The 115,343-nt window shown below is 39.2% G+C and carries 97 protein-coding genes (2 of these 97 running past the window's edge); 37 read left to right on the top strand and 60 right to left on the bottom strand.

Going from position 1 to position 115,343, the window contains the following annotated elements; all coding sequences use genetic code 11:
* The 3 genes in view from AC59IL_RS06105 to AC59IL_RS06095 are tightly spaced (at most 41 nt apart) and all read left to right on the top strand, a layout consistent with a single transcriptional unit that may run on beyond the window.
* Positions 1-921, top strand: the final stretch of a protein-coding gene (locus tag AC59IL_RS06105) for a RagB/SusD family nutrient uptake outer membrane protein (protein WP_496551211.1). The gene continues 1,038 nt to the left of window position 1, outside the view; the window shows 921 of its 1,959 coding nt (coding positions 1,039-1,959); its start codon lies off the left edge, out of view; its stop codon occupies positions 919-921.
* Positions 922-962: 41 nt separating this feature from the next.
* On the top strand, positions 963-2,189 hold the full coding sequence (locus AC59IL_RS06100) for a DUF5000 domain-containing lipoprotein (protein WP_496551210.1): 1,227 nt from the start codon (positions 963-965) through the stop codon (positions 2,187-2,189).
* 20 nt (positions 2,190-2,209) lie between these two features.
* The gene (locus AC59IL_RS06095; RefSeq protein ID WP_496551209.1) at positions 2,210-3,457 is read left to right on the top strand and encodes a DUF4998 domain-containing protein; all 1,248 of its coding nucleotides are present in this window, start codon (positions 2,210-2,212) and stop codon (positions 3,455-3,457) included.
* Positions 3,458-3,576: 119 nt separating this feature from the next.
* On the opposite strand, the gene AC59IL_RS06090 is transcribed toward AC59IL_RS06095, so the two are convergent.
* From AC59IL_RS06090 to AC59IL_RS06080, 3 genes are all read right to left on the bottom strand, one after another.
* On the bottom strand, positions 3,577-6,171 hold the full coding sequence (locus AC59IL_RS06090; RefSeq protein WP_496551208.1) for an FG-GAP-like repeat-containing protein: 2,595 nt from the start codon (positions 6,169-6,171) through the stop codon (positions 3,577-3,579).
* Positions 6,172-6,258: 87 nt separating this feature from the next.
* The gene (locus AC59IL_RS06085; protein ID WP_496551207.1) at positions 6,259-7,752 is read right to left on the bottom strand and encodes a hypothetical protein; all 1,494 of its coding nucleotides are present in this window, start codon (positions 7,750-7,752) and stop codon (positions 6,259-6,261) included.
* Between the two features lie 12 nt (positions 7,753-7,764).
* Positions 7,765-8,895 carry an ABC transporter ATP-binding protein gene (locus AC59IL_RS06080; RefSeq protein ID WP_496551206.1) on the bottom strand — a complete coding sequence of 377 codons (1,131 nt, stop codon included), beginning with the start codon at positions 8,893-8,895 and terminating at the stop codon, positions 7,765-7,767.
* 212 nt (positions 8,896-9,107) lie between these two features.
* On the opposite strand from AC59IL_RS06080, the gene AC59IL_RS06075 reads away from it, so the two are divergent.
* Together AC59IL_RS06075 and AC59IL_RS06070 are read left to right on the top strand one after the other, a co-directional pair.
* The gene (locus AC59IL_RS06075) at positions 9,108-10,106 is read left to right on the top strand and encodes an SPFH domain-containing protein (RefSeq protein WP_496551205.1); all 999 of its coding nucleotides are present in this window, start codon (positions 9,108-9,110) and stop codon (positions 10,104-10,106) included.
* A 20-nt stretch (positions 10,107-10,126) separates the two neighbouring features.
* Positions 10,127-11,221: a TFIIB-type zinc ribbon-containing protein gene (locus AC59IL_RS06070; RefSeq protein ID WP_496551204.1), complete on the top strand. Its 1,095-nt coding sequence runs from the start codon at positions 10,127-10,129 to the stop codon at positions 11,219-11,221.
* 27 nt (positions 11,222-11,248) lie between these two features.
* Here AC59IL_RS06070 and AC59IL_RS06065 read toward each other — a convergent pair whose 3' ends face one another.
* From AC59IL_RS06065 to AC59IL_RS06040, 6 genes are all read right to left on the bottom strand, one after another.
* Positions 11,249-11,776, bottom strand: a complete 528-nt coding sequence (locus tag AC59IL_RS06065; protein ID WP_496551203.1) for a hypothetical protein — start codon at positions 11,774-11,776, stop codon at positions 11,249-11,251.
* Between the two features lie 165 nt (positions 11,777-11,941).
* Positions 11,942-12,340: a DUF4242 domain-containing protein gene (locus AC59IL_RS06060; RefSeq protein WP_496551202.1), complete on the bottom strand. Its 399-nt coding sequence runs from the start codon at positions 12,338-12,340 to the stop codon at positions 11,942-11,944.
* A 171-nt stretch (positions 12,341-12,511) separates the two neighbouring features.
* Positions 12,512-13,606, bottom strand: coding sequence for a nickel-binding protein (locus AC59IL_RS06055; RefSeq protein ID WP_496551201.1), 1,095 nt, complete (start codon positions 13,604-13,606; stop codon positions 12,512-12,514).
* 143 nt (positions 13,607-13,749) lie between these two features.
* Positions 13,750-14,130 (bottom strand): RidA family protein, encoded by a 381-nt coding sequence (locus AC59IL_RS06050; RefSeq protein ID WP_496551200.1) that lies wholly within the window; start codon positions 14,128-14,130, stop codon positions 13,750-13,752.
* Between the two features lie 32 nt (positions 14,131-14,162).
* Positions 14,163-14,675, bottom strand: coding sequence for a hypothetical protein (locus AC59IL_RS06045; RefSeq protein WP_496551199.1), 513 nt, complete (start codon positions 14,673-14,675; stop codon positions 14,163-14,165).
* Positions 14,676-14,711: 36 nt separating this feature from the next.
* The gene (locus tag AC59IL_RS06040) at positions 14,712-15,563 is read right to left on the bottom strand and encodes a CPBP family intramembrane glutamic endopeptidase (protein WP_496551198.1); all 852 of its coding nucleotides are present in this window, start codon (positions 15,561-15,563) and stop codon (positions 14,712-14,714) included.
* Positions 15,564-16,083: 520 nt separating this feature from the next.
* On the opposite strand from AC59IL_RS06040, the gene AC59IL_RS06035 reads away from it, so the two are divergent.
* Both AC59IL_RS06035 and AC59IL_RS06030 read left to right on the top strand, forming a co-directional pair.
* Complete coding sequence (locus AC59IL_RS06035) at positions 16,084-16,764, top strand: hypothetical protein (protein ID WP_496551197.1); 681 nt, start codon at positions 16,084-16,086, stop codon at positions 16,762-16,764.
* Between the two features lie 302 nt (positions 16,765-17,066).
* Positions 17,067-20,414, top strand: coding sequence for a M12 family metallo-peptidase (locus AC59IL_RS06030; RefSeq protein ID WP_496551196.1), 3,348 nt, complete (start codon positions 17,067-17,069; stop codon positions 20,412-20,414).
* An 82-nt stretch (positions 20,415-20,496) separates the two neighbouring features.
* Here the strand turns inward: AC59IL_RS06030 and AC59IL_RS06025 are convergent, their stop codons facing one another.
* The 10 genes from AC59IL_RS06025 to AC59IL_RS05980 all read right to left on the bottom strand — a co-directional run bounded on the left by AC59IL_RS06025 (position 20,497) and on the right by AC59IL_RS05980 (position 38,750).
* On the bottom strand, positions 20,497-24,027 hold the full coding sequence (locus tag AC59IL_RS06025; protein ID WP_496551195.1) for an alpha-L-rhamnosidase-related protein: 3,531 nt from the start codon (positions 24,025-24,027) through the stop codon (positions 20,497-20,499).
* Positions 24,024-26,507 carry a discoidin domain-containing protein gene (locus AC59IL_RS06020; protein WP_496551194.1) on the bottom strand — a complete coding sequence of 828 codons (2,484 nt, stop codon included), beginning with the start codon at positions 26,505-26,507 and terminating at the stop codon, positions 24,024-24,026. Before AC59IL_RS06020 ends, AC59IL_RS06025 begins: the two co-directional genes overlap by 4 nt.
* 214 nt (positions 26,508-26,721) lie before the next feature.
* Positions 26,722-27,714, bottom strand: coding sequence for a discoidin domain-containing protein (locus tag AC59IL_RS06015; protein WP_496551193.1), 993 nt, complete (start codon positions 27,712-27,714; stop codon positions 26,722-26,724).
* Positions 27,715-27,762: 48 nt separating this feature from the next.
* Complete coding sequence (locus AC59IL_RS06010; RefSeq protein WP_496551192.1) at positions 27,763-29,454, bottom strand: RagB/SusD family nutrient uptake outer membrane protein; 1,692 nt, start codon at positions 29,452-29,454, stop codon at positions 27,763-27,765.
* A gap of 27 nt (positions 29,455-29,481) precedes the next feature.
* The gene (locus tag AC59IL_RS06005) at positions 29,482-32,862 is read right to left on the bottom strand and encodes a TonB-dependent receptor (RefSeq protein WP_496551191.1); all 3,381 of its coding nucleotides are present in this window, start codon (positions 32,860-32,862) and stop codon (positions 29,482-29,484) included.
* Positions 32,863-33,112: 250 nt separating this feature from the next.
* Positions 33,113-34,363, bottom strand: coding sequence for a FecR family protein (locus AC59IL_RS06000; RefSeq protein WP_496551190.1), 1,251 nt, complete (start codon positions 34,361-34,363; stop codon positions 33,113-33,115).
* Between the two features lie 107 nt (positions 34,364-34,470).
* Positions 34,471-35,070 carry an RNA polymerase sigma factor gene (locus AC59IL_RS05995; RefSeq protein WP_496551189.1) on the bottom strand — a complete coding sequence of 200 codons (600 nt, stop codon included), beginning with the start codon at positions 35,068-35,070 and terminating at the stop codon, positions 34,471-34,473.
* A gap of 185 nt (positions 35,071-35,255) precedes the next feature.
* The gene (locus tag AC59IL_RS05990) at positions 35,256-36,455 is read right to left on the bottom strand and encodes an NAD(P)/FAD-dependent oxidoreductase (RefSeq protein WP_496551188.1); all 1,200 of its coding nucleotides are present in this window, start codon (positions 36,453-36,455) and stop codon (positions 35,256-35,258) included.
* Between the two features lie 333 nt (positions 36,456-36,788).
* Positions 36,789-37,541, bottom strand: coding sequence for a hypothetical protein (locus tag AC59IL_RS05985; protein ID WP_496551187.1), 753 nt, complete (start codon positions 37,539-37,541; stop codon positions 36,789-36,791).
* Positions 37,542-37,664: 123 nt separating this feature from the next.
* Entirely contained in the window at positions 37,665-38,750 is a 1,086-nt protein-coding gene (locus tag AC59IL_RS05980) for a cobalamin-independent methionine synthase II family protein (protein ID WP_496551186.1), read from the bottom strand.
* Between the two features lie 361 nt (positions 38,751-39,111).
* Between AC59IL_RS05980 and AC59IL_RS05975 the strand changes: the two genes are divergently transcribed.
* Complete coding sequence (locus tag AC59IL_RS05975) at positions 39,112-40,221, top strand: nickel-binding protein (protein WP_496551185.1); 1,110 nt, start codon at positions 39,112-39,114, stop codon at positions 40,219-40,221.
* A 229-nt stretch (positions 40,222-40,450) separates the two neighbouring features.
* A complete protein-coding gene (locus AC59IL_RS05970) occupies positions 40,451-41,857 on the top strand; it encodes an FAD-binding oxidoreductase (protein ID WP_496551184.1) in 1,407 nt (468 codons plus the stop codon).
* 168 nt (positions 41,858-42,025) lie between these two features.
* Here AC59IL_RS05970 and AC59IL_RS05965 read toward each other — a convergent pair whose 3' ends face one another.
* The 4 genes from AC59IL_RS05965 to AC59IL_RS05950 all read right to left on the bottom strand — a co-directional run bounded on the left by AC59IL_RS05965 (position 42,026) and on the right by AC59IL_RS05950 (position 44,936).
* Positions 42,026-42,241 (bottom strand): hypothetical protein, encoded by a 216-nt coding sequence (locus tag AC59IL_RS05965; protein ID WP_496551183.1) that lies wholly within the window; start codon positions 42,239-42,241, stop codon positions 42,026-42,028.
* A gap of 220 nt (positions 42,242-42,461) precedes the next feature.
* A complete protein-coding gene (locus tag AC59IL_RS05960; protein WP_496551182.1) occupies positions 42,462-43,007 on the bottom strand; it encodes an RNA polymerase sigma factor in 546 nt (181 codons plus the stop codon).
* A 199-nt stretch (positions 43,008-43,206) separates the two neighbouring features.
* Positions 43,207-43,926: a LytR/AlgR family response regulator transcription factor gene (locus AC59IL_RS05955; RefSeq protein WP_496551181.1), complete on the bottom strand. Its 720-nt coding sequence runs from the start codon at positions 43,924-43,926 to the stop codon at positions 43,207-43,209.
* The gene (locus AC59IL_RS05950; RefSeq protein WP_496551180.1) at positions 43,923-44,936 is read right to left on the bottom strand and encodes a sensor histidine kinase; all 1,014 of its coding nucleotides are present in this window, start codon (positions 44,934-44,936) and stop codon (positions 43,923-43,925) included. The genes AC59IL_RS05955 and AC59IL_RS05950 overlap by 4 nt, the downstream gene beginning before the upstream one ends.
* Positions 44,937-45,117: 181 nt before the next feature.
* On the opposite strand from AC59IL_RS05950, the gene AC59IL_RS05945 reads away from it, so the two are divergent.
* Positions 45,118-45,636, top strand: a complete 519-nt coding sequence (locus AC59IL_RS05945) for a DoxX family protein (RefSeq protein WP_496551179.1) — start codon at positions 45,118-45,120, stop codon at positions 45,634-45,636.
* Between the two features lie 87 nt (positions 45,637-45,723).
* On the opposite strand, the gene AC59IL_RS05940 is transcribed toward AC59IL_RS05945, so the two are convergent.
* Positions 45,724-46,905 carry an SDR family oxidoreductase gene (locus AC59IL_RS05940; RefSeq protein ID WP_496551178.1) on the bottom strand — a complete coding sequence of 394 codons (1,182 nt, stop codon included), beginning with the start codon at positions 46,903-46,905 and terminating at the stop codon, positions 45,724-45,726.
* Positions 46,906-47,346: 441 nt separating this feature from the next.
* Between AC59IL_RS05940 and AC59IL_RS05935 the strand changes: the two genes are divergently transcribed.
* From AC59IL_RS05935 to AC59IL_RS05910, 6 genes are all read left to right on the top strand, one after another.
* Positions 47,347-47,979 carry a response regulator transcription factor gene (locus AC59IL_RS05935; protein WP_496551177.1) on the top strand — a complete coding sequence of 211 codons (633 nt, stop codon included), beginning with the start codon at positions 47,347-47,349 and terminating at the stop codon, positions 47,977-47,979.
* Between the two features lie 426 nt (positions 47,980-48,405).
* On the top strand, positions 48,406-49,623 hold the full coding sequence (locus AC59IL_RS05930; RefSeq protein ID WP_496551176.1) for a family 16 glycosylhydrolase: 1,218 nt from the start codon (positions 48,406-48,408) through the stop codon (positions 49,621-49,623).
* Between the two features lie 85 nt (positions 49,624-49,708).
* A complete protein-coding gene (locus tag AC59IL_RS05925) occupies positions 49,709-50,569 on the top strand; it encodes a hypothetical protein (RefSeq protein WP_496551175.1) in 861 nt (286 codons plus the stop codon).
* 197 nt (positions 50,570-50,766) lie between these two features.
* A complete protein-coding gene (locus AC59IL_RS05920) occupies positions 50,767-51,381 on the top strand; it encodes a class I SAM-dependent methyltransferase (RefSeq protein ID WP_496551174.1) in 615 nt (204 codons plus the stop codon).
* A gap of 87 nt (positions 51,382-51,468) precedes the next feature.
* The gene (locus tag AC59IL_RS05915; protein WP_496551173.1) at positions 51,469-53,301 is read left to right on the top strand and encodes a M1 family metallopeptidase; all 1,833 of its coding nucleotides are present in this window, start codon (positions 51,469-51,471) and stop codon (positions 53,299-53,301) included.
* 220 nt (positions 53,302-53,521) lie between these two features.
* Complete coding sequence (locus AC59IL_RS05910; protein WP_496551172.1) at positions 53,522-55,984, top strand: T9SS type A sorting domain-containing protein; 2,463 nt, start codon at positions 53,522-53,524, stop codon at positions 55,982-55,984.
* Between the two features lie 231 nt (positions 55,985-56,215).
* Here the strand turns inward: AC59IL_RS05910 and AC59IL_RS05905 are convergent, their stop codons facing one another.
* Entirely contained in the window at positions 56,216-57,421 is a 1,206-nt protein-coding gene (locus AC59IL_RS05905) for a hypothetical protein (RefSeq protein WP_496551171.1), read from the bottom strand.
* Positions 57,422-57,987: 566 nt separating this feature from the next.
* Between AC59IL_RS05905 and AC59IL_RS05900 the strand changes: the two genes are divergently transcribed.
* The 3 genes from AC59IL_RS05900 to AC59IL_RS05890 all read left to right on the top strand — a co-directional run bounded on the left by AC59IL_RS05900 (position 57,988) and on the right by AC59IL_RS05890 (position 63,281).
* On the top strand, positions 57,988-58,917 hold the full coding sequence (locus tag AC59IL_RS05900) for a DNA-methyltransferase (RefSeq protein WP_496551170.1): 930 nt from the start codon (positions 57,988-57,990) through the stop codon (positions 58,915-58,917).
* Between the two features lie 78 nt (positions 58,918-58,995).
* Positions 58,996-61,692 carry a hypothetical protein gene (locus AC59IL_RS05895; protein WP_496551169.1) on the top strand — a complete coding sequence of 899 codons (2,697 nt, stop codon included), beginning with the start codon at positions 58,996-58,998 and terminating at the stop codon, positions 61,690-61,692.
* 14 nt (positions 61,693-61,706) lie between these two features.
* The gene (locus AC59IL_RS05890) at positions 61,707-63,281 is read left to right on the top strand and encodes a DEAD/DEAH box helicase (RefSeq protein WP_496551168.1); all 1,575 of its coding nucleotides are present in this window, start codon (positions 61,707-61,709) and stop codon (positions 63,279-63,281) included.
* 277 nt (positions 63,282-63,558) lie between these two features.
* On the opposite strand, the gene AC59IL_RS05885 is transcribed toward AC59IL_RS05890, so the two are convergent.
* The 26 genes from AC59IL_RS05885 to AC59IL_RS05760 form a co-directional block, all read right to left on the bottom strand.
* A complete protein-coding gene (locus tag AC59IL_RS05885; protein WP_496551167.1) occupies positions 63,559-65,046 on the bottom strand; it encodes a P-loop NTPase family protein in 1,488 nt (495 codons plus the stop codon).
* A gap of 14 nt (positions 65,047-65,060) precedes the next feature.
* Positions 65,061-70,841, bottom strand: coding sequence for a strawberry notch C-terminal domain-containing protein (locus AC59IL_RS05880; RefSeq protein ID WP_496551166.1), 5,781 nt, complete (start codon positions 70,839-70,841; stop codon positions 65,061-65,063).
* A 146-nt stretch (positions 70,842-70,987) separates the two neighbouring features.
* The gene (locus tag AC59IL_RS05875; RefSeq protein WP_496551165.1) at positions 70,988-71,215 is read right to left on the bottom strand and encodes a hypothetical protein; all 228 of its coding nucleotides are present in this window, start codon (positions 71,213-71,215) and stop codon (positions 70,988-70,990) included.
* Between the two features lie 12 nt (positions 71,216-71,227).
* Positions 71,228-71,401, bottom strand: coding sequence for a hypothetical protein (locus tag AC59IL_RS05870; protein ID WP_496551164.1), 174 nt, complete (start codon positions 71,399-71,401; stop codon positions 71,228-71,230).
* 22 nt (positions 71,402-71,423) lie between these two features.
* A complete protein-coding gene (locus tag AC59IL_RS05865; RefSeq protein ID WP_496551163.1) occupies positions 71,424-72,041 on the bottom strand; it encodes a hypothetical protein in 618 nt (205 codons plus the stop codon).
* A 120-nt stretch (positions 72,042-72,161) separates the two neighbouring features.
* Positions 72,162-72,377 (bottom strand): hypothetical protein, encoded by a 216-nt coding sequence (locus AC59IL_RS05860; protein ID WP_496551162.1) that lies wholly within the window; start codon positions 72,375-72,377, stop codon positions 72,162-72,164.
* A gap of 76 nt (positions 72,378-72,453) precedes the next feature.
* Complete coding sequence (locus AC59IL_RS05855; RefSeq protein ID WP_496551161.1) at positions 72,454-73,053, bottom strand: hypothetical protein; 600 nt, start codon at positions 73,051-73,053, stop codon at positions 72,454-72,456.
* A gap of 17 nt (positions 73,054-73,070) precedes the next feature.
* On the bottom strand, positions 73,071-73,454 hold the full coding sequence (locus AC59IL_RS05850) for a peptidoglycan recognition protein family protein (RefSeq protein WP_496551160.1): 384 nt from the start codon (positions 73,452-73,454) through the stop codon (positions 73,071-73,073).
* The gene (locus AC59IL_RS05845) at positions 73,451-74,416 is read right to left on the bottom strand and encodes a peptidoglycan-binding domain-containing protein (RefSeq protein WP_496551159.1); all 966 of its coding nucleotides are present in this window, start codon (positions 74,414-74,416) and stop codon (positions 73,451-73,453) included. The genes AC59IL_RS05850 and AC59IL_RS05845 overlap by 4 nt, the downstream gene beginning before the upstream one ends.
* 6 nt (positions 74,417-74,422) lie before the next feature.
* On the bottom strand, positions 74,423-75,109 hold the full coding sequence (locus AC59IL_RS05840; RefSeq protein WP_496551158.1) for a hypothetical protein: 687 nt from the start codon (positions 75,107-75,109) through the stop codon (positions 74,423-74,425).
* A 14-nt stretch (positions 75,110-75,123) separates the two neighbouring features.
* The gene (locus AC59IL_RS05835; protein WP_496551157.1) at positions 75,124-75,408 is read right to left on the bottom strand and encodes a hypothetical protein; all 285 of its coding nucleotides are present in this window, start codon (positions 75,406-75,408) and stop codon (positions 75,124-75,126) included.
* A 10-nt stretch (positions 75,409-75,418) separates the two neighbouring features.
* Complete coding sequence (locus AC59IL_RS05830; RefSeq protein ID WP_496551156.1) at positions 75,419-75,601, bottom strand: hypothetical protein; 183 nt, start codon at positions 75,599-75,601, stop codon at positions 75,419-75,421.
* Positions 75,602-75,606: 5 nt separating this feature from the next.
* Entirely contained in the window at positions 75,607-76,440 is an 834-nt protein-coding gene (locus AC59IL_RS05825; RefSeq protein ID WP_496551155.1) for a hypothetical protein, read from the bottom strand.
* Entirely contained in the window at positions 76,415-76,762 is a 348-nt protein-coding gene (locus AC59IL_RS05820; protein ID WP_496551154.1) for a hypothetical protein, read from the bottom strand. The genes AC59IL_RS05825 and AC59IL_RS05820 overlap by 26 nt, the downstream gene beginning before the upstream one ends.
* Positions 76,763-76,768: 6 nt before the next feature.
* Entirely contained in the window at positions 76,769-77,665 is an 897-nt protein-coding gene (locus tag AC59IL_RS05815; protein WP_496551153.1) for a hypothetical protein, read from the bottom strand.
* Positions 77,665-78,042 (bottom strand): hypothetical protein, encoded by a 378-nt coding sequence (locus AC59IL_RS05810; RefSeq protein WP_496551152.1) that lies wholly within the window; start codon positions 78,040-78,042, stop codon positions 77,665-77,667. Before AC59IL_RS05810 ends, AC59IL_RS05815 begins: the two co-directional genes overlap by 1 nt.
* A 15-nt stretch (positions 78,043-78,057) precedes the next feature.
* The gene (locus tag AC59IL_RS05805; protein ID WP_496551151.1) at positions 78,058-78,603 is read right to left on the bottom strand and encodes a glycoside hydrolase family 24 protein; all 546 of its coding nucleotides are present in this window, start codon (positions 78,601-78,603) and stop codon (positions 78,058-78,060) included.
* Between the two features lie 14 nt (positions 78,604-78,617).
* Positions 78,618-79,244 carry a hypothetical protein gene (locus AC59IL_RS05800; RefSeq protein WP_496551150.1) on the bottom strand — a complete coding sequence of 209 codons (627 nt, stop codon included), beginning with the start codon at positions 79,242-79,244 and terminating at the stop codon, positions 78,618-78,620.
* A gap of 45 nt (positions 79,245-79,289) precedes the next feature.
* A complete protein-coding gene (locus AC59IL_RS05795) occupies positions 79,290-80,009 on the bottom strand; it encodes a hypothetical protein (RefSeq protein ID WP_496551149.1) in 720 nt (239 codons plus the stop codon).
* A 135-nt stretch (positions 80,010-80,144) separates the two neighbouring features.
* Positions 80,145-80,711 carry a hypothetical protein gene (locus AC59IL_RS05790; protein WP_496551148.1) on the bottom strand — a complete coding sequence of 189 codons (567 nt, stop codon included), beginning with the start codon at positions 80,709-80,711 and terminating at the stop codon, positions 80,145-80,147.
* Between the two features lie 22 nt (positions 80,712-80,733).
* The gene (locus AC59IL_RS05785; RefSeq protein WP_496551147.1) at positions 80,734-82,605 is read right to left on the bottom strand and encodes a transglutaminase-like domain-containing protein; all 1,872 of its coding nucleotides are present in this window, start codon (positions 82,603-82,605) and stop codon (positions 80,734-80,736) included.
* Between the two features lie 30 nt (positions 82,606-82,635).
* Positions 82,636-83,115 carry an LEA type 2 family protein gene (locus AC59IL_RS05780; protein ID WP_496551146.1) on the bottom strand — a complete coding sequence of 160 codons (480 nt, stop codon included), beginning with the start codon at positions 83,113-83,115 and terminating at the stop codon, positions 82,636-82,638.
* Between the two features lie 3 nt (positions 83,116-83,118).
* Complete coding sequence (locus AC59IL_RS05775) at positions 83,119-83,298, bottom strand: hypothetical protein (RefSeq protein WP_496551145.1); 180 nt, start codon at positions 83,296-83,298, stop codon at positions 83,119-83,121.
* A 21-nt stretch (positions 83,299-83,319) separates the two neighbouring features.
* Positions 83,320-83,577 (bottom strand): hypothetical protein, encoded by a 258-nt coding sequence (locus tag AC59IL_RS05770; RefSeq protein WP_496551144.1) that lies wholly within the window; start codon positions 83,575-83,577, stop codon positions 83,320-83,322.
* A 6-nt stretch (positions 83,578-83,583) separates the two neighbouring features.
* Complete coding sequence (locus AC59IL_RS05765) at positions 83,584-84,138, bottom strand: hypothetical protein (RefSeq protein WP_496551143.1); 555 nt, start codon at positions 84,136-84,138, stop codon at positions 83,584-83,586.
* Positions 84,139-84,372: 234 nt separating this feature from the next.
* Positions 84,373-84,597, bottom strand: a complete 225-nt coding sequence (locus AC59IL_RS05760) for a hypothetical protein (RefSeq protein ID WP_496551142.1) — start codon at positions 84,595-84,597, stop codon at positions 84,373-84,375.
* 589 nt (positions 84,598-85,186) lie between these two features.
* On the opposite strand from AC59IL_RS05760, the gene AC59IL_RS05755 reads away from it, so the two are divergent.
* The 6 genes from AC59IL_RS05755 to AC59IL_RS05730 all read left to right on the top strand — a co-directional run bounded on the left by AC59IL_RS05755 (position 85,187) and on the right by AC59IL_RS05730 (position 90,169).
* Positions 85,187-85,615, top strand: a complete 429-nt coding sequence (locus tag AC59IL_RS05755; protein ID WP_496551141.1) for a helix-turn-helix domain-containing protein — start codon at positions 85,187-85,189, stop codon at positions 85,613-85,615.
* 343 nt (positions 85,616-85,958) lie between these two features.
* Positions 85,959-86,312 carry a hypothetical protein gene (locus tag AC59IL_RS05750; RefSeq protein ID WP_496551140.1) on the top strand — a complete coding sequence of 118 codons (354 nt, stop codon included), beginning with the start codon at positions 85,959-85,961 and terminating at the stop codon, positions 86,310-86,312.
* Between the two features lie 612 nt (positions 86,313-86,924).
* Positions 86,925-87,269: a helix-turn-helix domain-containing protein gene (locus AC59IL_RS05745; protein WP_496551139.1), complete on the top strand. Its 345-nt coding sequence runs from the start codon at positions 86,925-86,927 to the stop codon at positions 87,267-87,269.
* A 666-nt stretch (positions 87,270-87,935) separates the two neighbouring features.
* A complete protein-coding gene (locus AC59IL_RS05740; protein ID WP_496551138.1) occupies positions 87,936-88,373 on the top strand; it encodes a MauE/DoxX family redox-associated membrane protein in 438 nt (145 codons plus the stop codon).
* 248 nt (positions 88,374-88,621) lie between these two features.
* Positions 88,622-88,909 (top strand): hypothetical protein, encoded by a 288-nt coding sequence (locus AC59IL_RS05735; protein ID WP_496551137.1) that lies wholly within the window; start codon positions 88,622-88,624, stop codon positions 88,907-88,909.
* Between the two features lie 204 nt (positions 88,910-89,113).
* On the top strand, positions 89,114-90,169 hold the full coding sequence (locus AC59IL_RS05730) for a hypothetical protein (protein WP_496551136.1): 1,056 nt from the start codon (positions 89,114-89,116) through the stop codon (positions 90,167-90,169).
* Between the two features lie 338 nt (positions 90,170-90,507).
* Here AC59IL_RS05730 and AC59IL_RS05725 read toward each other — a convergent pair whose 3' ends face one another.
* The 6 genes from AC59IL_RS05725 to AC59IL_RS05700 all read right to left on the bottom strand — a co-directional run bounded on the left by AC59IL_RS05725 (position 90,508) and on the right by AC59IL_RS05700 (position 101,095).
* The gene (locus AC59IL_RS05725; RefSeq protein WP_496551135.1) at positions 90,508-91,623 is read right to left on the bottom strand and encodes a thioredoxin-like domain-containing protein; all 1,116 of its coding nucleotides are present in this window, start codon (positions 91,621-91,623) and stop codon (positions 90,508-90,510) included.
* Positions 91,624-92,307: 684 nt separating this feature from the next.
* The gene (locus tag AC59IL_RS05720; protein ID WP_496551134.1) at positions 92,308-93,753 is read right to left on the bottom strand and encodes a TlpA family protein disulfide reductase; all 1,446 of its coding nucleotides are present in this window, start codon (positions 93,751-93,753) and stop codon (positions 92,308-92,310) included.
* Between the two features lie 36 nt (positions 93,754-93,789).
* Positions 93,790-95,214, bottom strand: coding sequence for a RagB/SusD family nutrient uptake outer membrane protein (locus AC59IL_RS05715; protein WP_496551133.1), 1,425 nt, complete (start codon positions 95,212-95,214; stop codon positions 93,790-93,792).
* 10 nt (positions 95,215-95,224) lie between these two features.
* On the bottom strand, positions 95,225-98,602 hold the full coding sequence (locus AC59IL_RS05710) for a SusC/RagA family TonB-linked outer membrane protein (protein WP_496551132.1): 3,378 nt from the start codon (positions 98,600-98,602) through the stop codon (positions 95,225-95,227).
* 520 nt (positions 98,603-99,122) lie between these two features.
* The gene (locus tag AC59IL_RS05705) at positions 99,123-100,319 is read right to left on the bottom strand and encodes a FecR family protein (RefSeq protein WP_496551131.1); all 1,197 of its coding nucleotides are present in this window, start codon (positions 100,317-100,319) and stop codon (positions 99,123-99,125) included.
* Between the two features lie 176 nt (positions 100,320-100,495).
* Positions 100,496-101,095 (bottom strand): RNA polymerase sigma factor, encoded by a 600-nt coding sequence (locus AC59IL_RS05700; RefSeq protein ID WP_496551130.1) that lies wholly within the window; start codon positions 101,093-101,095, stop codon positions 100,496-100,498.
* A gap of 1,181 nt (positions 101,096-102,276) precedes the next feature.
* On the opposite strand from AC59IL_RS05700, the gene AC59IL_RS05695 reads away from it, so the two are divergent.
* Positions 102,277-102,489 (top strand): hypothetical protein, encoded by a 213-nt coding sequence (locus AC59IL_RS05695; protein WP_496551129.1) that lies wholly within the window; start codon positions 102,277-102,279, stop codon positions 102,487-102,489.
* Between the two features lie 196 nt (positions 102,490-102,685).
* Here AC59IL_RS05695 and AC59IL_RS05690 read toward each other — a convergent pair whose 3' ends face one another.
* Complete coding sequence (locus AC59IL_RS05690) at positions 102,686-103,039, bottom strand: hypothetical protein (RefSeq protein WP_496551128.1); 354 nt, start codon at positions 103,037-103,039, stop codon at positions 102,686-102,688.
* An 822-nt stretch (positions 103,040-103,861) separates the two neighbouring features.
* On the opposite strand from AC59IL_RS05690, the gene AC59IL_RS05685 reads away from it, so the two are divergent.
* The 6 genes from AC59IL_RS05685 to AC59IL_RS05660 all read left to right on the top strand — a co-directional run bounded on the left by AC59IL_RS05685 (position 103,862) and on the right by AC59IL_RS05660 (position 108,422).
* Positions 103,862-104,488 (top strand): FecR domain-containing protein, encoded by a 627-nt coding sequence (locus AC59IL_RS05685; protein WP_496551127.1) that lies wholly within the window; start codon positions 103,862-103,864, stop codon positions 104,486-104,488.
* 350 nt (positions 104,489-104,838) lie between these two features.
* Positions 104,839-105,567 (top strand): hypothetical protein, encoded by a 729-nt coding sequence (locus tag AC59IL_RS05680; RefSeq protein ID WP_496551126.1) that lies wholly within the window; start codon positions 104,839-104,841, stop codon positions 105,565-105,567.
* A 108-nt stretch (positions 105,568-105,675) separates the two neighbouring features.
* Entirely contained in the window at positions 105,676-106,101 is a 426-nt protein-coding gene (locus tag AC59IL_RS05675) for a hypothetical protein (protein WP_496551125.1), read from the top strand.
* On the top strand, positions 106,098-106,871 hold the full coding sequence (locus AC59IL_RS05670; RefSeq protein WP_496551124.1) for a hypothetical protein: 774 nt from the start codon (positions 106,098-106,100) through the stop codon (positions 106,869-106,871). The genes AC59IL_RS05675 and AC59IL_RS05670 overlap by 4 nt, the downstream gene beginning before the upstream one ends.
* 490 nt (positions 106,872-107,361) lie before the next feature.
* Positions 107,362-107,799 (top strand): hypothetical protein, encoded by a 438-nt coding sequence (locus AC59IL_RS05665; protein ID WP_496551123.1) that lies wholly within the window; start codon positions 107,362-107,364, stop codon positions 107,797-107,799.
* A 155-nt stretch (positions 107,800-107,954) separates the two neighbouring features.
* Positions 107,955-108,422, top strand: coding sequence for a hypothetical protein (locus AC59IL_RS05660; RefSeq protein WP_496551122.1), 468 nt, complete (start codon positions 107,955-107,957; stop codon positions 108,420-108,422).
* Between the two features lie 12 nt (positions 108,423-108,434).
* Here the strand turns inward: AC59IL_RS05660 and AC59IL_RS05655 are convergent, their stop codons facing one another.
* On the bottom strand, positions 108,435-108,704 hold the full coding sequence (locus AC59IL_RS05655; protein WP_496551121.1) for a hypothetical protein: 270 nt from the start codon (positions 108,702-108,704) through the stop codon (positions 108,435-108,437).
* Positions 108,705-108,814: 110 nt separating this feature from the next.
* On the opposite strand from AC59IL_RS05655, the gene AC59IL_RS05650 reads away from it, so the two are divergent.
* The 5 genes from AC59IL_RS05650 to AC59IL_RS05630 all read left to right on the top strand — a co-directional run bounded on the left by AC59IL_RS05650 (position 108,815) and on the right by AC59IL_RS05630 (position 114,473).
* Entirely contained in the window at positions 108,815-109,429 is a 615-nt protein-coding gene (locus AC59IL_RS05650) for a hypothetical protein (protein WP_496551120.1), read from the top strand.
* 107 nt (positions 109,430-109,536) lie between these two features.
* Positions 109,537-110,172, top strand: coding sequence for a hypothetical protein (locus AC59IL_RS05645; protein WP_496551119.1), 636 nt, complete (start codon positions 109,537-109,539; stop codon positions 110,170-110,172).
* Between the two features lie 770 nt (positions 110,173-110,942).
* The gene (locus AC59IL_RS05640; RefSeq protein ID WP_496551118.1) at positions 110,943-111,248 is read left to right on the top strand and encodes a hypothetical protein; all 306 of its coding nucleotides are present in this window, start codon (positions 110,943-110,945) and stop codon (positions 111,246-111,248) included.
* Positions 111,193-112,773 (top strand): recombinase family protein, encoded by a 1,581-nt coding sequence (locus tag AC59IL_RS05635; RefSeq protein WP_496551117.1) that lies wholly within the window; start codon positions 111,193-111,195, stop codon positions 112,771-112,773. The genes AC59IL_RS05640 and AC59IL_RS05635 overlap by 56 nt, the downstream gene beginning before the upstream one ends.
* A gap of 1,496 nt (positions 112,774-114,269) precedes the next feature.
* Positions 114,270-114,473: a hypothetical protein gene (locus tag AC59IL_RS05630; RefSeq protein ID WP_496551116.1), complete on the top strand. Its 204-nt coding sequence runs from the start codon at positions 114,270-114,272 to the stop codon at positions 114,471-114,473.
* A gap of 142 nt (positions 114,474-114,615) precedes the next feature.
* On the opposite strand, the gene AC59IL_RS05625 is transcribed toward AC59IL_RS05630, so the two are convergent.
* Positions 114,616-115,343, bottom strand: the final stretch of a protein-coding gene (locus AC59IL_RS05625; protein WP_496551115.1) for an AAA family ATPase. Its footprint extends 1,255 nt past the window's final position; only the last 728 of its 1,983 coding nucleotides appear in the window; the start codon falls outside the window, past its right edge — the gene reads right to left on this strand; it ends in the stop codon at positions 114,616-114,618.

Here is a 115,343-nt window from a genome sequence, read left to right as displayed (position 1 = left end):
AATCTTTTTTTTCAACGTATGGGCGCAGCCCCCTTCGACAGAGCTTTTGTAGCTAATAACGGGGTTACGTATGGCGGCGCAGCGATGGGACCTACTATCAAAGCTGCAAAAATGTTCTATACCAAAAACGGCGTTCCGATCGACGAAGACAAAACGCTCGATTTTTCAGGCATAGCGGCCTTACGTACAGTAACACACGACGAACGTTTCAATTTGAAAGAAGCCGAACAAACAGCCAGGCTGAACTTCGACAGGGAACCAAGGTACTATGCCAACCTGGGATTCGACAGGTGCATCTGGTATATGGCCAACAGCCCTTCAAAAAGCGACGAAAACACTTTTTACCTGTTTTCGCGTGCAGGCGAATTTGGTCAAAACTCCATTGTACCTATTGCCGGTTATTTTATGAAGAAAGTGGTGAACTGGCATATGGACTGGAACACCCATACATTTCCTCCTTATCCATACCCCGAAATGCGTTTGGCCGATTTATACTTATTGTATGCCGAAGCATTGAACGAAGCCGGTGGCAGCCCTTCAGCCGATGTATATGACTATGTTAACAGGGTGCGGGCACGCGCAGGTTTGCAAACAGTGCAAAGCTCATGGGCTAACTTCAGCACCAACCCTACCAAATATACAACGCAGGCAGGTATGCGATCTATTATTCAAAGAGAACGCAGCATCGAGCTTTGCTTTGAAGGCCAGCGTTACTGGGATCTGTTACGCTGGAAACAGGCCTCACAGGAACTGTCGGGCAATATAACAGGATGGGACAGAACCGGACGCACCGCCGATGTATATTATCGTGAACTGACATTTTATTCGAGGCATTTTGTAACACCCCGTGATTATTTATGGCCTATACAGGACAATGATCTATTGGTTAACCCCAACCTGGTACAAAACCCCAACTGGTAATGGTACCGGAGAAAATTTTCAATCACAAAATTGCTTCTACGATGAAAACAATAAAAACAACCACTTTCTTATATATAGCGCTGTTATTTGTTGCAGGCGCCGGCTGTAAGCGCGAAACATTGAACACCCCTTACGACAAAAATTCCACAGCTCCCGGTGTTGTATCGGGCGTAACGGTTGTGAACCAAAACGGAAAAGCAGTACTCACGTATTCATTACCGGCCAATAAAGATTTGCTGTACGTGAAAGCCGTATACGAAATATCGCCGGGCGTTAACAATGAAGTGGTAGCATCGCATTACACCAACACCATGTTGGTCGATGGCTTTGGCGATACGCTGGCGCATACGGTAAAACTGTACGCTGTTAATTCAAGTGAAGTAGCTTCGGAACCGGTTAGTGTTACTGTAAATCCATTAACCCCCGGTTATATACTGGCCCGCAGATCGCTTTCGGTGCTGGCAACTTTTGGCGGGTTCGATCTTACCTGTAATAATCCAATAGAAGATAACCTGGCCATTATTCCCATGGTAGATACTACCGGCGATGGAAAATGGGTACAAACAGCAGGTATGGAAAATACTTACAGCAAATTGCCGGTCATTACAGCTTCGGTAAGAAGCCAGCCCGCTGTAACAAGAAAATATGCTTTTACTGTAAGAGACAGATGGCTGCATTATTCCGATACGCTGGTGCTATCGCTTACGCCCCTGTTCGAACAACAACAGGATAAAACAAAATGGAGTAACCTCGTATTACCTAATGATGCTACCATTTTGAATAATGGCGGATGGACAAACGTTTCCTACATCTGGGATAACAACTTTCATCCCGGCTGGCCTCAATGTTTGTTTACTGTTGAAAGCGCTACCACTCCGCAAACCGTAACGATCGATATGGGCTCGGCGCATATATTAAGCCGTATGCAGGTGAACCCTTACAAGGAAGTTGGCAACTACTACTATGTGAGAGGGAATGTAAAAGATTTTGAGATATGGGGTTCCAACTCGCCCGATCTGAAGAATCCCGAGCCGGATATTTTGTCTGATCCTACCTGGACAAAACTAACTACCTGCCATGTGGTAAAACCATCGGGTTCGGCTTATCAAACCGAAACAACCGACGACCAAAACCAGGCTTATAACGGCTGGCAGTTTAATTTCCCTACCGGACTGGGAGCTTACCGTTATATAAGAATAAGAAGTTTATCGAACTGGCAAGGCTCGTACTTCATAAATATAGGTGAGTTTACATTATGGGGTAATTAACATCAACCGATGCAGGTTCTATGACGGTTGATAACACTATTCCCAAACAAATAATTAATACACAGATGAAGCACAATAAAATCACTTACTATATAGCGGCCTTGCTGGTATTACTAACCGGCGCCTGCTCTAAAATAGACGACTTCAAATCAAAATACATGTCAGGAGGATCGATCATTTACTCCGGAAAAATGGATTCTGTAAAAATTGCTTCTGGAAGAAACAGGGTTCGGATTACCGGTTTATTTACCTCTGACCCAAATATTGTTAAATACCGCGTATTCTGGAACAGCAAACAGGATTCGTTAGAAGTTGCCGTTAAACGAACTACAGGCGTAGATACCGCCCGGATAATCATATCCAATTTGCCGGAAGGGTTGATGAGTTTCGAGATCAGAACCTATGATGCAGAAGGCCATAGTTCCGTTCCCGTTGATACCGCAGCCAATGTATATGGCAGCCTGTACCAAAGTTCTATTGTAAACAGGGCGATAACCGATGCCGCCATGCAGAATGATGGTTCTGCATTGATCACCTGGGCAGATGTGAATACAGACGCCGGCATACAAAATATGCAAATCAGGTATCAGGATATTAATAACGTTATGCATGATACGCTGATTAAATCAGTTGCTACAGGTTTAACCACTACTTTACCCATATTTAAAGCCGGCAATACGATCAGCTACAGCACAGCGTACCTGCCCAATGCAACAGCAATTGATACATTTCATGTTGACTATCAAACACACACGGTAAAAGCAGATGTAACCAGCCTGTATTTAGGTAATACAGGGCCGTTTACCGCCTCTTCTACTGATGGGGGCAGATGGGGAATACTTTCATCTCCATGGATAACCAGCACAGAAGTGATCAATCACTGGGGATATGGCGGATTTGCTACCGATGCCGGTGGCAGCATGGTTTTTGAAGCAGGCTGGAGTGGAACAGCCAGTATTATAAATGGTAAAATTTATCAAACGGTTACATTACCGGCAGGCAACTACATTTTCCAGGTAGCAGACTACACCGAGGCGCTTGACCCGGTTTATGTGGTAGCAGCGGCTGGAAGCACATTGCCCGACATCAGCGGTATTTCTACTGCGTTAGGGTATACTAAGTTTACAAGTTCAAGAAATGTGTCTGAAACAATTTCATTCCCGTTTACGGTAACTCAACAACAAACGGTTTCAATTGGGTTTTTAACCACCATGACCTCGGGCAACCAGTATTGCCGCGTTACAAAAGTTAAATTAATTAAGAACTAAATTATAATTCAATCAACCCGGTAAGCTGGTAGTTTTTAACCGGCTTACCGGGTAATAAATGGTTATTCAGATTAATCGTTTGTAGGAATAAATGTATCCTTTCATGGTTATGGTCCTAATTATTGAATCAACAACACAAATCCTTTATAACGCTTGCTATTCCCGTTAACATCGGTGAGTAAAATGGTCCATACATAATTTCCGGCAGGTTGACTGATTCCATTAAAACTGCCATCCCACCCTTTATAAGGATTATCAGATCTATATACTAACTGTCCCCACCGGTTGAATATCTGCATGTCGAAGGTTTTGATAAATGCAGGATACTTTACCCGGAAAACATCGTTTATGCCATCGTGGTTGGGTGTAAATGCATTAGGCATATATAATTCGCATAGCCCGCGTTGAACCGTGATTTCATCACTAACGGTTTCGCATACATTACTCACCGTTACTTTATAGGTACCCGGCTGCGTTACCGTAAAAGTAGTACCGGTAGAACCATCCTGCCAGATAAAAGAAGCATTACCGGCTTCCGGCTTAAGTATCAATATTTGTCCTTCACACAGGGTAGTATCATTTCCCAACGGAAAGCGAGGCAGAACCAGGTAATCGATTTGTATGGAATCAGTTGCCACGCAACCATCAAGGCTTACGGTTACCCAATACACGCCCGGATTTTGAACGTTGATAGCATCAGCAGCATCGCCATTGCTCCATAAATAAGTAGCGTTTGGTTCATAGGCATTTAGTAAAAGAGTGCTTCCCTTACAAATGGCTGTATCATGGCCAAGATCAACCGATGGCAAGGGCTTATACCCTACCCTGATCGTATCTGATGCAGCACATCCGTTTTGAGTAAGCTGCAACCAATACTTGCCTGATTGAGTTACAGTCATTGATTCGGCATTGGAGCCATCCTGCCACAAATAAAGGGCACCTGTTACAGCCGGACGTAATATCATTTTTTGTCCATTGCACAGGGTCGTATCACTTCCCAAATCAAATATCGGAAGCGGTTTGAATGATACCTGAATGGTATCACTAACCGTATTGCTGCCACTGGTTACCTGTACCCAGTAGCGTCCCGCCTGTTTTATGGTTATGCTGTTTTGCATATCGCCGGTGCTCCACAGGTATTGACCACCAGGTACATTTACCCTGAGCACGAGTGAGTCGCCCTGGCAAAGCGAAGTATCATTACCCAAATTAACCAACAAACCAGGCGCCGCCATTTTAAGCACCGATACAAAATTGATGCTACTATTTGTAACAGAAATATCAGGCATATCATCGCCATCGATATCACCTATAGCAACCTGTACCGGGGTGCTACCCGACGCATAATCCATCTTCGGAGCAAATGACAGGGCATTGCCTGCCGTTGTATTTTTATATACAGACACTTTACCCGATGCAAAACTTGCCGCAACAAGGTCGGGTATTCCATCTCCGGTTACATCGCCTATCGCTACTCCCAACGGATTTGATAACGAAAAATCCTGTTTGGATGAAAAAGAGATGTTTCCTGCAACACTTATATTTTTAAAAAGAGACAGCGTGGATGAAGCAAGATTACTGACAACCATATCGGGTTTGTCATCGGCGGTTAAATCGCCCATAACTACCATTTCGGGATTTCCGCCTGTAGCATATTCCTGCCTGCCTGAAAAAGAAATTGAACCGGGTATACTGGTATTCCGGAGAATTGAAACACCACCCGACGCATTACTATTGGTAACAGCCACATCAGGCTTGCCATCGCCATCAATATCACTAACAAATGCTTTTCGTGGATAATCAGCAGTTGCAAATACACCGGCGGGGCTAAAACCCACGGCTCCCGCCACACTGATATTACGATAGATGGTAACAGTGCCGTTGCTTGTATTATTACTAAAGTCAATGATCTTATTGTTATCAGCAACTACAAGATCGGGTTTGCTATCGCCATCAATATCATGAATGGCAACGCCCCGGGGCCAGCTTGATGCTCCTGCAGATATATCAATTCTACCGGCAAAGACTATCGCCCCGGCAGTTGAGATATTCATATAAATAGAAATAAGGTGGTCGTTGATAGAAGTAATTACCAGGTCGGGCTTGCCGTCGCTATTCAAATCACCCATCGCCAAACCTTCGGGCAAATTACCGGTTGGCCATTTCATTTCGGCCTGCATTTGAACGGTGCCGCTGATACTGATATTTTTAAAAACAGATATATTGTTCGAATTGAAATTTGTGCATACAAGGTCAGCCTTACCATCTCCATCCAGATCACCAACGGCTATGCTGGATGGATAGGCGCCGGTAACAGCAAATGGTACGCGGGTAGCGTATGATGAAGGAGTAAGATCGGCACCTGAAATAACAGTAAATGGTATAGTGCTGTAACCGGTAAAATAGTTTGCAGTTACACTGATATAATTATGGGTAGCGCCCTCCGGAACGGTAACAGTAAGCTTTGCAGGTGTTGCAGCAGTTACAGCAGCCCTTATGTTTCCGAAATATACGATGTTACCGGCCGTGGTTGAATTGAAATTGCTTCCGGTAATGATCACTGTTGATCCTACCGGTGCCGATAATGGTGAAAATGAGCTTATTGATGGCTGTGCAAACAGGGACGATGCAAACAGCATTGCCACGAAAAATGTAGCAAACTGGTTAGCAAACCTTTTCAGACCGGCACAAGGCATAGTGTTCAGGGGTTTCAATGATGCAGGGTTAAAATATCGATAGCCGATTAAAGGAACAAGATAGTAAAAATAAATAAACCCGTGCTGCCCTGTGCGTTATACTGTTCATTCCTCAGGCAATGCATACCAGCGGCGGTAAACTTTGCTGATATAGGTAGCTAACAGTATCAATAATAACAGAATGCTTCCTATCTCTGCATAATATACATACCTGGCTAATTTTTCATGATCAGGCGAGCCACCCTGCTCAATAATCTGATCCCCTTTCCATTTAACATACCACAAAGCAATAAGCATCGGGAATATCGGAACGATAAAAACAAACAGATTTATCAATATGCCGGTTATCACATTTCTTTTTTTGACTGTCCAGGCCGTGAGTGAACCGAGGAAAAATAAAATCGTATAAACTGTTAGCAAGCTAAAAAATGGTATTTCGCCTGCATGTGAAAATGAAAGAACAAACGCTGTGAAAATTGTCAGCAGCAAACCGGTCAGCAGCGACAGAAAGAAAGTTCTTACAGTAGTATGTCTGAAAATAAATACCAGCAAAGTGATCACCAGTGTTACATAATAAAATATCCTTGCATAATCGGCAATATCCTCATCAGACCAATAATATTTTTTTGAAACAATATTATTGATGCCATTGCCAACATCACCGAGGTGATACTTTTTATGAACTATCTCAAACGGGCCATCATCTTTTACTATTTGGATAGTTGGTTCATACGATTCAAAAGTTTCCTCATAATTGTATTTATGAAGCAGTACGCCAAGTTCTTTACTGATTTTTGCTTTGTCTATCTGCTGCGGGTGCCTGAACAGCTTATTATAAATTTCAAATGAGCTCAGCAAATGCTGCTTTGTATACCTGCCTGTTTTTCCGGTGGTAATAAAAGCATAGTCTGGAGTTTTAATCAGATCATACAAGGTGTCATTCAATTTGACTATGCTATCAGTAATAGCGCGCCTGAATCTAAATTCTGCCGTATCAATCCTTGCAAAAGGATAAGCAACATCAGATTCTGTTGTTACTTCAACTCCATTTTCATCATAATTTTTGTATCGTGGTACTGGTTTATCTTTTACAATAGCAACAGTGTCGTGAACCCAGTTTACCTTCAACAGGTTATATTCAAGCTGGCATATTTTAAGGTTAATGGTATTTACATCTTCCACAATCTCTTCATCGCCATATGCAAGGTTTGCCCGAACACTTTCAACAACCGGATGAACAAAAGTGAACAATACGATGATGCCTGCCGAAATAAAATACATTATAAAAGTAGTAAGCCCATGCAATGGATGAATACTGCCATACTTTTTAAATATATTGAACCGGAGCAGGTATATCAGCCAAAGAGTTAGTGCGATCACACAAATGATAGATACAAAGCCTACCCAGTGGTCTGTAGTGGAATAGTCCCTTAAATCAGATGGCTCTAAAAAACAAAGCGCTGTCAGTAATAAAATGAACAATGACCCATAGTATAAAACAAGATGGGTGCGTGCACTCCAGGTGGCAGGTTTATTCAGCAATAATTTTTGTTCGGCTTTTTTTAAAAACCCTGGAATCAGAGGTCTTTTTATATTCATCGGTACTAAATATTAAATAAAGCGTTTGGTTGAATGGGTGATGTCGCGGAAATAAGAAATGGATATATTTTCATTAACAAGTCTTGATAAAATTTCCTGCGCCCGTAATTCCTTAGAAGTAATAGTATAGAAACCTCCATTATATTGTAACTCACCTTCGTTACTTAAAATACTCAATAAAGTTTCTCTTCCGGCAGTTGTTTCCAGTTCAACCACAAATGCATCATTGACTTTTTCCTGTTCACCCGTTCTGAAAAGGCAGGAACCGTTTTTAATAAGCAGTACCGTATCTGCAATTTTTTCCACTTCATGCAGTTGCTGCGAGCTTAATAATATACCCATGGGATTGTGCACCGATTTGGCCATAAACCGCAGATCGGTCAAAATGCTTTGCTGGGCATTGATGTCGAGGTTCGCCAGCGGTTCATCGAGTATCAGCAGTTTTGGTTTCTGTAATAATATACGTGCTATTTCAAACCGCGTGCGGTAGCCGCTGCTGATCTGGCTCCACGTAAGATGTGCATAAGGGGTTAAATCAAGCCGCTCGAGCATGAAATTCACCATCACATTATTTTCTTCGTCTTTAATATCCGATATGGCGGCGGAGAAATGCAAATTGTCTTTTAACAAACCATACCATTTTGGAATGCGTTGCGGTATAAAAGCGAGGTGATGCTTTATATCGTAATCATCAGGATTGTGCAGCTGAGCAAAATCCAATTCTCCCGAATCCAAGGCCAGTTGCCCTGCGATGCATCGCAGCAATGTTGTTTTTCCATTACCGTTTTCGCCCACTACGCCAAGCACATCACCGCTATTTATTTGCACACTGATGGGTTGCAGGCTGAAGTTTCCCGAGCGATAGCTTTTGCTTATTTCCCTGGCAGTTACAAGGGGTTTTGTTTGAAAGGTAAATTTTTCAGTAGCCTGGCTGATCTTATTCAGCAGGTCATTCGCCGAATCAAAGAATGTGGCCGGTATGGTTGTTTCTTTGTATTGCCGGTATGCCTGACTCACAGCAATCGATTCTTTCAGCAAAGAAATATCTGCTGTATCAAGGCTCGCATCCAATATTCTTCGTACGGCTAATGAAAGGTCATTGTGCAGGAGATGGGACTGAATTTCTGCAATTCTTGTATGCATGGGCGTTTAAGGTTGGCATAATGATACGGCAAAAAACTGAAAACTAAAATACCCCGCTGTGGCAAAATCAATTAATTATATTTCTTTAACGTATTTACATATTTTATTATCTTACCCCTGTATAATTATTGTAACTTTTTAACCGGTTCTGCTACTAACTAACTTATAATAATAAACAACCAATTTTCCGCAACTACTGAAATCAAAGTCATATGGGATTATTCGATTTTATTAAAAATGAATTTGTAGAAGTCATCGACTGGACAGATGACACCACCGATACGGTTATATATAAATTTCCCGACAAGGGCAACAAGATCATGAACGGCGCTCAGCTTACTGTGCGTGAATCGCAGGTAGTTGTGCTGATGAATGAAGGTGAGTTTGGCGATGTGTACAACCCCGGCAGGCATGAACTAAGCACGCAAAACATGCCGGTTACTACCACATTGAAGTCGTGGAAATACCTGTTCAACTCTCCTTTCAAGGTAGATGTGTTTTTTGTAAACACCAAACAGTTCACCAACCTGAAATGGGGCACCTCCAACCCCATTATCATGCGCGACCCTGAGTTTAAGCAGGTGCGTCTGCGGTCATTTGGTACTTATACCATGCGGGTAACCGATCCGAAAAAATTTATCAAAGAATTTGCCGGCACCAATCCGTGGGTACGCATAGATATGGTAAGCGAACAATTACGCAATACCATTGTAAGCAAATTGTCTGAAGGATTGGCCGAAGCCGGTGTTTCGGTACTTGACCTGGCCGCTAACTTTACCGAAATAGGTGAAAAACTGAAACCCATATTTCAGGCTGAGTTTGATACCTGGGGCATTGAGCTGGGCAAATTTTATATTGAGAATGTAAGTCTGCCCGAAGAAGTGGAAAAGATGCTTGATAAAACTACCGAATTGGGTATGCTGGGCGATAAACTAAACCAGTTTAACCAGATGCAAAGCGGTATTGCCCTTGAAAAGCTGGCCGAAAATCCCGGTGCAGCAGGTACTGCAGGCATCGGTGCAGGTGTTATATTGACCAACATGATGCAATCGCAACAACCAACGCAACAGACTACCAGTGCTACTGCTGCCGGTAATGATCAGCAAAAAATGCTTGACCTGTTGAAGCAACTGGGCGAATTGAAAACAGCCGGTATTTTAACTGAAGAAGAATTCAATAAAAAGAAAGCAGAGATATTAGGCAAGTTGTAAACGACCCTGACAACCTTCTTATGGAAAATTTAGAAAAAGATCCCCTGCTGCTATTTCCATGCCCTGGATGCAATGCTCAATTACATTTTAATCCGGCACACCAGCAACTCGAGTGCCAATATTGCGGCGTTAAAGTAAGCATTGATAAAGGAACCGATCATATCAGGGAGAACAACCTGCGGCAGCAATTGTCGGTAAGCGGCGATCCTTCGGTAGTTATAGAACAACAGGTATATAAATGTACCCGTTGCGGATCAGAAACAGCGTTCAACTCCGAAACACCCACTTTTATTTGCAGCTTTTGCAACTTCGAGGTGGTGAACCCGGTAGCTTATAAAACCCGCATCATTCAACCATCGGGCATTATTCCTTTCAACATCGATAAGCAACAGTCTGCAGCCATTTTTAAAAGCTGGCTGGGTAAAGGCTGGTGGGCGCCCCGCGATCTTAGCCAGTTTGCGCGACAGGATGCGCTGCATGGAACTTATCTGCCCTTTTGGACCTACGACGCCCAAACCTATAGCGAATGGAGCGGATATGGCGGCCGGTATTATTATGAAACAGAAGAAGTGGAAGATTCAAACGGCAACAAAACCACCAGGCAGGTGCAAAGAACCGAGTGGATCTACCGCTCAGGCACTTTCGAAAACTTCTTCGACGATATTCTGATCGGCGGCACCAAAGAGTTGGATCAAAGTGAATACGAAAGCGTTTTTCCTTACAACCTCGAAGAGCTGGTAAACTTCGATGCCCGTTATTTGTCGGGCTTTCAGGCCGATGTATATGATATTACAGTAAATGATGGTTATTCGAGGGCCGAAGCGATCATGAACAGCTCCATTTATGAGGCTTGTGTAGACCAATGCCGGATAGACACGCATCGTAATGTTGAGGTTAATACTTCCTATAGCAATCAAACCTATAAACATATTTTATTGCCTCTTTGGCTTTGCTCCTATTTTTATAAAAGCAAGCGTTATCACTTTCTGGTAAATGGTCAAACCGGTAAAATATATGGTAAGAAACCGGTATCGGCCGGCAAGGTAGTGCTTGCCATTTTAGTGGTATTGGCGTTGTTGACTATTTTTTACTTTGTTGGGACAAATAGTCAGTGAGCAGGGAGTTCGATCTTCTTCACTTTTTTAATCACTAACTCCAAAGTGAAGGTAAAAATATGTCCCATTACAATTAAAGAAGTAATCTTTATATGACGCCTCATACCATCCACTACCTGACAATACAACTGAATATGCAGAATAATTTTCCTGTAAAATCATTCTCATTACAGTAAACACGTTTTGCTTCAGATCTTTAAAATGAGTTCTTTCCAATATCTTCAGCCTTGTCGCCTCATCAATCCTGAATTTGGCAAAATACTCCATCACTTCCCCAACTTCAAAAATATACGACTGACAATATTCATTCAATGTATTATCAATATCCCCAAAAAAGTCTTCAACTACACTTAAATCAGCTTTCCAACCTTTTAAATTAAGATGATTAATAATTGATTTTTCAAAATCATTTGACAAGTTCTCTATTTTTAAAAAGTTGAAAGTGTTGCCGGTACCCTCAACGGTATTAAGAATTTCCAATGAAGAAAGCAATCCATTAAAGTAACTTATTAAATTATCTAAATTAATATCCGGTTGCTCCAGAAAACTATTCATGATTTTTATTGCCGGTTAAGATTTCGTATTATGCGAAACTAACACTAAAATCCGAATCAGTTGCCATCTTAAAACAGCAAAAGGCTCACCTTACAGTGAACCTTGCTATCCGTAGCCCCTGGTAAAACTTACTTAAGCCCTGTATTATAGCGACGATTATTTCTATTAGTTGCCCGTGGCAGTAGCCGGACTGATAATATCAGTTACTTCAACAATAGAATTAGCAGGGAAGCCTCCTTTTTTGGCATGCTCTTTAATCAGCTCTACATTTTCTGCCCTGTAAATACAATACATTTTGTTGCCGGTTACATAACTATGTATCCATTCAATTTTTGGACCCATTCCTTTCAACACGTTGCAGGATGTTTGAGAAGCACTTTTTAATTGTTCGGGCGTAAACTGGCCTAATCCGGGAATTTCCCTTTCAATAACATACATTTTCATGTTCGTTTGTTTTTTGGTTGTTGATTCGCTGGTTGTTGCAGCAGTTTGCGCCTTACCTGTAAAGCCTGCCAATAACAGGATGGCAAACATTAGTGTACAACAATGGATGATCCTTTTCATGTTTGTTTTGTTTTATGCATTTGGAATAACCAAAGATAAATTCAACACCCACAGAGGATATGTAACAAATCATTCAATAAATAACAATCCTGAATCAGACAAAATCAATGAAGGAGGGACTATAACAAATCATTCAAAAAATGGTACAATTCAATCAACAGGCAGAAAGTATTAATGCAACAAGTCAAGATAAGCCATGGGCAACAAGCCATAGTTCTTTTTAAAACATTTAGTAAAGTACGACGGACTGGTAAATCCTGCATCATATGTTATCTGCGAAATACTATAGTGTTGTTTGTTCATCAGTTCTTTTGCTTTTTCAAGCCTGAACTCTTTTAAAAATACATTGGGCGAAAGTCCGGTTAGTTCAATAGTTTTCCTGTACAACTGCGACTGGCTCATAGCCATCGCCTGACAAAATTCGCTTACCGTAAATCCGGGGTTCTGCCAGTTCTCTTCCAGTTTACTGAATAATAATTCCAGCAACATTTCATCGGGCGGAGTCAGCGTTAAAATATTATTGGCCGGCTTTTGTAAATGACCTTTGGCCAGCTCCTTAACAACTGATGCAACTGCAATGCGGGAATCACCGGTTATGAAGCATAGCTGCCTCGCAAATTGAATGGCATCGCCAAACAGTTGATTCATTTTTGAAACAGGCTCGCCGGCATTGATTCCAATTCTCAAAGCGGCTGCACGCATATCGGCCTGTTGCATTGCCTGCTGAATAGATAAAGCGCAGGACACCGCCTGCGAGGCAGCAGTAAAAGTAGTTATGAAACCAGTACCGGGATGTTCTGCTTCACGTCCATCGTATGCAGCCAGGTTGCTCCTTATTAAATCCGCACAACAACTCAACAACCCGTTCGCTTTTTCAACACCCAGTTCATAACGCAATAACACCGGGTCTTTGGTACTGATGAAAAGAATAATTCGAAAAGAAGGATCGTTAAAAACTTTCAAACCGTCGTTTGTAGCAGCATTTGGAGGGTCATAGATCCTGCCCAGAAAGGATTCAACCAGTTCCTGGTTTACTTCGATAATTTTATGGGGTATCAGACCGTGCGCTTTGTTGTGCATGGCTGCCACCGCTTCTTTGTCGGGTGCTTCAATAAGACAGAAAACATTTTCCCGTTCTTCATCAATCCAGTAGGTCATGCATTTGCAGTCATGTTCCTCCTGAAAAAGAATATCTTTCCGGTGCGCTTCGGCAACATCCCTGGCTTTGATGCCTGGAATAATATGAATATCCATGTAAAGCGGCATATTCCTGATTTTAAGCACTTCATCCCCGGTGCATCACTCACATAAATACCGGATACGATCTAAATTAAATTTAAGATTCCACATATGGATAATTTTTTTCCGCCGGTGGGCGAAATACTACTAAAGTTGTATAGATCTTTTTGCTATAAAAGTGCAATACATTCAACAGATATTAAGATGCCTCCCGGGAATGGCATTACCTGCGGAGTGCTTCGGGCCGGAGCATTGGAGGGGAACACTTCGCTATATACTTTATTCAGAACTGCGAAGTCATTACCGGAGACCATAAAAACAGTTGTCTTTACAATTTTATCAAGTCCGCTTCCAACTTCTTCAAGAATGGTTTTTATATTCAAAAAGGCCTGCCTTGTTTGTTCTTCGAAACTTTCACTCAACTTTCCGGTTGAGGGATTTAAACCGGGAGTTCCTGATAAAAAAACAAACTTATCGGCAATAACCGCCTGTGGAAATACCTCCGACATACGGGGCACCTGGGTTGAGTTGTGATTTTTTCTATTATTCATATTATAAGGTTTTAAAAAGAGTATTGAAGCTTTTAGTTATTCGCTGCATTTTGCATCAGCAATCGTTCAAAAGTTTTTCTGTTAATTTTATTCTTTCCATAGGATGCAACCGATGTAGTGTTATCCGGATCGCAAATGCTGTTAAACAAAATTTTGTCTTTGGCCCAGATTATCGTTATATGTTCACCCCAGCTTCTCCAGGTAAAACCACTTTTTGCAACTACTGCATCACTTGTCTTTTCTTTCAGTGTCCATTTAAGCTCTTTTGCAGTTTGTTGAACCGTTGTATTAAATTTATCTTTATCAACCGACAAATATATTGTCTTGAATTTTAGCCGGCGCTTTTGAACAATATAAAAAACAACGGCAGGCAACACCCAAATATAACCGTAAATTATAGCTTCGATTCGTGTCGTATGATGCGACAAGTAATCTCTGAATACATAAAAGGTTACCACTACAGGAGCAACAAGAAGAAGCGGAACAATAGCAAAATGCCAAAAGGTTTGCCACTTTGTCAACAACACAGTTTCAGTGTCTTTCATTCGTTGAATTTGCGCCTGTGTCATTTTAATATTCAATTACCCATGCATCGGATATGTAAACAAAAAGAAATGCAGCACATTAAAAAGGAAATGGGTGAGTATCGCCGCTAAGATACCTCCTTTGTAATATGCCCATCCGTATCCGCAACCAGCTATGAAGGCCAGCAACATGAGCGCGGGGCCACCGGTTGTATGCGCCAGGCCAAATAAAAGCGCGGTAATGAATAATGGTATATACAGACTTTTTCCTTTAAATGCCTGCTTACCAATAATACCCTGCAGATATCCTCTGAAGAATGCTTCTTCGCAAACTGCCACCAGCAGCAGGTTGTTGAGCGCCCATATCCAGGCCTGAGCCGGCAACCTGGGATCCCATGAAACAAAATGCAGCAACAGGGCTGTTCCCATACATATGGCGCTTATGATCAGCAGCGGCAGTGCGATGGCTTTTAATAATGTTTTTGTATCCGGACGATTACCATACCATACACTTCCAAAACAGGTAAAAAGTATAAAGCCAATAAAAGGTTTATCAAGATTAAGATACATGGTGAAAGGCGCTGCATCGGACGAAAACCGGACCTTATTAAAAACAAGCAGGTTATTAAAACCCGGCAACTTGTGCATGAACAACAGCATGCTCAATACAATAAATGCACAATGCATTGCAATTTGTTTCCATCCATGCAGGCGAATGGCGGCGAACAATGCACCAGCCGTCAACAGCAACCAGGCCAAACCGGCAAAAGTGATCTCTTTACCAGCAAAAGCCAATGCGTAGGCAACCAGCAGTACGGTCCACCCTGCGCGCAGGGTATATCTGAAACAAACCAGTAAACTTCCGGCAAAGAAAAATATCCAGTTTAGGGTAATAATATCCAGTTTCATATAAGGCTTATAGTTATACGTCTGTATTAATTCAGCAACACGCGGGCAGCGGAAATAAAGATGGAGTGCGCCGACAAACGAAAATAGGAAATTCTGTTGCTACAGTGGTTTGTAATATTATTTCAAAAAATACTAAATTCTACCATTTTGGCGCTCCCGGGATGTCATTCATTTCCTGGTTTTTCGAATTATAGAATTGAGCCCCTGCTTTAATAAAATTCACTCCGCCCTCGCCAGAGCTTCGGCCGGGGCTGTGGATTGCGGCCATTGCCGGAAGGGCAGAAAGCCTGAAGATCCTGTACCCCGCTCACGAATTAATGTTCAAATGACACCTCAATACTACATTCCCCTGATCTTCACTAAGTGTTTTTACTGATGCGTACCAGATACCATAGAGGCCGAACGCCCCGGCATTAAATGATTTACTAATATTATCACTTATGAACCCAGGTTCAGGCCTGAAATATTTGTAGTAGTAAAAAGTATCCAAATTTCTATGAATATCCGGAAGACGTACCGTATGCAACAGCTATATTATCGTGATTTTTACTTTCGCCCCACACGTGCCGTTCAAAAGCATAATTATTTTGTATATATGGTTTATAAACAAAACCATAACATAAAGCTGCTATTCGATAGTGTTTTGAACAAAGAAGTAGTCGACAACAATCATATTATTACCCTACGCAAAACCATCATCAATATAGGGGTGCCCATAACCCAGGGTGCGATGGCCGACGTAAAACATGCCGCAGATACGGTATCATTATTTTTTCGTGACCTGGCAGGTGACCATAACGATCTGGCGCATGTGGAAAAAACAATTAGTATTCTGCAGCGTTCAATCGGCAAATTCATGGAAGTAGAACAGAAACTGACCGATGAGCTCACAAACCTGTTATTCAGCTATGATTTTACCAGCCTGTATTCCATCAACTCGCACGACATCGACAATATACTGGATGTACTGCACGAGGTATGCAAGGGCATTCAACGCAACATGAAACGGTTGTCTGACTTCAACAGCGACATGCCTCTCATTGAAAGGAGCCGCCAGCCCGGATTAAAGGCAACCGATAGCGTCAATAATCTGATTCAAGGGTTGCAAAGATGGTGTATTGTACAGGAAACGATCACTATTCTACTACAGGAATGGAGGGCAGTGAGAGCAGCCCACGAAAGGCAGGAAGTATTGAATTAAATAAATTCCTTAATTGTATATACACTGTACCACATTCACTAAAATACATATTCGTATATTTCAGCATAACTCCCCTCATTTAACTTACAAGTTGGACCAATGTTTGCTATTCACTGAAGTTATTTTTAATGTCTGAATATCATTTAATGTTCAGCACTTTTTCGGCTGGAAGTTTTTTTTATCTTCACCCCTTCGTTATGTTTCAGCGTAATAACTAAAACATAACTAATATGAAGGTTCTTCGGAACATGAAAAAAATGATCCATTGTCGTTGAAAAATTTCACCTTAATACCTATACTCTATGATGCGCAAACTGTTGCTGTCATTTGCGACCAGCCTGCCGATCATGCATGCTATGGCACAAGACGGCCTCTGGTCTACTGTACCCAAAAGTTCTTTTCAAACTTACCTGAATGGCCGCTCAGCAGTTTCACCACTGCCTTCCAGCTATGAGCTGGTAAAGCTGAACCGCAGCTTGCTGCAACAGCTGCAACAACAAGCGCCACTGGTAAAGCCGGGAGAGCGTTCTTCCGTATCACCTGTTACCATTTCACTACCCCTGCCGATCGCCGGGCAATTTTTATCGGACGCTATTACTGAATCGCCTGTTTTATCTGATGCGCTTGCCAAACAACTGACCGGTTTTAAGACCTACGAATTAAAAGATCCGGTTACGCATAATTTGCAGGGCCGGTTAACCATTACATCGCAAGGCGTTACCGGTTTGATTTTTACGAAAAATGGCAGCGCATATATTAACCCTGTGAATCCCAATTATCCCGATGTTCACATGGTGTATTATGTAAAAGATATTCCTCTTACGCAACCTATACAGTGTGGTGTGAAAGAGTTAATAGACGGTACGGGTGCAGGCAACCGTGTTCAGGCCATCGAGGCCGGCGATTGCCGGTTACGTAACTACAAACTGGCCGTTGCCGCTACCGGCGAATACACAGCCTGGGCCGGCGGTACGCAAACACAGGCACTGGGATATATCGGCACGCTGGTGAACGATATAACGGCTATCTACCAACGTGATGCGGGTATTACATTTACGCTGGTAAGCAATAACAGCATTATTTTTACCGACGCAGCTACCGACCCCTACGGTACCGTAGGGTTTCCCGACGGCACTACGTTGAGCACCAACCATAGTACCCTTGTCAGTGCTTTAGGCAACAGCAATTTTGATGAAGGCATTGTGTTGAACAATGGCTGGAACGGTGGTCTGGCACAGTTAAGCGTTGTTTGTAACTCCGCCTCCAAAGGTCGGGGTGCAGCAGGTCTTACATTCGGGTCCGGCAGCAATCCTACTGCAGGCCCGCAGGGTCCCATCTTTACCGGCACGGTGGCCCATGAAATGGCCCATCAGTTCAGCGCTACACACACCATGTCTTCTAACTCCTCTTCGTGCCTCAACAATACTACTGCCGCTACAGCTTATGAACCGGGCGGTGGTTCAACCATCATGGCTTATGCAGGCTCCTGTGGCAGCGACGCTTACCAAAGCTATTCTGACCTTTATTTTCATGGCGGCAGCATTCTACAGATCGATAACTATGCCGTTAACTCTGCCACCTGCGAAACACCCGTTACAACGGGCAACTCAGCGCCCACTGTAACGGTGGCGGCTACCTCCTATACCATTCCCATCTCCACGCCTTTTATGCTTACGGCAACCGGCGCAGATGCAGATAATAATACTTTATATTATTGCTGGGAACAAATGGATGCAAACGTTATTACCAGCGGGCCGCCAAGTGCTACAGCTACCGGCGGACCGAATTTCCGTTCTTACCCGCCTACAACGAGCAACACACGTGTCTTTCCGCGCATACATGATATCGTAAGCGGTGCTGCCACTCCCTACGAAGTGTTACCCGGTGTAACCCGCTCCATGAGCTTTCAGGTTATGGTGCGTGATGAAGCAACGGGCGGCGGTTGTACAACGCAGAAAACGGTAACAGTAAACACCAATGCGACGGCAGGTGCCTTTGCCGTTACTTCACAAAGTACTGCCACCAGTTGGGCAGCCGATGGCAGCAATACAGCTACCATTACCTGGAACGTGGCCAACACGGATGTATCGCCTGTCAGCTGTTCGAATGTTGACATTCTGTTCTCCACCGATGGCGGCCTTACCTACCCTGATACGCTGGCGGCCAACACGGCTAACGATGGTTCGCAAACCATTACCATTCCCAGCCTGCCTACTTCTATCGGCCGTGTAATGGTGAAGGCCCGTGGTAATATCTTCTTTAATATCAACGCTGCCAATATTACCATCACCAGCAGCTGTTCAGCCAACGGCTCAACCTTTACGCCGGATGCTTCTGTAACCGGTGCCGCCGGCAGTTCGACGCTTGACCTGAGCCTGTCGCCGGTTTACGGCTCGGTTGTAAGCATCAGTGGCTCGCTGGCTACGACCGACCCGGTCAGCAACCTGTCTGTATATAACACTTCGACGAGTTCGTGCGCATCCTTTTCGAACACCTATCAATACGATACTTACCGGTTTACCCCCAGCGTAAGCGGTACCTATACATTTACCCGATCTTCGGGCAGCAATCTTGATATCTTTAACCTGTATTCAGACAGCTTCGACCCCGGTAACCCATGCAGTAACTTTATCGCTTCCAGTGGTCAATACAATGGTAGCAGTGTTTCAATTATAAGCAACTATACGGCCACGTTGAACGCGGGCCAGTATTATACCATGGCGGTTGGCACTTTCGGAAGCGGAAGCCCAACCTTGCCCAACAGCTATACCATCACGGTTTCAGGCCCGGGTACGCTTTATTCCAACACACCCAGTCCCGGTTCAGGCTTCAACTATACGTATGTGATAGTTGACAATGCTACCGGTTTGATCAAAGCCATCGATGCCGGCGCAAACCTGAGCAATGCCGTGAACTATCCAACCGGAAGTAACTATACCGTGTATGGCCTTTCTTATTCCAATGCTGTTTCTACTGCAACGCTGAACTCATATGCGGGCACCTCCTTTGCCGCGTTTCAGAACACATTGCTGTATAATCCTTCCACACTTTGCGGAAGCGTGAGTTCGAATAATATGCTGGTAAGCATTACCGCTACACTACCTGTAGAAATGCTCACGCTAAATGCCTATAAAGTTGGAAATACCGTTAACCTGAAATGGGCTACAGCATCGGAGCAGAACAGCAGTCATTTCGAGATCTGGCGTTCGGCCGACGGCAACAACTTCGACAAACTGATTGGCACCGTGGCGGCGCAGACCAACAGTCGTTTACGCGCTGATTATGCACTGAACGATAACGCGCCATTGACTACCTGGAATTATTACAGGATAAAACAATTCGACACAGACGGCAATTCATCTCTGGGAAATATTGCACGCATTAATATGCAGCAAAACAATACAGCCCTGACTGTATATCCCAACCCTGTAAAGTCATCGCTTACCCTTGAATACAATTCAACCAGGATAGAAACAGTACGCGTTCGCGTTCTCAATAGCGTAGGTAGTGTTATTTATCAGTCAGGCTTTACAGCACAAAACGGCACCAGCCTGTACACTATACCTGCCGGCAATTTTGCCAAAGGCATATATGTAGTGCAGTTAGTCAGTGACAGTGGCAGTTCAACTGCCCGGTTCGTGAAAGAATAACAACAAATAATAATACTGATAATGAAGAAGGGTACTTAACTCGCAGGAGATAAGTACCCTTTTCAATTTATAATGCCTGATCTTATTCTATCACCACTTTTTTAACCACATCGCCGTTTCGGCCTCCTTTAAGCAATGCATAATAAACACCTTTGCTTAAACCGCTTACATTGATCGTTACAGAAGAAGCATTCTGCGACAGCGTCTTCGTTATAACGGTATGCCCGCTTGCATTGGTTATATACAGATACCTGTAACCCGAATTACCGGGGTATACGGTAAGTATATTGCTGGCCGGGTTAGGAAATATTTTTACAGCCGCTTTATCATTAACTGCAGTCTCCTGTTCACCTGCATGCACCCCGGCAGTTGTACGTGCAGTAGCTGTTACATCTACCGGTGTGAATGCAAACCAGTTGATGTTCCATCCGCCTGTTTGTGCATAAAGACCAAAGTTGTAGGTTCCTTTTGTGAGGTAAAATGTTCCCGAAAGCGTTTGCCAGTTCTGCCAGCCTCCGGTAGAAGGAATATCCAGCGTATCGAGCACAGCGCTGCCCGCATTGATATCCAACGTAAGTTTTCCACCACCGTTCAAACTTGATACGCGGTACTCTACCAGGTAGGTGCCGGTTTGTGGAACAACAATGTTGCTGTATGCCATCCAGTCGCCCATGTCGATGGCACCTACATTCAGTGTGCCTTCCGAACAGCTTTCTGAAATTACGCCGGAAGAGTTAGAATAAGTTTCTGCTTCGATCTTAGTGGTGATGGGTTGTATGGAAACAGAGCTCAGCGCATCGTTCCATCCATCGTTTACGAGGCAACTATCATCGGCTGTTTTTATCAGTGAACTGCCGCCAAAATCGGTATCCCAGTACAATATGGCCCGATATCCGTTCATTACCTTGAGAGAAGATACAGAATCGTTGGGTATACCGCGCGCTATCAGATCAGGCAAACTGTAATTACCTACAGGCAGGGCAACGGCCTTTCCGGTAAAATTACAATCGAGGTACAACACAGCAGGTGGATTAGCGCTTGTTTGGGAGTAAGCGTTGAAAGTCCATGAGCCGGGCTGAACATTGAACCAAATGTAAGCGTTGTCTTCAAACATAAACGTTACGCCTGTTACGGTACCAGTGGTAGCACCATTCACCCATACAGCGGTGCCATTGACATCGATCTCCTTCACACCTGCAGCAAGCATACCTTTGGGTACCGCCACAATACCTAACGTATTTGCCGGATTGGTCAGTGACTGTGTAAACACACCGCTGCCCCGGGTATAGGAGGCTGTGATATCACCTTTAACCGAAGGTACTATTGCAGAAATGCTGGTGAGATCGGTCACCTGGGGCTGAAAAATAAATTCACTATACCCCGGCCGTGAAGGTTGAATTCCCAGCACCCAGGCGCTCAGCTGGTACAACGGCCCGGCGCTCCAGGCGTGATTGTTGCTGTTAGCTGCAGGAAACTCTTCCCATAGAGTCGAAGATGTACTGTTGATCATGTCGGCATACCGGGTGCGCATTCTTGTCAATGCATCACCGGGACTCAGCATCGACATCGCCATTTCAATATACATTTCCTGGTAGGGGCTTGCGTCGTTCCTGTTCTTCAGCACCGCTAACACACCCGGTCTCTTTGCAAGGTCTGCCATGCCGGCCAGCACTGCCCAGGCATTGCTTCTGTCGTCAATGACCGATGATTGAACGCCGTTATTTCTGTGGAATACATAAGCATTTGCAGAACTGTTCCAGAAATAGGTGTTGAAATTTGCTTTTACCTTATTCTGCAATGTTTGATAATTGGCTTTGTCGGATGAAGCCCCCATCACATCGGCTATGTTGATCATGGCGTCGAGCAATACAATGTATAATGCATTGCATACAGTGTTGGCGCTTCCTTCTACAATATCTTTATTGCTGCCCCAGTCGATCCAGTTCCACAAGCTATTACCCGGGCTGTGTTGCAGTATCAGCATGCCATCACTGTTGGCAGTGGATGCGCAATAATCAATGAACTTTTTGGCCTTCGGATAAACTTCCTGCAGCAGGGCCGCATCACCGGTGTACCGGTAGTACTTCCACAACATTGCTGCAGCAGCCATGTTTTGATCGGGCAGGCCAAATGCCGTTCCCGGCGCTGTTGTGTACAACGAGCCGTCTGTTTTTTGTGTATTGAACAGTTCTCTGAATCCTTTTTTGGTAAGCAGGTTGGCATTTTCATCATACAGGTAAAACGAATACAATATCTGTTCCGAAACATCGCCCCACCACTGGCCGCGCTCCCGGTTGGGGCAGTCATAATAAATATCGCGCATGCACACCCGCGAAGTATTTTTACATTTTGTCCATAGTGAATTGAGCGAGGCGTCATTGCAGGTAAAGCTGCCGCGTACTTCAGTGTTGTAGCTCGTTTGCCTGAACTTCAGATCCAGGATGGAGACGGTGCCTGTAACATTCGAGAAATCGTAGGTTACTGTGTGATTACTCGAGTTCTGCCAGGCCAAACACTCAAACTCCTGTACCCCCTGCTTCGTAATGTATTCCTGAAAGTAAAAATCATTCAGTGTGATCCTGATCTTCACGCCTGCCGGTGCATCCACCTTCAGGTACGGTGTTCCCTGAATGTTAATACCCAGGTTTTCGGTTATAGTAGCGTTTGAACTGATGGTTGAAGGATATGCATTGCTATAAGAAGTCAATCCGTAATCTTTCCAAAAAGGAATCGTGCGCGGCATCAATGTATTCCAGGGCGCTGCAGGCGGCAAGCCTTTGTTTACAGCGTATCCCCAATTACTATCATCATAGCCCGCTGCCTGCCAGCCCTGCATGGCGTTTGAGGCATCATAGCTCACCGGCCATGCTACCCATTTATAATCGCCGGCGGGCTTTAGCTGGTTGTTTTCGGAACCATAGGCCACATCGCATACACCTGGCAGTGTGAACGACTGTCCTTCAGCGGCGCATAAGGTCCAGGGATTGCCACTTCCCGTTACTCTGTAATATCCCGACTTCACTACGTTGGGAAGCGGATCGAGGAAAGTGGCGTTGTTGAATGTAATGGTGCCGCTTACACCGTATTTGAAGTTGAAAGTACCCCGGTTAAAAGCAGGATTAAGCTTCACCTTCCAGCTGTTGTCAGATACAATGGTAGCGGGCGTTGCGCCTTCGATACCGGCCTGAAATAAAAAGCCGCCATTGCTTGCCGTACGTTGCGAATAACCGGGTGAGCCTCCTTTGTACCATACCAGCACTGCTATGGTATTTTCTCCACTTTTCAGGTAAGGCGCCAAATCTACTTCGTCATAATAGGTATTGTTAAGGTCGGGGCGTATATCGAGGCCGCCGTCTTTCACCACGAGGTTATCGTTCACGTACAGCCAATACTTGTTTTCCGCCGCAATTCTTGTGATGGCTTTGGAGGGCTGTGCGCTGAGGGTTACTTTTTTTCGAAACGATAACCAGGTATTATTGGGTCCCGCATCAGAAGTCCATACCCAGTTGGCGCTCCAGCTCTGCGCACAGGTACGACCGGGTTTTAAAAGGAAAGGAACTGACAGCATGAACGCTATCAGCCATTTTGTGATAAGGTGCTTGTTAGTTTTCATTGTATTGAATTGAATGAAGGAATAATTCCGGTTATCATTAACCCGGCAGTTGCAGGTGTTCCGAACAATTCAATCTCGGCCAGTTGAAGAATCGTTCCGCTGTTGTTGTTCATATTGAACCGGTAAAACGTGTAACCGGTACTGTTACTGAAGCTGAAATTCCTCGTTTGAAAACGGTTCGGAAAATCTTCGTTCGGGCGGCTGTCGATCGTTGTCCAGTTGCTGCCGTCGTTCGATCCCTGCAATGTCCAGCTCAAAGGATCCCGCTCGGGGTAATCATTGGCAGAGGTGATGGAATAACCTGTTACTACATAGCTTGCCAGCGCCTGGTATTGTATAAAACCCGAAGCATTAAATGTGAGATACTTGGTATTGATATTGTTATCGATCAGGTTAGTATATTCTTCAGCCGGAGGAGAACCTGTTTGGTATTGTGCACTGATGGTCCCGCCGAGGTCGGTAATATCTACGCCTGCAGGAGCGGGATCTACCGGCAGCCCATTGGCTTCCCTGATCAACTGAAAAAAATGATCAGGACGTACCACTACATAGTTTGAACCGAGTGAACTGGCTACGTTCTTAAAATTGGTTGGCTTAATATCTTTCCAGGGTTGCGCCTGAATGATGATGAACCTGGGCTCCGTACCACTCCATCCCGAAGCTGCAGACGCAATGGCATCTTTCATGTCCTGTTCACTGCCACAATAGTTACAGGAAAACGCCATCCCCGGAAGGCTGTTATTATAGATGGTCAATCCACCACCTGTATTTTGTGCCGTAACGCCCAGCAATGACGGCGCCTGCGCGGCGTAGGTTTGGCCCACGCTTTGGTTAATGCCGCCGGTAATGGTATTCCAAACGGTAACAACCCTGATACCAGCCCTGCGATTGTAGTTGTTGGTTTTATAAATAAACTGGTTTAATGCATTTTGATTCGGCCAGATGTTAGGGTAAGTATACCCGTAGCCGGAAGGTCCCGAGATCAGGTTGTCGTTATCAGTAGCTGTTTGGTGAAAGTAGTTCAATGCACCGGGCATGGCATCCACCATGGCTGGCGAAAGCGTCCATCCCATGGGCACCGAGCCGCGATCGGCATTATTCCACAACTTGCGCATCAGGTGCTCAACATACTGCAAATTGTCGCCATCACTTAATACGAAGGCTACATATATCTTATTCTGCAATGCCGGTTTTGCCGGTATGGGTTTAATATTTACAGTCCGGGGCATACCACTATGAACCGTTAAATTGCTGCAATAATCACTTGCAATAGTTGCGATACCGTATTCGGATGCTCTTTCTACACCCGTTCCTTCATCGGTCCACCAACCCATGTAATTGGAGCCGGCCGGCATGGAGGATAGAAAATTGTTTAGCAAGGCACTTTCATCGGCAACAGCCGGATCAAGCCATACCACCGCAGCGCCTACCGCCGTAGCGTATTCGCGTAATGCAGCCTTGTGCGCTTCGGGATTTAACCCGATCAGTAACCGATGGTCAAGGTTGGGCCAGTAAGTATTATAGAGTGTTTGATATATCTGCAGCTTGCTGGTGAACTGGCCGCGTAAATCGAGCAACACGGGTAAATTATAGGGCGCAGAAGTTAACTTTGATAGTAAGGAGGGAGAAGCAATAAGCGCGTTGCGGTCTTTGGCAAGCACTGTTGCCAGATTAACGGTGTGAATCTGCGCTGGGTCGTAAACAATTAAGCCGGAAATATCGCTGCGATATTTTGTAATAAGATCCCATTTATCTGCAGGTATCGACCAGCCCAAACCCAATGACTGCAGCCAGGTATATTGTCCTTCTGCATAGGCATCTCCTTCATACGAAAAGATGCGTGGCTGTGTTCTGTTCACAATTCCTTTCAGCGAAGCAAACAGGTACATTTCGGCAGCGGAAATATTTTGCTGAACACTAACCCAGTCTACCTTTGTATAGGCCGCTCCCCGCCAGTATACGCGCAACTCGATGGAATGATTATCTGCCGGCATGGTAAACGGTAATGTAAAGCTGGTATAGCTGCCCGCAACCGGAAACTGCAAACGGGTAATCGTTTGCGAGGCAAGTATCACGCCGGTGGTAGCATCCCTTACATCAATATCCACCACCGCGTCGTTATTGGCGGTATTGTTGTCGGTCTTCATCCGAAATTCGGCTACATTCGGTCCGGCCGGTATGCTGGCATCATATGGCCCGTAAATCATATGATCATTGGCCGCATCTATTCCGGTTTGGCAAAGCCAGCCGTCGGTTTCCAACCGTCCGGTTTTGTGGCTCAGATACGGACCTTCGCCTTCCCACTGAGAAGCCGTTTCCCTCAATGTAATTAAATCCTGGGTTGATGCCGGTGACGGAAAAGAAGGTAGTAACTGACCGGAAGGCCATGTTACCTGAGTCATCGACGTTATGAAGCACAGCAGAAGCAGGGGCAACAGCGTTGTTGCCCTTTTCATAGATAAGGTAAATGATTGGGTCATAGGTTGAGGTTTACCGAAAGGTATGCGTTTAGCAAAATATACTTTTCCTGATGTGCACAACTTTTACTGCGCACCACCCATATTCTGCTTATCAGGCGATTATACATTTTCGTGAAGCCTCACATATGATAAGCGTTGCTGAAACTAAAAATAAAAAGGCCTTCCCGCTAACAGCGGGAAAGCCTTTTACCAATATTTTTAAATGGTCAACGGCTTAAAAAGCTCCTATTTCTGACAGGAACGTTGAATTCGCAACACCCCATACAGTGGTAACCGTTATTCTGAAATATTTTGCAGTCATTGGCGTGGCAAACAGAAAAAACTGTTTTGGATTTACAGCCGCCAGCTCATAATTCCCTGCGGGTTTCCAGGTGGTACCGTCGGTGCTTACATCAACATTAAATGCTCTCGGTGAACCATTGGTTACGTTTTGCCGGCGTGTTACAGAAACACCGTTTAGCGATATAGTTGCATTCATATTGATGGAGACATGATGCGGTAAGGGAGGTTCGAACCCATCCCATTGACTTGTCCAGAAGGTACTTGTATTGCCATCTAAAACAAATACAGCGCGCCCGTTATTGGGACCTTCACCTGAAGCTTCCTCCGAGTCGAATTCATAAATGCTCCAGTTAGTACGGTCAAGAGAAGGATCTTCGGCTTTTACAATAAAAAAGGCAGTGCTTTTTTGTGTATTTATTTCATACCCGTTGCCAACACCGGCGATCCCAACGGGTATCATATAATTATGATCTTTCTGTAACTTTTTCGAGCTTATTTTAAATGAAATATTATCGCTGATATTATTGCCGGCTTTAATAACAGCCGTAGCTGTTGGAAAAATAAATACGCTGTCGGGTATTTTCTCAAATACAGGCAAACCTGCACCTGTTCTTGCCGCATTGATAGAATCCCATTTTGAATAATCAACTTTAAAGGTTATTTCCACATCACCCGGTGCATGCTGGTATCCTGAGCCGCCAAAATAGGCATTTACATCAAATGGGAACAAACTATCAGCCTGCCCGGTTGCCCTGGTTACAACAGATATTGTGGTGTATCCATTATTATCGGCATTGCTGCCTACCGCCTGCGACATATAAATTTTAACATCCCCACTCTCTTTTGAAAACGTTTTATCTTTTTTACAACTGCCCATTGCCATAATGAGGCAGCAGCATAAAGTATTTATTATTGATTTTTTCATTTGTTCTCTTTTTTAATAAGCATTACTGTTTACTATCAAACCCATTTGTTACCAACCGGGATTCTGTGGCAACAACGCAGGGTTGAGCGTCAGCTGATCAGTTGGCAAGGGATACAGGTATAGCTTATCGTTCCATGTTCTTGCTGTAATATTTGTATATACCCTGATATAATTATTGGCATCCACCTGTATGCTGCTGATTTGTGCAGCGGGATATTGTGCGCGTATAGCCGGCGTTAGCTTCATACCCAATATTGTTTCGGGGTTTTCAATCAGTTTACCAGCTTTCCATCTTACAAGGTCATCATAGCGAAATCCTTCACCAACCAGTTCGATCCTTCTTTCCCGTCTTATTTCATCAAGCAATACCGATAGGGAAGGAAAATCCGATTTGGGATCTTTCACCAAAGAGGCAATCACCATAGGCGTCATGCCAACCCTGTCGCGTATTTTATTAATCGTTTTGTCAATTACTGTTTGATCAGCTTCTCCAAGCTCTGCTTTTGCTTCGGCATAGTTGAGTAAAACCTCTGCATAGCGAAAAATAAACAGGTCGAGTGTACTCTGGTTAATATTCCATTGTGCGGGATCAGGGCTATACGCTTTAACAGCACCATAGCCTGTTACTATCGATGGAATGCGCGGTAGCGTCATCAGGTCTTTAGAACCATCGGCATTATTCTTAAAAGAAAAACCGCGTGTAGCAATAATTTGGGTAAACCGCGGGTCGCGGTTAATCAGCTCTGCATCTAAAGAATCATCGCCTTTATATAAAGGGCTTAATGAAGTGGGCAATCCATCGCTGCATAAAAAAGAACGAACAAAGTTTTTGCTCAGCGCCGGCCATACATTTGAAATATCGCGTGTAGTGCTTTGCATGTTCACGTCTTTAATATATCGCCTGGCCAGGATGGCTTCTTTATTACCTTTTAATTCTTCCTGAATAAATAAATTGTAATAGTCTGTTGCAGGGTTGCCTGTTTTATAAATCAGATAACGTCCGCTGTTTATCAACGCTTCAGATGCGGTAACAGCTTCGCGCAACCAGGTTTGTTCGTCGCCCAATCCCCAATATTTTCGATAAGTGCCTTCCCATAAACAAATCCTCGATTTCAATGCCTGTGCTACATCTTTGGTAATGCGCCCCGCGAACTGTGTATTGGTGGCATCCGCTGTATTGGCAACTGCAAAGTTGAGATCGGCCAGCACAGAATCCATTATTACTTTATGAGGCAGGCGTGGCCCGTACAATTTTGCCAGAGAAGTATCGGTAAGGTCTGTTGAAAGCCAGGGAACTGCACCGAACCGTTGTACCTTTTGCCAGTAAAATAACGCCCTGAAAAAACGGCCTTCACCGGCATATATAATCTTTATAGCATTGTCTATTTCTGCCCGGTTGTAGCGTTGCAAAAAGTAATTTATATTTCGGATATTGGCCCAGTTTCCCGTTGCCCAGCCGCCACCACTTGGCGGTACGGTAACCTGGCCTGCCAAAAACTGGTTGATTGCCCCGGGTACAAAATTGTCTGAATTAAAATCATTGTAAAGGCCTTGCCACGAAGGGCTTTGCACCGGCAAAGAATCATAAAACTGATTTATGTACAGTTTCAGGTCGTTCTCATTTTTAAAATAAGTAGGCTCACTTATAGCATCCTGCGGAAACCTGTCGAGAAAGTCTTCTCTTTTGCAGGCACTGAAGATTATTATTGAAAGTATTGATATCGATATTATCGCTTTCATGATCAGGAAATGTTTGAGATTAAGAAATTACAGTCCAAGCTGCAGTCCGAATGTAACTGCCCGGCTTAGCGGATACGCAGTGGCATCCAGCAATTCAGGATCAAAGGCTTTGTGCAGTTTGGTCATTTCAAAAAGGTTCTGACCGGTAACATATACCCTTACGCGATCGATTTTATACTTTTTTAGCAAAGCACCCGGTACCGAATAACCGATAGTGGCCTGCTTCAGGCGGGTATAAGCAGCGTTCTGTTTATACTTTGTTTGTGTTTGATGATCCCACCATGCGCCAAACTGAGCCAACGGGTAATAGGCATTTGTGTTCTGCGGCGTCCAGCTATTCATGTGGTATTGCATGGGAACCGACCATTCATCATCCGCGAATGCCCAGAAATAGGAACCGCCTAACCAATAATCTCTTTTAAGCACACCCTGAAAAAAAACGGTCATATCAAATCCTTTATATTCGGCCGACAGGTTCAGGCCAAACCTGTAGCGGGGTGTAGTATTGCCGATGATGCGCTGGTCGCCGGGGTTGGATACCGTATTGTTGCCCACATCTATTTTCCCATCGCCATTCAGATCGTGGTATTTAATATCACCAGGCACCCACCGGCTATAACCGAGCCCGTTTTGAGAAGGTGATTTTTGAACTTCTTCCTGCGATTGAAAAAAGCCATCTGTTGTATAACCCCAGGTTTCTCCGAATTTACGTCCCACGTAATAATCACTTAAAAGGCCGGTTGGATTGAGATCATATTTAGTGATGGTGGAAGTATAATCAGAAAGGTTAAATGCCACACTATAATGAAGATCATGTATTATGTTGTCTTTCCAGCCGAGGTTCAGCTCCCATCCTTTTGTTTTTAGTTCAGCTGCATTGCGCGAAGGTGGTGCTGTACCCAACACTGCCGGCAAGGGAAAGGAACCCACCAGCATGTCTCTTGTGGTACGGGTATAGCGGTCAAATGAAATATTTAACCTGCTATCGAGCAGCGAAGCATCGAGCCCTAAATCAAAAGTGGTTACTTTTTCCCAGGTAAAATTGGCATTAACCAATGCGGGTGCGCCTACATAAGGACTGGTAAGGTTATTGTCGAAAACATATCCCGTTTGCCCAACGGGCATAGTAGCAATATAGGGATATGGAGTGCTGGTTGCCTGGTTGCCCAATGTACCGTAGGATGCCCTGACCTTTAACTGGTTCACATATTTCGTAAGCGGGGCAAAAAACTTTTCCTGCGATATCCGCCATCCGCCCGATATAGAAGGTGCAAAAATATAACGGTTGCCGCGGGGGAAGCGTGAAGTGCCGTCGTAGCGGCCATTCACTTCGAGCAGGTATTTGTTGTCGTAGAAATAATTCAATCGGAAAAAAGAGCCGCTCACAGCCCATTGCGATTGAGCTGCACCAACAGTTGGTGCGGGATCATAATTGGGTACCAGGCTGGGTAGCGTGGGATCGATGAGGTTTTTGGCGGTTACGGAGAAATTCCTGTTTTGTTTCAACTCCTCGTTATATCCCGCCATTGCCTTTACGTAATGTTTTGATGCGAAAACATTTTCATATTCAATATAACCATTCAATGCATAATAGCTATCGTTGCTGTTGGTTTGAAGCAAACGGCTGGGCGTTGTCCATGGGTAGGTGTCCAGAAGCACCCCATTGGCGCCATATTCACTAAATGCCTTATAATGTTGTGTTTTATTATAGTTATAAGTGTTCCAGGTATAATCTGCCACAATCCGTACATGGTCTACCGGTTTAATAACAACGCCTCCTGAAAGCCAGAGATCGTTGATCGTATATTTCTGCCGGCCATTCAGGCTCATCAAAGCAAACATATTGGTGAAGCTTCCCTGTCCTGAAAAATGGCCATCGGGATGGTAAACCGGCATTATAGGTTTAAGGTCGGTAGGAATAAACGCAAATGTTTGCGAAGTGCCATCATTGAATTTAGTGCCGTTCGGCGTATTCAGGTCGGTATGATTGAGCGCTGTTTTAAAATTAAACTCCAGCCAGGAAGTGGCTTTGGTATTCACTTTAAGCGTTGCATTATACCGGTTAAATTCCTGGTTTGCCTGCTTTAATAAACCTTTCTGATTATAATAACCGACGCTCGCCATATAAGTTGTTTTCCCTTCTCCCCCCGACACCGATAAGTTATGATTCATCATAGGTTCCCATCCGGGATACAATTCTTTTATCCAGTTGGTATTGCCTACATAACGGTAAAGATTAGGGTTATTAGGGTCAACGTATACATCTGAATTATTGGCGGGGTCATTATAATACTTCAATGCCAGTATAGAATCCTGGTCGGTATAGGACTGATATGTACCGCCGGAAGAATTTCTTTGCGAGGCTCTGAACATATTGATGTATTCAGGCCCGTTGAGGTAATCAGGCATTCTGGTGGGGCGCGACCATGTGTAGTTTCCCGAATAGCTTATTTTCATGCCATTTGGCCGACCCTTTTTTGTAGTAATCAATATCACTCCAAATGCTCCCCTGCCCCCGTAAATAGCGGCCGAAGCAGCATCCTTCAACACTGTTACATCAGCCACGTCATCGGGACTGATGAGATTGGGGTCCATTACCACGCCATCAACCAATACCAAAGGAGCCGCATTGTCACCGCTCAATGTACCGGTTCCCCTGATATTGAATGTAGCCCCTTGTCCCGGTGCGCCATTATTCAAATTCACATTCAATCCCGGGATAGTGCCCTCCAAACCCTGACCCAGATTAACAAGCGGCCTGCTTTCCAGCGCTTTTGAAGAAATATTTGATATAGCTCCGGTGAGGTTACCAACTTTTTGCGAGCCATAACCTATCACCACTACCTCGTTTAAACTTTTTTTCGACAATTCCAGCACAATGTTCAATGTTTCATCTTTGCCTACAGACACTTCAAGGGTTTCATAGCCTACAGCAGAAATAATCAACACTTCGTTATCTTCTACAGGAATCGAAAACAGTCCTGCGCCATTAGTACTGACGCCCTTAGTGGTATTTTTTACCATTATGTTGGCGCCGATCACCGGTTTACCTTCTGCATCTTTTACAATTCCCTTTATGGTCCTTGTATACCGTTCAACAGTAACCGGTTTTACCACTTTAAGCTGAATGACCACATGTTTTTCAACAATACTGTAAGCAAGCGGTTGGTTGGCCAGGCATTTGTCGAGCGTTTCCTGCAGGGATGCATTCTTTACATCGATGTCTACTTTGCCGGTATTTTCAAGCAGCTCGAGGGCATAAAAGAACCGGTACCCTGTTTGTTTTTGTATTTCTTTGAATACGGTAACCAGTGGCACCTGTTTTTTGGAAAGCGTAACGGTTTGGGAAATTCCATTGGCGCTTACCTGCATTAAACCGGCAATCATTAAAATAGCGGTTAGTTTCATAATCCGCAAAGTTTTGGTTAGGTCCCATTTGCCCAGGGGCAATGGTTTACATAGATCCCTAAAAAGCATACTTTTGTTTTAGTTTGGGTTAAACAATGTTTACTCCTTTTCCCGATGATTATCGGGAGAAGAAAAGCAGTCCTTCTATGATTGTAAATGGTTGGCCCAGGCTACTTGCCGGGTTCCGCGCCAACGGAGCCCGGTTTTCCTTTGAGCCTACACTATCTTAAAATGAGCCCGGAACTTTAAATCAGGGCATCAAGGTTATTTTTTTCCCTTGTACTGAAATTTTTACACCCCCTGCTTTTTCGAGCATTTCGAGCACCTGTGATATATTCACGTTCCTCGACATTGTACCAGCGAAATGCAGTGATATATTTCCTTTGTATTCCACTTCAACATCGTACCAGCGGCTGATTTGCCGCATCACGGTTTGTATGTCGGCTCCGGCAAACTGGAAAGCCCCGTTCTTCCATGCCATTACTTCTTCTGTCTCCACTGGGATGGGGTGGGATAGATGGGATGATTGGGATATTGATACCTGTTCATTAGGTTTTAATATAGCTGATGCCGCATCCTTTATAACCTTTACCGAACCTTCGAGTAATGTTGTTTTTATTGCTGGTTCGTCATTATAAGCGTTGATGTTAAAGTGGGTGCCGAGCACTCTTACCTCTCCCCCATTACCATCAGGAGTTACAATTTTTACTACAAAGGGCATTTTTTCCCGTTCCCCTTTAGAGGTTAGGGGTTTTACTTCAAAATATGCCTCGCCCGTTATTTCTACCTTTCTTTCATTGCCTTCAAAAGCAGTGGGATACCGGATAGACGATGCAGCGTTCAGCCATACGGTGCTTCCATCGGGCAATACCAGTTGGTACTGTCCGCCACGGGGCGTGGCCAGTGTATTATAAACGGCCTCCCCCCTGTCCCCTCCGGTGGAGGGGGAGTTTGATGCTGCATATATTAATTGTCCATCGTTTATTTTTTTGATAGTTGTCTTGCCTTGTTGAGCAACTTGTCCATTTGCTGCATCATCAAGAATAATGGTAGCGCCGTTGGCAAGCGTAAGCACCGCTTTATTGCCGCCCGGTGTTACATCATTTTTTAAATGGCTTTCGGGCTTAACCTGTACCAACACTGCTTTTTCAGGTGAACGGCTCAACCATAACCAGGCACCTGCACCTGCCAGGAGTATAATAGCCGCTGCCGCTACCCACCATCTGTTGCGTCGAAAGAAATGATTTTGGCGTACCGGTATTACCGGCGTTTCTGCTTCCAATATCGCCTGTAAGCGTAGCTCCAGTTTCTCCATGATGGCCATGTCGACCGGCCGTTTGTTATCCAATTGAGCGGCAGTTTGCCCCTCAATCAATTCATCTGCATATTGTTTATATGCATCATCTTTTAAAAAGACCATGAGCTGGTCCACTTCATCCGGTGAGCACCTGTTTTCGAGGTATTTTTGGAATAAAGTGGCAAATAACATGGAGTTGTCCAAAATGTATTTTTAATAAAGACGCGTGATGGAGAAAAAGTATCGGTCGGGCAATAAAAATTTTTTAACGAAAACTTTACGCAGCGATAATATTATCTGAAGCAAAGTGTCTATTTACGGTTCCAGAGATAAAATAGGGTTATGCCTACGGCTATTTCGTAATGGTTTGAAACATATGTTCGGATGGCTTCGCGTGCATTAGCCATATGGTCTTTAAGTGTGGAAAGGGAAATGCCCATTTTTTCGCTGGCTTCTTTATAGGAAAGACCTTCTATTTTGCACAATTCAAAGGCCCGCCGGCGTTGTTGCGGAAGTGAGTTGATGGCTTTTTGCAGTATGTGCTCATTTTCCCGGTTCAGCAAGGCTTCTTCTATATAGCTGTATTCGGATGAAGCGGCGGCCCTGATACAGGCATATAAATCATGGTCCCGGTCGAGCTTCCGAAAAAAATCGTATACCCTGTTGCGGCTGGCAGCAAACAAATAAGCGCCAAAACTGGTGTCTATATGCAATGTTTCCCGTTTCTGCCATATACGGGCAAAAACATCCTGTACCAGTTCTTCTGCCGTTGAACCATCTTTTACCAGTGAAAGGATATTATAATACAATCGTTCGGCATACGCATGGTATAGCTGCGTAAACGCATCTGCACTGCCTGCCTGTAACTGCACCAGCAATGCTTTTTCATCTAAAGGTAGTTTGGTTGCCAAGGGTAACTTAGAAATCGGTTCAATATGTCAAATTTAATAAAAGGCGGGGATTAAGCGCAGGCAACCTTGTTAATACAGGTTAAAAAAAATTTAAGGAGGTGTTCCTGAAAAGCAGGGATTAAGAATAATCCCTGCGAATAAGCTTTACCTGATGTGGTGTTAAATTGATGAATGGAGGTTGCCTTCTATGGCAAATGGGCATACCCCTTCTTCATCTTCCAGATAAAATATTTTTCCAGCATCACTTTGCCAAAATCATAAAAAACATTCGGCAGCATAATGGCAAAAGATCTTGGTTTAAATAAGTGATTTGAAAATATCAACACTTCTTTTTTGCCGGCATCCATAATGCAAAGTCCCGGAATTTTACCCCACGGCTTTTCTTTTAAAGTTGTTTTGCCCTTAGCTATCCGTACAATATTTTCTGCAACAATTTTTCCTGTTTCATCACTTGGGTAACCGGTTTTGGGCACTCCAAACGGAATACTCCCCTGCTTAAAAGGAGCTGGTACATTAACTGATAAACCTGCTACCCAGATGTTGTTGTATTTCTTATGCCGGTATGAAGGCAATACATCAATAAATCCGTTCGGTGCGGCTTCCAGTTCGGGCGAATTTCTGATTAAGTCAACACCAACAAAAGGAGGCATCAGCATAGTGAATTTCGAATGAATATGTTCTCCGCTGCTTAATACAACTTCATCCTTTTTAACTTCTGAAATTCCAACACTGGTTCGGTAATGAATGTGAAACATTTTCATAAAGGCTTTTAACATCTGTTCTCCCAAAGGCATTCCGTCGATACCAAAATGGCCAAGATAGGTTTCGGGCGTTACCCAATACAGATCTACCATTTTACGGATATTTTGTTCCCGCAGCCATTTTTCGATGTTGAATAGAAATTCATAAGCTGCACCCATGCAGCCAGCCTGTTGTGTGGCGCCAATTACAATGGGGCCGGGATCTTTTTTGAATGCTTCCAGTTTTTCGCGTGTTTTCATTGCGCCATCGGGTGTGCCGATATAACACGCATGCTCTTTTATACCGGGTGCAATATCATAGTTTACTTTCGGACCAGTTGCTATTACCAGTTCATCATATGCAAACTGGCCATTGAGCGTATATACTACCTGTTTGGCGGGATCTATTTTTTCGGCAATTGTTTGAACAAATGTAATGCCCCGTTTTTCAAGCACCTGCTTTCGGGGGATGCTGATATCTTTTATTTCTCTTCTTTTGGTAGGAACCCATATCAGAGACGGAATAAACAAAAAATGCTCATTTCTGTCGATTAATGTAACATCGACTGTATCTTTTAATTTGCGTTTTATTTCGATGGCTGCAGTAAAGCCTGCAAAATTTCCACCTATTACTATTACTTTCATTGATTGATCATTTTAGCGTTAGCTTTTCAAAACAAATTTCTAAAACCTGCAGGCCATAGTTAGTAACAAATGTTACATGCAAAAATTTATTTTGTAAGTTTTGTTAATGGTAATAATCATCAATAACCGTAATAAATGACCATTGTCAGCTGTTGTACTGATATCAGTTCTATCATTATTCATCGTTACTTCGTAACGGGTAGCGTTTTGCCACGACTTATGCCGATTTACACAGATATATTTCAGTCCCGGGTATGTAGGCTGCCACCGGGGCGGGTTTCAAAGAAATGAGTATACATGGAGGAAGCGTATGTATGCTGAAGCAATTTCGTATTATTTTGTATCGTAGTCATCCGGCAACTTCCTTGCAAACTCTTTCATTTTTGCGATGGATATTTTGTTTGTCGCCTTATAATTATTTTTGTAAAGCAATTGAACCATTATAGGGTAATCCCCTTTTTGGTTAACATTAACAAGTCCATTACTATTAAAGTTATACAGGTTGAATAACCAGTAGTTGTGATCACCATAGCTTTGAAACGTTTGGGTGATGATTTCAAAATTTCCATCGCCATCAATATCTCTTTCAGGTCGGTTTACATAATCCAGCATCAAATCGGAAAACGAAATTTTTGTAAACGTTCCATTTCTGTTCTGAAACAAAGAAACGACCCGCAGGTAATAATTGTATGCACCGCAACATGCGTTTCCCGGAATGATAACCTTCAAATCATTCAATCCATCTCCGTTTACGTCCTCTAAAAATGCAGCTTGTGGCGTTGGCCCCATCACCCCGCCAATATAATATGGTTCTATAAACGTTTGAAGAAGTTGCCCGTTCTTATAGACTGTTATAAATGACGAGTCTTTGTTCGCCAGTGAACGGATTTGAAATTTCAGGCTACTTTTCTTTGAAAAGAAATCCGGAATAATGATAGAATAGTTGGCTTTGGCATCAGGCCTCTCATCCACTTTCCAGTTTTTGAAACATTTGTATTTTATTGCAGGCTTCTTTTCAAAGGGGTATTGCCCCACGGCAGGAAATGTGAAAAAGATGCTTATACAAAATACGGATAATAGTTTCATTGAGAAAAGTTACCAGTTGAAGCGGCTAATATAAAATATCAGTACCTAAATAATGTGAGCAAGCCGGATAAAAATCCGGCTTCCCTGTTTCATACTCCGAAATTATGTTTACCGTTATTGTTCTCATGTATTGGTCGTTATGTGTGATCTGTTCAATTCTTTTTCCGCCAGGGCAGTGCCTTCCAGCCTTGCTTTTATTTTTGAAAAAGCGGTTTCCCTTGAGGTAGAAGTGTCATCTGCAAAGGGCGAAAACCCACAATCATCGGTGGTGCCTAATTGTTCAACAGGTAATATTTCGGCGGCTTCCAGTATCATGTCTCTTATTTCTTCTGCGGTTTCAACCCGTGCGTCAAGCACATTGGTAACACCGATAAATATTTGTTGAGTTGGTTTCATTGTTTCTTTGATCGTTTGCAACACTGTTTGCTTATCCTTTTCTGCGGCATATTCAAGATAAAAGTTGCCGGCATTCAATTGAAAAAGATAAGGAAGCAATTCTGTATAGCTTATATCGGCACTGTGAGTTGAGTCATGATCGCCGCCCGGACAGGTATGTATTCCTATTCTCTTTTTTTCTTCTGTGGTAAACCGGTTCAATACCTGATTATTCAAATCAATAAAAGTCTGCAATAAACTTTTCGATGGATCTAACTTTACAGCAAGCCTTGCTTCTGTAAAATCAATCTGTACATTATAAGCGCCATTTTGCAGGCAGCTTCTGATATCATTTTCCGCTTCGTTCAGTAAATCACTGATAAATTGTTCCCGGGAATATCCGTCAATTCCTTCCTGTGGATATAAAAGGCTGAGTGCCGAGGCAGAAATAACCGCCTGTTTAACCGGTATCTGTGTAAGAGATCTTGCTTTTTGTACATAGTTTCCGGCATATGTCTGGTACCGGAATGGTCCTGTGGTAAGTACAGGAAGTTGTCGCGTATGTCCGTCTGCAAAAGGTATAACAACACCATTCGCTGCCAAAGTTTGCAACCCATGAACCGGATAGGTAGCAAAGCTGGGTTTTGTTTGCTCACCATCGGTAATTACGGGTGAACCGGTTGCTTCGAACTCCCGGATGGTTTCCGTTAGCGCAATTTCAAATAGTTTGTTCAATTCACTCTCAGGTAATTCATTTTTTGCAAAGGCAGTCATGCCTTCGATTAAATATTGCGGGCGTGGAATGCTTCCAATAGGCTCTGTTCTGATTTTCATATAACATTATTTAAGGTGAGTAATGACGAGACTGAAAACAATCGTTAAGCCGGCTGTTGCGGAAATACGTAAACAGCTTTTTCAGACGGGAAATTTCCTGAATTTAAAAAAATCCCGGGTCTCAATCAAATATATTTACATATATCGGGTCGTATCTATTGGGGCTATTGGTCAGCCATTTTCTGCCAGTTATACATTCAAACCATACATTGGGAAAATGGCTTATTCTTTTTCCTGATTCGTAACGATATTCATAAATGTTGACCTTTTTAAAACGACATGTACCGAAGGATTTAAGTAAATTACTATATGTACTCCAAATACCATTATACCTTTCGTGTGGCATTTAAAATATTATAATATGCCAATTTTTATGGACCGGCATGATGTGTCGGAAATTGTTACAGCAGAGAATGTAGCACAACTGCATCAGGAAGATTTAAAAATACAGCATCAGTTTGGCTGCAGGGGGCTAACTTATTGGTTCGATGACAAACGGAAAACTGCATTTTGTTTAATTGAGGCATCAGATGCGAAGGCCATTGAAGCAATGCACAGGCAGGCTCATGGAGAGGTTCCTAACACAATAATTGAAGTAGAAGCCAGGCTGGTTGAGTCATTTTTAGGAAGGTTGGAAGACCCTGAAAAATCACAAAACACGGATTTAAATATTATTGACGAACCGGCCTTCAGAACAATAATGTACATTTCATTCAACCAATTACAGCTGAAGCAAAATGACTCTGCACAATTTAAATTGTTATTACAAAACTATAACAATGCAGTTTCCGGTGTGTTGAATAATTATGAAGGGCGCCTGGTTAAACAAACCGAAAATCATTTTTTGGTTTCATTTAAGTCGGTGTCAAATGCTGTACATGCAGCACATGAAATTCATTCACTGTTTAAAGATTTCAAAAAGGATACAAAAAACAATACAATTTTTTTAAAAATAGGATTGAACGCCGGAGTACCGGTAACCCAAAAGCAATCAATTTTTGAAGACACGATAAAATTAGCTGAACGAATGTGTAAGGCCGTTAAAGGCAACATTATCATTTCATCAGTAGTCAAAGAGCTATATAACAGCGAAAATGCAAAACCTTTAAAGGAAGGGAATCATTTATTTTCTCTTTCAAAAACTGATGAAGAATTTTTATCCCATTTAATGGACTACACAGAATCTGTATGGAGCGATACGAATTTAAAAGTAGATGATTTTAATAAACCTGTCGGATGCAGCCATTCTCAATTGTATCGTAAAATGATCTTACTCACAGGTAAATCGCCCAATGCCTTTCTCAAGGAATACCGGTTAAATGAGGCTTTACATTTATTGAATAAAAATGCCAGCAACATTTCAGAAATAGCTTTTGACACAGGTTTTAGCAGCCCCTCCTACTTTTCAAAATGTTTCCAAAAAAAATATGGCCATTTGCCATCTGATTATCTGCCCGCCAAAGTGCGCTGACAACTACTGAACCCTGTTATATTCCTTCCGTATTCATAGAAACAGCGACCTGAATGATTCCAGGGTATTTGAACCAAAATTACAAGTATTTGAACCAAATGTTGCAGCATGCCGGTTGATGAACACTTATTTTTGACATACGCGCACAAACGTTTGATGCCATACGTGCATAAGAAATTCGAAAACTCCTATGTTATTTATCAGGTAATTCTAAAAAAATATTAAACACATGCTTAAGCCAAATTTAGTTAAGGACTTAGATGCCTCTGTTATTGAATTATTTGCTTCTACAATCAGAGGAGAGATTATACTACCAGATGATCCCGGATATGATGAAGCCCGTAAAGTATATAATGCCATGATCAACAAGCGTCCTGGTATGATTGTAAAATGTGCAGACGTTGCCGATGTTATATACGCTGTAAATTTCGGCAGGGAAAACAATTTATTAGTAGCTGTAAGGGGCGGCGGACACAATGGCGGCGGTTTAGGCTTATGCGACGATGGACTGGTTATTGATTTGTCGGGGATCAAATTTGTGCATGTGAACCCGCTTGAAAAAACAGTTCGGGTTGGTGGAGGAAATGTATGGGGAGAAGTTGATCATGCAACCCATCCTTTCGGACTTGCAGTTCCGGCAGGAATAATTTCTACAACAGGCGTAGGAGGCTTGACACTTGGTGGAGGAGTTGGGCATTTATCAAGGAAATACGGGCTTACTATTGATAATTTGCTCGAGGCAGACATGGTTCTGGCCGATGGAGCAGTAGTGACTGTAAACGCCAATCAAAATACCGACCTGTTTTGGGCCATCCGGGGCGGCGGTGGAAACTTCGGCATCGTAACCTCATTTAAATTTCAGGCTCATCCTGTAAAACATGTTTATGGGGGCCCAACGTTATGGCCAATCGAAAAAACAAAGGAGATAATGGAATGGTATCATAACTTTATTCATGATGTCCCCGAAGATTTAAATGGCTTTTTTGCCACACTTACCATTCCAGGCCCGCCATTCCCGGAATCACTTCACAACAAACAGTTTTGTGGAATTATATGGTGCTATACCGGTGATCTGGAAAAAGCAGAGGAAGTGTTCGAACCAATTCATGCCATGAACCCTTTGTTTGCACATGTAGGCGGTATGCCCTATCCATCGATACAAAAAATGTTTGATGGTTTGTTGCCTCCGGGCTTGCAATGGTATTGGAAAGCCGATTTTTTCAATGACTTAGGATCAGAAGCCAGGGCTAAACATTTGGAATTTGGTTCGAAAATACCAACACCTCTTTCTCAAATGCACTTGTACCCATTAAGTGGCGCTGCTGCCAGGTTTTCAAAAGATGATACGCCCTGGGCTTACAGAGATGCAAAATATGCAGGTGTAATTGTGGGAGTCGACCCTGATCCTGTAAATGCAGATAAAATTACCAAATGGTGTAAAGACTATTGGGAAGCAACCCATCCATATTCATCAGGTGGCGCTTATCTGAACTTTATAATGGATGAAGGCCAGGACCGTATAAAAGCATGTTACAAACACAATTACGATCGTTTAACGAAAATTAAAAGCAAATACGATCCCGCCAATTTCTTTCGTGTAAATCAGAATATTTTACCTGAAAACAATTTTAAATAGCCTCCTTTTACCTATGCTTCGCATGAGTTTGCAAAGCGCAAAATTAAAAAAGGCCCATATTGTTATGAGCCTTTTTTGTTTTGGGCATGAACAAAAAAGCGCTTCGCACCCAGCGAAGCCTTAACTGTTGTTAGCTGCGGCCCTTTGTTTGTACACTAAGCACCATCTCTATTGTTTTTGGTGTTCAATTTTTCCAAATAGTTTTCTGAAAAATTTACCAATACTGTATGTCAAACTCATTGTAACACACAATGGACATACACCAAAACGAAAAAATGTAAGTATTACTTTTTTGTACCAGGGCAGGTTTGCAGGAACAATCGGGCAACTTACTCCATCTCCTTCAAATTCCTGAAAGCCCCAAACATTGATTGATTCTTTCATTTGAATGATTTTAATTATCCAAAAAAGTGATAAATACATACTGCAAGTAGAGCCACAGAAGCAATACAGAGAATGATTTTTATGTTCCCTTTCATTTTGAATTTATTTTGATTCATCTGTTAATACCAAAACATTCTATCAATCACCCGATTTTTGATAAATATTTTGAGCTGAAGAAAAACAAAATGCAAAATGAAAATGATAAGGGCTGTGGGGCCCCTCATTCCTTATCTTTTTCTTTCTTTACCTGTTGTATGCACTTGTATTGCTGGTTGGCTGCAGTATGTTTATTTTTCCAACCCATTTTTTGCATCAGACTTCCCATTGATTCTTTGTAGTAGAAAATGGCTTTTAAAATACGTTGGCAATTGTCGGTAATCTTTGTCAACCACGAAGCAACCTTTTCTTCTTTAGTTGGTTCCGTTTGTAGTTCAAATGCAAAAGTTTCGCTTTGGTCATTGTATTTTTCAAAATTGTCAACTGAGATAAGTTTATTATCTCTCAATCTTTTCAGCCAAAGATTTTTGGAAATAGCAAACAAGTATGTTTTAAGGGACGAAGTAAGCACAAAATCTTTCTGTCGCACTTTTTGAAGTAATACGATAATTGCCTCCTGAAAAATGTCTTCTGCATCTTCTGTGCTTCCGAAGTTGTGGGTAATGTGTGCGGCTACCGGAGGGAAATAGAATTTATACAAAATCTCAAACGAAGCATTGTCTTCGTTTTTAAGTTTGTCAAGAAGGAGATTGTCTGATATTAGTTCCACCTGATTATATAATTAGTCAATTGTTTATACCCAAATACCTGCAATATCACCCATAGTTTTAAAAATTATTTTTGTCAGGCAGCTCACGCTGGATGCTGCAGGCACCGGAAAATAGACAAATATTTTGTTGAGGGAGAAGCCCGGGCATATTTCCGGGCCAGCGCCCGACTAAGCTTAGTTGTTGTGCTGTTTTATTCTGTCAACGCTTTATCATTTTGTCTTTAACAATTTCCGCAATAACTTTTTCTCTCAAACTCTGGCTGATTGTAATCTTTTCAGTTCCGATATCCAAAATATTGCCCTCTATACTTTTTATTTTGGTTTTGTTCACAATGAAAGATTTGTGAACTTTAATGAAGATGTCGGCAGGTAATTGTTCTTCTAAATTCTTAATAGTAACATAGACCATCATTTTTTTTGAATTTGTGTACAGCATCACATAATTCAACATAGCTTGTGCATACAACAAATCATGATACAAAACTTTCTCAATTTGATTATTGCATTTTATAAAAAAATGGTCGTTGGGGTTGTTAGGCTGTACTTGTATGTTTTTTCTAAATGCACTCATTTCCTTCGCCTTGTTACAGGCTTTCATAAATCTATCAAAGGAGATTGGTTTTACTAAATAATCCAAAACATCTAACCCATAGGCTTCAATGGCGTATTCAGCATAAGCCGTCGTCATAATAACATTTGCACTGGTTTTTGAATTTTTCAGAAAATCAATCCCATTTATTTTCGGCATATTTATGTCTAAAAAAATCAGGTCAATATCGTTGTCGTTCAACAGCGTTATTGCTTTCAATGGATTTTCTGCCTGCCCTGCCAACTCGAGGTAGTCTATTTCTTCAATAAATTCCTGCAATATTTTCCTTGCAACCGGCTCATCATCTATAATGATACATTTCAGTTTCATGCTAAGTTTATAATTAAATTCGTTTCATAAAAATCATGCTCATTATGTAAGCTAAGCGTATATTTTTGAGCGTACAACAACTCTAACCTTCTTTTTAAATTAACGATCCCAATACCGCCCAAATTTGCTTTGACTATATTTTGTTGTACTTCTTTTGTATTGACAATAGAACAATGTAAAATATTTTCTTTGGTGAATATCCTGATGTTTATTTTATTTTCTTTGTCAGAAAAACTGCTAACAAATTTGAACGCATTTTCGATAAGGACAACCAATAAAAGCGGAGCAATTTTTAATCCTGTTCCAATATCCCCGGCCTCAAAATCCACCACTAATTTTTCATCTTTTCGCAACCTTTGAAAGGCTACATAATTTTTTATGTACACGATCTCTTTTTCTAAATCTACTTTTTCTGCCCCACACTCATATAGCTGGTAATTTAATAGCTCAGCAAATTGTAACAGTGTATTTCTGGCAACCTGATTGCTTTTATCGATATGACCGTATATGGTATTTAGTGAATTGAAAAGTGCATGGGGATTGATTTGTGCCTTTAAATAATCCAATTCGTTTTTTACCCGTTCTTTTTCTAACAATTCTAATTTTTGTTGGGTTTGAATCCTATCAATTAACATTTTTACTATTGTAACCAACAATACCCAAAGAGAGATATTGACTACTGAATTTAGATATAATGTACTAAAATCAATTGTTGCTGCATGAAAAAAATGCTGGTTCACCTGTATTGCTACCAAAGCCCTTAGCCATGCCGAAACAGCAATAACCACTATCGTGGCTGATAAAAAAAGAACATATTTTTTTTTAACCAAAAACTGTGGAACAATGAGATTATTAATGGCATAATAATCTGCTGTAACGAAAATCAGATAACAGAACTCTACCGTCATTGTTTTGGTAATCGAAAACGAATAACTGCGAAAAACAAGCACCCACAAAAGATAAATGCCTGCCCAAAAAAGTGAATGGTATAGTAATGTTTTGTTTCTCAATTGATTTTGTTTACTCAAAGGTAACAACGTGAAACCGGGTTTAAATTTTATTACACTATCCATGTAAAATTCCTGATAAAACAGGGTTTAATCAAGAAAAAGTTATGGGTGCTGTAAATGGTTTTTAAACCTGTGTTGTAGTGTTGATGTTTGCATCATCATTTTATTTAAAACAAAAACAATGAAAAAAACTATCAATTGGTTTCTCAATCCGCCTGTTACGGGGCAATCTACTATTTTAATCCTGCGCCTAATGGCAGGAGGCGTCTTCTTTTGGGAAGGTATTTTAAAGTTTGTTTATGCAAATCAGGGTGTAGGCAGATTTACAAAATTAGGTTTTGCGTTCCCTGAAACTACTGCACACTTTATAGCAGTAGGCGAAATTTTGGGTGGTTTATTACTCATCTTTGGACTTTTCACAAGAATAACGGCTTTTTATTTTATTATACAGATGATAGTTGCGGTGCTTAGTACAAAAATTGATTTATATTTTGGTACAAGTCCATTACCATTGCCGCCTGCTCCACCCAAAATGGGTATTTGGGCTGTGTTGCATGAAATACGTTCCGACTATGCTCAAATACTCACTTGTCTTTTTCTATTGATTGAAGGTGCAGGAAGAAGGTCGCTTGATTTTATAATTTCTACGTCAAAAAAAGTGTATAGTATAAGTGAGAAGCAGGTGTTTGTCAAAAAGTAAAAAGTTCGACTGCCCGATGGAGATAAAAAACAAAGCCCTCCCGACTTGTCGGGAAGGCTCTATAACTCCGTGGAGTCCGCGGCAGATTTATTTTATCCTGTTGTCAAGTGCGTACTTCAGTAATTTGTGAAAATTCCCACCTTCTATTTCAGGGCATTGCAGTTCGCCGGCCATATGCGGCCGGGTAAAATAAATTGGCGCTGATGTCATATATGGAGTAAATATGGCGCCTACCGTTTTGTAATACATTGCCTCCAGCTCATTGAGGTCATTTACCGGAGGTTCATCAACCTGCTGCATCCCTACCATATTAATGGCATTTATCATTGCCGGAACATAAAACGTGTGTTTTGTTTCACTGGCATTTACCAAATGAAAACTGTTGTGGCTGGTATCAGTTATGGTTAACCGGTACATTGTTTTAGCCGCATAATCAGCGGGTACTATGTTCAAACCACTGTGCAGGCTATAGGTTATACGGCATTTCATCAATGATGTGTTGTTCAGGTTGTTCTCATGAAACATCTTTTCTTTGCATCGCAGAAAGAAAAACATCCAGCCATAGAAGACATCAAATTTGCTTATTGCACCTATTTTTTGTTCTATTAAACGTCCACATATAGTAGATGGCCTGAAGAATTTTGTTTTCATCCAGGGATTTTGCTGCGAGAACTTTCTAACAGTCACTTCCGCCTCCAGCTTTGATAATTCGTAAGGGTTTCTGAATTTTTGATCAAAATTAATATAGTCAGGGGCAATGTGGCCCGTGGTTTCGCCGCAGGTATATGCTGAACCGGTATAAATAAAATGCCTGGTTTTTATTTTTTGGGCCAGATGAAGTACCCGCATTGTTCCATCTACATTCACTGTCCATAATTTCTTTTTAACAATTTCCGAATCTCTGAAATCGGTACATGAAGCAATATGAAAGAAATAATCCACACCGTGGCTTTTTAACAATTTTTCATCTGCATGCGATAATACATCATTGTTGCCTTCCAGTTCGAAATGAATACAATGAATAACAGAGCGCAGCGTATTTTTAAGATCGTTATACCCATCCTTGTCTATTGATAAATAATCGAGGCCGTCGTTTTCGATAATATCAAAAATCCGGGTAGTGAGGTCCTTTTCTTTAAGGGATCTACCCAGCAGAAAGATCTTTACACCGGCAAGATCATCCAAATGCTGCTTAATGATTTCAAACAAAAGGTTTCTACCCAAAAGCCCTGTAGCGCCTGTTAACATGTAAGTGATTCCTGCATTCATCGGGGATAAGTTTTAAATGAAGTGTGTATCATGAGTATACAATACACACACGATGATTGATAAAATTTATAATATGTTACGGGAATAGAAGACCGCTTTTCAATACGGGTCTTTGGGTTTAGGGTGTGCAACCGGCAATAGAAGTATAGCAAATTATTTAACCTGTACAGGTGTAATTAACAAACCGTTGCGATTACATTTCAATCTGTAGGTGCAAGTAGGCGATTTTTTTTTGCAATCCTCATAGCAATAATTTGCAATCCTCGTAGTAATAATTGGAAAAACCGATCGAAGAATAACGATAATACACATATAAATACCAAACTGAATATTTAATTCACGATACCGTTTTCGTACTTTTTCGACAACGAATATCCACCATTATTGTAATATTACCGGTACAGGAAAAGTTCATATTGTTTTAACGCGAAACAGTCACATTTGAAAAGGATTTTAATCGCCGACGATCACACTCTTTTGAGAACAGGGATCAGTTTTCTCATAAAAGCAGATTATTTAGATGTGCATATAGATGAATGCAGCGATGGCGACGGCGCCTGGAAGAATATTCAATCCACGAAGTACGACCTCTTTATTATGGACATTCATATGCCCGGTACCGACTCCGTTAGTTTGTTGAGAAACATATTCGCTATTGAGCCGCAACTGAAAGTACTGATCCATACAATGAGCAGTGAAGAAATTTATGCCAGGAAATATCTGCAATTGGGGGCAATGGGTTTTATTAATAAAGGAGCCGATACCACGGAGATACGTAAGGCTATTGCCAATGTAATGAACAACAGGATATATATAAGCACCCAACTACAGGAAAGCATTACCCGCGATGTGATACAGGGAGCTAACGGCAGCAGGTTATTTGAAAACCTGTCTATGCGCGAACTCGAGGTAATGACGCATCTTCTGGAAGGCAAAAATGTATCGGAGATTGCGGATATATTGTCATTACATATTTCTACCGTCAGCACACACAAAGCCAATATTTTGCAAAAGTTGAAAGTAAGTAATGTAATGGAACTGTCTACATTAGTTAAGCGGTTCGATTTGGCTTGAAAATGTCGGCAATTTCAAAAGAACAGTCGCTACATTACAGCGAAAATTTCCTGATTGGCTTTTGATGTACCAGGATTTTTCTACATCAGTGCGATGTAGTGCTTTTGATGTACCTCATATTTTGGTAAAAGGAGTTTTTAGTGGCAATTTCAGTGAACGCACTAAAATCAACTGCCACATGAATCGATTGTTGTTCATTGCACCCTCATTGGGTGGAAGTACCTTATTATGCCAGCCCGTTGAATATACCTCACATTCCCCTCCTGCATAAATCCCTCTCCGGGCTCTCATCTGCAGTTATAATCTCTGCCATTTTCAAACTTATTAAAACAATATTGCATGTGCTCTCAAAGCAAAAGATCAAGGCCGTTTCAAGTCCTGGATGGGAGGCATTAGGTGTAAATAAATAAATTAAAAACTGTCATCATGAAAAAACAATCTTTGCGCATCCCGGTATGCATTATCGCATATATTACATTATCTCTCTTCGTCACTTCCTGCAAAAAGGATATGCATCCAAGTAGCTCTCCTGCCCGCAATGAAGTTAGTATTCCCAGGGCTGTAACCTATCAGCTCCTCTGGTCCGACGAGTTCAATGGCACCAGCGTGAACACCGCCAACTGGAACATCGACAATGGAAATCCCAATGTGAACAACGAGTTGGAATATTACCAGTCTGCCAATGCTACCGTAACGGGAGGCAACCTGGTGATCACCGCACGGCAGCAGAGCATGGGAGGCCAGCCCTACACTTCTGCCAAGCTCAACTCATATGGCAAGTTTTCCGCCACCTACGGGCGCATCGAGGCACGCATCAAGCTGCCTATGGTGCAGGGAACCTGGCCTGCTTTCTGGATGCTGGGCACCAACATAAACACTGGTGCGGGATGGCCACAATGCGGTGAAATAGATATTATGGAGCACGTAAATACTTCCAACAGCATCCTCGGCACCATGCACTGGAACAGCGGCGGACATGTACAATACGGAAGCAGCACTACTACCACACCCGGCGACTTTCACGTATATGCGGTGGAATGGGATAATTCCAGCATCAGGTGGTATGTAGACAATGTACTGTATGTAACCGGCAATATTGCCAACAACATCAACAACACAGGCGCTTTCCATCTGCCTTTTTATATTATACTTAACCTGGCTATGGGAGGCGATCTTCCCGGCTCTACCGTTGATAATGGGGCCCTGCCTACGTCGATGTATGTTGATTATGTGCGTGTATATAGCATGAATACTTCATCCGCACCACCCGTTGGACAAACCATCACCCTCAAAGGTTCCAATAATCTTTATGTAAGCAGTGAGAACGGCACACAGGCTATGACCTGCAATCGCACCACTGCACAAGGCTGGGAACAGTTTCAGGTAGTGGATGCCGGCGGTGGCAAGGTCGCTCTGCAAAGTATGAGTAAATATGTTTCCAGTGAGAATGGCGTTAATCCCATTACCTGCAACAGAACAGCCATCGGTGGCTGGGAGCAGTTTAACTGGATATCCAATTCCGACGGTACTATTTCCCTACAGGGTAGTAACGGCCTTTTTGTGAGCAGTGAAAATGGCACCCAGCCGATGACGTGCAACCGCACAGCCATCGATGCATGGGAAAAATTCCGCGTGAACCAATAATTTTTACGGCCCCGGCGGTAACCGTCGGGGCTCCTTATCCATGAACATTATGGTGAAGTTTATCTGGCTGTTAATACTATTCGGCATGCACGCATGCATAGCCCAGGATCTCCCCGGTAAGTTGCAATTATCGGTAGCCGGCGGGTACCGGAAGGAAGATTTTCGATGGTCCATTGCAGGTAATACCAATGGCCAAAACCCGAATATACTTTCAGAGCTTCGATGGGAAAGTGTTGGCGGACCAGTAACAGGTATGCATATACAGTTTGGATTATTTGATCACTGGCAACTGGAAGGCGGGTATGAGCGCATGTTCTTTTCATCCGGAAAAGTATATGATACGGATTATGGCGGTAACGACCGCACTAATATAGTGTATGCGGCACAGTTCCACGCAGGTAAAGGAGGCGCTGATTGCTGGCAGGCAGGTTTGGCAAACAAGATACCGGTGACAAGTGAATTTTCGATTACACCTTCGGCGGGATACGGAATATTTCATCAATCGCTTTATATATCCGGTTATACGGCCACTTTCAGTGATCTCAACAGTACATACAAAACAAAATGGGCAGGTCCATACGGCCAGGTTTTGTGCTCAATAGGATTAACAAAGAAATTATACATGAATGCCGGCCTCCGTTATAGCCAGGTGCGATACAGGGCCAGCGCCAACTGGAACCTGATCTATGCATTCAGTCATCCTGAAAGTTTCCGGCATATAGCCAATGGCTATGGCATCAACGCACATGCATCTATATTATATCGCACTTCGAATATACATTCAATAGGTATTAAAGGCAGCTATTCCCGCTGGCAGACCGGTTGCGGCATTGACGAACTTTATCCTGCCGCCGGCGGATCGGAGCAAACACAACTGAACGAGGTACGATCGGCGAGTTGGCAGGTGATGGTCGAATGGCATATATCCTTAAGACCACATCGCTGAAACAATTGCTAATTAATTTTGCTATTGGCACCTTTAAAGGGAATCCGGCACCAATGTTCTTCGCTTTTGTTTAGTAATAAACTCCTTTGGCATCTTACCAGTACGCTAATCAAAATTCTTATCTGATTTAACTCCCAATACAGTTTATTTTATAGTCTTTGCCATTATAGCTAATTTGCTTTTGTTAAACTCCTTTCATGCAAAACAAACTTCAACAAACCTATGGCAATATTGATATCTACCTGTTTGACCAACTGCTGAAGGGCCGTTATGATAACGCTAAAAAAGTGCTGGATGTGGGTTGCGGCAGTGGACGAAACCTGATTTACTTTTTACGTAACGGCTACGACGTATTTGGTATTGACCCCAATCCACAGGCTATAGAAATGGTTAAAGAATTATCAGCCGTGCTTGCCCCTGATAATCCCCTGGAAAATTTTGTGATTTGCAGCGCGGAAAATTTGCCGTACAACGATGCGACATTTGATTTGATTGTTTGTAACGCGGTATTGCATTTTGCAAAGGATGGGCAGCATTTTGGTACCATGCTGCGGGCCATGTTCAGCGTTTTAAAACCTGGTGGTTACTTTTTTGCGAGGTTAGCATCGGATATCGGGATAGAGAAACTGGTAAAACCATTAGGCAACGACCGCTATTTACTACCCGATGGCTCTGAACGCTTTTTGGTTAATGAACAAACGTTGTTAAAATATACCGATGAATTAGGAATATTATATGAGCCCATAAAAACTACCAACGTGCAAAATTTACGATGTATGACTACCTGGTGTGTGCAGAAAAAACTTCTATAACAAGTATGGATTTTATTTGGGTGGTAATTACAGTGATATTTTTTTCATTTAATTTCCTGTTCGTTTTGCATTTTTTAGTAATTAAATATGATACGATTATTTATCATCTCTGCTTCCTTATTCCTGGGATTACAGGCCGGTGCGCAAACGCTCACTATGCCTTCCGAAATACAGAAAGCCTACACTAATAACACCCGGTCTCTCAGTGGCAAACCGGGAAAAAAGTACTGGCAGAATTATGGACGTTATACTATTTCTTTAACGGTAATGCCGCCAGATAGCACCATAAGAGGGGTTGAGCAAATTGTCTATTTTAATAACAGTCCCGATACACTGAGAAGCCTGAACATGAAATTGATAGCGAATGCTCATCCTGGTGGTGGCGGGATCAGGATCGACGAGATAGCGATCCGGGAAAACAAAGTTTTATGGGACAACAGCAAAGCTGTTACTACAAATCAAATGGTGGATTTGTATGAGCCGTTACTACCTCATGATTCAATAAAGCTCAACATTACATGGCATTATAATCTTTTGCACAGTCCCGGGCGCGATGGGATAATCGATTCAACCAGTTTTTATATCGCTTATTTTTATCCGCGTGTTTCTGTTTATGACGATTACAAAGGATGGGATACCCAACCACATTTGGGTTCCCTGGAGTTTTATAACGATTTCAATGACTATAATGTGAATGTAACTGTTCCCCGAAATTTCATAGTATGGGCCACCGGAACATTGCAGAATCCATTGGAAGTGTTACAACCTGCTATTGCTGAACGCCTGAAGCGGTCAATAATAAGCGATTCCACCATACACGTTGCCACCATGCAGGATTGGGAGAATAAAAAAGTCACCGTTCAAAATGCCAGCAATACGTGGAAATGGGTTGCCAATAATGTAAGCGATATTGCAATGGGTATCAGCGACCATTACGATTGGGATGCAGCAAGTGTTGTTGTTGACAACAAAACAAAACGGCGGGTAAGCATGCAGGCTGCCTTCGCGGATTCATCAACCGATTTTCATCATTCGGTGCAGTTCGGCAGAAATTCGTTAGCCTGGTTTTCGAATAACTGGCCGGGAATTCCTTATCCCTATCCAAAATCAAACGCGTTCCAGGGATTTGCGGATATGGAGTACCCGATGATGATCAATGACTCCCACACATCAGACCTGGGTTTTGCCCAATTGGTGCAGGACCATGAACAGGCTCATACTTACTTTCCTTTTTACATGGGCACTAATGAAAGTTATTATGCTTTTATGGATGAGGGATGGGCTACTACTTTTGAATATCTGATCGGCATCTCCGAGAAAGGCCAGAAAGCCGCTGATAATTTTTATAAATCATTCCGCGTTACCCGATGGATCCACGGCCCGCATGAAAAAGAAAACCCTATTATTACACCCAGCCCCGATGTTACCTTTGGTGGTGGCAATAATGCCTATGGCAAACCATCGCTGAGTTATCTTTCTTTAAAGGACTTGCTGGGGGATAAATTGTTTAAGAAGGCACTGCACAACTACATGAATAACTGGAATGGTAAACATCCTATCCCGTGGGATTATTTCTATTCGATGGAAAAGGGTTCTAAAAAGAATTTAGATTGGTTCTTTTATAACTGGTTCTTTACTCCCGGCTACATTGATCTCGATCTGGCCAAAGTCGACAAAACTACGAAAGGATATATACTGAACATTAAAAACATTGGTGGATTTGCTGTTCCTTTTGATGTGATCGCGACTTATGACGACGGATCAAATGAAATCTTTCATCAAACTCCAATAGTTTGGGAGCGCAACCAAAAAGAGATAGCAGTAAATATTAAAACCAGAAAAACGGTAAAGTCGCTGAAACTGGAGGGTGGAATATTTATGGATGCAAATGAGAAAGATAATACGTGGACAGCGAATTAGCCCTTAACCAATTAATAGCTGAAAATCACGTATATATGATGTAATTGGTAACATTTTTTTGACTTTCTACTTAGGTTCAATTATACGGTTAGATATTTTTATCAAATAATTGGTTGATAAATTATGCATATTTTAATTTTCTAACTAAGCTCAGTCATAGTCTTGACGCCGGTCATTGCCACTCCCTGCTCAATATGGTAACTTACAATAAACATATTCTATGTTACGTAAATGGTTATTGGTAAGTATTTTCCTGTTTTCAGCAATTGCCGGATTTACTCAGGACAACTATTGCTGGCAATGGAGAAAAGTCATTGGTAATGGAATACCAGGAAGTAATAAACTGGTTTCTGTTAATAATGCATTTGTTTATACCAGTGGAGAATTTGCAAACACAAACATTTCGATAGACAATGCTGTTTACATAAATAAAGGCGGAACAGATATAGTTGTAGTAAAGCGCGATACCAAAGGCAATATTATCTGGCTGAAAACGATCGGGGGCCCTTCTGATGACCATTTAAGTGCTATGAGCATAGATGAAGAGGGCGCAGTTTATATTGGCGGGTCATTTTCAGGTTCTATCCAAGCTGATACGGTTACGCAATTGAGTAATGGGGGAAGCGATATTTTTATTGCAAAATTTGCCTCCGGAGGAAAACTGGAATGGGTTAAAATAATCGGTTCACCAAACAATGAATATTTATCAACTTTAGTAAATGACACACAGCAGGTACGATTTGGAGGTTCCTTCTCCGGAACACTTTCAATTGCACAATTTACACTAACCGATACCGCCGGATCTTCTTTTACAGCATCATTGCAGGATGCAGATGCAACAGTACTATATGCGCAAAATTTTCATACCCCGGGCGGCCAATACCAAAAAATGGATAAAAAGGGGAATATTTATTTTGCAGGTATTTCTTATTCCCCTTTTACCATCGGAAATATTACAATACGCCCGTCCTGCAAAACCCTGTATTCAACTTACACGAATTTTTTATGGGGCGCCAAATTCGACAGCACCGGTAAATTGTTATGGGCAAAAGATCTTTTACCATGCGATATAAATCAGACTTTACAGTTTTATAGAGAGTATCTTGATTTTTATGTAGATGAATCCGGATATATTTATTTATCATTTATTGAAGGTCGATGGCCAGCCCAATATGGTCCTTCACCCGGCGATCCGTATATGAACGAAGTGTTAGTGCTATCGCCCGAAGGAGTTTTTATCGAAGCTGGGTATTATACGACATACGGCTTCCTGGGCACAGTGGTGATCAGGCGCTATTTTTTACATGCTGCAAATAAAAAGGTGTTGTTGGTAAATACTACCCAAAACCAAATAGAATATCTTCCAACTATATCAAGCCAAAGCATAAATGGCAACAGGCTAATTAGTAATTATTCTAACCGTAACAATGCTTTTATTGATGCCGATAATAAAGCTTTTTACTTTACTGAAAATTCCCAATTATCGAAACTTGGTGTGGGTATGGAGGTAAATGCAGGACCAGACAGGACGGTATGTGCTTCGTTTCAATTACCTGTTTTATTAGGAGATGATATAACCGCCTCCTGCGGTATTCCGCCTTATATATATCGATGGACGCCATCTACCGGGTTAAGCAGCGATACCGTTGCAAGGCCAACAGTTCAACTGAACCAGATTGGCCAGGAACAGGAATATTATTTAACAGTGCAGAGCGCCTTCGGAGATATAAAAAAGGATACTGTAAAAATTATAAAAAAAGCAGATCCCGATAAACCCGTAATAAAAGCTGTTAATAATGTACTTATTGCTGCTTCACCAATAAACGGTAATTATAAATGGTATTACAATGATTCGCTTTTAAGCGAAGTGAATAGTAATTTATTACCTGTTAAGCAGGATGGGGCATACCGGGTGAAAATAATAGACACCAATTTTTGTTCAACGTTTTCTGATACATTTTACGCTTATAAGATCACTATCAACGCGGGCAATGATACCGCAATATGTAATGGCCAAATGGTACAATTGGGCGCTACGCCAACAGGTTATGCTGCCGTGGGCAGTTTAACTTACGAATGGATTCCATCCTTGTACCTGAATAATACCAGCAGTGCCAATCCTGTGGCCGTTCCAAACAATGATATTTGTTATAAACTGAAAATCACTAACAGTTACGGTAATAATGCATTTGATTCTGTGTGTATTAGAATATTGCCTTTGCCAACAACTGTTATCTCACAGCAAGGGGATGTTTTACATTCAGGTTATACCACCGGCAATAAATGGTTTTTTAATGGTCAACCGATTGTTAATGCCACTGGTGAAAGTTTTTCCTTTTATGATGAAGGTGAATATAGTGTACAGGTAACCGATTCTAACGGCTGTAGTGCACTGTCACCGGTTTATTATGCAACTCATACACAACTCAGTGTAGCAGTATATCCTTCTCCTGCATTAACCGAGATGAACATTCAATATAATTTACCAAAAGCTGGTACTATTACCATTGAAATATTTAATATAAGCAATGGTATGCGGAAAATTATTGCTGACAATGTATACCAGGCGGCAGGACAGTATATAAAAAATATTAAAATACCGGGATTTTCAAAGGGAATCTATCTGATACAAATAACAACATCGTACGGAGGAATCATTACACGCAAGTTTATAGTACAATAACAGCAATTATAAAAGTGTTCCGGAAATGTTTATCAGTATTACGTTCCAGGGCATCTGAACTTAATTCTTACTAACAAAAAAGCCCCACATTGCTGCAGGGCTTTAAATCGGTGTCCGCCGGCAGATTGTCGAACAATTAAAAGAATTCTTTACGCATATATATATTGAAGCTAGAATCAACGGGCATTATTTCTCCATTCGATAAAAATTCTAATTATGACCGGTTATTCCCTAATCAGGATTCACATTCCGGCACCAACGGTCCCTTTCGCTGACCAATGAATCGAGTGTATAATATTTTTTTTCCTCTTTGTTATTTACCAGGGGATGTTCGCCATCAATGGCTCGTCGTATATTGGGCGCTTTCGATCTTAGCTCATCGTTCACCAGGCTTACTAATTCAATTCTTTTATAAACCTCATTTCTGAATGAAGGGGTAATATAACCCGGAACACCCTCGATCAATAGATGTTTGTCAACAGGTAGGTAGAACACAAAACCGGTAAACACATCCTGGTACCTGAAATTTGTTTTTGAAACCCAAAGGTCAAAACTATCCTTTCCAAACGGGCTGTCTTTAAAATCAAATCCAAGGTCTTCTTTTTGAAGCTTTTTGAATGCTGCATCCCACTTTCCGTCCTGAATCAGCTGCAAATGTTCGAAGGGTTTTACGGTATTTACCAAAACGTTCGCCACACGATCGCCATACTGGTGAAATAAGTACCAGGCCGTATTCTTCAAGCCGCGTCTGGACTCGTTAACAAAAAATTCCTGGCTAAAGGCATGACGATAGTTCATGATCACCAGTGCCTTTTTCCTTTTCTCACCCGAATTTTGAATGGCTGTAAATTGTTGAATGATGTGGGCGGCCATAATGCTATCCCGGTCGCCCAACATTTTTTTCAGCTTCATCATATACAAGCTGTCTGCCCCATTCCACGAGAAAGGCAGATCCGACGGGTATACATTCACCGCGTCACGGTTCGACAAATGATTATTGGTCTCATATATACGATGCAAAAAAAATGAATAGTTCGGATTATCCCAGATGGGCCAGAAGCTGCAATTCCTTTGAAAATTCAGAATGCGTTCTGTTACACAGTCGGCGGGCAGGTTCCTGGTATGCATGAAATCATTCAGTGCCGGGTTTAAGCTGCTTACTCCAATTTCTGTAAAAACATGGCCTACTTCTGTAATAAATCGCTTATCCGAAACGAGATCGGCAAAGAGATCATATTGGGTGAACTCACTATGAAACCTTTCACAAACAACAACAATATCATGTGTTTTGAAAAGGTTCAGGATATAGTCTTTGGCAGAAAAATGTTGTTCCTGTAAAAAACGTGTATAGTCGTCTATAACAGCATTAGTTTGCGCAACGGAAAGTTGTATCCCGGAACACAATATTACCAGAAATAGAAAGGAAAATTTTTTCATAACTACCGGTTTGGGGTTACTTCTAACCTATGAAGTAAAACCTTCTGAAGCAGGTAAAAAATGATTGTAGTCAGTCATCCCGACAGTTTCATCCGGCTTCACCGGCGACCTACGTCGTACCGGTCTCGTGTTGAAGAATATAATACGTATACAAAAAAGGGCATAAAAAAAGGCTCACAATTTTGTGAACCTTTCTTGTCCTGTGGAGTCCACCGGCAAATTGTCGAACCAATTAAAGGCTTTTTTCAGACGCATTTATCCACTTAAACAATTGACAGACAAATACTTGAATAAACAAGAAAACAATCAAATTGAAATAATTTACAATATTGACAGACAAATAAAAAGCTCTGCTGGTCGATTAACCAAAAATTAAAATAACCTTTCCCTATCATCAAAATATACCGTGTTTTACCCCCTTTTTTGCATGAATTTTTAAAATATGGTTATAAGGAATTATATTTCACAATATGAATTTTTTGAAATCATAATTAAAGTTGCTAATCATTTCACAAGTGGTTAATTATTAATAAATTGCATTAATCTATCAATTTTTTCCACAACTAATGGCAGGAACGAAAGGCATAAAAAAAAAGAAAGCTGTACCCCAAATAATTGATTGCGTAATTGACGGAGACTGCTTTGAAAAAATAAAGGATATTCAATCATCTTCGATTGATTTAGTAATAACTTCTCCACCCTATGCAGACAAAAGAAAGAGATTTTACGACAGTGTTCATCCAGACAAATATGTTGAATGGTTTTCGCCGTTGGCATCCGAGTTAAAAAGAGTGCTAAAACCAAAAGGATCGTTCATTATAAATATAAAAGAACATCCAAGAGACGGAGAACGTGACACATATGTCTTGGAATTAATTTTATCCTTGAAGAAATCGGGTTGGCTTTGGATAGAAGAATATTGTTGGTATAAGAAGAATTCATTTCCAGGTAAGTGGCCCAATAGATTCAGAGATGCTTGGGAAAGATGTCTGCACTTTACTCTTGATAAGGATTTTGCTATGTATCAAGACGCTGTAAAAGTTCCTATCGGGGACTGGGCAGACAAACGTTTTAGGTCAATGACAGATAAGGATTTTGTACGTCACGTTTCGGGCACTAATGGCTCGTTGGGAAGGAATGTTTCAAATTGGCTAAACAAAAAAAAGGTTTACCCTCACAACGTGTTGGTTTTTGAGGAAGAACATTACATTCATAATGGACAAGATAAAATTGCTGAAGTAACTAATATAATTGAGTTTGCTACAGTATGTTATAACAAAAAACATAGTGCAGCTTTCCCAATAGAATTACCAACTTGGTTCATCAGACTATTTTCGAAAAAAGGAGATGTAATTTTTGATCCTTTTGTTGGTTCAGGTACAACAGCAGTTGCAGCGAAACTTTTAGATAGGCATTACATAGGAATAGAAAAATCGAAAGAATTTGTTGAGGAAGCAAAAAAGAGTTTGGCTGAAGTAAAAAAAATAAAAGAGTGATGTGAGAATAAATGTGTGGATGATAATTTAGAACTTCTAAATCCTTTTAAAAAGGATAACTCATAATACAACTTTCAAATGGCAAAACTTAGTAAACAAACGATTGCCCAAACTTTCAAATTTAACTGCGATAGATATCTACGTTTTGAACTGGCATCAAAAAAGGAAAGAGTGGATATAGGAATAGATAACATTGAATTAGGTAAGATGCGGCCAGGAGTTCAATTAATGATAGAAGCCGCAAACAAGTGGGAATCGGATAAATACCAAGATTTAGTTGATTGTGCTGCTAAAGATTCCGTTTTGTTTTCGATAGACACTAAAATTGACAAAAAGATCACTCCAAAATCAATAAAAAAAGTAACTGATATTTTTACTGCCCTAAGGAATACAATATCACATTGTGCGATTATTGAGGGAGAATTTAAAGTGCCTAACAGCGTCTCCGCTTCTTTTAAAATTGCACATGACGAATATGGTATTGAGCTATCCAAAGCCAACCCTGACATTATTTGGATAAGACCATATTCAACAGGGTCACCTTTAATTCGGACGACTTCGACTGACCCTGAGTTTGAATTACACATCATTGATGTAAAAATGGCTTCTGAAGCATCGCTTAAACATTTCACAGAAGTGACATTTTATGCGTTTGCACTTGCTGAAGCCATCAAAGAACAGGGATTGGATAAACGTTATCAAGTTAGCGCGAAAGGATTAATATGGCCTGGCAGCCACGATAATAATAAATTTAGAAATTTGTTCCGAGAGTATCAATCTAAAGGTGATATTGACCCGGTAACTTCAGCATTAAATCATACTCTCGATGAAGTCCCCTACGAAGTTTATGAAATTCATGTAAGGAAGTTTTTGGATGAACGTTTTTTACAGGTTTTAAGAATGGAACCCAAAGATGCTTCTTGGCATGTTTCATCAAAATGTCAATTGTGTCAATACTTAGATTTCTGTGAAAGCGAGGCAGAAATATCCGACCATTTATCCCGCATACCTTGGTTGAATCAAGGACAAGCTGATTTAATAAGACAAAAAGGAATTACAACTACAGCACAGCTAAACGAAGCTATTGAAACTGATGCCGATTCCTGGAAGGGTGTAAAATCAGACAATTATCAGCTTAAAGCAGACCAACTTGGAATCAATGCAAGGAGTAAGGCGCTTCAGACAAAACACCCTGAAATAATTGCCGAAAGGAAATGCAGTTTCATGCCGAATTGGATTGACATGAGCATTTTTCTAACTATTCATTTCGATCCTGGAACAGGTTTGACCTTTGCTATGGGTGCGAAAAGAGTGTACTTTAAGCCTGGACGTCAAAAAGGAGATCCGCCGACTGTCAATGAAAATATTTTTATTATTGACAAAGTGGACAGTCTGAATCCTGACACCGAAAAAAATCGCCTAATTGAGTTCATTGATCTTGTCTCCAGTTGGTTTTTGGAAGCGGATGCTGAAAATACCAGAATTACAAATGATAGACATGCTAACGGCGAAAGGGACAGCGAATTTGGAAAAGTAAAAACTCATGTTTTTTTCTGGAATCAATTGGAGGTAAAACAACTTTTGCGGATGATTGAACGGCACATGACGGACCCGAAAGTTGTTGACAGAGTTGAACTATTGATTCGTTTATTTCCACCCGACAGCATACTTCCGCCTGACTCAGAAGCCTTCAAAACACAACCAGGAACAGTTGTAAAAGATGTGATAAAACAATTGGTAGGGTTACCATTAAGTCACGATTATACCCTGCTTGAGGCTGCAAGTTCTTTTTTCCCAAATCTGAGAGCCGATGGATCACCCTTCAAGTTTTACGCAACATATGGGTTTAGAACTGATTTAAATGATCAAATTCCTTTTGAAAGAGCCTATGAACTTTGGAAAGATGATGTTTTTTTAAAGCACGCTAAAAAGAAGGATGGAAGTGATTACACTCAAGATGAAAAAAATAGAGGTGCGAATAAATATACAAGAGATGAAATTTATGAAGGTCTAAAGCGAACTGTAAAAACACATCTTGACGCTATACAGCATATTGTAATTAAATTAAGAGAACAGTGTGGAAATCAATTAACATTAAAAAAAGGAGCTTTTTCTGCAGCGCCGCCCACACAAATCAGAGTTCCGGAAGCTGCAAGACAGTTAATTACTTTTCAAAAACTAGATGCAATTACACGTGAAATTGAAAACAAGCATCAGGTTTCTCTTCCAATTGATGAAAAAGAAGCAAGATTTATTTCAATCCGTGGCCTTGCAGAAGCAACAGGTGGAATTTATCAAGCTGCTATTGACGAAATAAGAAGAACAGACCAAAGATTTATAAGCAAGGATTTGCGAGCTTTTACTTTTTCAACGAACTCTAAAGATGCAAAAATTAAGGAGGGCGAATTTCTATGTGCTCTTGCAAATGAGGATGATATGGTTCAACTGGATTTACCTTGGTATAAACAACTCAATCTAAATTTTTACCAAGGGCAGGAATTAATGACAAATGCTGGCATAACTCAGCAATGGAATTTTAATAGGAAGATAAGTGACCTCCTTCAAGCCACTGTAATTAAGCTTTTCGCAACCGAGGAACCACCTTTTGTTGTTCTTCAAATAAATAATTCCCAATTGTTCCAGTTTGCCTGCGACAATGGAATCATTGATTTGACACAGCCTATGGTGTTGGACCCGTTCTTTAAAGATTTCGATAGCAAAGATTTAGAGGAAGTATTACGAATGATCGGCGGCAAAGCCCCTAAACGGAGTTAATAAAATTTTTAAAAATGGCAACACGAACAACAAAAACAGAACCAGCGCACAGCTTACTATACGATCCTAAATCTTTAAAGAGTCAAGCCTACCCCAAAGATGACGAATTGTTAGAAAACGTCAATTCATACTTAGCCAACAAGTTCAACGAAAGTCAAAAAGTTGTTTTTAAGGATTCTTTCAATGAAAGAGTTACCTTATTATGGGGACCACCAGGGACAGGAAAAACAACTGTATTGGCTGGAATTGTATTAGGTTGGATAGAAAGAGCACAAAAAGAGAACTTACCTATTTGTATAGGCATTGGATCAAGTAACTGGACCGCAATCAATAATTTGCTTATTGAAGTTTCGAAACTATTAAAGCGCCGGGTAGAACAAATCGGAGAATTTGAGATTGATGTCACCGTGAATCGTGTTCGTTCTGGTCTTGGAGAAGACTTCAAATACGACGGAATTGCTGATCTGGTTATAAGAGAAAAGGCAACAAACGAACTTATTCAAGAAATGCAATCGCCAACTCATTGTTCAATTGTTGGAAGTACTTGGAAACAATTTTATAATCTAACAAAGGGTGATGATTGGAGGGCTTCTGCTACTCCAAAACAATGGTTTAATTTACTTCTAATAGATGAGGCTTCACAAGTTAAAGTAGCGCATGCTGCAGCATATTTTTTGCTGCTGAAAGAAGATGCTAATGTTGTTTTTGCCGGAGACGATAAACAATTAGGTCCGATTTTCGGTTTCCAAATGGAAGACCACTCCGACGGATTGTTTGATTGCATTTACACATACATGAAAGAAACCCATCAAATTGAGCCCAAGCAAATAGTTGAAAACTACCGAAGCAATGAGGATATTACATCATGGCCAAACCAGAGGTTCTACGAAAACCAACTAAGGCCATTCCACCCAGAAAAGAAATTAGCCATTAATTTGCCAAACCAAAAACCTTCAAATTGGCCTTCGAACCTTATTTGGGATGATTCTTATTTGGAAATCTTAAACCCTGAATTTCCCATTGTCGTATTAACTTATCCCCCTCAAACTTTTACTGTTTTTAATCCTTTTGAAGCTCAACTTGTAGCGGCTCTAACATGTCTTTATAAATCATCTTTAGATAATTCAATTCACGACACAAAATTTTATGAGGAACATTTAGGAATTGTAACTCCACATCGAGCCCAGCGTTCAAACATACAAAACTTGTTAACGAAATATTCTGGTATTTTAGCCAATGCATCCATTGTTGTTGATACTGTTGATAGATTTCAAGGACAAGAAAGAGATTTAATCATAGCAAGTTATACAGTGGCAGATAAAGATTTTGTTAGCAGCGAAGAAGAGTTTATTCTTGATCCAAGGCGTTTCAATGTTAGTTTGACAAGAGCAAAAAGCAAATTTATTATGCTGATTAGCGATTCAATTCTTCAGCATTTACCATCTGATAAGGAAATAGCAACTGAAGCTGCTCACATACAACTATTTGTCGAAAAACACTGCGCAACCTCAAAAAAAATAAAATTAAAATACTTTGATACCGTAGGTCATATCCAAGAGGTAGATTGTAATTTTAAAATTCCGTATTAAAGCGACAATTGTGAATCAATCAACAATAAAACACGATCGATAACAAACTATACCTTATAAAAAAATCCCGGCCACCCCTTAACGGCCGGGATCAGGAGGATGAGTAAGCCACAATATCAAATATATAATCTGCTCAATATAAAATGGTGAATTACTACGATTTGCATTTTTTTTATTCATTTCATGCAAATAATAATGCAAATCGTACTTTTTTATGTAAATCTTATCAATAAATAAGGCAGGTATAACCTGCCTCCACTTAAATCATTTGTACCTTTTAAGCTGCCATTCTCTCATTTCCGAAAATGTTGATCTCACCGCCCTGGTTAAATCGCCCCATCTGTACGGCTTTTCCTTTTTCAGGAACCTCAATTACAACATCAACATCATGTTGAAATGTATTTGCTCCTCTGAACCGACCATCCTTTGTAGTTTGAAAAATGAATATGAAAGATTTGGTAGGATTATCTGTTTTCAGTTTGTTGAGATCTTCAGGTGTCAACCCCATACGATTTACGCTATCAAGGAAAATAAAATCGTACTTAGACAGATCAAACGGTAATACAGAGGCAACAAAAAGATTTGGATGTGCAACATCTTTATCTGCTAACTTTTTCTGTAATGTCAAACCTAAACTTTCTTCTTTTGCCACATACAATACTTTACCATGATTACGAGCCAGGTAACCTGCAAATTCAACACACAAATACGATTTCCCCATTTTGGGTTTACCGAATACCATCGCGGTAAAATTACTTGACGGATCGCCGATTAGATTTAACCATTTACCGGAAAAGCCTAATGTGTCAAACTGCATATCCGCAAAATCAACGCTATTCATGATTGGAGGCGTACCATCATTTCCATTCAGATTTTGACATGCACAACCAAGTATCCCCTCCAAACCATTGAGTTCAGCTCTTTCTATTTGCAAAGTTTTTTCAGAACCTCTGGCCAGAAAATTTTCTAAGTTTCTTCTGATATCATTAATTGCAGAGATATACAGATCTGAATCCGTAAGCTTCCTTTTATCAAAAGCATTATTAATATGCTTCAGTAATCCCTTTGCCTTTTCTTTAATGCCGGTTTTACCATTTAAGCTGATATATCGCTTAATAAAACTTACCGAAGGCATTACTGCTTCACTTTGAGTTAAAGTTTTCAGTTCATCGTAATAATCTGCATTTTCAATACTGATAGCAAGTTTTTGTTTCATGCCATTATACCATTCTATCAACTTATTTTGAATGAGCCTGATTTGATCTGCCCAGGTGGAAGTTTTGCGAATACGTTTTTCGACGATGGCTTTCTGAAGAGAATTAATAAAACTTAGAACTTGTTCTTTGGTTTTAGTTTTACCATTGAGGCTAACAAAACGTTTTATGAATTTCAATTCTTCCGGTATGCGTTCAACCATAGCAACGTCAGTTGCCACCGATTGCTGAATTGACTTTGGTTCCATTTTCTCTTTGCGTTTCTTTTTCTGTTTCATCGGATTGACACTTGCGGGGGGCGTGGACTTAGCTTTGGATTTCTCATGCCCACCCTGCTTACTTTTCGAGGTATTACTTATATACTCATTAATTTTTGATAGAAAAAGATCAATTGTTTTGCGAACTCCATCGCTGGAGTAATACGCATCAAAATTTTTTCCTCCATCAGTTGCCCGAACTAAAAAATCATGTGCTGCAAGTAAGGAACCTGCTGAGTTTAAAAAATCACGAAAACTTTCAAATTCTTTAAAATAATTTTCTATAGTAATCATAGGTGTTTTTTTTATTAAGCGGCCAGTAATTGAAGTTCGATTGCAATAGCTTCAGCCTCAAGCTCCAAAATGCGGACTTTGACAATAGAATTGTTTATCGGCATATCTTCCTCCGGTGCCGGTGGTTCTATTCTTTTTCTGCTACTATGCCGGATAGCTTCTCTATTAATATCTTTTAATTGATGAGACTGAATAGTGATTGAACAACTGTGGTTATCTTGAAGAACTTCTACCAACTTATTAATGTTACTTTCAGGCAACATAGCAACCATCTTGTCAGAGGTCTTTTCGAATTTGTTATTATCAATCAGAGGCAAAATATCTTTATCAAGAAAAATATCACCGCCTTTACTTCGTGATGCAGCAATAATAAGTTTGTATTGACTGCCTGTTTTAAATATTGAAAGGCCATTATTGGTAACAATATGGTGGCTATTAACCAGTGAACGGATAATAGGGAGTGCTTTTAAAATCGGCACAACCACTTTATCCTGTATTTGCTCCACGGGGTCCCAATGTTCAGGAAGTAAAATGCCCTTTTTTACCTGCCCATCAATTGTAGTATAACTTACCAGCTTGCCTTTTTGATCTGAAAACGCCTGCAGCAGGTTACCTGTAATAATATGTCTTGTTGCTCTGTCGGTATTGCGCTTTTCGATATAGTTGTGCCAGCCCTCCAAGAGCGTTGATATATCAACTTCCTTTAAGTCAACGCTGGCACCAATGATTGACATAATATCCTGGGAATACGATGCAGGAATTGCCAAGTACTTAGAACTGTTAGCAATACCAAAGCGAAGTTTGATTGCACTCGGTACGTAAGGGTTTTTCTTTTTCCGGTCAATTAAATAACCTAAGAATACTGCCGGAACAATTTCATTATCACTTCCAAATGTTTTTATTGGATAGCTGACATACCGCCCGATATAAAAGTAGTTCAAAGCCTTTTTCAAAGCCGAACCCCGGTTTTCCAAAGTCCGTTCATTTTTTACGTGTTGTCCTTCGCGTGCGTCGGTTAATTCTTTGGCACGTTGTTTAATGGCAATATTCCATGCTTCTGAATCACCTTCCAGCTTTTTAATAGGTTTTTCTGTAGGTATATCTTTTATAAGTTGATCATATTTATCATCAACTTCGCGAGTAAGTTCTTCAAACTTTTTTTGTACTTCTGAAGTGTACTCCTGCAAAAACTGTTGCTGCAAAGTTTTTGGATTACCATCCTTTAAGGATTCATTGAGAATGTTTTCTAATTCTACTTTAGTAAAAGGTTTTTTTAGCACGTTGGCCTTTATCGTTTCAATTGTACTGTCATCACCAAAGGCACTATCTGTACCTTTACCCATCTTAAATACCTTCGCTGAAATAGTTTCAGCTTCCAGGTTCATAGATTCCACTTCCAGATCATAGTCACCAACCTGCCTTAAATATTCTACGTAGTCATTATACCGTTCTGAAATATCCGTATAGAAATCTTCCTGCATCTGCGTAGATAATACAGCAACACGACCTGATACTTTCATTGCTGCATCTTCAACTGGCGTTCTACTTCCACTATCACTACCAGCATCTTCCATATTCAATGGGTCATCTAATAATATATTTACTTCAGGATTATCCGCTAAATATTCTTGCACTATTTTGTCACCATACTTGTTCAAAAAGTCAGGAACATCCAAAATTTTAGATGATTGCTTTTGATTTGATGTAGTATTAGCATCGAGGGATTTTAATTTTTTTTGTAACATCATCATCAGCCTCTTTTCAGCAGGAATTGAACTGGTCACATAGTCGTAAATAGGTTTTAGAATTTGGCCAGTACGATTAATCCTTCCTCTTTTTTGAACTTCCGTACTAATGTCAAGCTCTGCCTGCAATACTATCATTACACGCTGCCTTACCTGGTCTTTAGTAATTTTTGCAGTGGGTATAGCATGTGCGGATGCACCGGTAGAACCGGATTGGTTAATCATAAGTACGTCGACTTCGTTGTTATTAAACTTACGAAACGCATCGTTTGTTGGCATTCGTTTACGGCACAGAACAAGCGCCTTTGTCCCTTTCTTATCAAATTGCAATTCAAACTTTCTACCGGTAACCTCGGATACAGAATAACCTGCTTGTTTTATTTTTCTGATTACAACGTCAATTGGGGAAATTGTAATACCGGTAGTAACTGATTCTATTTTTTCGGAAATACGTTGATATTCCATTTGTGCTTCCGGTGAAAGATCTGTCACATTAAAGCGCTGGTATGTTGATTTGCCGTCGATACCTTTTTCGGTAAAACGCATAACCCCTTGTAAACCCCGCCTTAGAACCTCAGAAAAATCGGCGTCAATGGTGTCACCATCACCAACCGCCCTTCCGGTTTCTGTTTCCATTGTTTCAATGAAGGAACCCATTGTAGAAGCAAAAGCAATAACCGGCTTTTTCCCCTCTTTCAATCGTTCTATTGCCTTTTCGGCAACTGCTTCTGCCTTCAGACTGAATAACATCTGGTTGATAACATTAAACACCTTACTGAAATAAGGAGTATTATCAACCCCTGCCTTATTCGTTCCCTCACGTACTTCTACTTCCTTACTTTCAGCGGCTGCTATCTTATCAAGATCTTTTACCTCCTTGTCAATATAGGTTGTTTGAAAAGCAATAATATCGCGCAATACTTCAGTGATGTTATCAGCTACGGCCTTGTGTTCTTGTGCTTTTTCATCAAGTGTGATATAATTTACTTCTATACCTTCATAGCTTCTTTCTCTGCGTATCATTTGACCTTCGGCAACAAGCTGGGAAGAAAGGACTTCCTGAAGCGCTACACCACCCCTTGTAATTGCATCCACCAAGTCATCCTTTGACATATTACAATCTGCAATGGCTGTTTTCATTGCATAGATGGGCATGTTATCGGGTCTTTTGGCAAATGTTGCGGACAGAAAAATTACCCCTCTCGTATATCTGACAATCCCTTGCATATACTCCCCAGTATTACTGGAGCCTGAACTATTATGCGCCTCATCCATAATCAAAATATTATCCTGTGCGATATGCCAAAGGAAATTGGGCTTGAGCGGCTTTTTATCAGCCGAATTGAACTGTGTATAGGTAGCTACTACAAAGTCATATTTGGATGGAACCTGGCCGGATTCAAAGATACTTTGCTGTTCAGTAGAAGGTGGCGCCTGGTATACCACATTACCATCTTCGTCTTTAATATCTGATTTAGCGTCTTTGGCATTTACAATAAACGGTTTTAAGTTGCCAGAGCCAATTGCATTCAAATCACGGTATATATCACTGAATAAATTTGCTTTTTCTGTAAGAAATACTGGCGTTAATCCCTGATTGACTGCATAACGAATAACAGCGGCAGCAACGCGTCCCTTGCCGATACCGGTTTGATCGCCATTTATCGTAGCCTGATTTCTGGCTTCAATATTATAAATAGCCATCGCAACAGCATCAATCTGTTCGGCTGAAAGAACCTTACAAAGGTCAGCCTTAGAAGGATATTTTAAACGATCACGAACAAAATTATCAATATCGCCACCTACTTCTGTTTTAATCATCCTAACTGCAGAATGTGTTTCAAAGGCCATTGAATCCGGCACTTGTGTATTCAATTGAATGCAGGATTCAGATGCAGGTTCGTATGGTGCGCCAAGTTCTTCGGCATCAATAGCACCTAAAGGTTCATCAAGAATAATGATTGTATAGCCTTGTTGTTTTAATTCATCAGTAATTAGCTTTAGTTTGCTTACACGTAAGCTGCACCCATAAATAATTTGATTAAAAGGGTTTTTAATTGATTTTTTATCCCAGAAATTTGGGCTTAAAAGCTCTTCTATAACGACTGCATCATCCTCCCAGGTTGTATAATGACGAGCACCTTGTTTAATAAGAAGTATATTTTTAGTGGTATAATCTTTATTTTGAATAAATTTTTTATAGGCTGATTTGTCCCTTGTATTATGTGCTTGTCCCATCATTAATTCATATTGCTCCAACTCTGGTCGTGTCGGCCACCTATAATGCGCACGCTCGTTTTCAATAAATAGTGGCTTGTAACCAGCTTCTATAAGCAGGCGTTCAATCATTGGCTTGTCTTCCTTAACAAATCCCTCATTGCAAAACCAAACCCCATGATTATATATAGCGCACTCTGCATAAACTTTTGGAGGGCTATTTCGGAAGTCATATTTTTTTTGGACATTATAATAGACAATAGCATCTTCATTATACGTTTGAAAGTTGGTTTCTTCTTCTAAAAAAATAATTGCATCCGGATATCCTTTTTTTAATCGTGACCATTCTTTAAACATTTTTTTATCATCAGCCCAGCCAGTCTTATCTATGTAGTTCGTACCTGACAAATCGTAGTCAAAGCCATTTAACTCATCAAGTTCAGTATCCTCAATAATGGCGACAACATAACCGGCATGATAAAGCTGTTTTTTAAATTCAGATAACTTTCTTTCATTCAACTCTATACCATAAACCTTTTTTCCTTTAATTAATTCAAAAAATGCGAATGGAAAGGAAAACATGTACACAAACCTTTCCGCATCCGAACCAAAGCTTTCATAATTACCGGATATCGTATTTTTTATTACAACAAGTATTTTGAAATATCCCTCATACCTGTTTCTGAATTTTAAATACAGTTTATAGTTGTTGTGATTAACGTTACCGGGAATGATTGCGCCTAAACCGTTTTCAAAATTGGTCTTTAGTAACTGCAAATCAAGTTGCAAGGCTTCTGCTTCTAATTCTAAAAGTCTCATAGTGTCTGCTTTTTCGTTACCTGATATTTTCTTTCCATTAATTACGCGTTCGTATAAATCATCGAACGTTTTGATTACAATATCTGTTCCTGGATTATAAAGTGGGGCGTTACCTGTCGGTGTGTGCTTTCTGCCGTCAATCAGAATTAATCGAACATTAAAAGAAGTGCCCTGACGTGAATAAAGTTTATGGCCATCAATCATGATCACATCAACAACCTTATAACGACTATAGAGGTAATTAAAGAAAATTCTATTCTTTCCAGCTTGTATTCTACCTTTATCATCCCAGGTTGTATGACCACCGATAATAATTGCGGCTTTCCCGCTATCACGCATAGATTCTAATGCCCTTAGTGCCATTACATGCTCCAACGGTCTTATTGAAAATGTTTCAAACATGGTTGGCGTTTCCATGACACCAAAAGGCGGATTAGTCAACACAGCTTCAAACACCCTTTTATATGTGGCCTTCAATGCATCCAATTTCCATACATGGAAAAAGCCTTGTTTATGTAGGTTTTCATTTCTGAAGTCATCTATCTCATTGACCTCAAATGTCTCAGGATTACCAGCAATGGTGAGCATCCCATTACCGGCGCATGGTTCTAATCCCTTATTATTGGGGTTGAACTTATCAATTCCACAATACACACCCGCGAGATATGCAATTGGTGCAGGTGTGGAATATTGCTGAAGCAATATAGATTGTGAAGTTCGGTGAGATAAATTGACTTGTGAATTATACAGATTAACTATTTTATCAAATCGCTCCTTTACAGTTCCGGGTTCGTGGGCAAGTTTCCTTGCTCTTTTGACAATCGCAAGCTCTGTTAATTCCTTTACCTGAGTTTTGTCAGTAATACTATAAGTTGCTGCCAGTTTTTCAATAGATTTTTTATTATGACTTTCTTTTTTCGTTAAGCTGGTGTCAACAGCAGATACGAATTTGCCTGATGAATTACCACGCGACGAATAGCCGGTCAATATTTCTGGTATTTTCTGGTGGTTCATAAAATAATTAAGCAGCAATACGGGGTTTTCCCCGCTTGCTGCTTACACTTTTTGTTTCGATAAGAGGCAAACCAACAACCTGAATTATCAAAAAATTGAAACAGTATTGCCTTAAAGTGTTGGATTTGATTCATTGAACAAATTGATTAAATCATGGGACCTTGCTGATTTGGAAGTATGCCGGTTTCTTCTGTAAAATTGGGCATCATGTTTTTTATGGCATCCCTCAGCGCCTGCGAGGAAATAGTTACAGGTTCTTCCACCTCAGACCATTTTAAAAAAACATTTTTCAGCGGGCATTCCCCAATATCCAATCGAACCACACCATTGTTAATTTTAATAACAGCACCATCATCATAGATTTTGTAGCCCATGTGTTAAGGGTGTTATTTGTTTTGTGAATTGTTTCGTTTCTCCACAATTGTTTCGCCCACTATTGAACCAATGAATCCGCCAATCATAACAAGCGGCACAGCGTCCTTTTGCGCTTCTTTAGCATACCAATACGCAATTAGTGACATAAACAAGGTGGAAGTGGAAACAATTGCTTTGTCATTCATATCTATTAATAAAATTTGATTGTTACCGATGAATGAAGTGGATAAGCGAACCGGATATTACCAACAATCCGGCACCGAATATTCTGCTCCTTGTTTTTCGTCGCTTCTCCTTCTTTTTAAGCAAAAGGTTTTCTGCTTGCTGTATTTGTTGCTGGGCTATGGCCTGATTATAAATCTGATGAAGGGAATAATATAGTCCTTCATTAGTGATGATGATTGAATCTTTGACGTCGACAACACTATCCATTGTAGCCAGTTGTATTTCATAGAGGGAATCTTTACGGTGGTTTTCATTTATGTAGCCGGTAATTTCAGTTTTTAATGAGTCGCATTCCGAATTATCAAACAGCGGAATATTATAATTTTCATATGACCAGCTATTTTGCTGTTGATTATTATTGGTGATGATTGCCTTTACCTTCTTTTCCTTTTGTATTACTGATTTTTTTGCCTGGTCAAGCAATGACTGTGTAATGGTTAAATCAGATTGGAGTTTGCTTTTTTGATCTTCCAGAGATGCAATGCGGTTCTGATAATCTTTTTCAATAGCAGATTCCTGCTTGTTTAGGTCTTTTGTAGTAACCGATAGATGTTTTGAAGTTTCAGGACTTGCTTTTAGTGGAACAAAAAAAACAGCCATGCAAAAGCCCAAAAGAAAACCGCTTACTAAAATGTATAGTGATGTTTTTAGCCTAAGTGAAATCATAGTGTAGGATTGATTATATAAATGGATGATTGATCTTAAATAGTCGTGATTCTGTTAACCATCTGTTTTTCTTTCCAATGAATACCCAAAACAACCGGCAGCAATCAGCGAGGTAAAAGAGTAGAACATAAATTCCGGTACATTTTTTGCAAAAAATTGCTGTGCAATCCAGCTAATAATGAGTACCAATAACAGAATGCTGATCGTAAGTTCACGGATTGAAAACCGATGATTTTTGTCGTGGAGGATTTCTTTTAAAAATTGTTTCATAATGTTTATTCTTGAATGATGGAATAAGTAAGTTTTGCAATGGCAGCACTAAGGGATATGCCAATAGCTGCTATCACTACTTTTTTTTTGAATTTCTGTCAACTGCACGCTGGTCAATAAGCGTGTAGGTAAATCCATTACCATATAATTGTTTGTGCAATTCGCATAATTTCATAAAGGCATTGAAGTCATCGATATTGGCGAACACCTGACAACCTGCTGAATATTGATCTACGGTCTTTGTGGTTCCGCTTCCTGCAGCATGATGAATATTGATGCCAAACAAACCATTATCTTCTTTACCGTTCAGAAAATCCAATACTGCATTGCGGTCGTAGTCACGCATTACAGTCACTGGCCGCTTTTGTACCAGGGCATTGTATTTACCACGGTGCAAGCCAATAGCATGACTACCGATATATTGGCCTTCTTTTAAAATTGCCGTGCCTTGCGGATTAAGTGGGTTCTTCAGCCAGTATGTGCCGGGATCAGTGGTGGCTTTGAAAGTTTGAAACACCCAAACACCCTGCGCATTTTTAAAATACACGTTGATACTATCGTCGAAGCTATTCGGCAATGTGGAGCTGGAGCGCACACCAACTATATTGAGTTCAAAGGGACGGACAAAGGTTTTGTATCCACGCTCATTGAGCGTAGCTTGTATTGATGTAAGCATAAAGATTGATTAGTTTATTAGGCTGCGGATTTAATGGAGGCAGGAACGTAGTTTTTAAGCCAGTCTTTTACATCGAAACCGGGATTGTTTTGTTTTCCGAAAACATCTTCGGCGGAAACAATTTTTGCCTGTGGATGTTTTTCACTCAAGCGGATAAGCGTATTATAAAGTGTTTCGCTTTGTTTTTCAGTTTTGGTGTCGATGATATTCCCAGCTTTGTCAACACCACCCAGGTAAGCAATTAGAATACAGCCATCAGTAGTTAAAAGTTTTTTTCCTTCTACTACCTTGCCATTGCGGTGAATGATGTAATGGTACACTAATGAGTGATGCAATTCATGCGGCAGCGTTTGTGTGCTGTGTATTACGATATAACGTACATTGTTTTTTACAGTTCTCATAAATAGTTTACGGATTTAGTATTGACTAAAAAATATTTACCGTTGTTTTCAAAAAGTGTGTAATCCAATCGACGGTTGATCTCATTGCCTAAAACCATACGGGCAGGAACTTTCATGCTTTCTTTTGCATTCACCCAAATGCTTGTTGGTTCAATGGTAATCAGTGACACGCCATCCAAACCTGAAAGCGACCATTTACTACCATCGTACTGTAAGCCCATTCTTGTAAATTCCAAACCAATCTTCTGCTTATCAAAGGGAGAAGAAAAAGTATTAAACAGTCCATTGACTATAGTTTGGCTCACAGCTCTGCTTACACCAGTTGTTTTTATCGGATAAGATTTGAATGTTGCGTTGGCAGATGAATAATCTTCAGTGCTTTTAAGTTTTTTTAATGCTGTAAGTACTGAATCAAGATTTTTCGCCTTTACTGCATTAACAAGCTCCGTTCCTACTACTGAAGCATTAATTTTTGTAAGGAAATTGAAAGTGTTTTTGTCAATGGATATTGGAAGACCAGCTTTTTTTAAAGCTGCCTCTGTCTTGTTACCAAAATCACCGTCTGCTTTAATAGCGTGACCCTTTGCAATAAGCGTTTCCTGTAACAAGCGAACGTTTTCACCTTGGCTTCCTTTTTTAAGTGGAAACTCATCATTCCTTGCATTGGTATTACTATATGATGCAATCGTTTTTGCTACTGTAGGGTTACTGGCAACGGGTTGTAAAGCTACCGATGTTGGTATAACACTATTGTTTTGTTTCAATACAGCATCTATGTCGGTATTAATAGTACCCTGCTTTCTCCTTTTCCAATATTGCCAACCAAAGTAACCGACAATACCGGCAGTGCTGGCGGCCAAAGCAGTAGCAATCAGTTTTTTCTTCTTTGCCTTTGAGCCTTTCGGCTTTGAGGCAGTTTTTGTGCCCTTTGATCTGGTTGGTGTCTTTTTCTTCGTTCTCATACAGAGCTATGCTTTGGGTTTGTTTTTAATAATTGCCATCATCGGGGAATATTCCCATAGTTCCAGCTCCTCGAGTAATCCATCCTTCAGTGACTTACCATAAAGACTTTGATAGGTGGTGGCAACTTTATCGTAATCTGTCTGTGTTGGTATCTCAAGAAATACAGCCTTTATAGCATCTTCATCCGTACCTGGCAGACCGCCCCACCATGTAGAATCAAATGCAGCCTTCAGTCGTTTTGCCCATGCCGTGTATTGCGCCGTAGAGATCTGCAGCACTGAACCAGTACCTACTTTATCAGGCTTACCGGCAATAATTGCCAGCATTTCATTGTATTCAGTAGTAGTCAGTTCACTTTTCATATCCAGCATCATGTTTTTACCACCAGCATTGTACGATTTGATAACAGCATAAAGCACTTCTTTACTCGGTATTCCCCGAAACACCGCTCGCAGAGCTTCTTCATCTGTACCTGGCCAGCCATCATTTTCAAAAGCCATTTTTATCCGCTGCGCAAAGTCTGCCGGACTACCTTCTTTTGCGCTTTTGGTCGCTTCACGTTTTACGGCAGCACTTCTAAGTACACTGCGGCCAATAAAATAACTGCCGCCAATAAGCACCAATCCAATTGCCGTATACTGAAGTTTTTCCTTCAGCGTAAATTCATTATGATCAGCTTTAGCACTCGGCATAACAGATTTATTGGTTAGGTAAAAATGTTGTACTTATTAGAGATGATACTAAGCCTTTGCTTTAGTGCCTGGTCAGTTAGTTGCTTTTTGCCAATAACAGAAGCATAAATCAGTTGGTAGGTATCCGATAATTCCTGGCGATTCATTTTGTTTAGTATAGGTGTTAAACTATTTTTTTCAGCCTGTGGCAGTATGTTAACGATGTCACGCTTAATGTCATCTTTTGATTTTCTAAGCAGGAAATAATCAGCTACACCAACACCAGCTATTAAGGCAAACAGTAAAATTTTTTTACTCATTGTTTCGTAATTAAACACCTAAATATTTTTTGGCGAGTGTAGTTTTTACTGGGTCGTTCTTTACGATATGCGCCAGCTTTGTAAGCTCTGTCTGAGATAGCTTTTGTGCCAGCGTAGTAAGAGCAGTCATCTTTGCATCGGCTTCTGTTTCGGTCTTTCCTTCAATCGAAATATCATAGTGAAACTTCTTCATAGAGTTTACGGGTTTTGAATGTTTAATAATTCAGCAACGGTTTTTAAGTTCGCCGGTTCTTCAGCAAGTCTCTGCAATACCTGCATTACAACCTCTAATTCCGCAGTATTAAAAGCATTATCTAATTGCTGTAACAGTGGTATGTATCGTAATTGGTCCGGCTTTAAATCATCTGCTTCTTTTTTTGAAAATGATGCCTGTGTTTCAGGTTGCGCAGGTGCCGTTGATTGAAGTTTTTCAGAATTATCGGATTCGATGATGCCGGCCAGTGCTTCGCCGCCTGGAAGTTTAGAAAGCAATTGAGGATTGCGCCGTATCATCCCCTCCAATGCAACAGAGGCGAGTTCCGCAACATTGATATTACCCAGCTTGTATTTATTATCCTGCAAAACCTTGATCTGTTCTTCTAAAGTATCGGCGTATTCCTCCGCTTCCCCCAGTTGCTCTTTTGTTTTCTGTAGTTCTTCGCGAAGCCGGGACATTTCAAATTCACGATCACGAACAGCCAATTTTTCCTGAATGATACCATCTAAATCACCTAAGCCATTAAATCCGTTCAATCCTTTTTCTTGCTTTCCGTGTTGAACTGTGAAGCAATACTTATTGTTACGCGGTGACATGCCGGAATCATAAATGATCACCTTTATCTTTTCTGTGTTTTCATCCATGTACTGCTCATATGTATCAAACTCTTTTACATTATCAGTCTTTGGCACCACCTTAAAGGAATCCACATGAATTTCAAAAAACTTCGGCTGACCTTTTTCAGCCATTGCTTCCAAAAAGTTTTTCAGCTTTTCAACCTTATCGCTTTCATATCGTTCCGTTGTTACTGCCATCTTCTTTCTTATTGATAGGTATTGCCTGAATAAATCTTACGTTATTAATAAAGAGAGAAAGGTTAGTGATCTTTATCGCCCCCCTGTGTTCATACTGTAACTCATTTGCATCATCCTCATTTTGATCATATAGGCCAACGTCGGATTCAATTCTTATATCTTTAGTTGGCTCGACCAATACATACATTTGGTTATATCCCGTTAACTCCCTTTTTTCAGAGGCTTTGAATAATAAATGACGGAACCTTATTAAGTAATTTTTACCGTGTCCCATTTCCATCATGCGTTTGCTGATATATTCTAAAGCCAGATCGCTTGTCATGGTTTATTATTTTTCAAGCCATATAAAAATGTTGACCGAATAACTGATGTCCATGTTATACTGTGCCCCTAACACATCTTTATAATATGCTTCGATAATGGGTGAGCTTGTAGTGATCAACACATCCGTTCCTATTCTTTTTTTGCCAAATAACCACTGTTCTGTTTCCCAAAAGTTCTTACTGGTAAAATCTCCAAAAGCTATATTAAAGTCCTGCCTGAATACTTCACCCTGATAAAAAATATCGGTGGCATCGGGACTTTGCATTGATAAATTGCCTGCTTTTTCATTTCTTTTCACTGTAAACAATGGGTCATATACTGGTACTGGTGGCGGAGGCGGTGGCGCGGCAGTACATGACCCAGTACCTGATGCAAAGAAGGAATGGCCACTATCAACTATAAGAGAAAACTGCTCCGGACTTGAACCACCACCTGCTATTGGTTTATAGTTTTGCGTGTTACTGCCATATTGGTTCCACTGGGCAAGTGTTGTATTGTTCACCGCATCAATCATTTTTAATGCAATAGAAGCTGGTGTATCTCCATCTACAGCGATTACCGTAATTACAACAGAATAGACACCACACTTGTAAACAAAGGTTGGGTTAACGGCAGGGGCAACCTGAAATATTTGTGTACGCACAGAACCCGCAACCGTATCACTAACCGGGGTTATGTCTGCTGTTCCGGGATTAGGACAGGGAGTAGTAGTTGTACCACCTGTTCCCCCTGAACTGCCACCTCCGGCATCAGGTGGAGGCACAGGAAGTGCAGTTAATAGAAAGATGCTGGTTTCAACCCCGATTACTTTTTTAATTGTTCCGGGTAATGGAATTTGAAAGTATCTTATTTCACTGCTTCGGGTGATCTTTTCTCTATGTACTACTAAAGTCTGTTGCATTATCCTTTAATTTCTAAGTCCAGATAAAGAGAGACGCGGTATGCGGCGAATGGAAGTCGTACATCGACCGTATCCCTGTAATCAACCTTCACTTTAAAATTACCGGGCGCAATACCGCCCAATGAATAATACCTGTCATTTGGTGATACATTCAATCCCGACATCAACAGTTTTGATTCGTAATCCTCTGCAAATATTTCTTCCGAATTGATTTCAACCTTACCGGTGCCACGATAATACATCAGATCATCACGATTAGAAGTAAATAATAGTCCATGAATCTTTTCAACCGTTTTATCGAGTTCAAAGGTTTTGGAGTGTACGACATTTTCTGCCGTTACATCTATGTCAAAACGCTTCTTAATTTTTTTACCCATTGATAAATTGTTTTGTTAAGCTGCAATGGTTGTTCCTCCGGCCATCTGGTAAACCGCCAGCAAACTCTTTATACTGTTTTCATTCTGACCATACCCGGCGCCAGGTAGAGATGCCCATTCTTTTCTTAGTTTTCCAATAGCAATCGAAAACCTGCCAGCTAAAACATCTTCCAATGCTTTCCTGCGTCTGATCAGTTCAATGGCTGCCTTATCCTGGCTGGCCGGGCCGAAGTCAGGCAGTTTTAATTTTTGCTGAATTTCTACCCACGTTTTATTCAATATCTGATAAGCACCGGCGGCAGTACTGGTAATGCTATACTTAGAAATCTTTTGATTGGGATGCTTTGAAAGATCATTAAAAAGCCCCCCACCGTAGAGTGTCCTGTATGCATTTGCGCCGGCAGTACCTTCACTATACTGAATCATAAGGAGAAATGCCTTTAGGTTTTTTTGAGCTGTGGTTAATGCCATTTTTTGAATCTTTTTTTTGATAAGGAAAAAAATTGCTGGTGCCATAAGGCAAGAGCCAATCGCAACCCAGTGATATGTTTTGATATTCATTTACATTTATGTAACTATGGGGTAGTAATAGTTCCATGCAAGGCAGCAAAAACAAAAGTGTTTACTCCAATTCCCATTGTTGTACCCAATTCAAAAGTTAGCTCTATTAATGTTTCATCGAGAATTAACCTGGGGTTATCAAGTTTATGATAGCCAACCATCTGAAACATTTGTGGGTAACGGAAAACAACATTTGATGTTTCTGGAACAATTGTTCTTTGATTGCTTTTTAAACTAAATTCTCCACTCGCGAAAGCAAGACAAACCGCGGATGGATTGACATACCCGCTTAGTATTTCATCTTTAGTGGCCACCGTCCCAGCAACAGCACTTGGCGTACAAACCAAAACTTGAATACCTGAAACTAACAGGCATTGATTTTTGGGTAACTTGGCATTTGCAATATTTCTGATACCACATTCCCGGTCATCCTGTGTCTCAAACATCTTAATGGTTTTTGAGTTTATAGGTTTGAGCGAATAAATAACTGTATCAGCATATTGCAGCCTTCCTTTTTTTAATTCATTTTTCACATAATCTGGTAGGAGATGCTCAAATTTTTCCATTTCTGCACGACTTCCAATAGAACCATTGCAATTTTTTTTGTTGAGTTGCTCTAAATGTTCAATACCTGTGAGCATAGGAAGGTATTTGTTAGTGATTGAAAAAATGAAACACACTATTTACTACGGCGTGGTTACAGTGCCATGAAGTCCTACATACAAGAATATATTCGGAGGCAGACCGTCCATTGTACCCAGTTCCACGGTAAATTCGATAAGCAAATCGTCCGCAATTGGTCTGGGGTTCGCCAACTTGTAATAACCCATTGGCACATTTGTAAAGCCAGTCGTATTAAATACATTATTACTTGTATCCGGTACAATTTGCTTTTTATTAGCTTTGAGACTAAGCTCACCCGATAAGATAGCAGGATATGTGGCAATAGAAACAAGTGGTGCCGACATCATCTTATCCTTAGTATTATCTGCGGCCACACCTGCCAGCATATAAATGCCTGATACCATGAGCACCTGATTCTTTTGAAGCTTTGCATTACTGATGTTAGAGATAGCAACCTGTCTGTCATCCTGCGTCTCAAACATCTTTATTGTTTTGCTGGTAATAAATTTGCGGGAGTACAAAGTGAAGTCTGCCAGTCGAAGCTCACCTTTTCCAATGGCCTCTCTGATATAATCTGGCAGTTCGTTAAAATGCTTTTCCATTTCAGCGCGACTACCCTTTGATGGTGCGCCAGGGGAAGCAAGTTTGTTAATGATCTTCTGTCTTTTGAGGGGGTTCATTCTTTTTAATGCGCCTAAAAGTTCCGGGTCATCCAAGCCATTAAACCCGATTAGCGCACCGGCATTGTTATATTCTTCAAGACCTTCGAGTAAACCTAACATAGTGTACGAATTTTAATGATTAATTTTATTTAGGTTGTTGGTAAACATTATACATATGTGACAAAAGCCCACTACATGCCGGCTGTTTGATTTTTGCCAGCGTGTTATTCAGTTACAATCTTTAAATGAGTAATTTTAATAGAGCGGATCGTCCATCCCGTCAATACCATCTACAAGGCTGTACTCTTCCGTGCCCTGAAATTGCATACCTGATTCGATCAATTGATTTTCTATGTTATCAAGTGCGGCCAGCTCACCAACAGAAGTATCAGGATAATTGAAATACTGAACTTCGTCGATACCGTTTACACCTTTTTTCTTCAATAGTTTTTTGATAAATAAATCTTCCAACAGCGATTCTTTGTAGGCTTTCATACGCTCTTTTACCCCATCTAAACCATCTATACCATTCATCGTGTCGGATTTACGCTGATTGCTGGCCGCCATTGTACCAATACCAAGTGCCTGCAGGTGTTGGTTGCCCAGGTAGTGGCCAGCGGCTGTTATCACTGCTCCAACCGGTACAGAAAAACCACCAGTGTTAACCGCAATTAACCTACCAGCAACAACCGCAATAACAAGGTCTTTTAACGTGATGATCGCCGTTGCTCCCTTGTTTCCTTTGGTACTGATATTACCTTTTATAATCTGTAAGAATTGTGCTTTTCTTGCACTCTTTTCATATCTGTTTTTCTTAGCCATAATTATTTTTTGAGGGGGATGATTATTGTAGCGCTATTGCTGATATTTTTTTATGCTTCTTTTTTCGCTTGTGTTTTTTTCTTTTATGAGGTAGTCCGTCAAGCGACCGTCCATGTGGAGAAGATTTATTTTTTTCATGGTTACCACCCAAAGCCTTTGCAGCAATCAGTACCAGTAATAGGCTGCCGCCGATAACTACAGTAGGCTTGAACCATTTTTTCTGCCAGAAATGCTCTTTATCGTCAGTCTTAGAGTTATCCGTAACAGCAGTAGAGGATTGGGGAACGGCTAAATTATTAGTACTTGTATTACTGTCAGCAGCCGCGTCATCTGTATCTTCAACAATATCTTCTTCTACTTCAGCAGAAGAACTGCTTTTACTACTGTCGGCATCCTGATCATAGTAGTTTGCAGTTGCGGATTGCGATTCACTACTGGTATTCAGAAGTGAAATTTGTTCGGAGATTATCGGGTTCGTGGCTGATTCAGGCACCGGCGTGGTATCTGGCACCGGTTGATTACTATCTGCGGCTGCATTAGTTGCCTCATCAAAATCTTCGCTGCCTTCAGTCTTTCCCTTGAATATGTTACCGATCTGTTTTAATTGGGAAACTATACCACTGATTACCCCCATCGCGGCCCCGACAGTGGCCAATGTAAGAGGTTCGCCTAACTCACCGAGACCATCAATTGCATCTAAACCGTTTAAACCTTCAATATTTTCGCTGTGATAAATATCAGACCCCAATACCTCTTCCAGCGGTGAGTAGATACCAGAAACATTAAAATCATCATAAGACAGCATGCCCAATCCATCTACCCCGCTAATTACCTTTTTATCTTTGTTACCCTTTCCTCCAAGTATAGCTTTCTTCAGGTTAGCTATATTACCTCCGCCGGTTTCAAAAATGTTTTCAAGTTTGTGGCGGGTCTTTACAAGCCGGTCAAATTTTGCTTCATCAATCTCTTTGGCTATTGCCTGCTCTTTCGTAAGGTAACTCCAGCGCAATCTTTTTGCGACATTCATTACATTCAGTTTCATGGCTGCAAGTATACCGTTACGAATTGCAATAGCCGCGGGATTAATCTTGTTAATCTTGCTAACTATTTTTTTTACATTGATCTTTTTAACTGTGCCGCCTATCTTTTTAAACAGACCTTTCTTTTTCTTTTTCGGTGCAGGGGAGCCAGAGGCAGAAGGCGCTTTTTTCATTGAAAACAATTCCTTCTTTTTACCGGTTGCAAGCATCGCTGCACCTGCAATTTTTTCCTTTTTGACCTTTCCCAATTCACCAAAACCATCTATTTCATAATCAGGTATGCCGTCTAAGAATTGTAATTCCATAGGGTAATCTTTTCTTTCGCTATATGGTACTTCATAGTCAAACTGGTCGGTAACACAGTCAATAGTTATATACCGGCCATTGTAAGGCACGACGGGGTAGATGTGCTGAAAGTGATCCTCATTGTATTTTGTTATCCGTAGGATATGTGGAATACCCAGGTTTGTTAGAATAGAGGATATAAATACAGAATAACAATCGCAATCTACCCCTTCCTTCCTGTCGTGCCATGTTCTTCGCGGACTTCGGATTTGTTCGTAACCCTTTTCGTCTTTCCGATATTGGATATGTTCGTATACGAAATGCCAAATGTTTTTACAAGTTTGATAAGTACTTGCGCCTTTTAGCCGCTTAGCAATTTTAGAAGTCTGATTTAAAGTTTGCCGTACAACACGGGGTATTAATTCAACTGTATCGGCTAAACCAGCATCTTTTTTAACCGTGTACGATTGCCCCGGTGCTTTTTCAAAGAGGTGATCATATTCCTTACCGCTTTTTAATGTGCGTAGTTTAGACGCTTCACCATGTTTTATTTTTCCGAGTGCAATCATTGGGTCCGAATTAAACCAACAATACAGGTATTAATTTTTCAAAGGAATTTCCTGTGTCTTATCAATCGGTATTTCAGTAAGGCCGATTACGATACCAGTAATAGCTTTTACTGCTATTTTTATCGGCTCTTTCTTTTGAATTGCCTTCACCAGCGTTGCAGCAGTAGACAGCAAATTGGTTAGAGGCAGATCAAGAAATATTTTTTCAATTACAACTTGACCGTAAGCGGGTATTGTAATTTCTTTATTCACTACCTGGGAGCTGCCGACCAAACTGTCTTTATAATAAATTTTCACAAATGGAAATTTTATTTTCAGGCTGCCTGCTGTTGGATTTTTCATAAGCAAATCCAATCTTAGTGTCAATCCTTTCAAATCGAATTTGTGAACATTGGCAGTTGGTATCACCTCAAGTTCTTTCTGCATCCGTGCAAACTTTACAAAGAAAGCGTAAACGCCAACCATACTTCCTACAGCGATAGCAGCTGTAACAACATCACCTTTTCGCATTTATTATTTGTTTTGCATTTTCTTTCGTTCTGCCAGGTAATCAGCCGTAAGTTTATATCCCAACCATACGGCGCCGCCGACCATTGCCTTAAGACCGTAATCAATCAGGCCGGTGAAATCGAAGTTTGCAAGCAACACAACGCCGGTCAACAGGAAATTAGAGCCATTATCATTTGTTTTCATAGAGGTTTATTTTAAAGGTTATTATGCGGCATCTGCCAATCGCGTGTTCATGATGTAAACTTTTTTTGGTAATCCAAACTTTTCAATCATAAATTCAACCTGCCGGATGGAGTAATACTTCCCATCTTTTTGACCTAACTCATTCGGATATCTGGCCATCCACTTTTTAAAAGTGTTTTCATTTACATCAAAAATTGAAATCAAGTCTTTGAGCCTATAAGGTTTGATGTGCAGGTTTCCCTTTTCATCAAAATATTGTTTTGGTTTGTGCGCTCCCATTGGTTTTTATTGGATGTTGAATGTTTTGTTAGCAGCAAAAACAGTATAAATATTGAGCAGTACAGGTTCGTCTTTTTCAATGAAGTAATTGCGCCAGTAAATAAAGTTTTCTTTTGTCGGTTCTTCGGCATATTCCAACACTGCTTCAGCCAGTGCTTTTATTTCGACACGGAAACTTGGTAAAGAATGCCGTAATACTTTTATTTCATCCAAAAGATCTTTTGTACAGGCATATCCTTCAGGATTTTCTTTGTCTAACCAAAGGGAGGGAAGTGTAAGAAAATCGGTATTGAGTGATTTAATATTTTCCCGGGCAAGAATGATTCGCTGGCAAAAATTGGTGAATGCTTTGAGTGCCTTTTTGGGGCCGGCAATCCATTCTTTGATATAATACTTAGCTTCTGATTTTTCAAGAGAAGAAAACTCATGATTATTCCAAAGTGTTGAGTAGGCAAACAGCCAGGCTGTATCAACCAAATGAGTCATTTCATTTTTGCCACCGAAAACCACGGAAAAGTCAGGTAACGGACTGGTGAACGCTTTCATAGAGGATTCTTTCATGTTTATATTCTTTTGTTTTCTTAGGGATTAATTTCTTTGTGAATACAAACATAATATGAGGGCTACCACACGAGGGAGATTATGGGCAATGTTGGTAAGAGGCGGGAAAAATATAACTGGATAGGGAAATATATAGAAGCTAATTGATAGATATTCTGTTTTTTCGTTCCCTGTGGAACGGCAATAAAAAAGCCGCCTGAATTTTACAGGCGGCTTTACAAATGAATTTGCAGATTAATCATCTGCTTCCACAGTATCCGGCATCCCCAGCTTTTCAAATATAATAGAAACCTGAAGGGGGGTATAATATCTGCCTTCACGTTTACCCGTGTGGTCAGATAGCTTTTTCAGCCATTTGTTCATGACCTTCCAGGTAGTGCCGTATAGCTCGGCAAGGTCGGAGGGACTGTAAGGTTTTACTGCAATGCCACACTTCTTTACTGGCGTTTCACTACTCATAGGTACTGTTTTGGAATTTACGGTTTTTGGTTAATTCATGGTTTTTCCGGTAAAAAGTGATTAATGGTTTCTATTGGTTTGCAGGAACACAAATATTGTAAATCCAACAAATTAATAAGTTACCATTAAATCAAAAAAAATTACCACAAAAGGATTTTTTAGAGTACTCGGTTTTGATTACAAGTACTAAAGGTTTTTCATTATACGTATATACTTACTTTATTCTCTGCCCGTTAGCCATTTCTCGCGGGCTTTTCGGAACCATTTTGGTGAATCCCCTAATTAACTCAGAAAGTAATAGCCATGCTGGAAATAATAAACCTAACGGACAGGTGAATAATGAACGCTTTATACGTCAGTGAAATCAATATAACAATATTTTATATTTAGAAATTAATTAATAAATGTTTTCAGAAAAAGAACTAAATTTGATTAACCCTCCCCATTATACGTACCCCTTCAAAATCCTTTTTCATCTGTTTCCCTGAAAAACGAATAATTTAATAAAGGTATTGGTAAGGTTTAGTGTTTTTCTTTAACGTTTCTTGGTGGCGTTAATGTGTAAATATTCATTCATAAACCTTATCACATGGCTTTAAAACTAAAGCAAAGTGATGTTGATAAAATGAACCTGGTTGCGGCGATATTGGAAAAAGACTACCGGTATCATTATACCCATCAACAACTTGCAAAAAAAGTTGGTACTAACGAATCTAAACTCCGGGTTGGATTCAAACAAGTTTATAACAAAACAATAAATAAATATCTACGGGAAATTCGCGTCTCAAAAGCAAAGGAAATTTTGCACAACAAGGAATGGCTTTTAGATACAATTGCCACTCATACTGGGTTTAAAAATTCAAGTATGTTAATAAAAAACTTTAAAAAAAGTACCGGCCTTACTCCATTGGAATGGAAAGCAAAAAGCATGAGTGAAGGAAAGCACACAAAAAATGAAGATATTTTAATAGGAAAAAACGGATTAGACAATAAATCAAACGGAATTGACAACTTTTAGATTTTAAATTGCAGTAGAAATTAATGTATGCCATATGAGGTTAAGGAAAACTGATAAACTTCTTACGTAGCCATCTCCCTTACTGTTAGTTTCCGAAAACTGATTTACACGAAAGTTTGAATAATCTCCCATATAGGCACACAACTGCTATAAACAAGTTAACCAATTTTGGTTAATCCGTATTATTATTAGGCAAAGCAACTCCACATTAAACCAAAGTATGTAGCAATCTGTACTTATTAAACTTCAACTATTTATTTTTTGAAGGAATTGAAACATTTACATGGCGCAAGCTGTAAACGTAATATTATTGCTATACGGTGCCTAATTTAAAATTAAAGGAATGAATGAATTTGCTTCCGTAATAAAAATCTTTTTCGAGAAGCAAGAAAGCCACTACTGCAACGTGCATAAAGTGGGCTTTCTTGATAACTTACCGAACTTAATAGTAGTAGACTATTCAGAGGTATATAAACAGGAGAATAAATACCTGGAATTATTTTTATCCTATTCAAGTAAAAATATTCAAAAGTTTATCAGATACTTTAACATTACTGAGCCGAAAGATATTGATGATATTTCGCCTGACTATTTATGGAGGTTATTTCATATAGGCATAGGGGAAATAAATTGTTTCCTGGGCGATGAATTGGATACTCCTTTTCTTACATTCAGATACAAAAAGGAAGGCTATTAGTAAAAGATGAGTATGAAATAGAGCATACCGTTTCACAAGCGATTAAAACTTCGGGTGATTTTACAAAATTCACACTGAAGTATTACAATGAGATGGTCAGTAGCTCCCTTTCTTGATGAATTATATGTTTATGCGAATTACAGGCACAATAACAATGCGCTCCACATTTCAATATAAAAAGGTCACATAAGGTTTTTGTTGTCATTCCTGCCTTTCCTTTTTAGTTAGGGCACCAATGATAACATTGAAATAAATCGAATATTTCCTTCTATAAAAAAACCAGAATCTTTATCTGTAAAAAATAAATTGTAGACACGGCTGCATAAATATGTTGCTGATAAATTAAACCTTATTACCATGCAAACACAAACAACTCAGTCCATTGCACCAGTAACAATTTTTCCTTCCCAATATGTCTTTTACTATAAGCTGACAAGTTATTGGTATTGCTAAAATGCGTGTTGGAATTCCAAGTTGGAATGAAGATGAAATCGCCATTCTTTCCGAATACATCGGCTTGCATATAACATTCGCTGCTTTTGAAATAAGAGTGGCAACTGGCTAAATCGTGTTAAATTGATTAAAAAAGAAATACCATTAAACCTTATTAAAATGAAAAGACAGCTTAAAAAAATCACCTCAAATGTAGTGCCTGAAGTAAAGAAGGTATTTGACAAAAACTATGCGGCAGATAGCGTTGATACATTGGCAACGACTTACAGTATTAGCAGAAACACACTACAAGATGCGTTTAAGCGGGAATGTGGCATAGGCATACGTGAGTATAAACTGAAACAAAGAATGGAAGTTGCCAAACAAATGTTGGAGGAAGGAAAAGAGACTAAAGAGATAGCATTCACCTTGAAGTACACAAGGATATGTGCGTTTAGTAGAGCATTTAAAAAATATTATGGCGTTGCACCAACTGAATGGTGCAAAGTTGGGCAAAATGTATAATGAAATATTTGGAATAGTATATTTAGTAATTGTAACTTGCTTATAGAATTTGAAACGAAAATACAAAAGAGCGGTTAAGGTTAGAAGATATATATATTTGATTGATTGGATTTTATTATCTCTTTATAACTACACACTTTTTAAGTTTTATAAAAACAAATTTCTCCCAACAAGATGATCGGCAACTTAAATGTAATATCATCTTAGATCTGTGCCGTGAAAACAATCACTATTTTTATATATAACCTTTAATCTGGGCCGGTGGTGCTTTGTGCATACTCATTAATAGAGAATCAATGAATGCTATAGCACAAAAGGCTTTGTGTACTGGCGCTCCTGTATGCGATGGAAGAAAATGTTATTGCACCGGTATCCGATTACGGGGATAGACAAGAATATAGTTAAGAACCATTTTTCTATATAACTTTCTATATAACAAGGTTTATCATCTTCTACCTTTTCTTTTTAGTTAGGGGCAGAAATGATAACAAAATAAAAATTGAAATTCTCTTTCTATTACAGTTCCCAGTAAATGGGAGCTTTACAGTTACTTACTGTTTGCCTTTTTAGTCTTATTAAGGATTTACTGTAAGACTAGAAATTTATTTCCTTGAACATTGTAACGAATACTGCCAAAACGATATTCGTTATTCCAAATAATGTAATATGCAAAAGAAGATTACAATCGATATTATAGCAGCATTGCTAATAATTTTGTTTGGGTATACGGCAATAAGCAAATTGGGTAAATATGAAACCTTTAAACTTCAACTAGGACAATCACCATTCATTAATGAATGGTCCGGAATTGTTTCATGGTCATTACCCATGGTGGAATTGCTAGTTGTTCTATTGTTAGTAATAAATAGAACTCGAATTTTGGGGCTATACGCTTCATTTTTTTTGATGACACTTTTCACCGCTTACATATACGCAATGCTACATTTCAGTTTTCATATACCATGTTCTTGTGGAGGAATTCTATCAGAGATGAGTTGGAAACAGCATTTTTGGTTTAATGTTGCTTTTACACTATTCTCAGTAACTGGAATTGTGTTTAGTGATCCAAAACAAGAACCTGCTAAGGATTCACGCAATATTTAATCATTTTTTCTCTATCATTTTTAGAATTAGAGATGCATTGTGCAATCAAATTACTGAAGCTGCAGCCTCGGTATCCAGCTTATGTTAACTATGGCTGGATAGATGATCCTAGCATCTTAAGCTGTAATGGCAAACAATACTCATTTACCTAAATGAAAAAATTGTTTAGCCAAGAGCTGTAACCAGGAAAAGGGGAAACCGAAAACCTTTGACAGAGTAGGTAATTAATTCATTTAAAATTAATTATTATGAAATCGTTTAAAATTAGTTTAGCTGTCATTGCTTTGGCAACTATAACTTTAACTAGCGCTTTCACCGTTAGCTCAAAAAAAGCTGTAGGTGACTGGTATGGAGTTACTAACTCTACAACTACAACAGGCGGTATTACAGGCGTATCAGGACCTCTTACTAAAACATGTATTGATTTAACAAAGTGTGCAGGAACTGCCGCGAATCTTTGCGTTGTTGAACAAACTCAATTGTCACCAGCTCAATATAACACAATAATTGCAGTATATGGTAGATATATTCCATAATGTATATTTATTGTGGTAAATGAGCCATTAATCGATGAGAACAGGAATCAAGATTAATTTCACTTGATTCCTGTTATTAAATGAATAGATCTGAATGTTCCGGAAATTCTAATCTACAGGTTTGCTATTTCCTCAAAAGATTCACTACAATTCAAAACGCCACAGACACTATTTCACTTTTTATAAAGATAAAATTGTCAATGTATGATTTTTTCAATAAACAAAAAGAGGTTGGTCGCAATTGTTATTACTTTTTTTCTGCCAATTGTTATAATTACTGTATTGGCTTTACGAGTGAATTCTTCAATGGAGAAAAGTGGCTTTAGCCGTAGTAAAAGGAATATAAAATTAAAAGTCCTTAAAGAGTTAGATCGGCCAGAAAATGTTGTATCAGTGATAGGTATGACAAACAAATTTATCTACTTTCAATTAGTTGAACCCTCCAAAATTTTAGCCATAGATAAACTTAGCGGCAATTCTCATTACATTTCAATAAAATTACCTCTGGATAAGAATTCTTCTAGTTCTTTCAATTATTTTATTGACTCTCCCTTTGTCCAAGTCTTGTGTGGTAACTCTGGATCTATTATTTCAGGAAATTTGAATGAGGAAAAGTTTGACACCTGGCACATTCCAGCTTCTAATTTTTCAAGAGGTATACCAATATCAAACCAATCGTATATCTTAAGAAGGTATGAACAATATAATGGCAGACTTGATCAATCTTTCATTAAGGTAGGTCCTTCTAAAACTTCATTTATTCCTGAGAAAAACATATCATATAAACTTGGAGATGGAGGTATTGCAACTGATGGATGGTTTCATTACGATAAGAAAACTTCCCTTGCAACCTATGTATATATGTATAAAAATGGATTTGTGACTTTTGACACTTTCATGAATGTAAAATATAGAGGTAAAACAATTGATACCCTTAACAGCTTTCAAGTAAAAGCACGAAACTACCGAACACGAAAAGGAGAAGGTTATACAAATTATACACCAGCAAGAATAGTAAACCTTGATAATTGCGTTAATAATGGGTTATTATATAACCGTTCACTGCTTAAGGGAGACAATGAAAAAACCTATGCATTCAATAATAATGCAATAATTGATGTTTATAAAGTTGAAAATGGACAATACCAAGGTAGTTTTTATATTCCCTTCTATAAAGATGAAAAGCTTGAATATTTTAAAGTGCTAGATAATTTAATAATAGCATTATATCGGCATTCTATTATTATTTACCAACTTTAAAAAAATCAAAATAGGAAACGCAAATTGTAGCTAGATATCCTGGACAATTTTAATAACCAACCCTTAGATAGCGATGTTTTTTTATTAAAAAATAATTTTTAAAGAAACACAGGTATGCAAAGTAATGTACCTTGCCAATTCTTAATGACTTAATTTGACACAATGGATAATTTGCAAAAAATGAGTAAAGAATTACTGCATTCTAGGAACGTCATGCGAAGCTGCAACAAAAAATGGTTATTTCTATCTTAACTTCTTTTGTGAATGCATTTCTTGATTATAACACTCCGTTGTTTCGGTTCCATAGTTCATTGTTCAAAAACATCAAAAACTTTGATTTATCTACATATTTCTTTAAGCTTTTTTTCCAAATCTTCGATACTAAGGCCCATAGCAATAATGCTTCCATTTTCGTCTAGCAAAACTTTATAAGGCACACCTGTTGCCCTAAACAAAATATAAGGATAAGAATTCCAACCTTTCAAATCTGAAAGATGATCCCAGTTTAAAAAATCGTCGCTTATAGCTTTTTTCCAACTTTCAAGTTTTTCATCCAATGATATTCCAATAATGTTAAAACCCTGATCGCGATATTTATCATATAGTTTTTTTAGAATTGGGTTTTCTTTTCTGCAGGGGGCACACCAGGAAGCCCATAAATCTAACAATGTTATTTTTGATTGTCTTTTTTTAATGATATCAATAATGCTTGTAGTAGTCCCATCCAAACTTAACAATTCAAAATATGGCAATTGAAAACCAATTTTGATATTTATTGATTGTATATCAATTTTTCGTTTTCTTTTTTCTTCAACTTGATCTAGATATTCCTTCGCTTTTCTCCCATAATAACTATTTCTAGCACGATCGCCTAATTTATCATATGCTTCCCTTTTCTTGTCGCCATTGAAACCAAGATGTCTTGCTTCATCCCCATCATAATTAAACAAAAGAAAAGCGCTATAAGGGCTGTTTGGATTATTCTCAATAAACGTCATTCGTATTTTATCGGCACTGTCATGCAACCTTCCCAGACTCCCATAGTATTGATACAATAATGAATCATATGTGTTTCTGAAAGGAGTAAATAAATTAGTAAAAGCCTTGCTGTCTAAATTTGACTGAGAATTTTCTATTTTTAGACCTAAAGGTTCGTCTTTCATTTGAATTTCAATAGATGATATTGAAGATTCTAAAAAAAAGGGTTTACTTGCTTTGTTATTTGTACCAATATATACATATCGACCCTCGCCACTCAATTCTCCGCTTAGTTTGAAAAGCTTATTTGTAACGATGCAAACTGTGATTGTATCCCGATCATACAAATCAACAAGATATAAATATCCATTATAAACAGTATCCTCAATTGTGCCTGTGATATTAAATTGAATTTTTGCTTGAGCTGATGCAAATGCCAGACTAAAAGAGCAAAATATACATATTATAAACTTCATAACTTTAAAACATTGATTTTAGATATTATTTCTGGGTCGTATCCGTAATATAAAGTATTAACTTGGGGGAGGACTTGTTATTCGAATCAGTGAATGGGAAAATTCATTTACTATGCAATACTCTTCAGATTTTTTAAAATGTATACAGCCTGCCTATGAGATCATTCTGTATCTCAATACTGGCAAACGTGACATCAGTTCTGTCACAATAAATAATCTTTTCCAATAATAGCTCTTTAAGTATTGCTGATTAATTACATTGTATTCAGTTTGTTAAATTCATGAGCCAACTTCATTAACAAAGCCAGTAATGCACTTCTCAATTCAGCAATTTTTGCATTTCTTTTTTATATTGCTTTTTCGATTGTTCTATATTTCCATGCTCCTTCCATAATAACCACATTCATTTGACTATCAATCATAATTGAAAAAAACTACTTTACTGAAATGCGCTTGCTCTTACAGAACAGGTAACATCCAAATTTTGGATTTCCATCGATAAGCCCAAACCAGTATATGCTTTGCATACATCCACTTGTACCCATCAGACGTTATCTTCGAAAACTATGTCTGAGAACAAAACCGCAAGCTGGTACAGGTAAGATATAAATGTCCTGGATAAATTGTCTTATTGTTTGTACGTTTTACCATGATACAGAAATTTCATTTATTTATGCTCTCCTTTTATCTTATTGTATTCTTTGATAGGTTAGAGTTAGCATCTGAAAGTTCTAGTGGATAAAATTTAACATTATTATTCCCAATTTGCTTAATAACTATAACGCATTGTTCAACTTCTGATTCTACAAGCTGCAAATCATACTTTGCCAGCTCTTGTCGTACATCTTTCAAATTCGATAGATCACAACTTAATTCAAGATCTATTCTACCCGGATAATTTGTATTGTCAACTATATTCCTGTTTAGATACATTGCCCCTAATAAGCTAACAAAAGGTTTAAATTCATTATTGATAAGTTTCATTGAATAATAATTGTGCTCAAATAAAGATTGACCACCTTTACTCCGATACTTATCCTCTTTACTTGTTCTTTCAAGCGCGAGACATTTCACTTTCCTTTTTTCAAAAGTTCCAGTAATCCCAAAAATAGAACCAAAATATTCATTTAATTGCTGGGCCATCAGTTCATATTTTTTTTCAGGTTTCCAAGTGACCGGAATTTGAATTTCATAACAATAGCCATATCTCCTAAGCCATTCTTTAAATAATACAGCATTACCTTTTATTACACTCTTTGAAGCAAATTTTCCGTCAAGTATTAACAGAGAACTATCCTTTACCTCCCATATTATCCTTTCGGGAACACTAAGACTTACCTGATCATTTCCTGGTCCTACCATTTTATTTTGAAAAGCTTTAAGGTATAGAGAACTAATATCAAGATTTATTGCAGTAATTCTAGTAGGGCCATCTGTGCCTCCTAAAAAGCCATTGAAAAATCCCTCCCGATAGCTAGTCAAAGTTGAGGTAAACAATAACTCATCTGCACCCAATGTCACTGAATCTGCCAAGGTTCCCTGCCTACTATAAATTCTGGACATAGGAATAAATAGAGGCTTAGACAAATCTGTTAGCTTAAATGATTCAGACGATGTGAATGATCCTAGTTCTCCATTGAGTAATCGATTAATATTATTGGTTGTAAGATCATTAGTGCCTGAAGTTGCAATAACCTTACCATTTGAATCAATCCATACATAATATGGAACAGTGTTATGAAAAAAATAGTTTCGAAGGAGAGTATCACCAACGGCAGAACAGATTTTTAGACCTTTTATCTGCTCAATTTTATTTAGAACAGATAATACTTTTGATTTATCCTCATACGAAACTGACAAGATTTGAATCTTGTCACCATATTTTTTTTGAAGCGAATCAATATTCGTAAAACTTGCAACACATGGAGAACACCATGTTGCCCAAAAATCCAGTATCAACAACTTTCCTTTGAAATCCGATATTTTTGCATTCGGAGTTTTATAATTTACCATGTCTAAAGTAACATTGGGGCAAAAGTCGCCAACCTTAATTGGATTAATAACTTGAGCTATTGAACATATTTGACATAGCAGTAGAACGATTATTGGGAATAGCCACTTCGTATTCATACAATGAACTTTATATTTTTAAAAAACTTTGATTAATCAATTGTATCCAGGGTTTTGAAGCAAATTAGGATTCAAGTTTATCTCTGATTGGGGAATGGGAAATAATTTATCAGTGGGTTGATAGCCTGACTTAGTTGGGGCTAAAACACCATCAATAGAATTGTTGCGCTTTAAGTCTAACCAACGATGTCCCCATTCGGAAAAAAATTCAATGCGATTTTCTTGTATAAGCGCATCAAGCAAGGAATTCTTGTCGTTTGCTGTAGTATTTGCTAAACCTGCTCTCGTTCGGATAACATTTAAATTATCTTGGGCTTCACTAATTTTATTTAATTGAGTCTTTGCTTCAGCTCGTATTAAATACATTTCTGCAAATCGAAGCATCATTGTATATTCTGTCGAAGAACCAAGGCTTCTGGAAAAATCTCGTTTATATTTGTATGGAGTATAAAAATTTTGACCATTAAAAATATTTACCACTATCCAAGATGTTTTTCTATTGTCGCCGGCTTCAAACGCATTCAAAAGTGTATCGCTACAATAATAGCTAGTACTTATATCCCACAAAAAAATATTTCCTTCCTGAGCAGTTCTTGGAAATTGGTCCAAAGGTTTTAGCTGCCAAATAGCTTCGTTGCTTGTCTTTAAAAAAACATTATCAAGATTTGACTCAATGCTATATAATCCAGAATTTATTACACTTGTTGTTTTAGATTCAGCATTAGTCCAATCTTTTTGATATAAATAAACTCTTGCCAGTAAAGCAGAAGCAGCCCATTTATTAGGTTTAATTCTTTCTGACGTTGAATAATTTTCGCTTAGCAAGGTTTCGGCATCCTTAAGGTCATTTACGATTTGCGTATAGACCTTATTTACAGGAAAACTTTTCATTGTTGAGTTTGTTGTCCAGTCAGACGTAGTTGGCATTGGTATATCTCCATATAAATTTGCCAGATAAAAAAATATGAATGCGCGAAGAAATTTGCATTCACCGCTTAGCTGGTTTCGAACAAGAGTAGATACATTTCCCTTACTTAGCCCTTCTAAAGATGCATTTATTATATATAGATAGGAATATGCGTTTTGCCATAAGGTTGTATTATAGGAATTATCCTTTAAAATTGAATTGTGTTGAAATTGTTCTAAACTCGCGTCATTGTTAAATGGGTATAGTTCGTCGGCCGTCATACCGGATAAAATAGTAATGCTACTATTAGCAAAAGCAAGATTATATCGGCCATTACCATATGACATCTTACTATAGATTCCATTTATAGCAGAAATCGCACTATTATCATCTGAAAAAACTGTTTCGGAAGTTGTATTGCTTAATGGTGGATCAACCTCAACGAGTTTATTGCAAGAGAAAAAAAATATTATAACAACTAAAGAAGCAATAGAAGCTCGACTCAGAGAGACTTTATTCTGAATTATATAGATAACCATTTTAATAATTTTCATAACTAAAAATTTATAGGGTTATTTGAATTCCTCCAACAATGGTTCTCAATGGAGGCATCCCACCGAAATTTTGAGATTCAGGATCTATTCCTTTATAATTAGTAATTAAAAAAAGGTTTTGCCCATTTATAAAAACACGGCTGCTTTTTAATTTTGCCTTCATTGAAAGTGATTCCGGTAAAGTATACGTAATGGATAAATTTTGCAAGCGAATAAAAGAAGCATCTGTAAACGCTGCATCTGAACTCCAATATTGACTATAACTTGGGTCATTAAACGGCATCGTTGTAACCTTTGCAAACTCAGCCTTATCACCAGGTTTTTTCCAATGATTCAAGACTTCAATTGGCATATTTTGTCTATCACCAGGGTTGAGCCCTATGACAAAAGGATTGTAACCCTTTTGTTTGACAATATTGAAAAAGGCACTTAATGTAATCCCCTTCCAGGAAAGTTCAGTACCGATTCCCCCATTAAATTTTGGATCATTAGTAAGAACATAGCGATCATCCTCAGTACCGTAATTCGTACTAATAACACCGTCTTTATTTTTGTCTTCAAAAGTATATAGGCCGGATTGTGGATCAACTCCTGTAAAATGTAATGCTCTTATAATATTGAGCGGTTTACCTATTAGATAGTAATTGGCATATGGGGATTGTTCAAGATTTGGAAACTCTAAAAGTTTATTTCGGTTTCTGCCAGTATTAAAAGTCAGTGACCACCTAAAATATTTATGTTCGAAAACTTTTGCAACAATATTTATTTCCCACCCAGTATTTTGAATTGAGGCAGGAGAATTGTTCACTACCGATGACATGCCGGAAACATAGGAAATTGGAGAATAAATTAACTGATTATTGCAACGATTTCGGTAAACTGCAACATTCATAAGAATTCTATTTGAGAGCAATCCGATATCTATTCCTCCCTCCAATTTTTTGTTTGTTTGCCAATGGTAATTAGGGTTTACCAAATTAGAAGGAATTAATGCAGAATTGCCATTATATGGGTATGTTCCTCCCCATTGACTTAAATATGCGTAATCACCAACGCCATCACTTCCTGTAATTCCATAGCTACCTCTAATTTTTCCAAAACTTAAAAAATGTATCTTTTCAAGAAAAGATTCTTCTGAAAATATCCATGCGGCTCCAACAGCACCAAAATTTCCATAGCGATTATTAGGCCCAAATCTTGAAGATCCGTCCCTTCTTCCGCTGATATTGAGAAGATATTTGTCTTTTAAATTGTAATTAATTCGACCGAAAAAGGCCGCATAACGATAATCTGCTAAATTATCATATGGTATATTAATTGATGAGGCAGCAGACAAGGAGCCCATCAATGAGTTATTTGAAAAACCCGTCGCGTTTATCATATAACCATGTGATGTGTTATGTTGAATAGTTGCTCCAATAAGAATACTCAACTTCCCCTTTCCAATTAAATTATTATATCTAATCTGCGGCTCTATTATCCAATTTTTAACAGTATTATTTCCAAATTGTGTTGAACTTTCAGGACTGTTCTGAGGATTGTAAGCTTTGTCAGGAAAAAAATACACTTGATTTACATTAGTCTCTGTATAGCCAAATGAACTACTCAAAAAAAGATTTCTACTTATATCATAATTTAATAACAAATTACTAATGAGGTTTCCAGTCTTAGAAGAATATGGTTTGAGCAAATTCCCAAATGGAAAGGAGTTTTGTACTGGGGCCCAACCATTCCAATTTAAATTTCCAATAGAATCATAAATTGATGGAGCGTTAGGAGATAAAGTAATGTTGTCGCTTATATTGATTAGGTTGATCTTTCCAAACGAGTAATTAGTAGTGAAATTTGCATGGAGTTTTGAGCTAAACTTTTGATTTAAATTGAATTGAAAAGAGCCTCTTTCATTGGCGCCACTTATTGTTTGAATGTCTGTAGATCTATCGTAACCAACACCAAAGTAAACTTGAGTTTCATTATTGCCGCCAGAGATATTTAAATGAGCATTTGTCATGCGTCCGGTTCCACCAAATAATAAATCTTGCCAATCAGTATATCTATTTTGATCCCATACAGTGAGATCAGGAGCATTGAACGATTGTGGAGTTATATTGTCATTTAGAAAAGCTTCTTTACGTAATGTTAGATATTGTTCGGTATTTAGCATTTTCCACTTTCGGGTCAATTTACTAAAACCATTATCAACATTAGCTGTTATTTGGGCTTTTCCAGATTTGCCTTTTTTCGTTGTTATTAGAATTACTCCATTAGCTGCACGACTTCCATAAATTGCGGTAGCATCCGCATCCTTTAAAACCTCAATACTTTCAATTGTACTTGGGTCTATACTAAATAAAGGGCTTTGTCCGTTCGCAGGGCCAGTCAGGTTATTCAGAAGAAAAGATGATCCTTTAACACCAAATACATTTGGTCCGCCAACAGTAAAGGGAACACCATCTACAACATACAAAGGATCAGTAGGAACTGTCGGGTCTAAAATATTTCTTCCCCTAAGTGTTACTACTGGTGGTGTGCTCGCAAATCCACTTGTTTGAGTTATGATTAATCCTGGAACTTTTCCTTGTAACGCAAGTAATGGATTTAATACCGGTTGCCTATTTATTTCCTCTGAGGTTACTTTTGCAATATTTCCCGTGTTAAATCGCTGAGTGGTTTGTCCATAAGCCTGCATCACTACCTGGTCTAATTGGCTCACAGCTGGTTCCATTACTAATGTTAAGGCAATAAACTCACTTACTTTAATGCTTCGAGGTGAAAAACCAGTATAGGTAATTACAATAATGTCGTCAAGGTTTACATCATGCAATACAAAGTTCCCATTCGCATCAGTGGTAGTGCCTTTGCCAGTTCTTTTATTAACTATATTAGCTGATGCTAATGGTTCTCCATCCTTCGTAACTACTCTTCCTTTTACATCACCATTGTTAATTGGAGTTGGCTGTGCCTGCTCAATATTTAATATTTCCTTACGCTTAACAAAAATGGTATTTTGTACAATTTTGTATTCGTAGGGTTGGTTTTTAAAGCAAAGTGTAAGAGTTTGCTCAATAGTGGTTTTGCTAACAGATATTGTAACTGGTTTTGCATTTTGCAACACCCCATTTTCATAAAAGAAATTAAACTTTGTTTGCTTTTCAATTTCTTTCAACACTTTATCAAGTGGTGCGTTTTGCACATTGATTGTTACGGTTTGCGAGTAAGTTTTGGCACTTACTTGTAAACAGGCAGTGAATAATAGGATAGCTGTCAGTTTCATCGCCAAAATAATTGTTTTGTTGCTGTGCAACAGTGTTTTGGTTAATACCCCCCATAGTTTAAGGGGTTTGTAATCCCGGTAAATACGGAATTTACAAAGAGCACTTAAATACATACCTTTGCATTGTTTGGGTTAAAAAATAGCAGTCTCCAGATTGTTGCAATTAACCTAAATACTTACCGTTCCGGCTTCCATCCGGAGCGGTTTTTTTATGCGGTTAATCGTTTATAAAAAAGTATAAACTCCTTTAAATGGTTAATCAGGATTGATGGATGTTACTTTGGCTTTCGGCAGGCAGGTTCGTAGTGGTTAATGGTGGGATGAAGGCCTAATGATCAAACTCAATCATAGGAAGCCCTCGTTAGACTGTTAATGAGTTTTAAATTCATTAACTAAGGTGTTTTTATATCGTAGTTGGCTTGTGTCTTCAAAGGGAACGCCCTCTTGCCACCAGACACAGTGAAGTGTAAGGATAGGGCGAACCCAAGAATTTTAAATAACGCATTGTCTCCCTAACCTTCCACTTTAGAAAGCCCTTCGCCTTTCGACGAAGGCTATCTAAAACTCTTTGTGAGTAGCATTACGTTGAATGCTATCGAACAGCACATGAGAAAAAGACTATGTTCACACGGGTTTAGGGAAGAACAATTATTTTTCTGCCATCAATTTTAAAATGAACTCCTACATACTCTATACCTGTCAGCAATTCCGATGCTTTTAAATTACGGGACATTCTGCCGGTAAAATATTTATCAGGTAGATTTCCCTCGTAGCTTATATCCACATCATACCAACGGCTTATTGTTCGCATCACTGTTTTAAGATCGGCGTTATTAAATTGGAACAGCCCATTTTTCCATGCTGTCGCTTCATCAACATCAGCATTCTTATTAATTGTGATATCAGAGACATTATCGTTATTGGCGGCAAGAGCCTGTTGGCCTGGTTTCAGCATAACAGCCTTTGTTCCACTTGAAATCTTAACTGCTCCTTCAATTAATGTCGTTTCTATTTCCTCTTCATCGTCATAGGCCATGATATTGAAATGGGTTCCCAATACCTGCACCTTCATGTCGTTTTTCAATTTTACAATAAAAGGCATTATTGGATTTTTGGCCACTTCAAAATATGCCTCCCCTGCAATTAACTCAACTACGCGGTCAGTACCTGAAAATGCGGTTGGAAAGCGAAGGGATGATGCCGCATTCATTGTTATTTTACTTCCGTCCGCCAAAATCAATTGATATTGGCCCCCTCGTGGAGTAGAAACAGTGTTGTAATAAATGTCAGCCTTAACACCACTTGAATTATACTTCAGTTCTCCATCAGAAGTTTTCAATATGTCAGTGCTGCCCTGTTTTGCCAGATTACCATCAGCTGCGTTATCTAAAATGATATGTTGGCCGTTCGCAAGTGTGAGAATGGCCTTATTCCCTCCAGGCTGTAAATCGGCCCGGACCGGCTGTATAGTTTTATTAGTATCGGCCACATCTGTTTTACGGTTTCGGCCGATAAACCAGTAGGCGCCCAACGCAGCAATCAAAATAACAGCAGCCGCGTATTTCAGAGAAGATCGGAAGGAGATCACTTTGCCTTTTTGCAACAAAGGAGATCCAGCCACCACATTACTCCACATGGCTTTTTCATCCACGGCATATAGATAATCCAGGCTTTTATTAAGCTTGTCTTTATCAATCAATTCATTAAAAAAAGTCCGGTTCTCTTCTGATTGCTCCAGGTACTCATTCAACTCAATAACTTCGCCTTCAGATAGTTCACCTTTCAGGTGCTTAAATGCAAGCTCAGATACTCTATGAAGCTGTTTATTCATCAACTTATAATTAGGATTAAAGAGGACGAAGCCATAGACTTATACCCCTTACCATTCACAAGACGAATGACTGGTGCCTTTCATCTAAAAGGATAACAAAAAAATAATAATTTTTTTTGGTCAAAATATTTTCTAAGAATTGAAAAGGGTGATTTTTGGGAAAACCAGGTTAGGAATTATTGCTTTTTAAAAATAATTGTCAGGAGAATGGAAATTGCAGCTGACAAAGCATATTCATTGTCCTTTAGTATTGCAATACGCAAAAGTTTTAAACCTCTTGCTTTCTGGTTACGAACAGTACTCACAGAAACTTTCAAGTGTGTGGCAATTTCTTCATAGCTGAATCCTTTCAATGCAAGTTTAAAAACATTTCGGCATTGCTTTGGCAGCTTTTCTATCGACGTGTAAACAAGTTCTACCAATTCAGCTTCTATCTCCTTTCTTATTACATAGTTCTCATCGTTCTCCAATAAATACAGCATTTCCTTATGAATAGAAGTATGTCGTTGAACTTTCTTTAATGCATCTAAACATGAATTTCGTGTTATACGATAAAGAAAAAATTTTAAATTCTCAATGTTTTCAAACTGTTGGTTGGATTGAAAAAGTTTGATGAAGCTATCCGTGCAAATATCCTGTGCTTCTTGGATATTCCCTACCATTTTGTTGGCCAGGGTAAAAATGGAGGGATATAACTCTTTGTAGACGATATAAAATGCCTTTTCATTGCCTTTGTTGAATAGGGCGATTAAATTATATCCCGGATTTTGTTTCATCGAAGTCTCAGTCTCTTAATTTATATATTATGCACAAAGAAAATAACAAAAGATTTGAAAGGATAAAGGCGCAGAGTAAAACGAGGATAAAAGTTTCAGAATTTTAAACCAGAAGCTGATTTACAGGTGATTATTTACTCAATTTATGAAATTAAGCCCATTTAACCTGTAATAAATTTCTATATTATTTACCTGCTGAGTATTGCAAAAGAAGGGAAGCAGCAAAAGCTGAAAAGCAATCAATCCAAATTTGCACTATATGCGCTACCAAACAAAGCAATAACCTGTACCGAAAATATAAAAAAGACCGTCTTTCTAAAACAATTGAAATGAAAAAATTATTATTGATCCAAAATTTATCCTGCTCCAAGGAATACAAAAGGGAGAGAAAAAACTTCTATTCAGTATTTTATATGTAATAATCGGCTATTAAATGTTTTTTATCCACAATTGAGATTTATTGAAAGTTTTATACAAGAAAAGGGGAAAGTTTGAAAATTACTTGCGGGTTAATTAATTATCTAAATGATTCTTCTAATTTTCTTAAATGTTATTGTAGAGAAAATATGAATCTGTACATTTGAACTGCCACCAGACACGGATAATCTCACCTTTCGTGATTTCCGTAATAACAACCACACAGTGAGTTTCCCGTTAATTATTAGCTTGATTGCTTTGACAATCAAGCCAGCATTTTTCCTGTTTTAAATTTACCAGTTAATAATTTTTTGTCTTATCCTTTTTAAAATAGAGTCAAGTTTAGTAAATCACTTAAAAAAAGTGTTTTTATAAGAACATCAATGTAGCCCATCAAAAGAGTACCTCCAGATGTCTGTTGTTTTTGAGATTAACAACAACAGCGAGGGCGAAATTTTGTTATAAGCTAAACCTCTCGATCTTTTTTAAGATTGGGGCTTTTTACCATTGCCATTAAGGCTGTTTACCTACAATGAAGCCCGTTTTGCTCCGATATCCTGCATTCTTTTGTGCCAGGTTGGCAAAAAAGAATGAGTTATATGTGATGCAGCACAGGCTTGGGTAATGCAAATTGCCCAAGTCAGCCGTGGTATTTCAATATCAGGACCTGTCTATTGAATAGTAATGGAAATTGAACAATTGCCAAAGAAAAGCTATATAGTCTTACTCTTTTTGGGCTTTGGTTTCTTTTCCATATACTGACCATGAAAAAGTTTGAGCATGAGATCTTCACCGACACCAAAATAGTGGGCAATGCTATAGATTTCCCGCAATCGAAAATCTTGCGGCCTGCTCAACTTTTTTTTAAACCGGGCATTGTTAGTCCCGAGATGTTTGGCAACAGGCGTATGTGGGACAATTTCAAACACATCAATGATACGCTTGAAATTGCCCGACTCAATCAATTCCTTATATGATTTTGCCCTTCGGGACTTAGCCATTTTCCAAAGAAAATGAAAAGCGTTAAAAAGTATTGATATGCATACATATTTTACCTTAAAAGGTACATTTAGTATCTTAAAAGAGACGTTTTGTAATTAAAAAGATACAAATTGTACTTTTTTAAGTATTGAAAGGATTGGCTACAGCTTATGGGTTAAAAAGTTCTTTGAATTATTTTTTGATCTTTTCTTCGACGAGTTCATTGTACTTTTCAAGTAAGTTAAAGTATTTATCCTTCCATTGGTCGCGCTCCCGAATAGCCTGCTCTTTTGTAACACTATCTTTAGGAGTTGTGAAGGATACATATTTAACCATATCAGGGAAGTGATCTGTAAAGTCGTATTCTAATATTCTGCCGTAAATTTCCAGGATGTCATATGGAAGTTGAGCATTGTTAATATGTAAATAATAGGTTGAGCGGCTATACCCTGCCCGCTTAACGATCTCCGAAACAGTTAGATCACTTCGTTTGACCACGGCTTCTAATACTTCGCCACGGTGAATATTTTTGTTCTTGGTTTTCAATAGGATGTAAAGTAATGGACAGAATTGTACAATTTATTAGACAAATAGTGTACATATTTGTCTATTTTTGTATATAATTGTGCATAAATGTATGAAATCCGAGTTGCGAATGTAATTGGGAAGGGACATATTGGGGGACTTATTGATTTCATACCTTTGCGAACGCTAAAATAATTTAAGCTTTCGCTTTGATTCTCGTCTTAGAAAAGGGCAAATTTTCAGGTACACGAGATGATAAGTGAAGAGCCCATGCCCTTTTGGCGTGGGTTCTCTCTTATGCGTGTACGGGCCTGCCCGGCCTCTAAGACCGTAAGAAGAGACCTACGCCATTTTTTTTGCTGCAAGTCGATCAACTTCTTACACGGCCAAATCTCCTGAACCACAAAATTGTGAGTAAATATTGCATAGATTTCCACTGCCAATTCGGCCGGGAAATTCAATGCTCAATTAATAAGCAGGTTTAATAGTGATAAAGCTTTTAAACCACATTCGGGCATGTCTATACCTGAATCCTTTTTAAACTAACTCATACCACAAACCATATTAAACCATGATCTACGCAAAGTGTAACCTGCTTGCAGGAATGCTATTTTTTTGCTCTGCCTGTAAGGAAAGTAAAAGCGCTAAACCTGAACAACTGAGTACGCCTAAGGGTAAAAACTCTTCTTATTTTTTACAAAGAATCATTCACGTGAATCTTGCAGATGAACACAAATTCATAACTGCTGTCAGATATTCGGTTCCATCAAAAGAAGTAAAAGATTCCATGACTTTGAACTGGACTATTGTAGGGGGGAAGACCCTAAAAGTAATTTCTATGCTTTGCAGGTTGAAAAAGGAGAACAATATAACCTTAAATTACCAGGAAGTGGTCAGGCATTTATAAATGCAGGGTCAATGTTCTTTATAAAAAGCCCTTTCAAAGACAAGTATTACATAATTTTTGGAAAACTATGGTTTAATTCAGAAAAAGAACCAGCGACAGTTAAAATTCATAAGCATATAATTAGGGTAAAAGCCAATACGAAAATTATAGTAGAAGATTATCCGAGCGAACCGTTGATTAAGATATCATTAATCAGCGGTAGTGCTGAAGTAGTAACGGCGTTGGAAACGTTTGTATTGAACAGTGGTGATCAACTTTTGATTAATAAATCGACTGGCAATACTGGTCGAAAAATTATTACAGCAGATGAAGCAGCATGGACAACTGGCTGGCTGTGTTTCAATAACGCTAAAAAGGATGAAGTTCTTCGGGAAATCGACAGACTGTATAACGTAACTGTAATATTTTGTAAACCGCCAATTGGTACGGCAACTGTACACATAAATTATCGGGATAAAAGTTTGGTAGAAATATTGAACCAATTGGAAAAAGAGTTTCCCGTTCTTGATATATTATTTAGAAATAAGGATACCATTGTGGTAGGACGAAAACCAGGTTATTAACTACACGCTCGCTCGTTCAGCAATTTCTAATCCTACAAATAAAGTTCCTTGAACACGATATATTTTAAACAACCGCTGCAGGACATACAAGAATCTAAATTGTTTCTCGCATGTAAAAAGAACGCTTTTCGATCTATTGTTGCGTATATGGATATTGTAATAAAAAAGTATGGGCATTTACCGGCAGAAGTGCAAGAAGAGCTTCGCAAAGACATGGAAAACTTCGAACAATTATACGGTATAAATAGTATTAGATACAAAAGAGCTTTTGGGAAAGCAAAAGTCCTAATCAGAATTAAAACCAATCATTAAATAACTCCAAACTGCAATGATCAAAAAGTTCTATCCGAATGCGTCAAAGAATTAATCTGATACGACATAAAAAAAGTTTTATTAGAGACTTGCTGAACTATTCATATGTATTTATGGGATTTGCATGTACAAAAAGAAAGGAGTTCGAATTTGGAAGGGCTGTAAATATGCCTCTGAATTTTGCATATAGCAATCAACCTGATGAATATGTAAGTAAAATATTTACAGACTATCCGAAAGGCATATTAAATGATGAGCTTTTCAGTTTATTATTTTATGGTATAATGGAAGCTTCTATTTCTTTTCGGAGTAATGTTAAAAGTAAAACTTTTAAAAAAGACTTGCTTGAACTAATAAATCTTTGTAAGTATCTATATAGCTTGAAAAAAATTGTGCAGAAGCAAATTGTAATACATGATAGAGTTCTCGCTTACCATTTTGTTGAAGTATGTGACATAGAGTCTAATTCTGTAAAATTGAAAACAACTCCAAATGTGGATTTGTTTCAAAAACCTTTTTTGCCGGCAATTAGGAAATCTCAGATTGCAAAAGATTTTTCCAAATATCTAAATACGTTAGAAAATAACTCCATGAACCGATTTGATCAAATTATATTGGAATCTCGGTTTAATGATTTTTTAAAGAAGAGCTTAACCTTTCCTTATGATTTAAATACAAACAAATTTACTCATGTTGGATTTTCTTATCGAAAGCAAAACTTTGATTTAGAAGCACCAACTCAATTCACAATAATTTCTCGAAGATGAAATATATAGGATTCTACTGCAGAACCACAACCTGGCCGATTGGATGGATAGAATATAAATGTATTCAACAATATTAACTGATTTCCTTAACTCAAAACTCAAATTGCCATGAGAATTATCGTTTTTATGTTTTTTTGTTTGTGTTTTTTGTCGTGCAGGCATGACAACCGAATGGTTAAGCCTGATACAGCAGAACAGGTAGTTGAAAATTACAGACAACAATTGCAAACATGTATAGATAGCTTAAAAAGAGAACTACAAGCAGATTCTGTCATACAGGAGTTTGAATTTGTTGGTTATGATGATAAGCATTTATACACCTATAATTATCGAGTAAATATATTAGGCGACAAGTTTTCAGATGTGCAACCTTTACGCATTGAAGCAATTGTAAATAGTATTAAAGAACGATTACGCAATTTAATATTAGGTGTCCGTAATGTTGAAAATATAACTTTATCAATTCACGCAAATAATTGCGTGTCGAAATTTACCTATAACCGTAACGACAATTTTAAAACAAAGCAACAATGAAAAATATAATAACTACCGTTTTAACTGTTCTTATTTCGGCTTGTGGCTTCATCGGTGTAACGTATTGGAAAGATATGCATGAGGAAAAGAAAGATACCCAAGAAAGCATTGATTACATTGCCGCTGTTATTAAGAACAAATTTGCGTCGAAGCAAGTAAAGGGTGAAATTGTAAAAGATACCATTCAATTTTTCATGGCTACAAATGAAATTAATCCCGTAGAAATGGGCGCAGATAGTATGTTTCGAATTTCTGAGTATAGCCTTGAATATACCCGTGGAATTATTCCGAAAGAGTTTTTAGAACACTGTGCTTTTAAGTTTCATTTTTTAGCGTTGGATTCTATGAGTAGTGCCTGTATGGATTATAAGTTAAGAGGTGAGCCGTCCGAAAATCCGCTCTTTATTCAGACTAAAATGAATAAATATTCTGACAGTGCAAAAAAGTATTGCGATTCGCTTACTATTACGTTGGGCGCTTCTGAATCTGTTTCATTTGAGTGCCGGAGAAAATGGTACGATGAAAACAAGAAACGTGTTTGTGCGATCACTGATTTGAAAGTAGTCTTGCCTTACTCAGTATGCAGCGATACGGCGCAAACCTTTGCAACTAAAATAAGTAAAGATTTTTGCAGGTCAGTTTTGCGAGATACTGCGTATTATACTCATATAGAGTTGCATATTCATGAGAATACCTCAGTAGAACAGGTTAAAAAAAATGAGACTCCTGAAGCTACACAGGTGTTCGACTTTGCTACGAAAGCATTGTAAAATTCAAGTACAAATTTCAATTTCCATGTTATGTTAAGATTTTTAATATGTGCGATACTGACATTATTTATCGTTAATATATACGGCCAGAGAAGCACAATGAATAAAAAAGATAGATTGTATCTATTAAAAAAGATAGATGAAAATTTTGAGTGGCTTTATAAAATGAGCCCTGATTCAATTGGTTCCCGATTCAAGGAAACAGATATATTTCTTATGACAGATGAATTTCCCATATACATTAGGACGAAAGGTACTGATAAAAAAATGGTTGAAGCCTTAAGCAAAGATTTTGTTGATTTTGTTGCAGTGATATACTGCAAGTTTTTACGCGAATTTCCCCAATTCAAAAAAGTACATATTAAAATTAATTCGGTCGAAAAATTTTATTTTTTTGAGGACAATAAATTTTCCTATTACGATGATTTGAAAAAAAAGAAAAAGTCGTATACTTTGAATTGTCAACTTTAATACAAATAATAAATAGCATATGAAACAAATTATTGCTTTTATTTTTTTCCTGATGTTTTTTTTTGTTGGTTACAGCCAATTACGAACATTGAAAGATCCCAATGACTGCGAGTTCTTGGAACGACGATTAATAGAAGTCGTACACATTATTAAAAAAGATCAGTATAACGTTCCATATGAAAAACATGGAAATGATTTTGCCGTTAAAATGAACTTTTTTCTGATTGATCATAACCGATTGAAGAAAGACTTGTATGATGGTGGGCATGTTATTGCATGGACATTTTACAATCAAGCGCTGAAATATTTTCCGGAATTTGAAACGATGACAATAAAATCAAAATCAAAAAACAATAAAGAGATTGCTATAACTTATCATTTTCTTCCTGATTCGTGCATTGGATATTATAACGAGTTTACGAAAAAGTTAGTGGTACGATCGTTTGCAATGAATTAGCCAGAAGCTGCCCTGGTTTTCATGGTTACAGTATGTTACTGATTAATTTTACACAAATGGCTGTTCCTTTTCGGTAGAGAACTCGCCATTGCTTTATTTGAGAGAGAACCAAGTCCTCAATTCATCCGCCTTAGTTTTTCAATAAATTTTGTCCTATGGTAAAATTGGGGAATAAATTATTAAAGAAGGTAAAAGAATTTTTTATCAATAAAGAGATGCACCAATTATTTTTAAAATTCAGTGATGGCGAAGTAAGTGAGTTGGAACAAAAGAAAATACGCAAATGGGTAAATGCTTACCAGGACAGAAAGTTAGCTTTTGAAGAATTAAAAATGGCGATGGAGTTTCAAAAGCAATTAGCCAATGCTCAGGAAAAAGATACAAAAGCAATACTGAAAGATTTGAAAGAAACATTTCCTGATCGTTTGTCAGGTATTTCAGATGAAATACCTGTGTTTATATTAATTCGGATTTTAAAAGGCAGTATAATTCAACTGATTTTGGATTTGTGTTATACAGTAGTTTATGGCAATAAATGGATCAGGGTTGTATCGTTAATGATAAAGTTGGGTATTGTTGTTTTAATTGTACTCATTATCCTAAAAATTCTTCACATCTATTAATGCAATAGAGGTTTATGTTAGCAAATCGCTGGTACGGCCTTGAATTTTTTGGGTTAATGATTCTTTCTCTTTTTTGTCCGAGTCTGAATTACAAGTGGATAGCATGGGTGAATCTAAGTAATCATGGTACTTATTTTCATTTCTTATGCCAATTATTTTATGGCATGTGCTGGAGTGAATTATTTCCGCCAAGAAAACAACAAAACTCCTGCTATTGAAAATCAAAATAGGATAGTTGAGTATAACTGCCTTGATTCTTTTCCCTATTTTTTTCTTTCTCAACTGGGAATGGTTTTATCATTGGCTAATCAGTAAGAAATTTTGATTTTTAACTAATCAAATGCACGCATTTAGGGATTATGAACAACATCCACTCTTACGAAAAAAATTTAATGGATCGTTATCAAAACGGGTCCGATGAAGCACATAAGGAAATTTGCAGACTATTCAAAGTACCGGTAGACCTAATTGTTTCTTACGTCCGTTTTAGAGACAAGTCTAAATCAGAGGTGGAATGGAATGAAAAAATACAGGAGTTTTTTAGTGAAATAGAGAACCGGCTAAAAGTTTATAACGATTCTTATCAGAGTCTTTATGATATCCGTCACCAATACTCCCACAACTTAATTTTCTTTTTAAACACTGTTTCGGATGAAAATACTCGACTTGTCGCCAGGGATTTAGTCGAATCTTTCAATTCATTATATTCTCTGATTGAATCATTACCAACTGAAGAATGCGTTTGCGCTCGCTTCAGGCTATCTACTATTCCAGTTAGAGAGGCAGCGAAAAAACTGGCTATGGATGACCCGCAATTTGTGGGAACAGAGATTGAGACAATACATAAACTGAAAAATAACATTTCATCAAAAAGCCTAAAAAATGCTTTTAATTTATTTCTAAAGCATAAAGAAATAGTCGAAATAGCTGAAAAGAAAATAATACAAATGGACTCTTTTTTAATAGAATTGGATAAATATGCGAGGTCAGTTTTGGAAGACTGCTAAAACACATTTCCTTTTTTGTTTGATATAAATCTGCCATTAGAATTTAAGAGTGATATTTTTCGTATAAAAAGTAACAATAAAACACTCTGAGCCAAAAAATTAATTATATGGAAGCCATTTCTCAATACCAGGAAGAATTATTACATCAGTATAATAACGGTTCAGTTGAAGCAAGAACAGAAATTATCGAACTTTATAAAATACCTGTAAAATTTATTTTGCATTTGTTTTTTCAAATAGTCGATTGCTACTCAAATGAGGATCAACAAAAAAAACTCGATGCTTTTTTTGTGGAGATCGAAAGCAAGTTAAAAACGAAATGTTTGGAGATTGCCGACTTCAGGCAAGTCAGGGTAGAATTTATACACCAATTGAAATATGTGATTGAAACCATGAAAAAGGAAAAAAAAGAATTTATCGAAAGGGTTTTTGAGGCCTTTATCTCTTTAAATGAAAAGATTGAAGGTTTGCCGTCAGAACAACAACTGATTGTTCGCTTTGTACATTCGACTTTCACTTTTCAGGAGATATCAAAAAAGTTCAATTTGAACGAGACGAGGCTTTGTGAAATTCAATATGATGCAATAAACGCTTTGCACGATAATTTTACTGAAGTCCAAAAACAATTATTTAACTACTTCCAACAATATCGAAATAAAGAAATTGGACCTAAAGCCAAAAAGCTTGAAAATACTTTGCTGATAAACAATATTAGAAAATATGCCAGTTCTGTGCTTAAGTAAAGCAGGTTTAAGCATTCACAATTAATCCGCAATAATTTCCATGAATTGGAGTGAATCCGTAATTGCTCCTTAACAGTGGCAGCATCGCTTCAAGGTTCCTTGCGAAAATGGAGGTATTTAACCATACTGGTCAGTTTTCACTTTTTACCACCTAAATTTTAGCCTTTTTCTTCCATTATTACCTATTTCTGCTTTATTTCAACCTCACATTGGTTACATGGCATATATTGTCATATAAAAAGTACTTTATGACAAAAGGGAAATTAAGGATTGCGTTACCATATGGATATTATTCTTATTGATTTTGTAAAAAAAGAAACCTCCAGTTGTATTGATAATCAATAAGTTGTAAATTGAAAAAGAATATTACAATGTTAATCGAATTAAAGAAAGCGTTGGAATATCTAAGGGTACTGCTGCTGATGCAAGAGACCGTTTTTCTAACCAACAAAATTGTATTAAAAAATTCGCAACGGATAATGGTTTTACAATCATGGAAACGCGTGCAGATAATCGATAAGGTATGACTTATGACTTTCATTGGTTAGATGAATATTTTAGTAATTCTCATCCTGAAAACAAATATTGGTTTCCTCATTCGACAGAATTAGCCGTAACATATCAGAAATCAAACTTGCAAAATCTTTAAAAGAAAAGTATGGGGTAGCGATTATTTCCGCAACAGAGCCTGATGTTGATATATCAAATTTGAATCATTATAGTGAAATAAAGTTCCTAAACGATCTCTATATAAAAAATAATTTCTTTCTATGAAAACTAAAATTGCTCATACCTCAAAAAACAGCCAAAAAACAGATGATCTTTTTTCGAATAAAATAAGTTTAGAGACACTTCGAAAAATTTGGAATGATGCGAACCATAGTTATACAAATGAAGAATTGACAAAGGTTCGTGAATGGTTGTATTCGGTTGCTACGATGGTTATATCGGTAAGTAAAAGAATAGAAAAAGAACATTGTGATCATCAAACAAAAATTATTACCCTAAACACAAACCTTCATGAAACGACGCAGAGCGATACTGTATATCCGTGTGAGTACAGACGAGCAAGCTAATGGTAATAGTTTGCCTTATCAGGAAGAAAGACTTCGCAAATACTGTGAACTTAACAATATTGAGGTTGTCATTCTATTTAGCGAAGATCATTCAGCAAAGAATTTTGACAGACCCGCATTTAAGAAACTATTGACTTTTGTAAAAAGCAATAAAAACGAAGTTGATTTACTGATCTTCCTCAAATGGGATAGGTTTAGCCGTAATGTGGCTGATGCCTATGCGATGATCAATCAGCTTAATCGCTTGGGCGTAGAACCCCAGGCTATTGAACAACCACTTGACTTAAAGATTCCTGAACATAAGTTCATGTTGGCCATTTACCTGGCTGCCCCTGAAGTGGAGAATGACAGGCGTTCGATGAATATCGCTGACGGAATTTATAAGGCCATGAAAAGCGGGCGATGGATGGGGCCTATACCAAAGGGTTATAAACGTGGCTGGAATGACGAAAAAAAGCCCATTATTATACCATCCGAGCAGGCACCATTAATTAGATGGCTATTTGAGCAGTTAACAACAGGACTTTATCATATAGATCATTTGCGGATGCTCGCCTATAAAAAAGGTCTTAAAATTAAACGAACTGCTTTTTTTGACCTATTCCGAAATTTGGCCTACATTGCCAAAATTCGTGTGCCTGCCTATAAGGTTGATACAGAAATGATTGTGGATGCGAAACATGAACCCATTATACCTGAAAAGCTATTTTATGAGGTTCAAGATTTGTTGGATGGAAATAAAAAGAAAAAGAACAGGCCATCCAAACATGGCCAAAGGGAGGAACTACCATTGCGGGGGGCATTGACTTGTAGAAGATGCGGAAGTAGAATTACAGGAAGCGCATCAAAAGGTAACGGCGGCAGGTACTTTTATTATCATTGCAGGAATCGTTGTAAAGAGAGGTTTTTGGCTATGGAAGCGAATGCTGCATTCTGTGGACAGCTCACTAAAACAGCGAACAGTGAAAAGCTATTAATGTCATTAGATTTAATTCTAAAAGATGCCAATAAAGCGAATGGCCGAGATAAAACTGCCGAGCTTATTAAATTGCAGCAAGAGTTGGAAACTCAAAAAAATCGCCTTGAAAACGCTCAATTACTTATGTTGGATGGAGGATTAGACAGAACTGAATATGGTAGTATAAAAAGCCGACTTGAGCCAGAAATAAAAAGGTTGGAAAGACAGATTGCATCTTTACAGGAACCAGACCCTGAAGAAAATAAAATTATACAGCATGGATTTTTCTTCTTGCGCCACCTTAATGTATTATTTGATTTAGCTACTATGGAGGAAAAAGCCATGTTTCTTGGTTCGACATTTCCGGCTAAGTTATATATAGATGAAAATGGGCTATGTCGAACCAATTCAGACGACCCTATTACCCAGGCAATATTCAGTCCTGATGCGGGTTTCAAGCAAATAAAAAACGGCAGCGAGGCTTTTTTTTCGCTGCCGTCCGGTGGAGTGGGAACAACCGGGGATATGTCGAACTTTTTTATCAGTGATTTGAAACGATTTGCATAGCCATTAATTGATTTTTAATACAATGGCGCTGGTTTACATAGGGTATTTAATTACCTTTTCTGCCCTGCCATCGCCGAGGTCCACGATCAGGATATGTAGGTAGCTTTTCCCGTGTCATTAATACCGTCCACTTTCCTTTTAAGAGGAAAGCGGACGGGTATAATTAATTACTGAGTTTTCGGTTGCATTTGACATCAACATACAGCGGCAGAATACGTCATGGGGTTGGTTTGCTTTTTTTGGAGCGGAGGAAGTTATGCTTTCTGTTATCATATTCCATACTTTTATTTAGCGGTATTACGTTTTCAGCTTCTGCCGCCTGATTCCGGTAATAATAAGGCGTCGTTATTTCGACCAACCGGTACAGGAAATCCCATATCACAAGAAACTCCCCATCGGTATATTTTAATCCATCCCGATTCATATATGCCCTGCATTATTCCAGCGGTATCATCGGTCTTGATAATAGAACATCGTTGTTAGAAATGCGGTCTGAGCTGATTGTTTAGTTTTGTTTTTGTGTTTTATTTCGAAAGGCTCTAATTTGCAAAATGTTGACTATCAATGCAAATAGTTTTATTCGATAATGAGTAAGGCAGCTTTCAAGGTTTAGTTTCCTTCTTTGACTATAGCCGATTTAAAAGTTCCGCCAGCTTTACGTAATACCGGAACCGCTGCTTGAGATCATTTGCATTGAGATGCCAAAAATACAACAAGTATATCCACACGAGTGAGATAATTATAATTACACGAATGGATTATTTTCAATATACAGTTAACTGATTCATACAATAGGAATCTACCGTATGTACTATTACTACCAACTATACCTTCTGGAAAAATGGGCGAAACTGTTTGCGTTTTGATCGGGGATTGATTGGGATTGATTGAAAAAAATTAAAATTGGCAGGAAACGGTCTTTCCGCTTTACCGTTAAACGGAACCGGATGGATTCACTATGTTCATGCTCCTTAGTGGTAAACGTTAATTTTTCAGTGAGCAGGATGATATTCGCCGGAATATTGAATAATAAACAACGTTTTGCAGTTGGTATCTAACCTGTCGCTATTGTGTCAATCAATTTAGAATGCGCCTACTCGTATGGTTTCTCCTCCTGTTTTACCGTAAAAGAATTTTTTACGGTAACAGCTTGGTTACCATTTCTAGGTCTTATCTAAATACACCCGAAAAGGCAAAGCGTAGTCATTGGTGCCCCGTTTGTATCTCATGATGATAGTCAAACTGTCTCCATGTGTATAGCATGATGCAGGTATGGGTAAGTAATCGTGCAACCGTGAATACGCAATGATGGCTGTGACACACTGCAATTATTATAGGAGCTGTCCTAATGGGCGGCTTTTGTTTTCTGAAAGAAAAGTAAAAGTCTATGGGAATTTGTTACAATTTTTTTTGACGCAAAGTGAGGTGTACAGCAAAGAGAAAACCAGGGCCACCATGACCTGCTGTTTTACAAAATAGTATTCGGCAGGTGGTTTATGTGGCTGGCAATAATGTTTTTCCTTTCCCTTACATACGAATGGATTATTCATCGGGAAGACAATAACAAACAGATGATCATGGAAGCCTGGAAAAATGAAAAGATCATAAAAGCCTGGGATTATTTGTATAGCCAGGATAATAAATCCCTACACCGGCTTATGGATAGTGCTTTGAAAAAATCTGATGTTCCATCTAAATAGCTCGAAATAATAGCTTGGCAAATAAATTCGGGAGGCAGCGCTTCCCGAATTATATTATTGAGAAGCGGGGCGTACTGCGCCCCACATCAAAATGGCTGTAAAAAAATGCCGGTGATAACAGCTGCAACGAGGTAAAAAGGCGTCAAAAAAGTTTATTTATTTCATCAAATAGATTTTGAAAATTTGCCAGTGTTTGTGAGTTGAAATAGCTTTCATTCACACCCATCTGCGAGAGCTTAATAGCAGGGCTATAATGGTTAAAACGATCAACAGACAAAGCTTGGTTAATTTGAATAACAATTGGCCCAATCGAAGGATTCAGATCAGACATGTTAAGTTTTTTAAATTTAGCACTTAATGCTTCATTGAAAATCTTCAGATAATCTTCCTTTACAAAAAGATCTTCTATATCTGCTTGTGTACTGCCGGAAACAAATTCATGGAAAAATCGAATATGCTGGGATTTGATAATCTTGCTTTTGATCAGATCATCCAGCCGTGCCTTTCCTTTTGAATCCATGAATGTATCTAACAGACAAACCAAGTGCAATTTATTACCTCGCATTAGAGAGATAAAGGAAGCAACTTTATCCAGTCCACCTACCGGAACAATCGTTATGCCTTCCTTGAGTCCAATTCTACCCATTGACTGCAATAGGGTGGAAAAATACGTCAGATACAGCAAATCCGCAGGCCCCTCCACCAGCAAATTATTTTTCGAAATGAAAAGATTCTGCGCAATATCATATCCTAATGCGGCCTGTAAGGGAAACAGAGTATTGGGATCTTTTTCTTGAATAGTTTCAGAAACAACCGATCCGCCGGAAGTTTCTACTACCGTGCGCACTCTGTTCAGATGGGAGCTATCAA

It is taken from the genome of Niastella sp. sgz303648 (assembly GCF_059587045.1).
Note: the sequence above shows the minus strand (reverse complement) of the source record. Positions and strands in the feature narration are given on the sequence as shown.

Excerpts from the sequence above, each read along its gene's own strand:
- AC59IL_RS05915 (WP_496551173.1), top strand. The coding sequence starts at position 51,469 with ATGATACGATTATTTATCATCTCTGCTTCCTTATTCCTGGGATTACAG.
- AC59IL_RS05640 (WP_496551118.1), top strand. The coding sequence starts at position 110,943 with ATGAAAACTAAAATTGCTCATACCTCAAAAAACAGCCAAAAAACAGAT.
- AC59IL_RS05970 (WP_496551184.1), top strand. The coding sequence starts at position 40,451 with ATGCTTAAGCCAAATTTAGTTAAGGACTTAGATGCCTCTGTTATTGAA.
- AC59IL_RS05840 (WP_496551158.1), bottom strand. The coding sequence starts at position 75,109 with ATGCCGAGTGCTAAAGCTGATCATAATGAATTTACGCTGAAGGAAAAA.
- AC59IL_RS05720 (WP_496551134.1), bottom strand. The coding sequence starts at position 93,753 with ATGAATACGAAGTGGCTATTCCCAATAATCGTTCTACTGCTATGTCAA.
- AC59IL_RS06080 (WP_496551206.1), bottom strand. The coding sequence starts at position 8,895 with ATGCATACAAGAATTGCAGAAATTCAGTCCCATCTCCTGCACAATGAC.
- AC59IL_RS06005 (WP_496551191.1), bottom strand. The coding sequence starts at position 32,862 with ATGAAACTAACCGCTATTTTAATGATTGCCGGTTTAATGCAGGTAAGC.
- AC59IL_RS05710 (WP_496551132.1), bottom strand. The coding sequence starts at position 98,602 with ATGTATTTAAGTGCTCTTTGTAAATTCCGTATTTACCGGGATTACAAA.
- AC59IL_RS05880 (WP_496551166.1), bottom strand. The coding sequence starts at position 70,841 with ATGAACCACCAGAAAATACCAGAAATATTGACCGGCTATTCGTCGCGT.
- AC59IL_RS06020 (WP_496551194.1), bottom strand. The coding sequence starts at position 26,507 with ATGACCCAATCATTTACCTTATCTATGAAAAGGGCAACAACGCTGTTG.
- AC59IL_RS05900 (WP_496551170.1), top strand. The coding sequence starts at position 57,988 with ATGGCAGGAACGAAAGGCATAAAAAAAAAGAAAGCTGTACCCCAAATA.
- AC59IL_RS05945 (WP_496551179.1), top strand. The coding sequence starts at position 45,118 with ATGAAAAAAACTATCAATTGGTTTCTCAATCCGCCTGTTACGGGGCAA.
- AC59IL_RS05675 (WP_496551125.1), top strand. The coding sequence starts at position 105,676 with ATGAGAATTATCGTTTTTATGTTTTTTTGTTTGTGTTTTTTGTCGTGC.
- AC59IL_RS05750 (WP_496551140.1), top strand. The coding sequence starts at position 85,959 with ATGAATGAATTTGCTTCCGTAATAAAAATCTTTTTCGAGAAGCAAGAA.
- AC59IL_RS06010 (WP_496551192.1), bottom strand. The coding sequence starts at position 29,454 with ATGAAAGCGATAATATCGATATCAATACTTTCAATAATAATCTTCAGT.
- AC59IL_RS05735 (WP_496551137.1), top strand. The coding sequence starts at position 88,622 with ATGAAATCGTTTAAAATTAGTTTAGCTGTCATTGCTTTGGCAACTATA.
- AC59IL_RS05835 (WP_496551157.1), bottom strand. The coding sequence starts at position 75,408 with ATGAGTAAAAAAATTTTACTGTTTGCCTTAATAGCTGGTGTTGGTGTA.
- AC59IL_RS06070 (WP_496551204.1), top strand. The coding sequence starts at position 10,127 with ATGGAAAATTTAGAAAAAGATCCCCTGCTGCTATTTCCATGCCCTGGA.
- AC59IL_RS05785 (WP_496551147.1), bottom strand. The coding sequence starts at position 82,605 with ATGATTGCACTCGGAAAAATAAAACATGGTGAAGCGTCTAAACTACGC.
- AC59IL_RS05825 (WP_496551155.1), bottom strand. The coding sequence starts at position 76,440 with ATGGCAGTAACAACGGAACGATATGAAAGCGATAAGGTTGAAAAGCTG.
- AC59IL_RS05725 (WP_496551135.1), bottom strand. The coding sequence starts at position 91,623 with ATGAAGTTTATAATATGTATATTTTGCTCTTTTAGTCTGGCATTTGCA.
- AC59IL_RS05705 (WP_496551131.1), bottom strand. The coding sequence starts at position 100,319 with ATGAATAAACAGCTTCATAGAGTATCTGAGCTTGCATTTAAGCACCTG.
- AC59IL_RS05830 (WP_496551156.1), bottom strand. The coding sequence starts at position 75,601 with ATGAAGAAGTTTCACTATGATATTTCGATTGAAGGAAAGACCGAAACA.
- AC59IL_RS05810 (WP_496551152.1), bottom strand. The coding sequence starts at position 78,042 with ATGGGTAAAAAAATTAAGAAGCGTTTTGACATAGATGTAACGGCAGAA.
- AC59IL_RS05975 (WP_496551185.1), top strand. The coding sequence starts at position 39,112 with ATGCCAATTTTTATGGACCGGCATGATGTGTCGGAAATTGTTACAGCA.
- AC59IL_RS06015 (WP_496551193.1), bottom strand. The coding sequence starts at position 27,714 with ATGAAAAAATCAATAATAAATACTTTATGCTGCTGCCTCATTATGGCA.
- AC59IL_RS05635 (WP_496551117.1), top strand. The coding sequence starts at position 111,193 with ATGAAACGACGCAGAGCGATACTGTATATCCGTGTGAGTACAGACGAG.
- AC59IL_RS05905 (WP_496551171.1), bottom strand. The coding sequence starts at position 57,421 with ATGAAAAAATTTTCCTTTCTATTTCTGGTAATATTGTGTTCCGGGATA.
- AC59IL_RS05920 (WP_496551174.1), top strand. The coding sequence starts at position 50,767 with ATGCAAAACAAACTTCAACAAACCTATGGCAATATTGATATCTACCTG.
- AC59IL_RS05890 (WP_496551168.1), top strand. The coding sequence starts at position 61,707 with ATGGCAACACGAACAACAAAAACAGAACCAGCGCACAGCTTACTATAC.
- AC59IL_RS05715 (WP_496551133.1), bottom strand. The coding sequence starts at position 95,214 with ATGAAAATTATTAAAATGGTTATCTATATAATTCAGAATAAAGTCTCT.
- AC59IL_RS05820 (WP_496551154.1), bottom strand. The coding sequence starts at position 76,762 with ATGACAAGCGATCTGGCTTTAGAATATATCAGCAAACGCATGATGGAA.
- AC59IL_RS05940 (WP_496551178.1), bottom strand. The coding sequence starts at position 46,905 with ATGAATGCAGGAATCACTTACATGTTAACAGGCGCTACAGGGCTTTTG.
- AC59IL_RS05895 (WP_496551169.1), top strand. The coding sequence starts at position 58,996 with ATGGCAAAACTTAGTAAACAAACGATTGCCCAAACTTTCAAATTTAAC.
- AC59IL_RS05955 (WP_496551181.1), bottom strand. The coding sequence starts at position 43,926 with ATGAAACTGAAATGTATCATTATAGATGATGAGCCGGTTGCAAGGAAA.
- AC59IL_RS05700 (WP_496551130.1), bottom strand. The coding sequence starts at position 101,095 with ATGAAACAAAATCCGGGATATAATTTAATCGCCCTATTCAACAAAGGC.
- AC59IL_RS06075 (WP_496551205.1), top strand. The coding sequence starts at position 9,108 with ATGGGATTATTCGATTTTATTAAAAATGAATTTGTAGAAGTCATCGAC.
- AC59IL_RS05865 (WP_496551163.1), bottom strand. The coding sequence starts at position 72,041 with ATGGCTGTTTTTTTTGTTCCACTAAAAGCAAGTCCTGAAACTTCAAAA.
- AC59IL_RS05645 (WP_496551119.1), top strand. The coding sequence starts at position 109,537 with ATGGAAGCCATTTCTCAATACCAGGAAGAATTATTACATCAGTATAAT.
- AC59IL_RS05875 (WP_496551165.1), bottom strand. The coding sequence starts at position 71,215 with ATGGGCTACAAAATCTATGATGATGGTGCTGTTATTAAAATTAACAAT.
- AC59IL_RS06035 (WP_496551197.1), top strand. The coding sequence starts at position 16,084 with ATGCAACAGCTATATTATCGTGATTTTTACTTTCGCCCCACACGTGCC.
- AC59IL_RS06045 (WP_496551199.1), bottom strand. The coding sequence starts at position 14,675 with ATGAAAGACACTGAAACTGTGTTGTTGACAAAGTGGCAAACCTTTTGG.
- AC59IL_RS05980 (WP_496551186.1), bottom strand. The coding sequence starts at position 38,750 with ATGAAAATCAGAACAGAGCCTATTGGAAGCATTCCACGCCCGCAATAT.
- AC59IL_RS06025 (WP_496551195.1), bottom strand. The coding sequence starts at position 24,027 with ATGAAAACTAACAAGCACCTTATCACAAAATGGCTGATAGCGTTCATG.
- AC59IL_RS05850 (WP_496551160.1), bottom strand. The coding sequence starts at position 73,454 with ATGAGAACTGTAAAAAACAATGTACGTTATATCGTAATACACAGCACA.
- AC59IL_RS06095 (WP_496551209.1), top strand. The coding sequence starts at position 2,210 with ATGACGGTTGATAACACTATTCCCAAACAAATAATTAATACACAGATG.
- AC59IL_RS06100 (WP_496551210.1), top strand. The coding sequence starts at position 963 with ATGAAAACAATAAAAACAACCACTTTCTTATATATAGCGCTGTTATTT.
- AC59IL_RS06040 (WP_496551198.1), bottom strand. The coding sequence starts at position 15,563 with ATGAAACTGGATATTATTACCCTAAACTGGATATTTTTCTTTGCCGGA.
- AC59IL_RS05965 (WP_496551183.1), bottom strand. The coding sequence starts at position 42,241 with ATGAAAGAATCAATCAATGTTTGGGGCTTTCAGGAATTTGAAGGAGAT.
- AC59IL_RS05930 (WP_496551176.1), top strand. The coding sequence starts at position 48,406 with ATGAAAAAACAATCTTTGCGCATCCCGGTATGCATTATCGCATATATT.
- AC59IL_RS05780 (WP_496551146.1), bottom strand. The coding sequence starts at position 83,115 with ATGCGAAAAGGTGATGTTGTTACAGCTGCTATCGCTGTAGGAAGTATG.
- AC59IL_RS05885 (WP_496551167.1), bottom strand. The coding sequence starts at position 65,046 with ATGATTACTATAGAAAATTATTTTAAAGAATTTGAAAGTTTTCGTGAT.
- AC59IL_RS05805 (WP_496551151.1), bottom strand. The coding sequence starts at position 78,603 with ATGAATATCAAAACATATCACTGGGTTGCGATTGGCTCTTGCCTTATG.
- AC59IL_RS05740 (WP_496551138.1), top strand. The coding sequence starts at position 87,936 with ATGCAAAAGAAGATTACAATCGATATTATAGCAGCATTGCTAATAATT.
- AC59IL_RS05745 (WP_496551139.1), top strand. The coding sequence starts at position 86,925 with ATGAAAAGACAGCTTAAAAAAATCACCTCAAATGTAGTGCCTGAAGTA.
- AC59IL_RS05800 (WP_496551150.1), bottom strand. The coding sequence starts at position 79,244 with ATGCTCACAGGTATTGAACATTTAGAGCAACTCAACAAAAAAAATTGC.
- AC59IL_RS05730 (WP_496551136.1), top strand. The coding sequence starts at position 89,114 with ATGATTTTTTCAATAAACAAAAAGAGGTTGGTCGCAATTGTTATTACT.
- AC59IL_RS05765 (WP_496551143.1), bottom strand. The coding sequence starts at position 84,138 with ATGAAAGAATCCTCTATGAAAGCGTTCACCAGTCCGTTACCTGACTTT.
- AC59IL_RS05845 (WP_496551159.1), bottom strand. The coding sequence starts at position 74,416 with ATGAGAACGAAGAAAAAGACACCAACCAGATCAAAGGGCACAAAAACT.
- AC59IL_RS05925 (WP_496551175.1), top strand. The coding sequence starts at position 49,709 with ATGCACGCATGCATAGCCCAGGATCTCCCCGGTAAGTTGCAATTATCG.
- AC59IL_RS05755 (WP_496551141.1), top strand. The coding sequence starts at position 85,187 with ATGGCTTTAAAACTAAAGCAAAGTGATGTTGATAAAATGAACCTGGTT.
- AC59IL_RS05760 (WP_496551142.1), bottom strand. The coding sequence starts at position 84,597 with ATGAGTAGTGAAACGCCAGTAAAGAAGTGTGGCATTGCAGTAAAACCT.
- AC59IL_RS05665 (WP_496551123.1), top strand. The coding sequence starts at position 107,362 with ATGAAACAAATTATTGCTTTTATTTTTTTCCTGATGTTTTTTTTTGTT.
- AC59IL_RS05680 (WP_496551126.1), top strand. The coding sequence starts at position 104,839 with ATGCGTCAAAGAATTAATCTGATACGACATAAAAAAAGTTTTATTAGA.
- AC59IL_RS06050 (WP_496551200.1), bottom strand. The coding sequence starts at position 14,130 with ATGAATAATAGAAAAAATCACAACTCAACCCAGGTGCCCCGTATGTCG.
- AC59IL_RS05775 (WP_496551145.1), bottom strand. The coding sequence starts at position 83,298 with ATGAAAACAAATGATAATGGCTCTAATTTCCTGTTGACCGGCGTTGTG.
- AC59IL_RS06060 (WP_496551202.1), bottom strand. The coding sequence starts at position 12,340 with ATGAAAAGGATCATCCATTGTTGTACACTAATGTTTGCCATCCTGTTA.
- AC59IL_RS06085 (WP_496551207.1), bottom strand. The coding sequence starts at position 7,752 with ATGAATATAAAAAGACCTCTGATTCCAGGGTTTTTAAAAAAAGCCGAA.
- AC59IL_RS05990 (WP_496551188.1), bottom strand. The coding sequence starts at position 36,455 with ATGAAAGTAATAGTAATAGGTGGAAATTTTGCAGGCTTTACTGCAGCC.
- AC59IL_RS05815 (WP_496551153.1), bottom strand. The coding sequence starts at position 77,665 with ATGCAACAGACTTTAGTAGTACATAGAGAAAAGATCACCCGAAGCAGT.
- AC59IL_RS05630 (WP_496551116.1), top strand. The coding sequence starts at position 114,270 with ATGTGGCTGGCAATAATGTTTTTCCTTTCCCTTACATACGAATGGATT.
- AC59IL_RS05860 (WP_496551162.1), bottom strand. The coding sequence starts at position 72,377 with ATGAAACAATTTTTAAAAGAAATCCTCCACGACAAAAATCATCGGTTT.
- AC59IL_RS05795 (WP_496551149.1), bottom strand. The coding sequence starts at position 80,009 with ATGTTAGGTTTACTCGAAGGTCTTGAAGAATATAACAATGCCGGTGCG.
- AC59IL_RS05770 (WP_496551144.1), bottom strand. The coding sequence starts at position 83,577 with ATGGGAGCGCACAAACCAAAACAATATTTTGATGAAAAGGGAAACCTG.
- AC59IL_RS05870 (WP_496551164.1), bottom strand. The coding sequence starts at position 71,401 with ATGAATGACAAAGCAATTGTTTCCACTTCCACCTTGTTTATGTCACTA.
- AC59IL_RS06030 (WP_496551196.1), top strand. The coding sequence starts at position 17,067 with ATGATGCGCAAACTGTTGCTGTCATTTGCGACCAGCCTGCCGATCATG.
- AC59IL_RS05910 (WP_496551172.1), top strand. The coding sequence starts at position 53,522 with ATGTTACGTAAATGGTTATTGGTAAGTATTTTCCTGTTTTCAGCAATT.
- AC59IL_RS05985 (WP_496551187.1), bottom strand. The coding sequence starts at position 37,541 with ATGAAACTATTATCCGTATTTTGTATAAGCATCTTTTTCACATTTCCT.
- AC59IL_RS06055 (WP_496551201.1), bottom strand. The coding sequence starts at position 13,606 with ATGCCGCTTTACATGGATATTCATATTATTCCAGGCATCAAAGCCAGG.
- AC59IL_RS06065 (WP_496551203.1), bottom strand. The coding sequence starts at position 11,776 with ATGAATAGTTTTCTGGAGCAACCGGATATTAATTTAGATAATTTAATA.
- AC59IL_RS05660 (WP_496551122.1), top strand. The coding sequence starts at position 107,955 with ATGGTAAAATTGGGGAATAAATTATTAAAGAAGGTAAAAGAATTTTTT.
- AC59IL_RS05650 (WP_496551120.1), top strand. The coding sequence starts at position 108,815 with ATGGATCGTTATCAAAACGGGTCCGATGAAGCACATAAGGAAATTTGC.
- AC59IL_RS05670 (WP_496551124.1), top strand. The coding sequence starts at position 106,098 with ATGAAAAATATAATAACTACCGTTTTAACTGTTCTTATTTCGGCTTGT.
- AC59IL_RS05855 (WP_496551161.1), bottom strand. The coding sequence starts at position 73,053 with ATGCTTACATCAATACAAGCTACGCTCAATGAGCGTGGATACAAAACC.
- AC59IL_RS05695 (WP_496551129.1), top strand. The coding sequence starts at position 102,277 with ATGAAAAAGTTTGAGCATGAGATCTTCACCGACACCAAAATAGTGGGC.
- AC59IL_RS05790 (WP_496551148.1), bottom strand. The coding sequence starts at position 80,711 with ATGGCTAAGAAAAACAGATATGAAAAGAGTGCAAGAAAAGCACAATTC.